The sequence below is a fragment of the Microbacterium foliorum genome, from assembly GCF_006385575.1.
GTDB lineage: Bacteria > Actinomycetota > Actinomycetes > Actinomycetales > Microbacteriaceae > Microbacterium > Microbacterium foliorum_B.
Window position 1 is genome coordinate 1,930,320 of record NZ_CP041040.1, and the last position, 111,692, is coordinate 2,042,011.

The 111,692-nt window shown below is 67.6% G+C and carries 114 protein-coding genes, 1 tRNA gene and 1 other RNA gene (2 of these 116 cut by a window edge); 34 read left to right on the plus strand and 82 right to left on the minus strand.

Annotation, left to right across the window (positions count from 1 at the left end):
* The 5 genes from dxs to dut form a co-directional block, all read right to left on the minus strand.
* Positions 1 to 1,002: the 5' portion of a 1-deoxy-D-xylulose-5-phosphate synthase gene (gene dxs, locus FIV50_RS09235; RefSeq protein ID WP_140037183.1), read on the minus strand. It extends 939 nt beyond the left edge of the window; 1,002 of the gene's 1,941 nt are visible here — the first part of the coding sequence; the start codon lies at positions 1,000 to 1,002; the stop codon falls past the left edge of the window.
* Positions 1,003 to 1,171: 169 nt separating this feature from the next.
* Positions 1,172 to 4,009: an aconitate hydratase gene (locus FIV50_RS09240; protein WP_140037184.1), complete on the minus strand. Its 2,838-nt coding sequence runs from the start codon at positions 4,007 to 4,009 to the stop codon at positions 1,172 to 1,174.
* Positions 4,010 to 4,162: 153 nt separating this feature from the next.
* Positions 4,163 to 4,897, minus strand: a complete 735-nt coding sequence (locus tag FIV50_RS09245) for a DUF3159 domain-containing protein (protein ID WP_140037185.1) — start codon at positions 4,895 to 4,897, stop codon at positions 4,163 to 4,165.
* On the minus strand, positions 4,894 to 5,481 hold the full coding sequence (locus FIV50_RS09250) for a DUF3710 domain-containing protein (RefSeq protein WP_140037186.1): 588 nt from the start codon (positions 5,479 to 5,481) through the stop codon (positions 4,894 to 4,896). The genes FIV50_RS09245 and FIV50_RS09250 overlap by 4 nt, the downstream gene beginning before the upstream one ends.
* Positions 5,474 to 5,947 (minus strand): dUTP diphosphatase, encoded by a 474-nt coding sequence (dut, locus tag FIV50_RS09255; protein ID WP_140037187.1) that lies wholly within the window; start codon positions 5,945 to 5,947, stop codon positions 5,474 to 5,476. Before dut ends, FIV50_RS09250 begins: the two co-directional genes overlap by 8 nt.
* 12 nt (positions 5,948 to 5,959) lie before the next feature.
* Here dut and FIV50_RS09260 point away from each other — a divergent pair, with 12 nt between their 5' ends.
* Positions 5,960 to 6,424, plus strand: a complete 465-nt coding sequence (locus tag FIV50_RS09260; protein ID WP_140037188.1) for a DUF3093 domain-containing protein — start codon at positions 5,960 to 5,962, stop codon at positions 6,422 to 6,424.
* A gap of 69 nt (positions 6,425 to 6,493) precedes the next feature.
* Here FIV50_RS09260 and FIV50_RS09265 read toward each other — a convergent pair whose 3' ends face one another.
* On the minus strand, positions 6,494 to 6,787 hold the full coding sequence (locus FIV50_RS09265; RefSeq protein ID WP_042540214.1) for a DUF4193 domain-containing protein: 294 nt from the start codon (positions 6,785 to 6,787) through the stop codon (positions 6,494 to 6,496).
* A 196-nt stretch (positions 6,788 to 6,983) separates the two neighbouring features.
* Here FIV50_RS09265 and sepH point away from each other — a divergent pair, with 196 nt between their 5' ends.
* A complete protein-coding gene (gene sepH, locus FIV50_RS09270; protein ID WP_140037189.1) occupies positions 6,984 to 8,018 on the plus strand; it encodes a septation protein SepH in 1,035 nt (344 codons plus the stop codon).
* Between the two features lie 15 nt (positions 8,019 to 8,033).
* On the opposite strand, the gene FIV50_RS09275 is transcribed toward sepH, so the two are convergent.
* On the minus strand, positions 8,034 to 9,155 hold the full coding sequence (locus FIV50_RS09275) for an alkaline phosphatase family protein (RefSeq protein ID WP_258184199.1): 1,122 nt from the start codon (positions 9,153 to 9,155) through the stop codon (positions 8,034 to 8,036).
* Positions 9,156 to 9,214: 59 nt separating this feature from the next.
* Between FIV50_RS09275 and FIV50_RS09280 the strand changes: the two genes are divergently transcribed.
* Positions 9,215 to 11,656 carry a DNA gyrase/topoisomerase IV subunit A gene (locus FIV50_RS09280; RefSeq protein WP_140037190.1) on the plus strand — a complete coding sequence of 814 codons (2,442 nt, stop codon included), beginning with the start codon at positions 9,215 to 9,217 and terminating at the stop codon, positions 11,654 to 11,656.
* 56 nt (positions 11,657 to 11,712) lie between these two features.
* Here FIV50_RS09280 and FIV50_RS09285 read toward each other — a convergent pair whose 3' ends face one another.
* The 4 genes from FIV50_RS09285 to FIV50_RS09300 form a co-directional block, all read right to left on the minus strand.
* Complete coding sequence (locus FIV50_RS09285) at positions 11,713 to 12,552, minus strand: 3-oxoacyl-ACP synthase III family protein (protein ID WP_181164186.1); 840 nt, start codon at positions 12,550 to 12,552, stop codon at positions 11,713 to 11,715.
* Positions 12,553 to 12,641: 89 nt separating this feature from the next.
* Positions 12,642 to 13,934 (minus strand): F390 synthetase-related protein, encoded by a 1,293-nt coding sequence (locus tag FIV50_RS09290; RefSeq protein ID WP_140037192.1) that lies wholly within the window; start codon positions 13,932 to 13,934, stop codon positions 12,642 to 12,644.
* Entirely contained in the window at positions 13,934 to 14,731 is a 798-nt protein-coding gene (locus FIV50_RS09295) for an MBL fold metallo-hydrolase (protein ID WP_140037193.1), read from the minus strand. The genes FIV50_RS09290 and FIV50_RS09295 overlap by 1 nt, the downstream gene beginning before the upstream one ends.
* Positions 14,728 to 15,717 (minus strand): NAD-dependent epimerase/dehydratase family protein, encoded by a 990-nt coding sequence (locus tag FIV50_RS09300; protein WP_140037194.1) that lies wholly within the window; start codon positions 15,715 to 15,717, stop codon positions 14,728 to 14,730. Before FIV50_RS09300 ends, FIV50_RS09295 begins: the two co-directional genes overlap by 4 nt.
* Before the next feature lie 32 nt (positions 15,718 to 15,749).
* Between FIV50_RS09300 and FIV50_RS09305 the strand changes: the two genes are divergently transcribed.
* Positions 15,750 to 16,967 (plus strand): glycosyltransferase, encoded by a 1,218-nt coding sequence (locus tag FIV50_RS09305; protein ID WP_140037195.1) that lies wholly within the window; start codon positions 15,750 to 15,752, stop codon positions 16,965 to 16,967.
* Between the two features lie 3 nt (positions 16,968 to 16,970).
* Here the strand turns inward: FIV50_RS09305 and FIV50_RS09310 are convergent, their stop codons facing one another.
* The gene (locus FIV50_RS09310) at positions 16,971 to 19,073 is read right to left on the minus strand and encodes a DNA gyrase/topoisomerase IV subunit B (protein WP_140037196.1); all 2,103 of its coding nucleotides are present in this window, start codon (positions 19,071 to 19,073) and stop codon (positions 16,971 to 16,973) included.
* Positions 19,074 to 19,255: 182 nt separating this feature from the next.
* Between FIV50_RS09310 and FIV50_RS09315 the strand changes: the two genes are divergently transcribed.
* Positions 19,256 to 19,468 (plus strand): DUF7455 domain-containing protein, encoded by a 213-nt coding sequence (locus FIV50_RS09315; RefSeq protein ID WP_042540282.1) that lies wholly within the window; start codon positions 19,256 to 19,258, stop codon positions 19,466 to 19,468.
* Between the two features lie 54 nt (positions 19,469 to 19,522).
* Here FIV50_RS09315 and FIV50_RS09320 read toward each other — a convergent pair whose 3' ends face one another.
* Both FIV50_RS09320 and FIV50_RS09325 read right to left on the minus strand, forming a co-directional pair.
* Positions 19,523 to 20,563, minus strand: a complete 1,041-nt coding sequence (locus tag FIV50_RS09320; RefSeq protein ID WP_140037197.1) for an alanine racemase — start codon at positions 20,561 to 20,563, stop codon at positions 19,523 to 19,525.
* Positions 20,560 to 21,267, minus strand: coding sequence for an alanine racemase (locus FIV50_RS09325; RefSeq protein WP_258184200.1), 708 nt, complete (start codon positions 21,265 to 21,267; stop codon positions 20,560 to 20,562). Before FIV50_RS09325 ends, FIV50_RS09320 begins: the two co-directional genes overlap by 4 nt.
* A 79-nt stretch (positions 21,268 to 21,346) precedes the next feature.
* On the opposite strand from FIV50_RS09325, the gene FIV50_RS09330 reads away from it, so the two are divergent.
* Entirely contained in the window at positions 21,347 to 22,363 is a 1,017-nt protein-coding gene (locus FIV50_RS09330; protein WP_140037198.1) for a sugar-transfer associated ATP-grasp domain-containing protein, read from the plus strand.
* A 101-nt stretch (positions 22,364 to 22,464) separates the two neighbouring features.
* Here FIV50_RS09330 and FIV50_RS09335 read toward each other — a convergent pair whose 3' ends face one another.
* The 3 genes from FIV50_RS09335 to FIV50_RS09345 form a co-directional block, all read right to left on the minus strand.
* Positions 22,465 to 23,157: a coenzyme F420-0:L-glutamate ligase gene (locus FIV50_RS09335; RefSeq protein ID WP_181164187.1), complete on the minus strand. Its 693-nt coding sequence runs from the start codon at positions 23,155 to 23,157 to the stop codon at positions 22,465 to 22,467.
* Positions 23,157 to 24,389, minus strand: coding sequence for an RNA polymerase sigma factor (locus tag FIV50_RS09340; protein WP_042540194.1), 1,233 nt, complete (start codon positions 24,387 to 24,389; stop codon positions 23,157 to 23,159). Before FIV50_RS09340 ends, FIV50_RS09335 begins: the two co-directional genes overlap by 1 nt.
* Positions 24,390 to 24,556: 167 nt before the next feature.
* Positions 24,557 to 25,498 (minus strand): proteasome assembly chaperone family protein, encoded by a 942-nt coding sequence (locus FIV50_RS09345; RefSeq protein WP_140037200.1) that lies wholly within the window; start codon positions 25,496 to 25,498, stop codon positions 24,557 to 24,559.
* A 103-nt stretch (positions 25,499 to 25,601) separates the two neighbouring features.
* On the opposite strand from FIV50_RS09345, the gene FIV50_RS09350 reads away from it, so the two are divergent.
* From FIV50_RS09350 to sucB, 3 genes are all read left to right on the plus strand, one after another.
* Entirely contained in the window at positions 25,602 to 27,077 is a 1,476-nt protein-coding gene (locus FIV50_RS09350) for a leucyl aminopeptidase (protein WP_140037201.1), read from the plus strand.
* Between the two features lie 2 nt (positions 27,078 to 27,079).
* Positions 27,080 to 28,453, plus strand: a complete 1,374-nt coding sequence (gene lpdA / locus FIV50_RS09355) for a dihydrolipoyl dehydrogenase (protein WP_140037202.1) — start codon at positions 27,080 to 27,082, stop codon at positions 28,451 to 28,453.
* 67 nt (positions 28,454 to 28,520) lie between these two features.
* Entirely contained in the window at positions 28,521 to 30,296 is a 1,776-nt protein-coding gene (gene sucB / locus FIV50_RS09360) for a 2-oxoglutarate dehydrogenase, E2 component, dihydrolipoamide succinyltransferase (RefSeq protein ID WP_140037203.1), read from the plus strand.
* An 8-nt stretch (positions 30,297 to 30,304) separates the two neighbouring features.
* Here the strand turns inward: sucB and FIV50_RS09365 are convergent, their stop codons facing one another.
* A complete protein-coding gene (locus FIV50_RS09365) occupies positions 30,305 to 31,819 on the minus strand; it encodes a hypothetical protein (protein ID WP_140037204.1) in 1,515 nt (504 codons plus the stop codon).
* A 161-nt stretch (positions 31,820 to 31,980) separates the two neighbouring features.
* Here FIV50_RS09365 and FIV50_RS09370 point away from each other — a divergent pair, with 161 nt between their 5' ends.
* The gene (locus FIV50_RS09370; protein ID WP_140037205.1) at positions 31,981 to 32,691 is read left to right on the plus strand and encodes a DUF4191 family protein; all 711 of its coding nucleotides are present in this window, start codon (positions 31,981 to 31,983) and stop codon (positions 32,689 to 32,691) included.
* Between the two features lie 65 nt (positions 32,692 to 32,756).
* Here FIV50_RS09370 and FIV50_RS09375 read toward each other — a convergent pair whose 3' ends face one another.
* Positions 32,757 to 33,944, minus strand: a complete 1,188-nt coding sequence (locus FIV50_RS09375) for a RimK family alpha-L-glutamate ligase (protein ID WP_140037206.1) — start codon at positions 33,942 to 33,944, stop codon at positions 32,757 to 32,759.
* 26 nt (positions 33,945 to 33,970) lie between these two features.
* Between FIV50_RS09375 and FIV50_RS09380 the strand changes: the two genes are divergently transcribed.
* On the plus strand, positions 33,971 to 34,450 hold the full coding sequence (locus FIV50_RS09380) for an ATP-dependent zinc protease family protein (protein WP_140037207.1): 480 nt from the start codon (positions 33,971 to 33,973) through the stop codon (positions 34,448 to 34,450).
* Positions 34,451 to 34,456: 6 nt separating this feature from the next.
* Here the strand turns inward: FIV50_RS09380 and FIV50_RS09385 are convergent, their stop codons facing one another.
* Positions 34,457 to 34,843 (minus strand): RDD family protein, encoded by a 387-nt coding sequence (locus FIV50_RS09385; protein WP_140038711.1) that lies wholly within the window; start codon positions 34,841 to 34,843, stop codon positions 34,457 to 34,459.
* A 160-nt stretch (positions 34,844 to 35,003) separates the two neighbouring features.
* On the opposite strand from FIV50_RS09385, the gene glnA (FIV50_RS09390) reads away from it, so the two are divergent.
* Positions 35,004 to 36,428 carry a type I glutamate--ammonia ligase gene (glnA, locus tag FIV50_RS09390; protein WP_140037208.1) on the plus strand — a complete coding sequence of 475 codons (1,425 nt, stop codon included), beginning with the start codon at positions 35,004 to 35,006 and terminating at the stop codon, positions 36,426 to 36,428.
* 132 nt (positions 36,429 to 36,560) lie between these two features.
* Positions 36,561 to 36,779 carry a hypothetical protein gene (locus FIV50_RS09395; protein WP_219846214.1) on the plus strand — a complete coding sequence of 73 codons (219 nt, stop codon included), beginning with the start codon at positions 36,561 to 36,563 and terminating at the stop codon, positions 36,777 to 36,779.
* Positions 36,780 to 36,797: 18 nt separating this feature from the next.
* Here the strand turns inward: FIV50_RS09395 and FIV50_RS09400 are convergent, their stop codons facing one another.
* Entirely contained in the window at positions 36,798 to 37,298 is a 501-nt protein-coding gene (locus tag FIV50_RS09400) for a GNAT family N-acetyltransferase (protein ID WP_140037209.1), read from the minus strand.
* Positions 37,299 to 37,430: 132 nt separating this feature from the next.
* On the opposite strand from FIV50_RS09400, the gene FIV50_RS09405 reads away from it, so the two are divergent.
* Entirely contained in the window at positions 37,431 to 38,585 is a 1,155-nt protein-coding gene (locus tag FIV50_RS09405; RefSeq protein WP_140037210.1) for an AI-2E family transporter, read from the plus strand.
* Here the strand turns inward: FIV50_RS09405 and FIV50_RS09410 are convergent.
* From FIV50_RS09410 to FIV50_RS09425, 4 genes are read right to left on the minus strand one after another with little or no spacing between them, the layout of a single operon-like run.
* Entirely contained in the window at positions 38,572 to 39,501 is a 930-nt protein-coding gene (locus FIV50_RS09410) for a diacylglycerol/lipid kinase family protein (protein WP_140037211.1), read from the minus strand. The genes FIV50_RS09405 and FIV50_RS09410 overlap by 14 nt on opposite strands.
* Before the next feature lie 9 nt (positions 39,502 to 39,510).
* Positions 39,511 to 42,486 (minus strand): bifunctional [glutamine synthetase] adenylyltransferase/[glutamine synthetase]-adenylyl-L-tyrosine phosphorylase, encoded by a 2,976-nt coding sequence (locus FIV50_RS09415; RefSeq protein WP_140037212.1) that lies wholly within the window; start codon positions 42,484 to 42,486, stop codon positions 39,511 to 39,513.
* 9 nt (positions 42,487 to 42,495) lie between these two features.
* Entirely contained in the window at positions 42,496 to 43,833 is a 1,338-nt protein-coding gene (glnA, locus tag FIV50_RS09420; protein ID WP_042541155.1) for a type I glutamate--ammonia ligase, read from the minus strand.
* Positions 43,834 to 43,835: 2 nt separating this feature from the next.
* On the minus strand, positions 43,836 to 44,051 hold the full coding sequence (locus tag FIV50_RS09425) for an SPOR domain-containing protein (RefSeq protein ID WP_140037213.1): 216 nt from the start codon (positions 44,049 to 44,051) through the stop codon (positions 43,836 to 43,838).
* A gap of 70 nt (positions 44,052 to 44,121) precedes the next feature.
* On the opposite strand from FIV50_RS09425, the gene ppgK reads away from it, so the two are divergent.
* Entirely contained in the window at positions 44,122 to 44,868 is a 747-nt protein-coding gene (gene ppgK / locus FIV50_RS09430; protein ID WP_140037214.1) for a polyphosphate--glucose phosphotransferase, read from the plus strand.
* A 62-nt stretch (positions 44,869 to 44,930) separates the two neighbouring features.
* On the opposite strand, the gene rnpB is transcribed toward ppgK, so the two are convergent.
* The 4 genes from rnpB to FIV50_RS09450 form a co-directional block, all read right to left on the minus strand.
* An RNA gene (gene rnpB / locus FIV50_RS09435) (RNase P RNA component class A) lies at positions 44,931 to 45,287 on the minus strand.
* A gap of 30 nt (positions 45,288 to 45,317) precedes the next feature.
* Complete coding sequence (locus FIV50_RS09440; RefSeq protein ID WP_140037215.1) at positions 45,318 to 47,015, minus strand: bifunctional 3'-5' exonuclease/DNA polymerase; 1,698 nt, start codon at positions 47,013 to 47,015, stop codon at positions 45,318 to 45,320.
* A 25-nt stretch (positions 47,016 to 47,040) separates the two neighbouring features.
* Entirely contained in the window at positions 47,041 to 47,772 is a 732-nt protein-coding gene (locus FIV50_RS09445) for a zinc ribbon domain-containing protein (protein WP_140037216.1), read from the minus strand.
* 34 nt (positions 47,773 to 47,806) lie between these two features.
* A complete protein-coding gene (locus FIV50_RS09450; protein WP_258184202.1) occupies positions 47,807 to 48,229 on the minus strand; it encodes a YchJ family protein in 423 nt (140 codons plus the stop codon).
* A 22-nt stretch (positions 48,230 to 48,251) separates the two neighbouring features.
* Between FIV50_RS09450 and FIV50_RS09455 the strand changes: the two genes are divergently transcribed.
* Both FIV50_RS09455 and FIV50_RS09460 read left to right on the plus strand, forming a co-directional pair.
* Complete coding sequence (locus tag FIV50_RS09455) at positions 48,252 to 49,091, plus strand: aldo/keto reductase (protein ID WP_140037217.1); 840 nt, start codon at positions 48,252 to 48,254, stop codon at positions 49,089 to 49,091.
* A gap of 49 nt (positions 49,092 to 49,140) precedes the next feature.
* Positions 49,141 to 50,076 carry a methyltransferase family protein gene (locus tag FIV50_RS09460; RefSeq protein WP_140037218.1) on the plus strand — a complete coding sequence of 312 codons (936 nt, stop codon included), beginning with the start codon at positions 49,141 to 49,143 and terminating at the stop codon, positions 50,074 to 50,076.
* Here the strand turns inward: FIV50_RS09460 and FIV50_RS09465 are convergent.
* A complete protein-coding gene (locus FIV50_RS09465; RefSeq protein WP_140037219.1) occupies positions 50,048 to 50,884 on the minus strand; it encodes a helix-turn-helix transcriptional regulator in 837 nt (278 codons plus the stop codon). The two genes, FIV50_RS09460 and FIV50_RS09465, sit on opposite strands and share 29 nt — an antisense overlap.
* 100 nt (positions 50,885 to 50,984) lie before the next feature.
* Between FIV50_RS09465 and FIV50_RS09470 the strand changes: the two genes are divergently transcribed.
* Positions 50,985 to 51,749 (plus strand): SDR family oxidoreductase, encoded by a 765-nt coding sequence (locus FIV50_RS09470; RefSeq protein ID WP_140037220.1) that lies wholly within the window; start codon positions 50,985 to 50,987, stop codon positions 51,747 to 51,749.
* 27 nt (positions 51,750 to 51,776) lie between these two features.
* Here FIV50_RS09470 and FIV50_RS09475 read toward each other — a convergent pair whose 3' ends face one another.
* On the minus strand, positions 51,777 to 52,667 hold the full coding sequence (locus FIV50_RS09475) for a TIGR01777 family oxidoreductase (RefSeq protein ID WP_140037221.1): 891 nt from the start codon (positions 52,665 to 52,667) through the stop codon (positions 51,777 to 51,779).
* Between the two features lie 101 nt (positions 52,668 to 52,768).
* On the opposite strand from FIV50_RS09475, the gene FIV50_RS09480 reads away from it, so the two are divergent.
* Positions 52,769 to 53,602 (plus strand): zinc-ribbon domain-containing protein, encoded by an 834-nt coding sequence (locus FIV50_RS09480; protein WP_140037222.1) that lies wholly within the window; start codon positions 52,769 to 52,771, stop codon positions 53,600 to 53,602.
* Positions 53,603 to 53,638: 36 nt separating this feature from the next.
* Here the strand turns inward: FIV50_RS09480 and FIV50_RS09485 are convergent, their stop codons facing one another.
* The gene (locus FIV50_RS09485; RefSeq protein WP_140037223.1) at positions 53,639 to 54,016 is read right to left on the minus strand and encodes a hypothetical protein; all 378 of its coding nucleotides are present in this window, start codon (positions 54,014 to 54,016) and stop codon (positions 53,639 to 53,641) included.
* Positions 54,017 to 54,148: 132 nt separating this feature from the next.
* On the opposite strand from FIV50_RS09485, the gene FIV50_RS09490 reads away from it, so the two are divergent.
* Complete coding sequence (locus tag FIV50_RS09490; RefSeq protein ID WP_140037224.1) at positions 54,149 to 55,237, plus strand: AAA family ATPase; 1,089 nt, start codon at positions 54,149 to 54,151, stop codon at positions 55,235 to 55,237.
* Between the two features lie 34 nt (positions 55,238 to 55,271).
* Here FIV50_RS09490 and FIV50_RS09495 read toward each other — a convergent pair whose 3' ends face one another.
* From FIV50_RS09495 to FIV50_RS09675, 37 genes are all read right to left on the minus strand, one after another.
* Positions 55,272 to 56,075 carry a sigma-70 family RNA polymerase sigma factor gene (locus tag FIV50_RS09495; RefSeq protein ID WP_140037225.1) on the minus strand — a complete coding sequence of 268 codons (804 nt, stop codon included), beginning with the start codon at positions 56,073 to 56,075 and terminating at the stop codon, positions 55,272 to 55,274.
* A 170-nt stretch (positions 56,076 to 56,245) separates the two neighbouring features.
* Entirely contained in the window at positions 56,246 to 56,560 is a 315-nt protein-coding gene (locus tag FIV50_RS09500; protein WP_140037226.1) for an HU family DNA-binding protein, read from the minus strand.
* Positions 56,561 to 56,800: 240 nt separating this feature from the next.
* The gene (locus tag FIV50_RS09505) at positions 56,801 to 57,199 is read right to left on the minus strand and encodes a flagellar assembly protein FliW (protein WP_140037227.1); all 399 of its coding nucleotides are present in this window, start codon (positions 57,197 to 57,199) and stop codon (positions 56,801 to 56,803) included.
* Complete coding sequence (gene flgL / locus FIV50_RS09510; RefSeq protein WP_140037228.1) at positions 57,196 to 58,083, minus strand: flagellar hook-associated protein FlgL; 888 nt, start codon at positions 58,081 to 58,083, stop codon at positions 57,196 to 57,198. The genes FIV50_RS09505 and flgL overlap by 4 nt, the downstream gene beginning before the upstream one ends.
* A gap of 17 nt (positions 58,084 to 58,100) precedes the next feature.
* The gene (flgK, locus tag FIV50_RS09515) at positions 58,101 to 59,507 is read right to left on the minus strand and encodes a flagellar hook-associated protein FlgK (RefSeq protein ID WP_140037229.1); all 1,407 of its coding nucleotides are present in this window, start codon (positions 59,505 to 59,507) and stop codon (positions 58,101 to 58,103) included.
* Positions 59,508 to 59,514: 7 nt separating this feature from the next.
* Positions 59,515 to 59,997 (minus strand): flagellar export chaperone FlgN, encoded by a 483-nt coding sequence (gene flgN / locus FIV50_RS09520; RefSeq protein WP_140037230.1) that lies wholly within the window; start codon positions 59,995 to 59,997, stop codon positions 59,515 to 59,517.
* A 121-nt stretch (positions 59,998 to 60,118) separates the two neighbouring features.
* Positions 60,119 to 60,367, minus strand: coding sequence for a carbon storage regulator CsrA (gene csrA / locus FIV50_RS09525; protein WP_140037231.1), 249 nt, complete (start codon positions 60,365 to 60,367; stop codon positions 60,119 to 60,121).
* 88 nt (positions 60,368 to 60,455) lie between these two features.
* Positions 60,456 to 62,522, minus strand: coding sequence for a flagellar biosynthesis protein FlhA (locus FIV50_RS09530; RefSeq protein WP_140037232.1), 2,067 nt, complete (start codon positions 62,520 to 62,522; stop codon positions 60,456 to 60,458).
* 48 nt (positions 62,523 to 62,570) lie between these two features.
* Positions 62,571 to 63,674, minus strand: a complete 1,104-nt coding sequence (locus tag FIV50_RS09535) for an EscU/YscU/HrcU family type III secretion system export apparatus switch protein (RefSeq protein WP_140037233.1) — start codon at positions 63,672 to 63,674, stop codon at positions 62,571 to 62,573.
* Positions 63,671 to 64,432 carry a flagellar biosynthetic protein FliR gene (locus tag FIV50_RS09540; RefSeq protein WP_140037234.1) on the minus strand — a complete coding sequence of 254 codons (762 nt, stop codon included), beginning with the start codon at positions 64,430 to 64,432 and terminating at the stop codon, positions 63,671 to 63,673. The genes FIV50_RS09535 and FIV50_RS09540 overlap by 4 nt, the downstream gene beginning before the upstream one ends.
* Positions 64,432 to 64,707 (minus strand): flagellar biosynthesis protein FliQ, encoded by a 276-nt coding sequence (fliQ, locus tag FIV50_RS09545; protein WP_042541106.1) that lies wholly within the window; start codon positions 64,705 to 64,707, stop codon positions 64,432 to 64,434. The genes FIV50_RS09540 and fliQ overlap by 1 nt, the downstream gene beginning before the upstream one ends.
* Positions 64,707 to 65,549: a flagellar type III secretion system pore protein FliP gene (gene fliP / locus FIV50_RS09550; RefSeq protein ID WP_308810369.1), complete on the minus strand. Its 843-nt coding sequence runs from the start codon at positions 65,547 to 65,549 to the stop codon at positions 64,707 to 64,709. Before fliP ends, fliQ begins: the two co-directional genes overlap by 1 nt.
* Before the next feature lie 127 nt (positions 65,550 to 65,676).
* Positions 65,677 to 66,105 (minus strand): flagellar biosynthetic protein FliO, encoded by a 429-nt coding sequence (locus FIV50_RS09555; RefSeq protein ID WP_258184203.1) that lies wholly within the window; start codon positions 66,103 to 66,105, stop codon positions 65,677 to 65,679.
* A gap of 2 nt (positions 66,106 to 66,107) precedes the next feature.
* Positions 66,108 to 66,764: a FliM/FliN family flagellar motor switch protein gene (locus tag FIV50_RS09560; protein WP_140037235.1), complete on the minus strand. Its 657-nt coding sequence runs from the start codon at positions 66,762 to 66,764 to the stop codon at positions 66,108 to 66,110.
* The gene (locus FIV50_RS09565) at positions 66,764 to 67,684 is read right to left on the minus strand and encodes a flagellar motor switch protein FliM (RefSeq protein ID WP_181164189.1); all 921 of its coding nucleotides are present in this window, start codon (positions 67,682 to 67,684) and stop codon (positions 66,764 to 66,766) included. The genes FIV50_RS09560 and FIV50_RS09565 overlap by 1 nt, the downstream gene beginning before the upstream one ends.
* Positions 67,685 to 67,692: 8 nt before the next feature.
* A complete protein-coding gene (locus tag FIV50_RS09570; protein ID WP_140037237.1) occupies positions 67,693 to 68,502 on the minus strand; it encodes an OmpA/MotB family protein in 810 nt (269 codons plus the stop codon).
* On the minus strand, positions 68,499 to 69,302 hold the full coding sequence (locus FIV50_RS09575) for a motility protein A (RefSeq protein ID WP_308810370.1): 804 nt from the start codon (positions 69,300 to 69,302) through the stop codon (positions 68,499 to 68,501). Before FIV50_RS09575 ends, FIV50_RS09570 begins: the two co-directional genes overlap by 4 nt.
* A complete protein-coding gene (locus FIV50_RS09580) occupies positions 69,299 to 69,514 on the minus strand; it encodes a flagellar FlbD family protein (RefSeq protein WP_140037238.1) in 216 nt (71 codons plus the stop codon). The genes FIV50_RS09575 and FIV50_RS09580 overlap by 4 nt, the downstream gene beginning before the upstream one ends.
* Positions 69,515 to 69,623: 109 nt before the next feature.
* Positions 69,624 to 70,226 carry a pyridoxamine 5'-phosphate oxidase family protein gene (locus FIV50_RS09585; RefSeq protein ID WP_181164190.1) on the minus strand — a complete coding sequence of 201 codons (603 nt, stop codon included), beginning with the start codon at positions 70,224 to 70,226 and terminating at the stop codon, positions 69,624 to 69,626.
* A gap of 35 nt (positions 70,227 to 70,261) precedes the next feature.
* Complete coding sequence (locus tag FIV50_RS09590) at positions 70,262 to 72,229, minus strand: heavy metal translocating P-type ATPase (RefSeq protein WP_140037240.1); 1,968 nt, start codon at positions 72,227 to 72,229, stop codon at positions 70,262 to 70,264.
* Between the two features lie 140 nt (positions 72,230 to 72,369).
* Entirely contained in the window at positions 72,370 to 73,536 is a 1,167-nt protein-coding gene (locus FIV50_RS09595; protein ID WP_140037241.1) for a flagellar hook protein FlgE, read from the minus strand.
* Between the two features lie 31 nt (positions 73,537 to 73,567).
* On the minus strand, positions 73,568 to 74,050 hold the full coding sequence (locus FIV50_RS09600; RefSeq protein ID WP_140037242.1) for a flagellar hook capping FlgD N-terminal domain-containing protein: 483 nt from the start codon (positions 74,048 to 74,050) through the stop codon (positions 73,568 to 73,570).
* Positions 74,051 to 74,062: 12 nt separating this feature from the next.
* The gene (locus FIV50_RS09605; protein ID WP_140037243.1) at positions 74,063 to 75,499 is read right to left on the minus strand and encodes a hypothetical protein; all 1,437 of its coding nucleotides are present in this window, start codon (positions 75,497 to 75,499) and stop codon (positions 74,063 to 74,065) included.
* Positions 75,496 to 75,855, minus strand: coding sequence for a hypothetical protein (locus FIV50_RS09610; RefSeq protein WP_140037244.1), 360 nt, complete (start codon positions 75,853 to 75,855; stop codon positions 75,496 to 75,498). Before FIV50_RS09610 ends, FIV50_RS09605 begins: the two co-directional genes overlap by 4 nt.
* On the minus strand, positions 75,852 to 76,277 hold the full coding sequence (locus tag FIV50_RS09615) for a flagellar FliJ family protein (RefSeq protein ID WP_140037245.1): 426 nt from the start codon (positions 76,275 to 76,277) through the stop codon (positions 75,852 to 75,854). Before FIV50_RS09615 ends, FIV50_RS09610 begins: the two co-directional genes overlap by 4 nt.
* Positions 76,274 to 77,602: a FliI/YscN family ATPase gene (locus tag FIV50_RS09620; RefSeq protein WP_258184204.1), complete on the minus strand. Its 1,329-nt coding sequence runs from the start codon at positions 77,600 to 77,602 to the stop codon at positions 76,274 to 76,276. The genes FIV50_RS09615 and FIV50_RS09620 overlap by 4 nt, the downstream gene beginning before the upstream one ends.
* The gene (locus FIV50_RS09625; RefSeq protein ID WP_140037246.1) at positions 77,599 to 78,237 is read right to left on the minus strand and encodes a FliH/SctL family protein; all 639 of its coding nucleotides are present in this window, start codon (positions 78,235 to 78,237) and stop codon (positions 77,599 to 77,601) included. The genes FIV50_RS09620 and FIV50_RS09625 overlap by 4 nt, the downstream gene beginning before the upstream one ends.
* 134 nt (positions 78,238 to 78,371) lie before the next feature.
* Entirely contained in the window at positions 78,372 to 79,454 is a 1,083-nt protein-coding gene (gene fliG, locus FIV50_RS09630; RefSeq protein WP_258184206.1) for a flagellar motor switch protein FliG, read from the minus strand.
* A complete protein-coding gene (fliF, locus tag FIV50_RS09635; protein ID WP_140037247.1) occupies positions 79,451 to 81,091 on the minus strand; it encodes a flagellar basal-body MS-ring/collar protein FliF in 1,641 nt (546 codons plus the stop codon). Before fliF ends, fliG begins: the two co-directional genes overlap by 4 nt.
* Positions 81,092 to 81,093: 2 nt before the next feature.
* The gene (gene fliE, locus FIV50_RS09640) at positions 81,094 to 81,411 is read right to left on the minus strand and encodes a flagellar hook-basal body complex protein FliE (RefSeq protein WP_140037248.1); all 318 of its coding nucleotides are present in this window, start codon (positions 81,409 to 81,411) and stop codon (positions 81,094 to 81,096) included.
* Positions 81,411 to 81,803 (minus strand): flagellar basal body rod protein FlgC, encoded by a 393-nt coding sequence (flgC, locus tag FIV50_RS09645; RefSeq protein WP_140037249.1) that lies wholly within the window; start codon positions 81,801 to 81,803, stop codon positions 81,411 to 81,413. The genes fliE and flgC overlap by 1 nt, the downstream gene beginning before the upstream one ends.
* Positions 81,800 to 82,147 carry a flagellar basal body rod protein FlgB gene (flgB, locus tag FIV50_RS09650; protein WP_140037250.1) on the minus strand — a complete coding sequence of 116 codons (348 nt, stop codon included), beginning with the start codon at positions 82,145 to 82,147 and terminating at the stop codon, positions 81,800 to 81,802. The genes flgC and flgB overlap by 4 nt, the downstream gene beginning before the upstream one ends.
* Before the next feature lie 108 nt (positions 82,148 to 82,255).
* Complete coding sequence (locus tag FIV50_RS09655; protein WP_140037251.1) at positions 82,256 to 82,534, minus strand: hypothetical protein; 279 nt, start codon at positions 82,532 to 82,534, stop codon at positions 82,256 to 82,258.
* 6 nt (positions 82,535 to 82,540) lie between these two features.
* Entirely contained in the window at positions 82,541 to 82,954 is a 414-nt protein-coding gene (gene fliS / locus FIV50_RS09660) for a flagellar export chaperone FliS (protein WP_308810371.1), read from the minus strand.
* Between the two features lie 40 nt (positions 82,955 to 82,994).
* On the minus strand, positions 82,995 to 84,359 hold the full coding sequence (gene fliD, locus FIV50_RS09665) for a flagellar filament capping protein FliD (protein ID WP_140037252.1): 1,365 nt from the start codon (positions 84,357 to 84,359) through the stop codon (positions 82,995 to 82,997).
* 101 nt (positions 84,360 to 84,460) lie between these two features.
* Positions 84,461 to 85,288 carry a flagellin N-terminal helical domain-containing protein gene (locus tag FIV50_RS09670; RefSeq protein ID WP_140037253.1) on the minus strand — a complete coding sequence of 276 codons (828 nt, stop codon included), beginning with the start codon at positions 85,286 to 85,288 and terminating at the stop codon, positions 84,461 to 84,463.
* 117 nt (positions 85,289 to 85,405) lie between these two features.
* Positions 85,406 to 86,263 (minus strand): sigma-70 family RNA polymerase sigma factor, encoded by an 858-nt coding sequence (locus FIV50_RS09675; protein WP_258184207.1) that lies wholly within the window; start codon positions 86,261 to 86,263, stop codon positions 85,406 to 85,408.
* Positions 86,264 to 86,442: 179 nt separating this feature from the next.
* Here FIV50_RS09675 and FIV50_RS09680 point away from each other — a divergent pair, with 179 nt between their 5' ends.
* Genes FIV50_RS09680 through FIV50_RS09690 form a run of 3 tightly spaced genes read left to right on the plus strand, consistent with a single transcriptional unit; the run spans position 86,443 to position 88,042 of the window.
* Entirely contained in the window at positions 86,443 to 87,033 is a 591-nt protein-coding gene (locus FIV50_RS09680) for a sulfite oxidase-like oxidoreductase (RefSeq protein ID WP_140037255.1), read from the plus strand.
* Positions 87,030 to 87,755, plus strand: a complete 726-nt coding sequence (locus FIV50_RS09685; protein ID WP_140037256.1) for a ferredoxin reductase — start codon at positions 87,030 to 87,032, stop codon at positions 87,753 to 87,755. Before FIV50_RS09680 ends, FIV50_RS09685 begins: the two co-directional genes overlap by 4 nt.
* The gene (locus FIV50_RS09690) at positions 87,755 to 88,042 is read left to right on the plus strand and encodes a DUF6510 family protein (protein ID WP_140037257.1); all 288 of its coding nucleotides are present in this window, start codon (positions 87,755 to 87,757) and stop codon (positions 88,040 to 88,042) included. Before FIV50_RS09685 ends, FIV50_RS09690 begins: the two co-directional genes overlap by 1 nt.
* A gap of 26 nt (positions 88,043 to 88,068) precedes the next feature.
* On the opposite strand, the gene FIV50_RS17660 is transcribed toward FIV50_RS09690, so the two are convergent.
* From FIV50_RS17660 to FIV50_RS09715, 5 genes are all read right to left on the minus strand, one after another.
* On the minus strand, positions 88,069 to 88,383 hold the full coding sequence (locus FIV50_RS17660) for a DUF6766 family protein (RefSeq protein WP_181164191.1): 315 nt from the start codon (positions 88,381 to 88,383) through the stop codon (positions 88,069 to 88,071).
* A gap of 145 nt (positions 88,384 to 88,528) precedes the next feature.
* The gene (locus FIV50_RS09700) at positions 88,529 to 90,907 is read right to left on the minus strand and encodes a glycoside hydrolase family 65 protein (protein WP_140037258.1); all 2,379 of its coding nucleotides are present in this window, start codon (positions 90,905 to 90,907) and stop codon (positions 88,529 to 88,531) included.
* Positions 90,908 to 91,035: 128 nt separating this feature from the next.
* Entirely contained in the window at positions 91,036 to 91,170 is a 135-nt protein-coding gene (locus FIV50_RS09705) for a methionine/alanine import family NSS transporter small subunit (protein WP_082297825.1), read from the minus strand.
* Positions 91,167 to 92,804: a sodium-dependent transporter gene (locus tag FIV50_RS09710; protein ID WP_140037259.1), complete on the minus strand. Its 1,638-nt coding sequence runs from the start codon at positions 92,802 to 92,804 to the stop codon at positions 91,167 to 91,169. The genes FIV50_RS09705 and FIV50_RS09710 overlap by 4 nt, the downstream gene beginning before the upstream one ends.
* A gap of 94 nt (positions 92,805 to 92,898) precedes the next feature.
* Positions 92,899 to 93,165 (minus strand): DUF7882 family protein, encoded by a 267-nt coding sequence (locus tag FIV50_RS09715; protein ID WP_308810372.1) that lies wholly within the window; start codon positions 93,163 to 93,165, stop codon positions 92,899 to 92,901.
* A 332-nt stretch (positions 93,166 to 93,497) separates the two neighbouring features.
* Between FIV50_RS09715 and FIV50_RS09720 the strand changes: the two genes are divergently transcribed.
* On the plus strand, positions 93,498 to 93,701 hold the full coding sequence (locus FIV50_RS09720; protein ID WP_140037260.1) for a hypothetical protein: 204 nt from the start codon (positions 93,498 to 93,500) through the stop codon (positions 93,699 to 93,701).
* Between the two features lie 80 nt (positions 93,702 to 93,781).
* Here FIV50_RS09720 and FIV50_RS09725 read toward each other — a convergent pair whose 3' ends face one another.
* Both FIV50_RS09725 and FIV50_RS09730 read right to left on the minus strand, forming a co-directional pair.
* Positions 93,782 to 94,114, minus strand: coding sequence for a DUF7882 family protein (locus FIV50_RS09725; protein ID WP_140037261.1), 333 nt, complete (start codon positions 94,112 to 94,114; stop codon positions 93,782 to 93,784).
* 105 nt (positions 94,115 to 94,219) lie between these two features.
* Positions 94,220 to 94,292: transfer RNA gene (locus FIV50_RS09730), tRNA-Val, on the minus strand.
* A gap of 153 nt (positions 94,293 to 94,445) precedes the next feature.
* Between FIV50_RS09730 and aceE the strand changes: the two genes are divergently transcribed.
* From aceE to FIV50_RS09760, 6 genes are all read left to right on the plus strand, one after another.
* Complete coding sequence (gene aceE / locus FIV50_RS09735) at positions 94,446 to 97,172, plus strand: pyruvate dehydrogenase (acetyl-transferring), homodimeric type (protein WP_140037262.1); 2,727 nt, start codon at positions 94,446 to 94,448, stop codon at positions 97,170 to 97,172.
* A 31-nt stretch (positions 97,173 to 97,203) separates the two neighbouring features.
* Complete coding sequence (locus tag FIV50_RS09740) at positions 97,204 to 98,409, plus strand: PucR family transcriptional regulator (RefSeq protein WP_140037263.1); 1,206 nt, start codon at positions 97,204 to 97,206, stop codon at positions 98,407 to 98,409.
* 105 nt (positions 98,410 to 98,514) lie between these two features.
* A complete protein-coding gene (locus FIV50_RS09745; RefSeq protein WP_140037264.1) occupies positions 98,515 to 99,435 on the plus strand; it encodes an ACP S-malonyltransferase in 921 nt (306 codons plus the stop codon).
* Complete coding sequence (locus tag FIV50_RS09750) at positions 99,432 to 100,433, plus strand: beta-ketoacyl-ACP synthase III (RefSeq protein ID WP_140037265.1); 1,002 nt, start codon at positions 99,432 to 99,434, stop codon at positions 100,431 to 100,433. Before FIV50_RS09745 ends, FIV50_RS09750 begins: the two co-directional genes overlap by 4 nt.
* Positions 100,434 to 100,501: 68 nt before the next feature.
* Positions 100,502 to 100,750, plus strand: a complete 249-nt coding sequence (locus FIV50_RS09755) for an acyl carrier protein (RefSeq protein WP_017202249.1) — start codon at positions 100,502 to 100,504, stop codon at positions 100,748 to 100,750.
* A 90-nt stretch (positions 100,751 to 100,840) separates the two neighbouring features.
* Complete coding sequence (locus tag FIV50_RS09760; protein WP_140037266.1) at positions 100,841 to 102,079, plus strand: beta-ketoacyl-[acyl-carrier-protein] synthase family protein; 1,239 nt, start codon at positions 100,841 to 100,843, stop codon at positions 102,077 to 102,079.
* Positions 102,080 to 102,140: 61 nt separating this feature from the next.
* Here the strand turns inward: FIV50_RS09760 and yczE are convergent, their stop codons facing one another.
* A complete protein-coding gene (gene yczE, locus FIV50_RS17665) occupies positions 102,141 to 102,806 on the minus strand; it encodes a membrane protein YczE (protein ID WP_181164192.1) in 666 nt (221 codons plus the stop codon).
* A 95-nt stretch (positions 102,807 to 102,901) separates the two neighbouring features.
* Between yczE and yczR the strand changes: the two genes are divergently transcribed.
* Positions 102,902 to 104,305 (plus strand): MocR-like transcription factor YczR, encoded by a 1,404-nt coding sequence (gene yczR / locus FIV50_RS09765; protein ID WP_140037267.1) that lies wholly within the window; start codon positions 102,902 to 102,904, stop codon positions 104,303 to 104,305.
* A 136-nt stretch (positions 104,306 to 104,441) separates the two neighbouring features.
* On the opposite strand, the gene FIV50_RS09770 is transcribed toward yczR, so the two are convergent.
* The gene (locus FIV50_RS09770) at positions 104,442 to 104,945 is read right to left on the minus strand and encodes a DUF3145 domain-containing protein (protein ID WP_053096393.1); all 504 of its coding nucleotides are present in this window, start codon (positions 104,943 to 104,945) and stop codon (positions 104,442 to 104,444) included.
* Positions 104,946 to 105,134: 189 nt separating this feature from the next.
* The gene (locus FIV50_RS09775) at positions 105,135 to 105,908 is read right to left on the minus strand and encodes a hypothetical protein (protein ID WP_140037268.1); all 774 of its coding nucleotides are present in this window, start codon (positions 105,906 to 105,908) and stop codon (positions 105,135 to 105,137) included.
* A 176-nt stretch (positions 105,909 to 106,084) separates the two neighbouring features.
* Between FIV50_RS09775 and FIV50_RS09780 the strand changes: the two genes are divergently transcribed.
* The 3 genes from FIV50_RS09780 to FIV50_RS09790 all read left to right on the plus strand — a co-directional run bounded on the left by FIV50_RS09780 (position 106,085) and on the right by FIV50_RS09790 (position 109,684).
* Positions 106,085 to 108,088 carry a DUF262 domain-containing protein gene (locus tag FIV50_RS09780; protein WP_140037269.1) on the plus strand — a complete coding sequence of 668 codons (2,004 nt, stop codon included), beginning with the start codon at positions 106,085 to 106,087 and terminating at the stop codon, positions 108,086 to 108,088.
* 1 nt (position 108,089) lies between these two features.
* Complete coding sequence (locus FIV50_RS09785; protein WP_140037270.1) at positions 108,090 to 109,337, plus strand: alpha/beta fold hydrolase; 1,248 nt, start codon at positions 108,090 to 108,092, stop codon at positions 109,335 to 109,337.
* Between the two features lie 65 nt (positions 109,338 to 109,402).
* Positions 109,403 to 109,684, plus strand: coding sequence for a hypothetical protein (locus FIV50_RS09790; protein ID WP_140037271.1), 282 nt, complete (start codon positions 109,403 to 109,405; stop codon positions 109,682 to 109,684).
* Between the two features lie 95 nt (positions 109,685 to 109,779).
* Here the strand turns inward: FIV50_RS09790 and FIV50_RS09795 are convergent, their stop codons facing one another.
* The 3 genes from FIV50_RS09795 to glgA all read right to left on the minus strand — a co-directional run.
* On the minus strand, positions 109,780 to 110,037 hold the full coding sequence (locus FIV50_RS09795; protein ID WP_042537536.1) for a type B 50S ribosomal protein L31: 258 nt from the start codon (positions 110,035 to 110,037) through the stop codon (positions 109,780 to 109,782).
* A gap of 91 nt (positions 110,038 to 110,128) precedes the next feature.
* The gene (locus FIV50_RS09800) at positions 110,129 to 110,914 is read right to left on the minus strand and encodes an ABC transporter ATP-binding protein (protein WP_140037272.1); all 786 of its coding nucleotides are present in this window, start codon (positions 110,912 to 110,914) and stop codon (positions 110,129 to 110,131) included.
* 17 nt (positions 110,915 to 110,931) lie between these two features.
* Positions 110,932 to 111,692 carry the 3' portion of a glycogen synthase gene (gene glgA, locus FIV50_RS09805; RefSeq protein ID WP_140037273.1) on the minus strand. Its footprint extends 424 nt past the window's final position, so the window shows 761 of its 1,185 coding nt (coding positions 425-1,185); the start codon falls outside the window, past its right edge — the gene reads right to left on this strand; it ends in the stop codon at positions 110,932 to 110,934.

The window sequence follows — 111,692 nt, forward strand, 5'->3', positions numbered from 1 at the left end:
ACGACGTTCGCCGACCGAGACCAGCGCATCCGAGAACACTTCCGTCCAGCCGGTGCCGCCCGACGAGAGCGTCTCGCCCGTGGTCGGATCGATGCGCCCGACAGCATGGAACTGGTCGGCCTCGTCGTCGCGGGCGGGCTGGTATCCGCGCCCCTTCTCCGTGATGGCGTGCACGATGACCGGAGCGCCATAGGACTTCGCGAGTTCGAGGGTTTCGAGAAGTGCCGGGAGGTCGTGTCCGTCGACCGGTCCGAGGTACTTGATGTCGAGATTGGAATACAGCGCCTCGTTGTTCGTGAAGCGCGACAGGAATCCGTGCGTGCCGCCCCGCACACCGCGGAAGACCGCTCGGCCCACGGGCCCGAACGCCCGGAAGAGCCGATCGGACTTGTGGTGCAGCTCCTTGTAGGTCGCGGCGGTGCGCACCCGGTTCAGGTAACGCGACATCCCGCCGATCGTCGGAGCGTAGGAGCGCCCGTTGTCGTTGACGACGATCACCAGGTTGCGGTCGTTGTCGTCGGAGATGTTGTTGAGGGCCTCCCACGTCATGCCGCCTGTGAGAGCGCCATCGCCGACCACTGCGACCACGTGACGATCGCCGCGACCGGTCGCGGTCAGCGCACGCGACACGCCGTCCGCCCAGCTGAGAGAGCTTGAGGCGTGGGAGGACTCGACCACATCGTGCGCGCTCTCGCCGCGCTGGGGATAGCCTGCGAGGCCACCGCGGAGACGGAGCGACGAAAAGTCCTGCCGCCCCGTGAGCAGCTTGTGCACGTAGGACTGGTGGCCGGTGTCGAAGATGAACGGATCGTCGGGCGACGAGAAGGTCCGGTGCAGAGCGATCGTGAGTTCGACCACTCCGAGGTTGGGGCCCAGATGGCCGCCGGTTCGCGACACGTTCTCGACGAGGAACTCGCGGACCTCGCCGGCGAGTTCGATGAGCTGCTCCTCAGAGAGGGAGTCGAGATCACGGGGTCCTGAGATGCTCGGAAGAATGGGCATCTGCACCTCCTCATAGGCACCGTTGGCGGCATCCGATTCCGGTTCGAAAGCCTGATCGATCCTACCGCGGCCATCCGTGAAAGCTCGGAGAACGCCTCGCCCCTTGACACGGACTTCCGTACACGCGAAAGGGCCCGGTTCAGAAGAACCGGGCCCTTTCGTCGTTGGATCAGACCAGCGAGCGGAGCACGTACTGCAGGATTCCGCCGTTGCGGTAGTAGTCCGCCTCACCGGGGGTGTCGATACGCACCACCGCGTCGAACTCCACGACCTGCTTGCCCTCGGGCGAGTCCTCGGTCGGCGTCGCGGTCACGCGCACCGTCTTCGGCGTCACACCGTTGTTGAGCTCTTCGAGGCCCGAGATCGAGACGACCTCCGTGCCGTCGAGACCGAGCGATTCCCAGCTCTCGCCGGCGGGGAACTGCAGCGGGACGACACCCATGCCGATGAGGTTCGAGCGGTGGATGCGCTCGAAGCTCTCGGTGATGACGGCCTTGACGCCCAGCAGGCTCGTGCCCTTGGCCGCCCAGTCGCGCGACGAGCCGGAGCCGTACTCCTTGCCACCGAAGATGACGAGGGGCGTGCCCTGCTCCTGGTAGTTCATGCTCGCGTCGTAGATGTACGACTGCGGTCCGCCCGGCTTCGTGAAGTCACGCGTGTACCCGCCCTCGACGACCTGGCCGTCGTTGACAGCCGAGACCATGAGGTTCTTCAGGCGGATGTTCGCGAACGTGCCGCGGATCATGACCTCGTGGTTGCCACGACGCGACCCGAAGGAGTTGAAGTCCTTGCGGTCGACACCGTGCTCGGTGAGGTACTGAGCCGCAGGCGTGCCGGGCTTGATGTTGCCGGCGGGCGAGATGTGGTCGGTCGTGACCGAGTCACCCAGGGTCGCCATGACGCGGGCGCCCTCGATGTCGCGCACCGGGGTGAGCTCCATCGTCATGCCGTCGAAGTAGGGCGCCTTGCGCACGTACGTCGAGTTCTCGTCCCACTGGAAGATGTCGTCGTCCGGGGTGGGCAGGCTGCGCCAGCGCTCGTCACCGTCGAAGACGGTCGAGTACTGCTTGATGAACTGCTCGCGCGAGATCGACGAGTCGACGAGCTCCTGGACCTCGGCCGGGGTGGGCCAGATGTCCCTCAGGAAGACGTCTTCGCCATCGGTTCCCTTGCCGAGCGCGTCGTTCTCGAAGTCGAAGTGCATCGACCCGGCGAGAGCGTAGGCGATCACCAGCGGCGGGCTGGCGAGGTAGTTCATCTTCACGTCGGGGCTGATGCGTCCCTCGAAGTTACGGTTTCCCGAGAGCACCGCGGTCACGGCCAGGTCGTGATCGTTGATGGCCGCGGAGACCTCCTCGATCAGCGGGCCCGAGTTTCCGATGCAGATGGTGCAGCCGTAGCCGACGGTGTAGAAGCCGAGACCCTCGAGGTCCTTGTCGAGACCGGACTTCTCGTAGTAGTCGGTGACGACCTTCGAGCCGGGGCCGAGCGTGGTCTTGACCCACGGCTTCTGCTTGAGCCCCTTCTCGAGCGCCTTGCGGGCGACGAGACCCGCGGCGATCATCACCGAGGGGTTCGAGGTGTTGGTGCACGAGGTGATCGCCGCGAGGGTGACCGCACCGTTGTCTAGGATGTACTTCTCGCCGGACGGAGTCGTGACCGGCACGGGCTTCGACGCGTGCGCCGGAGCGCCGCTGTTGATGTGCACGGGGCGAGTCGTGGTGGGCTCCTCCTCGCCGGGTACCGAACCGGGGTCGGATGCCGGGAAGGAGTGCTTCGACTCGAGATCGACGACGGAGTCCGAGGTCGACGCCGAGGCATACGCCAGGATGTCCTGCTCGAACTGCGACTTGGCCTCGGAGAGGAGGATGCGGTCCTGCGGGCGCTTCGGCCCGGCGATCGACGGCACCACGGTGCCGAGGTCGAGCTCGAGGTACTCGCTGAAGACGGGCTCCTTCGAGGCATCGTGCCAGAGCGTCTGCTCCTTGGCGTAGGCCTCGACCAGCGCGACGGCCTCTTCGCTGCGACCGGTCAGGCGCAGGTAGTCGAGGGTGACGTCATCGATCGGGAAGATCGCGGCGGTCGAACCGAACTCGGGCGACATGTTGCCGATGGTGGCGCGGTTCGCGAGCGGCACGGACGCGACACCCTCGCCGTAGAACTCCACGAACTTGCCGACGACGCCGTGCTTGCGCAGCAGGTCGGTGATCGTGAGGACGACGTCGGTCGCCGTGACGCCAGCAGGGATCTCGCCCGAGAGCTTGAAGCCGACGACGCGCGGGATGAGCATCGACACGGGCTGTCCCAGCATCGCGGCCTCGGCCTCGATGCCGCCGACGCCCCAGCCGAGCACGCCCAGACCGTTGACCATGGTGGTGTGCGAGTCGGTGCCGACGCAGGTGTCGGGGTAGGCGCGAAGCACGCCGTCGACGTCGCGGTCGTAGATGACCTTGGCCAGGTGCTCGATGTTCACCTGGTGCACGATGCCGGTCCCCGGGGGGACGACCTTGAAGTCGCTGAAGGCCGTCTGGCCCCAGCGCAGGAACTGGTAGCGCTCGCCGTTGCGCTCGTACTCGATCTCGACGTTGCGCTCGAGAGCGTTCTCCGAGCCGAAGAGGTCGGCGATCACCGAGTGGTCGATGACCATCTCGGCGGGCGAGAGCGGGTTGATCTTGTTCGCGTCGCCGCCCAGCGCCGTGACGGCCTCGCGCATGGTGGCGAGGTCGACGATGCAGGGAACACCGGTGAAGTCCTGCATGACCACACGGGCCGGCGTGAACTGGATCTCGGTGCTCGGATCAGCCGCGGCATCCCACGAACCCAGGGCTTCGATCTGCGCCTTCGTCACGTTCGCGCCGTCCTCGGTGCGAAGCAGGTTCTCGAGGAGGACCTTGAGACTGAAAGGGAGCTTGTCGAAACCGGGCACCGTGTCGATGCGGAAGATCTCGTAGTCGGTGCTGCCGACCGTCAGGGTGCTCTTGGCACCGAAGCTGTTCACCGTGGACACGATTCCGTCTCCTTCTATTCGGATGGGAGCGACAGGCGCCTCCATCTTGCTCGCCAGCGAGCCCCTGCGGCTAGCAAGGCAGACCTAACCAGTCTGCTCTGCTCGACCTCCGGGCGAAAGCCTGCAATTTATCTTGATGTCAAGATAAATCTATCACGACCGCCGCGTCGTGTCGGCATCGGCGGGGCGCGGATACAGCGCACGCACGACGAGCCAGGTGACCGCGATCAGCGGAGCGAACAGCGGCAGCCCCATGATGAGCTTCAGCGTGCCGAGCGCCGTGACGTCCCCGGCCAGGTACAGCGGCAGCTGCACGGCGAGACGAGCGAAGAACAGAGCAGCCCAGGCGATCCCGAGCCACAGGAACGCGCGGCGCTTTCGGCGGTCACGCCTCCACGCGGTGCCCTCTCCCATGAGGAAGCCGACGGCGAGACCGATCAGCGACCAGCCGATCAGGGCCGAGACGAGCATGCCGGTGCCGTAGACGGCGTTGGTGATGAGCCCGGGGACGAAGTTGTCCTCGCCTCGCCCGGTCCACAGCGCGAGGGCAGCGGCCGCCGCCGCGGCCACGAGGCCTCCGATGGCAGCTGACGGCGGCGACTTCTGGATCAGCCTGACGACGGTGAACACCGCCGCGAGTCCGACCGACACTCCCAGCGGCAGGATCAGAGGTTCCGGGCGGATCGTGAAGAGGATGACGAACGCGAGGCTCGGCAGCACCGATTCGAGGATGCCGCGCCATCCGCCCATCGCGGACCACACCACCTTGTGCGTCGCGTCGCTCTCGGTCGGGTCGAGACCCGCGCGTCGCGCTGCGCCGCCGAGCGCGGCCCCGACGATGTCGGATGCACTCTGCTCGCGCTCGGGATCGGGAGCCGGGGTGGTCACGCGGAGCCGGGAGTCGCGGGCATCTTCAGCGGGATCAGGTCGCGCGGAGGCATCGGAGCTCCACCGCGGACGACCACGATCGACCGGAAGAGATCCTCCACCTTGGCTGCGGCCTCAAGATCCGACGCCGCAGCTCCGCCGATGACGCCACGAAGGAACCATCGAGGACCGTCGATGCCGATGAACCGGGCGAGCCGAAGCCCCGAGCCCTCGTTGGCAGCCGCGGGGACTTCGGCGAGCAGCTCCTTGCCGAGGGGCCCCTCGCGCTCCTCGACCCGACCGCCCTGGGTGCGGACCTGATCGCGCAGCTGCACGCGGGTCTCGTCCCACAGTCCGCCGGATCGCGGCGCTGCGAACGGCTGCACCTGGAGAGAGGAATCGGCGTAGTCGAGTCCGACGGCGACGATGCGCTTGGACTGCTCCTCGACCTCGAGTCGGAGGTTCAGTCCCTCGCGCGGCAGGATCTTGATGCCGCCGAGGTCGATGTACGGACGAACCGGGTTCGCCTCGGAGTCGTCGAAGGGACCCTGCGTCGCCCGGTCGTCCGGTGCCGACTTCGAGGGTGTCGCGTTGTTGTCAGTCATTGATCTGTCCTGCCGAAGATGAATGGAGTCCTGCCTGGTAGCCGGTCGAGCCGAAGCCGCCCTCGCCGCGGACGCTGTCCGGCAGCTCCTCGACCGGGATGAAGACGGCACGGGTCACGGGCATCACGATCAGCTGCGCGATGCGATCGCCGACGGCGACATCGTACGCCGTGTGGATGTCGGTGTTGATCAGACTCACCTTGATCTCACCGCGGTATCCGGCATCCACCGTCCCCGGCGAGTTCACGATCGAGATCCCGTGCTTGGCCGCGAGACCGCTGCGGGGAACGACGAACGCCGCGTAGCCCTCGGGAAGCGCGATGCGCACGCCGGTCGCGACGAGTGCCCGCTCCCCCGGTGCCAGATGAACGGCCTCGGCTGCCACCAGATCGGCTCCGGCATCGCCGGGGTGGGCGTAGCCGGGCACGACAGAGGCGATAATGGGGACATCAACGGATTCAGTCACCCCCCGAGGCTAATGCAGAACATCGCTCCTGACACGCGGACCCGCTACCGCGAGAGACTGTCCCCCAGCCTGTGGCTGCTGGTGACGGTCGCTCTGGCGGGCCCCATGGTGGCGCTCATCTTCGTGCCCATCGGCTCGACCGTCGCCCTGATCGTCGGGGCCGCCGTCTCGGCTGTGCTCGTGGTCGCCTTCATCGGCCTCGCCCCGGTCGTATCGGTCGACGGCGACGTGCTTCGTGCCGGTCGAGCGCACATCGAGGTCCGACACCTCGGCACGCCCAGAGCGCTGGGCGCCGAAGAGGCGCGCCAGGCGCGGGGACCCGGCCTGCCGGCACGAGGCTGGCATCTCATCCGCGGTGGTGTCGACGGTGTCGTCGTCGTTGCGAACGACGACCCTGACGACCCCGTGGACACCTGGACCATCTCGACGCGCACTCCCGATCGACTGGCCGCCGCGATCATCGCGGCACAGAGCTGACCCGACCACAAGACGACGCGCCCCTGACCGTGAGGTCGGGGGCGCGTGGGATCTTGTTCTCAGGTGCGCTCAGGCAGCGCACTCCTTGCAGATGGGGCCGGAAGCGCCCTCGTGATCGAGCTGCGAACGGTGCTTCACGAGGAAGCAGTTCATGCAGGTGAACTCGTCCTGCTGCGCGGGCAGCACGACGACATCAAGTTCGAGGTCGGAAAGATCGGCTCCAGGGAGATCGAAGCTGGACGGGTTGTCCGCGTCTTCATCGCCTGAGGAGCCGGAGAGCTTGTCCGGCACACGCTCCTTGAGGGCTTCGATCGACTCGGAGTCGTCTTCACTCTTGCGGGGAGCGTCGTAGTCGGTTGCCATGTGGTGAATCTCCACTTTCATGCGAGTGGGTGGTGCGCCGTCGGGGTAATCGGCGGCCATAGTTTGCATGACCGCGGAGGAATAAGCAAATGCCCGCGGCTGCGACAGACCAAACTCACGGCACGCCCAGAGTATTCCCGGTTCTGAGCGGCCTCGCGTGACACCATGAACGCACACCCATCAGAGGGGCATTCGCATGGAAAACGTCACCATCGTCGGCACAGAAGCAGGACTGCTCGTACTCGCGACCGAGTCGGGCGAGCGTTTCGCGCTGCCCATCGACGACGTCCTGCACCGCGAGATCCGGCGGGCGACGCGACAGAGCGAGCCCACCGCCCAGCGGCTCGCCGCGAGTCCGCGCGACATCCAGGCGCAGATCCGAGCCGGCCTCACGGCTCCCGAGGTCGCCGCACTCCTCGGCATCGGCGTCGACGACGTCATCCGCTTCGAAGGACCGGTTCTCGCCGAGCGCGAACACGTCATCGGCCAGGCCCTCGCCGTGCCGGTACTGATCGGCAGCGACGTGGAGCCCGACGCTCAGCCCACTTTCGGCACCGCGATCCGCGCGAAGCTGGCAGAGGTCGAGGCCTCAGCCGAGCGCTGGGCGAGCTGGAAGGACGACACCGGCTGGATCATCAAGCTCGAGTTCACCGCCAACGAGGTCGAGCACGACGCTCGGTGGAGCTTCGACCCCCGACGCAGCGCACTGGCGCCGCTCAACGCCGACGCCACCCAGCTGTCACGCCAGGGTTCGCTGCCCGACGGTCTCATCCCGCGCTTGCGCGCCGTCGAGGCCGAACGGCAGGCATCGCCCTACAAGGACGACAGCCGCTTCGACTCCGGCGCGTTCGGCCCCCGTCTGCTCCCGGCACCCGAGGCTGATGACGATGACAGCATCGCGCCCGAGCGATCGGCGGCCGCTGTGCAGGATGCAGCCATCAAGCGTGCACCCGAGTCGGCGACGACGAGCCCGGAGACCGCCGACCTGCTCGAGGCGCTGCGACGTCGGCGGGGTCAGCGCGAGACCGCGCCGATCCTCGACCACGCAGACGACGGCGACACGGACCAGAATCCGATCGCGTTGTTCGACGCCTTCGAGAACGACCAGCCCGACGACGACGAGCCGAAGGCCGCACCCGAGCCGTCGAACGAGGGCAACGGCCGTCGCCGCCGCCGCAACGCGATGCCGTCATGGGACGAGATTGTGTTCGGAGCACGCACCGACGAATAGGGCGGGTGCCGGCGGTCAGCGGGCGAAGGCGCCGAACCTGAGCAGCGGGACCTGACGCTCTTCCGGAGTCAGACCACCGTGCTGGCCGATCATCCCTCGACTGCGTTGATCTGCCGCGGTGCCGTCGTAGAGCGCCCCGTTGCCCCTGGCCACGACGAGGACGTCGCCGATCCGCGACGCTGCAGCCTGTGTCACCTCAGGGCCGAAGAATCCGGATGCGATCGTCTGCTCCCGGGTGCCGACGTCGGCGAGGCCGTCGAGGTCGCGGCGCCACCGCTCAGCGACCTCCGCCGCATCGGCGTCCGGTTCGACGTACACGTGCAGCATCCGGGGTTCTCCGCCGATGTGCCGCACCCCGACGAGATGCTCGGCTTCGAGCACGATCTGCCGATGCGCCGGCACATCGAGCATGCCGTGGTCCGAGGTCACGAGAACGCCGACGCCGGGCGGCACGCGTCGAGACAGCGCGGCATCGATCTCTTCGAGCGCTGACACCCAGTGCACAGAGTCGAGGCCATACCTGTGCCCGGCCTTGTCGGCTTCAGGCAGATAGCAGTAGATCAGTGAACCCGGGTGGCGCTCGGCGAGGTCGTAGGCCACCTCGACGCGCTCTGCGGGCGTCTGCGCGGCGACGAAGTCGGCCCCGCGCAGCGTGGCTCGGGTGAACCCGCTCGCCGCGTAGGCGGCGACGCCCACGGCATAGGTCGGACGCCCCTCTGCACGGGCGCGTTCGAAGACGGTCGGAGCAGCCTGCCAGGTCGCCGGATCCAGCCCTTCCGACTCCCAGCCGGTGAGCTGGTTGACCAGGATGCCCCGCGCGGGATCAAGAACCCGGTAGCCGACCAATCCGTGCTGCCCCGGCCACACCCCGGTGAGGATGCTCGTGAGGGCGGCTGCGGTGGTCGATGGGAAGACCGAGTGCGCGACATCCTTCTTCGCCATCCCGGACGTGAGCGCCCTGGCGTGGCCCGCGTGGGCGCGCAGGCTGATGGCGCCGAGGCCGTCGATGAGCACGAGAACGACGGACTCGGCCCGCGGCAGGCTCGCCGATTCGCCGCGCAGAGCGGCGAACACGTCGTCCGCCACCCCGACGACGCTGCGGGCTGCGAGCGACTCGGACGGTAGAATGAGGGACATCCGAGCCAGTCTGACACAGGCTCCCGTACGCCCTCAGCCTCGCACCATTCAGGATGCCCATGCCGAAGACCCCGCCTGCCGAGCTCGCCCCCGAGCGAATCCAGGACATCGATCTCGAAACAGAGATGCAGAGCTCGTTCCTCGAATACGCCTACTCGGTGATCTACTCGCGGGCTCTGCCCGACGCTCGCGACGGCCTGAAGCCCGTGCAGCGTCGCATTCTCTATCAGATGGCCGAGATGGGGCTCCGCCCCGACCGCGGTCACGTCAAGAGCGCCCGAGTCGTGGGCGAGGTCATGGGAAAGCTGCACCCGCACGGCGACTCGGCGATCTACGACGCCCTCGTGCGCCTCGCGCAGGAATGGGCTCTGCGTGTGCCGCTGATCGACGGCCACGGCAACTTCGGCTCGCTCGACGACGGACCCGCAGCCGCTCGCTACACCGAGGCACGACTGGCCTCCCCCGCGATGGCTCTCACCGAGAACCTCGACGAGGACGTCGTCGACTTCATCCCGAACTACGACGGTCAGTTCCAGCAGCCCTCCGTGCTCCCCGCCGCGTTCCCGAACCTCCTGGTCAACGGCGCGAGCGGCATCGCGGTCGGCATGGCGACCAACATGGCCCCGCACAACCTGATCGAGGTCGTCGCCGCAGCCACCCATCTGCTCGAGAACCCCGACGCCACCACCGAAGAGCTCATGGAGTTCGTGCCCGGCCCCGACTTCCCGTCGGGCGGCATCCTGATGGGTCTGGACGGCGTCAGAGACGCGTACGCCACCGGACGCGGCGCCCTGAAGGTGCGCGGCAAGGTATCGGTCGAGCCGCTCGGACCGCGGCGCACCGGCATCATCGTGTCCGAGCTGCCCTACATGGTCGGCCCCGAGCGACTGATCGAGAAGATCCGTGACGCTGTGCAGTCCAAGAAGCTGCAGGGCATCAGCGACGTGACTGATCTCACCGACCGCAACCACGGGCTGCGCGTCGCGATCGGCATCAAGACCGGCTTCGACCCCAACGCCGTGCTCGAGCAGCTCTACCGGCTCACCCCACTCGAGGACTCGTTCAGCATCAACAACGTCGCCCTGGTCGACGGGCAGCCGCGCACGCTCGGACTCAAGGAGATGCTGCGCGTCTACGTCGCGCACCGCCTCGAGGTCATCACCCGTCGCAGTCGATATCGCCTCGCCCGCCGGGAAGAGCGTCTGCACCTGGTGGAGGGTCTGCTCATCGCGATCCTCGACATCGACGAGGTCATCCAGGTCATCCGCTCGTCCGACGACTCCGAGCAGGCACGCGCGCGCCTGCGCTCGGTGTTCGATCTCAGCGAGCTTCAGGCCGAGTACATCCTCGAGCTGCGCCTGCGACGCCTGACGAAGTTCTCGCGCATCGAGCTCGAGACCGAGCGCGACGCCCTGCTCGCCGAGATCGCCAAGCTGCGCGAGCTGCTCGGGAGTGACGTGCTGCTTCGAGCGGTGGTCGCCCAAGAGCTGGATGCCGCGGCCGACGCATACGGCACCCCTCGCCGCACACTGCTGATGAACGCCGCGCCCCCGAAGCCGCGCGCCACGAAGGGCGCGGTCGACCTGCAGATCGCCGATGCTCCGACCGTGCTCGTGCTGTCGACAACGGGCCGTGCCGTGCGGGTCGACCTCGCCGAGGGCCAGGAGCTGACGCTTCCGGCGCGACGAAGCAAGCACGACGCGATCCTGACGACGGTCGAGACGACGGTTCGCGCCGAGATCGGTGCGCTGACCACTGAGGGCCGGGTGCTGCGTTTCTCCCCCGTGGATCTGCCGTCCGTGCCGTCATCCTCCGTACAGCTCGCCGCGGGCGCCCCACTGCGCGACTATGTCGGCATCACCACCCGCGGAGAGCGGATCCTCGGTTTCGTGCGCTTCGACAGCGAGGTCCCGATCGCCCTGGGCACGGCGCAGGGAACGGTCAAGCGCATCGTCCCGTCGACGCTGCCCGTGCGTCCCGATCTGGAGGTCATCGGCATGAAGCCCGGCGACACCGTCGTCGGGGCAGTCGAAGCTCAGGACGACGCGGATCTCGTGTTCGTGACCACTGATGCGCAGCTGCTGCGGTTCTCCGCATCCGCCGTGCGACCCCAGGGCGCTCCCGCCGGTGGAATGGCCGGCATCAAGCTGGGCTCCGGATCATCCGTGCTGTTCTTCGGCGCGGTGACGCCCGATGCGGATGCGGTCGTCGCCACCGTCTCGGGGTCCGACAGCATCCTGCCCGGCACCGAGCCGGGTCGCGCCAAGGTCACGCCCTTCTCGGAGTACCCGTCGAAGGGTCGAGCAACCGGCGGAGTGCGCGCGCACTCGTTCCTGAAGGGCGAGGACCGTCTGACGGTCGCCTGGGTCGGGCCGAGCCCCGCGCAGGCAGTCGACCCGACGGGTGCGGTGCGCAAGCTCCCCGAACCCGGCGCACGACGCGACGCATCCGGACAGCCGATCGACGGAGTGATCGGGAGCATCGGCCGCACCCTGGTCTGAGAGCTCGAGAGGGTTCAGCCTCCCTCTGCGGCGCCTGACCCGGGGGCGGTGCCGGCTCAAAGCCGGAGCGCGAGAACGTTGGCCGTGAGGCCCGCTGCAGTGCCACACAGGATCACGGTGTCTCCGGCCCCGACTCGGCCGCTCTCGAGCGCGCGGGCGAGCATGAACGGCACGGACGACGAGACCATGTTGCCGAACTCCCGCACCTCGTCGACCCGGCGTTCGACCGGGATTCCGAGGCGGTCGAGCATCGGCCCGAGCGCCGCCGAGGCCTGGTGGGGCACCCAGAGCGCGACCTCGTCGTACGAGACGCCTGACGACCGATGGAACGTGTCGAAGAACTCGGGAAGCACGCGCATCATCCCCAGCAGCGCCCGTCTCCCGTTCATGTCGAAGAGGTAGTCGGCGGGGTCTCCGGCGGCATAGGCCTGCGCGGGCGATCCCGACAGTCCTCCCCTGATCTCGGTGTCGTGCGCATACGCGGGCCACGTGCGCTGAGCGCTGGCGATCACTCCCCGGTCGGCGTCGGCGGAGCGGCGCAGCACGACCGCCGCGCCGGCATCGCTGAAGAGTTCGAAGCTCTCCCGCTGCTCCGGGTTGAGGAACCGGGTTCCGACGTCGCCCGCGAACACGAGGATCGTCTCGTGGTCACCGGCATCGAGGTACCGCGAGGCGATGTCGAGAGCCGTGATGAAGCTCGTGCAGGTCGAGTTCACGTCGAAGGCCGCCGCGTGCCCGGTGAGCGTGAGCCTCTCCAGCACGAGTGCGGCCGTGCACGGGATCGGCTGGATCCCCGCGGCCGATGCCCCGAGCACGAGGTCGACGTCGTTCGCCGTGATGTCCGCGTGCGCGAGTGCCCGCTCGCACGCCTCCGCCAGCATGTCGAGATGAGACACGTCGTCATCGATGCGATATCGCGTCTCCTCCCCGAATCGGACCACGCGCGAAGGCAGAGACGTCCCCCAGCCCACGATCTCGCAGTTCCTCACCATCTCCGGTCCCCCCATTCCTGCACCACGCGCCGTAGCTTCACAGACCCGTCGCGCACATAGTCGATGAAAGTGATCTCCGGTCGCTCGCAGCCCAGCCGGTCGGCCAGCGCATGCACCTCGTCTTCGACGAGACGCCGAGATCGATCGTCGAGGGTGTCGAGCGCGATCTGCAGCCGCGACTCGCCGATCTGGGTGATGCGATACTCGTCGAAGCCGTCGGCGAAAAGCAGCGCGCGCGTGATCACATCGGCGAAGACGGGGAGATCGCGGCCGTCGAGCGACCGGAAGAGCAGCGTGTCGCCCTCTCGTCCCTCGATGCGCTCGATAGCCGTGAGCGCGCTGCCGCAGGGGCATGGACTCGTCCGCTCGCGCAGCACATCGCCGAGCCGATACCGCACGATCGGCTGCGCACGGCGGCGCAGGTCCGTCACGATCGGCGTGAACCGCTCGGCATCCAGCGCCTCGCGCTCGACCAGGATGTTGTCCTCGTTCAGATGGATCACGCCGTGCTCGCAGGTGTGCGCGAGGAAGCCCTCGGTGCACTGGTAGAGCTGGTGCAAAACGGGTTGACCGAGCGAGGCCGTGATGCGCTGCTCGTCGGAGATCTCGAGCACCTCGGCCACCGAGTACACGCGCTGCGGCACGACGTCGAACCCGCCAGCATCGGCCGCACTCGCGATCAGCCTCAGCACCGACGGCGGAGCGACGAGGATCGTCGGTCGGTACTCCCGCAGCCGGGCGATGTTGTCGTCCATATCGGCGTACACGTCGAAGTAGCGGAAGGAGACCGTTCGCGAGCCGACCGACTCATACAGCGTGTTGTCGGCGCGGAGGAACAGCGCTATCCGGTGTCCGAAGAGCATGCCCCGAGGCAGAGTGCGGGCGAGCACGGTTCCCACCCAGGCATCGCGCTCGGCGCTGCTCACCACGAAGAGTCCGCGGTGGCCGCTGGTGCCGCTCGACAGCCCGACCGAGTTCGAGCCCAGGTCAGCGTCGAAGTCTCGGGAGCGCTCGTTCGCGATCGCCAGTGCGAGCGCCTCGTCCTTCCCGACGCCGACCGTGTTGATCTGGTCGAAGCGACTCATCATGACGCTTTTATCCATGAGCGGCAGATCCGAGAACGAGCGCGTCGCCAGGAGGTCGCGGAAGTAGGGCGACCGCCATCGCAGGAACCTCAGGTGAGAGCGCAGCAGACGCCGCTGACGCCGCTCGATCGCAGCCCGAGTGCGCAACGGACGGAACCACCGCACCGCGACGAACTCGCGCAGGATCCGCAGCTTCGACATCAGCTCAACAGCTCCTTCGCCTCGAGCGGGTCATGACTGCAGACCACGCGGATGCCGGACGCGGCGATCTCGCTGAGACTCCGTGCCGTGGCGGCGTAGAGATCCGCATCGTGCTGGACGGCGCGGGGCAGGGCTCTCAGATTCCCGGAGGCGTGGACCAGATCGCTCCCCCACGCCGCATCGCCCGCGAGCAGCACGCGGCCATCGATCAGCGCGCCGAGGTGCCCGTCGGCATGGCCGGGCAGATCGACGACGAGGTACGAGCCGTCGCCGAGAAGATCGTGAGCGCGCAGTGCGGTGCCGCCGACCTCGACGGTGGAGAACGCCTCGTCGTCGAGCACGAGCCGCTCTGCATACGGGAACCAGGTCGGGAACAGGCCGGTGAGCACCCCTGCGCGCAGACGTGGGGCCGACAGCGTCCGCTCGTGTCCCGCGCTCAGCACGAAGGTGGCATGCGGGAAGCGACGGACTCCCCCGACGTGGTCCGGATGCAGGTGAGACAGCACGACATGCGAGACGGATGCCGGGTCGACGCCGTCTGCGCGAAGGCGGGCGGCCACGTCGTCGGTGTCGCGGACATCCGGCGGAAGCAGACGGCGGTAGACGGCACCGCGCCAGCCGGTGTGCCACTCGCCCGTCGCGTAGCCGGTGTCGAACAGCACGCGCCGGCCGCCCGCGGCGTCGTACAGGAACACGCCGGAGGGGAACTCGCGGACACCATGCGGTGCTCCGCGGAACATCGCGCCGACGTCATGCGAGGTGCTGCCGCAGACGTAGTGGCGGAGGCGACCGGTCACGCGTTCTCCCTCAGGTGCGCCGCCACTCCGGCCAGTGCGTCATCGAGCGACACCTCGGGTCGGTATCCCAGCTCCGTCTTCGCGCGCGTGATGTCGAGTGTCTGCGAGTACGCGATCGTGCTGAGCGTGTACCGGGTGAGCGGTGGCTCCGGCCGCCACGGCAGCAGTGAGGAGACCGTCTCCAGCGAGGATGCCAGGGCCCAGGCCGCCCGCCGATTCATCGGGCGGAATCGCGGGATCTCCCCCATCCGCTCGAGCAGGATCGTGAGCAGCTCGCGGAATCGCCGCGGGTCGTCGTTGGTGATGTTGTACACCCCGCCCGCGGCGTCGCCCCGGGTCAACGCGAGCCTCAGCGACGAGGCCACGTTCTCGACCGCCGTGACGTCGATGAGGTTCTCCCCGCCGTCGAACACCGGCACGCCGATGCGCGCGTGAACGTCGAGGAGACGGGGCACGAGGCTCGGATCGCCCACACCGATCAGGCCGCGAGGACGCACGATCACGAGCTCCGAGATCGTCCCGCTGTCCAGCGCTTCGAACAGCAGATCCTCTGCGGCGATCTTCGAGCGGATGTACCCGTTCAGCCGATTGGAGCGGTCGACCTCGGATTCTCGGATGTCGATGCGGTCCCGAGGAGCGGCGTACACGCTGGGCGACGACACATGCACGAAACGGCGCACTCGGTTGCGACGGGCGAACTCGACGACATGACCGGTGCCGTCGACGTTCGCCTCGCGGAAGTGCCTCCAGTGCCCCCAGGGCGTCGACAGCGCAGCGCAGTGGATCACGGCGTCCACCGGGAGGTCCCGCGTGCGGAGCGAAGCCAGATCACCGAGCACGCGGTGTCCGTCATCAGCGACCCGCACGAGTGCCTGCTCGTTGCGACCGGCGGCGAACACCTCGTATCCGTGTCTCTGCAGCTCGGGCACGACGTAGCCGCCGAGGAACCCGCTCGCCCCCGTCACCAGCACACGGGCTCCGGACATGCTCATCACGATAGTCGTCCTATTGTGGTCGAGTGCGCATCGCCATGGTCACCGACTACTACCTGCCCACGCTCGGCGGCGTGCAGACCGTCATCAAGGCGCACCGAGAGGCACTCGAGCATGCCGGACACGGGGTCTTCGTGTTCGCGCCCCTGGCCGAGTCCGGTGATGACCCGCACGTCGTGCGCCTTCCGACCGCTCGTGGCTTCGCGCCGGACGGGTACCCTTTCGCCTGGCCCCCCGCAGCGGTCGCGACGGCGCTCACCGACGGCCTGCGCTCGCGCGGCGTCGAGCTCGTCCACGTGCACACCGAGATGTTCGCGGCGCTGGGCGGTTTCCAGGCGGCGAAGACTCTGGGCCTGCCGGTAGTGCAGACCATGCACGGGCGCATCGATGTCTACACCCGCTCCGTGCTGCCGCTGCCCTCGACCACCACGGCGCTGCTTGCCGGCATGCACCGCCGCCGCATGAGCCACGACGGCGTGACTGTCGACAGCAGCGCGCCGTATGCGACGACGCGAGCGGCCCGGCGCATGTGGCGACTCATGGTCAGCCAGGCGAACCACGCCGATCAGGTCATCGTGCCCTCAGCCCACTTCGCGGCGAAGCTCTCGGCTCAGGGTGTGCGAACGCCGCTCACCGTGCTCTCGAATGGCCTGGAGGCGACGGTGCTCGACGAGGTCGGCACTCCCCCGCCGCGCACCCTCGACCCCGGAGAGCCGCTTCGTGTCGTGTGGTGCGGCAGGCTCTCTCCCGAGAAGCGTCCTGAGGTCTTCGTCGACGCGGTGAGGCAGATCTCCGGCATCCGAGCCGAGATGTTCGGCGACGGTGTGGCCAGACGTCGCGTCGCCGCGGCATCAGCCGGCATGCCGCCCGGCCGACTCACGGTGCACGGCGGCGTCGCCCAGTCACGCGTGCTCGAGGCGATGCGCGATGCTCACGTCCTGGTGTCGAGTTCTCTCGACTTCGACAACCAGCCGATGGTGATCCTCGAGGGGATCGCCGCCGGTCTGCCGGTGATCGTCACGGATCCCGACCTCGTCGAGATGCTGCCCGAGGGCGGTGGTGTCATCACCCGCACACCGGATGCCGAGGGCCTTGCGGCCGCGATCCGAGAGTTGCGCGACGATCCGGCACGGATCACACGGATGAGCGCAGCCGCGATCGCTCATCGCGAGAGAGTCGCTCAGGACACTCACCGCGACGCCCTGCTGGACGTGTACCGAGCTGCTCTCGCTCTGCAGCGCTGACGATCAGGCGTCGATCGATTCGCGCGACAGACGGTCGGACGAATCGATGATGAACTCGCGCCGGGGTGCGACCTCGTTGCCCATCAGCAGCTCGAATACCCGACCGGCGGCCTCGGCATCCTCCATGCGCACGCGGCGCAGCAGGCGTCCGCCACGCTCCATCGTGGTGTTGGCGAGCTGCTCCGCATCCATCTCACCGAGCCCCTTGTAGCGCTGGATCGGCTCGTGCCACCGCTTGCCCGATTTGCGGAGCTTTGCGAGCAGCGCGTGCATCTCCTGCTCGCTGTAGGTGTAGATCGTCTCGTTGGGCTTGGAACCCGGGTTCATCACGATCACACGGTGCAGCGGAGGCACAGCGGCGAACACACGACCGTGCTCGATGAGCGGACGCATGTACCGGTAGAAGAGCGTGAGCAGCAGCGTGCGGATGTGCGCGCCGTCGACATCGGCGTCGCTCATCAGGATCACCTTGCCGTACCGTGCGGCGTCGATGTCGAAGCTGCGCCCGGAGCCCGCGCCGATCACCTGGATGATCGAGGCGCACTCGGCGTTGGAGAGCATGTCGCCCACCGACGCCTTCTGCACGTTGAGAATCTTGCCGCGGATCGGCAGCAGCGCCTGGAACTCGCTGTTGCGCGCGTTCTTGGCGGTGCCGAGAGCAGAGTCACCCTCGACGATGAACAGCTCGCTGCGATCGACCTCGTTGGTGCGGCAGTCGACGAGCTTGGTCGGCAGTGTCGACGACTCGAGGGCGTTCTTGCGCCGCTGGGTCTCTTTGTGGGCTCGAGCGGATACTCGAGCCTTCATCTCGGCGACGACCTTGTCGAGCAGCTGCGTCGCCTGGCTCTTGTCGTCGCGCTTGGTCGAGCTGAACCGGGCAGCGAGATCCTTGCGCAGCACCTGCGCGACGATCTGACGCACGGCCGGTGTGCCGAGGATCTCCTTCGTCTGGCCCTCGAACTGCGGTTCGGGAACATTCACGGTGAGCACCGCGGTGAGTCCGGCGAGGACGTCGTCCTTCTCGAGCTTGTCGTTGCTGCCGACCTTCAGCCGGCGGGCGTTCTGATCGACCTGAGCTCTGAGCACCTTGAGCAGCTCCTGCTCGAAGCCCTGGTTGTGCGTGCCGCCCTTGGGCGTGGCGATGATGTTCACGAACGAACGGGTCGTCGTGTCGTAGCCGGTGCCCCACCGCATCGCGATGTCGACAGCGCAGACCCGCTCGACCTCGGTCGCGATCATGTGACCGTCGGCCTGCAGAACCGGGACGGTCTCCTTGAAGGTTCCTTCGCCCTGGATGCGCCAGGTGTCGGTGACGGGTGCATCGTTCGCGAGGTACTCGACGAACTCCGAGATTCCTCCGTCGTAGCGGTAGGAGGTCTCGGTGGGCTGCCCCTCGACCTCCGAGACGTTGGCCGCGCGCTCATCGCGGATCACGAGCTCCAGCCCGGGCACGAGGAAGGCCGTCTGACGCGCACGGGTCACCAGGTCGTTGAGCTGGAACGCGGCGTCCTTGGTGAAGATCTGGTGGTCCGCCCAGTAGCGGATGCGGGTGCCGCTCGTGCCTCGGGGTGCCTTGCCGACCACCCGCAGCTCGCTCTTGTCCTGGAACGGCGTGAACGGGGCGTCCGGCCGCTTCTCCCCCTTGTCGGCGAAGAGTCCTGGCTCGCCGCGGTGGAACGACATGGCGTAGGTCTTGCCGCCTCGGTCGACCTCGACGTCGAGTCGTTCAGAGAGGGCGTTGACCACAGACGCGCCGACACCGTGCAGACCGCCGGATGCCGCGTACGACCCACCGCCGAACTTGCCGCCGGCATGCAGCTTGGTGAAGACGACCTCGACGCCGGTGAGGCCGGTGCGGGGCTCGACGTCGACGGGGATGCCTCGGCCACGGTCGTGCACCTCGACGCTGCCGTCCTCGTGCAGGATGATGTCGATCTTCGAACCGTTGCCCGCGACGGCCTCGTCGACGGCGTTGTCGATGATCTCCCAGAGGCAGTGCATCAGGCCCGGCGATCCGTTCGAACCGATGTACATACCGGGACGCTTGCGGACGGCCTCGAGCCCTTCGAGCACCTGGAGATGATGGGCGGAATACTCGGCGGTCACAATCTCCGAGTCTATTCGCGATGCCCTTGATCGAGCCGCAGACACTCCCCGCGAACGCCCAGGACGGGTGCTGCGCGTACGCGCTGAGCGAAACACGCCGCAAACCGGGCATGCGTACAGCGTCAGCGTGGTTGTATTGAACACGCCCAACCAGCGAACCCGACACTCAAGGAGGCACCATGATGAACGCAACGACCGAACGTGAGACCTCCGCCGTCGAGTTCCGCCTGACCGCCATGGATCGCTGTGATTCCTGTGGCGCTCAGGCCTACATCGCCGCCGAGGTCAACGGCTCCGAACTCCTCTTCTGCGCACACCACGGGCGCAAGTACGAAGAGAAGCTCCGCAGCATCGCAACGAGCTGGCACGACGAGACCGCTCGCCTGATCGACTGATCAGCTGCGGTTCGATCCGCCTCGGAGCCCGTCATCTGACGGGCTCCGCTTTCGTTAAGGCGTGCTCACCCGTCGGACGCGAGCGGTGAGCCGGGTCAGGATCTCCTCGCCGACGGTGTCGATGCGCTCGGCGAGGCTCGTCGTGCTCGACTCGCCGTGCTCGCCTGCGCCGAAGATCCAGACCGAGTCACCGAGCTGCATGCCGGGCCACCCCTCGACCACCGAAGTCGTCGCGTCGATGCGTAGAAGTTCGCGCGCCCCCGCGGGCGTGCCGACTCGGGCCCCTGCCAGCGTCGACGGAATGCCGTCGAATGCGCCGATGCCCACCACGGCGTTCCCGTCGACGATGTCGACGACCGTCGCGGTGAGCTCCGCCACCGGTGTCACGCCCACGAGATCAGGGCCATCAGCCGAGCGGACGCCGTAGCAGAACGCTCCGATCCGTGACACCGAGCCGCGAAGCTCAGGGCGCCACCAGGACGCGGCGGATGCAGTCAGGTGCAGTGCCTCGGGAGTCGTGCCCGACTGCTCCGCCACGCGCACGGCATCGAGGAACAGGTTCTGAGCCTCGTCGTCCTCACCATCGCTCGCCTCGGCGAGATGGCTCCAGATGCCCACGAGCTGCAGATGCCCTGCGGCCTCACCTTCGCGCACGTCGTCGATGGTGCGGTCCCACTCATCCGGAAGCAGACCGTTGCGATGCAGCCCGGTGTCGATCTTCAGGTGGATCCGCGCCCGCACTCCCAATCGCTCCGCCACGGCCGTGATGCGCGCCAGGTACTCCGCCGAGCCGACTCCCAGGTCGATGCGTGCGCGCAGCGCCTCGTCGACCTCGTCATCGGTCGAGGTGGCCCAGGCGAAGATCCGCCCGGTGTCCCTCAGCACGCGCCTGGTCTCGACCCCGCTACGGACGTCGTACGCTCCGTACCACTCGACGCCCATTCCCTTCGCGGCCTCCACGGCCCAGCGCAGACCGTGGCCGTAGGCGTCGTCCTTGAGCACGATCATCAGCTCCGACGGAGCGATGCGATCGCGCACTGCGCGGATGTTCGATCGGAAACGGTCTGTGTCGACGCGCAGCTCCGGACGGCTCATGCCTCCCACCCCCGCTCCGCATGGAAGCCCGCGACGGTGACGAGTTCGGCGATCGTGAGCCCTGTCACCGCCTCCCACCTGGCGAGGCCGGGAGCGGCAGGTCCGTGTCCTCCGAAGTACGTGGCGTCGGCTCCGGGGGCGACTCCGGCTGACCCCTGCAGATCGATCACGCAGACGTCCATCGCGACACGCCCGATGATCGGACGCTGCACTCCCTCGATCTCGAGATGGGCGGCATTGCCCAGAGCGCGAACGATCCCCTGCGCGTATCCGCCGGTCACCAGTGCGGCGGTCGTATCGCGCGTAGCTCGATGCGTATAGCCGTACGAGACGGCGTCTCCGGCTGCGAGCGGCTTGGTCGAGAGCACCCTGCCCACCAGACGCATCACCGGCCTCGTCCGCAGCGTTCCGTCAGAGTCAGGCAGTCCGTAGAGCAGGGACGGATCGATGTCGGCAGCGCCGTCCGTCACCGCGTCGATCCCCTCCAACGCCAGCGCCTCCGCCTCTGCCGTGCAGTCCACCCGCACGGCAGCCGCGCCGGCCGCGACGACGGCGTGCGCGACAGCGAACAGGCCGTGGCCCCAGGCATCCCGGCGAAGGTCGGCCACGCTGCCCCCGGCATCGACCGCTGCAGCCGATGCGGCGGCCAGCGCCGACCGCGAGATCATCGCGCGCGGACGGGAGCTCGATGTCTTCTCACACACGTTTCCAGCCTAGCTCCGCCTTCTCAGGATGCTCTGCGCACCCACCGTAGACTGGAGGCGACCCCGACCTTGGAGATCCATGTCACGCTTTTCCCTCGCGCCCCGCGTCCGCTATCTGCTGGCGCGTGCCCGCCGCATCGACGTCGCCTCGGTCATCGAGAGGGCCAAAGAGGCGTCGTCCCAGCATGGCAAGGCCGTGCCGCTCGTGGTCGTCGACATGCTGTGGTCTGCCGGCCGTCACAACGTCGGGTTCCAGGACTACATCGACTACGACTTCGCGATCCTCAACAGGGCGGAGCGCGACACCTTCATGACCCACCCGGTGTCGAACGAGATCTCCCAGAAGTACGACCACCCGGACTACCGTCACCTCTTCCATGACAAAGCGGAGTTCAACGCCGTCTTCGACGCCTTCCTCAAGCGCGAGTGGATGCTCATCACCGACGGCAACGCAGACGAGCTGCGCGACTTCACCGAGCGCCAGGGCACGATCGTCGTCAAGGAGACCCACGGCCAGGCCGGCACCGGTGTGCACCGCTACCACGCCGCCGACGTCACCGATTGGGACGCGTTCCACGCCGAGCTCCTCTCGAAGAAGCAGGTGCTCGTCGAAGAGGTCATCCGCCAGCACGCCGACCTCGCAGCCGTCTGCCCCGGCACCGTCAACACCACGCGCATCACCGCCTTCTTCGACGGCGAGAAGACGCACATCCTCGCGATGGCGCAGAAGTTCGGGCGCGGTGCGGTGAGCGACCAGATGAGCTTCGGCGGCTTCTACACGATGCTCGACGAGAACGGTCACTCTGTCGGCTCCGGGTACGACTCGCACAGCCACGTGCACGTCACGCACCCGGACTCCGGCTTCCCGATCGCCGATTTCCAGCTGCCGATGATGGATGAGGTCCGCGAGTTCGTGGATCAGGTCGCTCGCGTCGTGCCGCAGATCCAGTACGTCGGCTGGGATGTCGTCGTCACCCCCGACGGTCCCGTTCTGGTCGAGGGCAACTGGGGTGCGGGCGTGTACGAGAACAAGCCGAGCGTCACCGGGATCCGCACCGGACACAAGCCGCGCTACCAGGCCGCGATCGGTTTCTGACCCCGCGCAAGACACGAAGAAGGCCCGGATGCCGAGCATCCGGGCCTTCTTGCTGTCTGGGTCCCTGAACCTGGTTCCCTGAGCCTTTCAACGGTGGAAGATCAGACCTCGCGGACGATACCCATCGGGGTCGACTGCGTCGCCTGTCCGAGCGGGTTGTCGCCGAGGATCTCGACGAGCCGACGCTCGCCCGCCTTGTCGAGCGTCGAACCGAGGATGTTGCCGCCGATGTCGTTGATGTCGACGACGGCCACTTCGAGGTTTCCGCCGAGCATCTTCTTCAGGCGCTCCGCGACGCCGCGGGGGTCCTTCGGACCGAGCACGACCGCCTGGTTGTACGGCGGGATCGTGTTCTTGGTCGGACCGTCGATCGCACGCGCCTTGTCGCCGGCGATGCGATAGAAGTCGCCGCGACGGCCGAAGGCCTTGGTGATGACCGAGACGCCGGCGGCGAACAGGATCCGCAGAGTGCCGCACTCGCGCAGTGCCATCTCCATGGTCTCGGGCATTCCGAGACCGATGCCGTAGGAGGTGCGGACGACGTATCGCGAGAGGAAGCGCGCCAGAGGGCGCGGCGAGATCTCATCGAGCCGATAGGACCGGCCCTGCGTGATCGCGACGATCTTCTCGGTCACGAACAGCAGGTCTCCCGGCTGCACCGCATCCTTCGCGTACTGCATGACGACCGAGTCGAGATCATCGTTCGGCATGACCACGCGCGTCCGCAGCGGAATGCGCGCGTAGCTCTTGCCGTCGACGCTCGCCTCGAGCGCTTTGCCCTCGTTCGCCTGCATCACTCGAGGTAGTCCCGCAGCGACTGCGAGCGGCTCGGGTGGCGGAGCTTCGCCATCGTCTTCGACTCGATCTGACGGATGCGCTCACGCGTCACGCCGAACGTGTCACCGATCTGGTCGAGAGTTTTGGGCTGGCCGTCACCGAGTCCGAAGCGCATCCGGATGACACCGGCCTCGCGCTCGGACAGCGAGTCGAGAAGCTGCTCGAGCTGACGCTGCAGCATCGTGAAGCCCACGGCGTCGGCAGGGACCACGGCCTCGGTGTCCTCGATGAGGTCGCCGAACTCGCTGTCGCCGTCTTCACCGAGCGGCGTGTGCAGCGAGATGGGCTCGCGGCCGTACTTCTGCACCTCGACGACCTTCTCGGGCGTCATGTCGAGTTCGCGGCTGAGCTCTTCAGGCGTGGGCTCGCGACCCAGGTCCTGCAGCATCTGGCGCTGCACGCGGGCCAGCTTGTTGATGACCTCGACCATGTGCACCGGGATGCGGATGGTGCGGGCCTGGTCGGCCATGGCGCGGGTGATCGCCTGACGGATCCACCAGGTGGCGTACGTCGAGAACTTGAAGCCCTTGGTGTAGTCGAACTTCTCGACCGCGCGGATCAGACCGAGGTTGCCCTCCTGGATCAGATCCAGGAACTGCATGCCGCGACCGGTGTAGCGCTTGGCGAGAGAGACGACGAGACGCAGGTTCGCCCCGAGCAGGTGGCTCTTCGCGCGCTGGCCGTCACGGGCGACCCACTGCAGGTCGAGTCCGAGCTGGCTGGCCTTCTCGGCGGCAGTCATCGTGGAGAGCTTCTCCTCGGCGAACAGTCCCGCCTCGATGCGCATCGCGAGCTCGACCTCTTCGGCCGCGTTCAGCAGGGCGACCTTTCCGATCTGCTTCAGGTAGTCCTTGACAGGGTCGGCGGTCGCGCCGGTGATCTGCGTCGAGTAGACGGGCACGTCTTCGTCGTCGTTCGACGAGATGACGATGGCCCCGGTCGGCAGAGGCTCGGTGAACTTCGGCTTCGAGTCCTCGTCGTCCTCGTCGGGCTCTGCGGCGGGAGGAGTCTCGTCGTCTTCGACGATGTCTTCGGCCTTCTTCTTCTTCGCAGGCGCGCGCTTAGCGGCGGCCCGCTGCGCAGCCGTCTTGGGGGCCGGCTTCTCGGCCGCCTCCTCGACGGGAGCGTCGACCTCAGGAGCGTCGGCGGTCTTCTTCGTCCGGGTCTTCTTCGTCGTGGCAGGAGTCACGTTTCGCCTTTCACGGGGCCGCTCGCAGGCCCCGGAGCATTTCGGACACTAGTAAGACCCTTGTCAAGTCCGATCTCCGGAAAGATCGATTGACAACGGGTCAGAGTCCTAGTATCGCACACGTGTGGGCATGCAGGTGCAATCCGCCGAAGTTCGCGCCTTCGGTGTCAGCCCCGACCCGGCTTGTCCTCGTCGCCGCTGGGACGTGAAGCGAGATATCGCTCGAGCTCTGCGGCCAGTTCGTCAGCGCTCGGCAGGTCGCGCTCGCTGAAACCCCCCTCGTCGTACGACCCGTCCTCGGGGTCACGACCAGCCATGTAGGCGTCGTAACGGCGCTCGAGCCCCTGCACCATCTGCTGCAGCTCGTCGTTGCCGAGCACCTGCTCGTCGACGCGGGTGAGGTAGTCCTCACGGCGCTCCTGCACCTCGTCGAGCAGGATCACCAGACCGGTCGCCGCCATCAGCTTCTCGGCGGCTGCGATCACGGCATCAGGGTTCTCGGTCTCGGCGAGATAATGCGGCACCAGCAGGACGAAGCCGACGACGCGATCGCCGTGCTCGGCGAAACGGAACTCGAGGAGGTGGCCCGCGGTCGCCGGCACCTGAGTGCGTGGACGCCAGACCGAGTGCGCCACCGTGAGCTCACGCCTGTTTCCGCTCACCGTCGTGCCGATGGGGCGGGTGTGCGGAACAGGCATCGCGATCGAGTGCACCCAGTTGAGCCCGGACACCTCGAACTCATCGGCGAGTTCGAGCACGGTGCGTGCGAACTCGTTCCATGCGAAGTCCGGCTCGTAGCCGGCGAGGAGGAGGAACTTCTGGCCGAGCGCGTCCGTCGCGAGCGACAGCTCGAGCCGTGCGGGGCGGAACTCGGTCAGGTGATCCTGATCGAACGAGATCACCGGGCGACGCGCCCGGTAGTCGAGCAGCACGTCGTTGTCGAAGACCGCGACGGGCTGAGGAGAAGTCGTCTCTCGAAGGTGCTCGATGAGCCCCGAGACCGCGTTGCCCGCGTCGGTGAAACCCGTGAGGAGCAGGACAAGGGGCAGTCCGCGCGGCACGACCGGCGCGTTCGCTACACGTTCATGGATCTCTCCGGAGAAGGGCATGAGTCAATGCTACGAGCAGCGTCGGACGGCCGGGCGGTGACCTTCAAGCTGAGAGCGAACACCCGCTCGGCGACCAGGCGCGCGACCAACCTAGGATGGAGTCATGACGCTTCCCGCGCTCTCGCGCACCTCAGATCATTTCCCCGGAAGCGCTGCAGACGCCGCAGTGCTCGTCATCCCCGAGATCTCGGACTCCACGGAGTCACTGAACGGCTATCCCGGTCTCGCCGAATCGCTGCAGGGCATCGGTTTCACTGGTTCGGCATCAGCCTTCACCCGTGCCTACGCACCCGAGGTCACGACACTGCCGTTCGCCGTCGTCGGCGTCGGGCGCGCCCCGGACGCCCAGGCCGTGCGCAATGCAGTCGGTACGGCGCTCCGCTCTTTGACCGGGTTCGAGACGGTGTCCGTGGCGCTGGCTCCGGGTCTCGAGGACTTCGCAGCCGCCGCCGCAGAGGGCGCAGTGCTCGGCGGATACCGCTTCGACGGCTACCGCAGAGAACCGGGCAAGAGCCGTGCATCGTCGGTGCTGCTGCACGCAGACCTCGATGACGCCGCCATCTCGAAGTCGATCGCCGTCGGCGAAGCCGTGGCGATGATCAAGGACCTCGTGTTCGTCCCCGCCGAATGGCAGAGCCCCGCCCAGCTCGCCCAGAGCGCGGCAGACAGCGTCGCGGGCCTGGCCGATGTCACCGTCGAGATCCTCGACGAGGACGCCCTCGCAGAGCAGGGCTTCGGCGGCATCCTCGGTGTCGCGCAGGGTTCTGACAGGCCGCCACGCCTCGTACGACTCGACTACGCACCTGCGAACGCCGCACGCCACATCGCGCTCGTCGGCAAGGGCATCACGTTCGACACCGGCGGGCTCTCGCTCAAGCCGGCCGCCTCGATGGTCGGCATGAAGTTCGACATGGCGGGCGCCGCGACGAGTGCCGCCGCTGTGCGTGCGATCGCCGCACTCGGCCTGCCCGTGCACGTCACCGCATGGCTCTGCATCACCGACAACATGCCCTCAGGGCGAGCGCTGCGCCCGGGCGACGTGATCCGCATCCTCGACGGCACGACCGTCGAGGTCCCGAACACGGATGCCGAGGGCCGCCTGGTCATGGCCGACGGCCTCGTGGCCGCGAGCCGCGAGAACCCCGATGTCATCATCGACGTCGCGACCCTGACCGGGGCGATCGTGATGGCCCTGGGCCACCGCCACACCGGCGTGTTCGGTGACGACGACGCGGTCGCCGAGTTCCTCGCGGCGACCGAAGCAGCCGACGAACTGGCGTGGCACATGCCGCTCCCGGCCTACATGGAGGACTCGCTCGACTCCCCCATCGCGGACATGCAGAACGCCAACATGAGCGATCGCATGGGCGGAGCCTCCTACGCCGGGCTGTTCCTGCGCCGATTCATCGGCCGCGTCTCCGATGAGAAGGACGCGCCCCGCATCCCCTGGGTGCATCTCGACATCGCCGGTTCCGGCGAGCACACCGGTGCGCCGTACGGCTTCACCGACAAGGGCCCCACAGGAGCGATGGTCCGATCGATCATCGCGTTCGCCGAAGCATCCCATAAGGAGGCATGACCATGACCACGCTCACCTTCGACATCGTCGTCCTGGGCGGAGGCAGCGGCGGGTACGCCGCAGCCCTGCGTGCGAGCGAGCTCGGCAAGTCCGTCGCTCTCATCGAGAAGGACAAGGTCGGCGGCACGTGCCTGCACCGCGGCTGCATCCCGACGAAGGCGCTGCTGCACGCGGCAGAGGTCGCTGAGCACGTGCGGGATGCTGCGCATGTCGGCATCTCGGCCACCCTGGACAGCATCGATCCGGCAGGCGTCCGGGCGTACCGCGAGGGAATCGTCGCGAAGAAGTACAAGGGTCTCGAGGGGTTGGTGAAGGCCCGAGGCATCACCACCGTCTCCGGCTTCGGCCGCCTCAACGCCGACCGCTCGGTGAGCGTGGGCGACGACGTGTACGTCGGCGCAGATGTGGTGCTCGCCACCGGCTCGTACAGTCGCACTCTCCCCGGACTCGAGATCGGTGGCCGCATCCTCACCAGCGAGCAGGCCCTGTCGCTCGACGTGATCCCCGAGCGCGTGCTGGTGTTGGGCGGTGGTGTGATCGGCGTGGAGTTCGCCAGTGTGTGGCGGTCGTTCGGCACCGAGGTCACCATCATCGAGGCGCTGCCCCACCTCGTCCCGAATGAGGACATCGCTATGAGCAAGGGGCTCGAGCGGGCGTTCCGCCGCCGCGGAATCCAGTACTCCCTCGGCATCCGCTACCAGAGCGCGACTCAAGACGACAGCTCCGTCACCGTCACGCTCGAGGACGGCAAGGAGTTCACCGCGGACTATCTGCTCGTCGCCGTCGGTCGCGGACCCGTCACGGCCGACCTCGGCTTCGAAGAGGCGGGCGTGACGCTCGACCGCGGCTTCGTCACGGTCGATCAGGACCTCCGGACCGGCGTGCCCGGACTGTGGGCCGTGGGCGACATCACTCCCGGACTGCAGCTCGCGCACCGCGGATTCCAGCAGGGCATCGCGGTCGCAGAACGCATCGCAGGGCTCTCGCCGGTGAACGTCCCCGACATCCAGATCCCGAAGGTCACCTACTCGAGCCCAGAGGTCGCCTCCGTCGGCGTCACGGAAGAAGCGGCCGTCGCAGAGCACGGCACGGACGCGGTGGTGGCATACGAGTACAACCTCGCCGGAAACGGCAAGAGCGAGATCATCGGCACCGGCGGGCTCGTGAAGGTCGTTCGGCTCAAAGACGGCCCCGTCATCGGCGTCCACCTGCTGGGCGATCGCGTGGGTGAGCTCATCACCGAGGGCCAGCTGGCCGTCGCGTGGGAAGCCCACCCCGAGGACATCGCCCCCCTGATCCACGCGCATCCCACGCAGAGCGAGGCACTCGGAGAAGCCTTCCTCGCCCTCGCGGGAAAGCCGCTGCACGCCCTCTGAACACCAACCGGTGAACAGTTCACTAAGCTAGACACGCGTCATTTAACTTCTTGAAGGAGACTCAGTCATGAGCACATCCGTCGTCCTCCCCCCTCTCGGCGAGAGCGTCACAGAGGGCACCGTCACCCGCTGGCTCAAGCAGGTGGGAGACACTGTTCAGGCGGATGAGGGCCTGCTCGAGATCTCGACCGACAAGGTCGACACCGAGATCCCCTCGCCTGTCACCGGTGTCATCGAGGAGATCCTCGTCGCCGAGGACGAGACCATCGAGGTCGGCGCGCTGCTCGCGCGCATCGGCGACGGCAGCGCAGCTGCTCCGACAGAGGACGCTCCCGCCGCCGCTGCCCCCGCTGCGGAGGAGGCCCCTGAGGCCGCGCCGCAGGCTGAGGCTCCCGCGGAGCCGGAAGCCGCCGCGCCCACTGCTGCCGAGGCAGCTCCCGCAGCCGCACCCGCAGGCGACGCCACCGACATCGTCCTTCCCGAACTCGGCGAGAGCGTCACCGAAGGCACCGTCACGCGCTGGCTCAAGCAGATCGGCGACACCGTCGAGGTCGATGAGGCTCTGCTCGAGATCTCGACCGACAAGGTCGACACCGAGATCCCGTCTCCCGTCGCCGGTGTGCTGCAGGAGATCGTCGCAGGCGAAGACGAGACCGTCGAGGTGGGCGCTGTGCTCGCCCGTGTCGGCTCCGGTGCTGCTCCGACCGCTCCCGCCGCAGAGGCACCGGCTCCTGCCGCGCAGCCGGCCGCCGCCGAAGCGCCCGAGGCGAAGGAATCCGTCTCGGAGGCACCCGTCGACAAGCCCGCAGAGCGACCTGCCGCTGAGGCTCCCGTGACGGCTCCCGCGCAGGCAGCTCCTGAGCAGGCCACCGGCGGCGCCGCTCCGGCTCCGGCCCCGACTCAGGCCGAGCAGAAGCTGTCTCTCCCCACCGAGAGCGACAACCTGTACGTGACCCCGCTCGTGCGCCGTCTGGCTTCGCAGCAGGGCGTCGACCTCGCCAGCGTCACCGGCACCGGTGTCGGAGGACGCATCCGCAAGGAAGACGTGCTCAAGGCCGCCGAGACCGCATCGTCCGCACCGGCTGCGGCCGCGGCACCTGCTGCCCCCGCTCCGCTCGAGGTCTCACCGCTGCGCGGCACCACTCAGCCGATGTCGCGCCTGCGCAAGGTTCTCGCCAAGCGCGCCGTCGAGTCGATGCAGCAGACGGCTCAGCTCACGACGGTCGTCGAGGTCGATGTGACCGCTCTTGCCGAGTACCGCGACAGCGTCAAGGGCTCGTTCCTCGAGAAGACCGGCGACAAGCTGTCGTTCCTGCCGTTCTTCGCTCTGGCCGCCGCGGAGGCGCTGCGCGCGTTCCCGATCGTGAACGCCACGGTCGACGGAGAGAACATCGTCTACCCGGAGTCCGAGAACGTGTCGATCGCCGTCGACACCGAGCGCGGCCTGCTCACGCCGGTGCTGCGCGACGCTGCGTCGAAGAACATCGCCGAGATCGCGCACGAGATCGCTGACCTCGCGGCACGTACGCGCGACAACAAGCTGAAGCCCGACGAGCTCGCCGGCGGCACGTTTACGCTGACCAACACGGGTTCGCGTGGCGCGCTGTTCGACACTCCGGTCGTGTTCCTTCCGCAGTCGGCCATCCTCGGCACCGGAACGGTCGTCAAGCGCCCCGGTCTGGTCAAGGTCGGCGGCGCGGATGCCATCGCCGTCCGGTCGTACGTGTACCTCGCGCTCTCGTACGACCACCGCATCATCGACGGAGCTGACGCCGCCCGCTTCCTCGGCGCAGTGAAGGCCCGCCTCGAGTCGGCGCAGTTCGCCGCTCAGCTCGGAGCCTGACCGCAGCATCATCCTGGCTGGTCCGCGACGTCGTACACGTCGCGGACCAGCCATTTCTCTGCCACCCGGACGAGCACGACCATTCGCTCCCCGTCATCGGACGCCGCTTCATCGCCGTCCCCCTGTGCCGAGGACACCCGGATCACAGCGACATCTCCGTACTCATCCACCGATTCGAGTCGCAGCGCTTCGTCGCTGCCGCTCAGCGCGTCCACGACGCCGACAGACCCCTGAGCAACCGCACCCTCACAGACCTTGTCGCCGTTCGCCCCGCAGATGCTGATCGCGCTGATGAGCACCCGTGCCGCCTCGACGGGTTGCAAGACGCCAGCTCCGTCGCGCGGCGATCCCTCCCCCGGCGCCCCCGGATCAGGCGCCGCATCCGGCTCTGCTGAAGGTGGAGAGGGGGTGGGCGTCGGATCGGTGGAGACGCGGTCGACATCCGTCGCGCGGGGAGTGCTCTTCGGGACGGCGGTGGCACCTCCCCCGTCAGGCTCCCCCGTCGCTCCGCCGGGCCAGAGAAGTCCGCCTGCGAGCACCGCGGCCGCGGCCGCCGCAGCGACGATCGTTCGCCGACCACGTCTCGCGGCGACGCGGCCGTCCGGGGCGGCGCCTGCTTCTGCCGCCTTCCCTCGATGGACGGATCCCCCGTCAGGGCCGCGCCCGGTTCGGCGCGAGATCCCGCGGTCGAGCGCGGCTCGCCAGGCGTAGAGGCGATGCACGAGCGCTGTGCCGAAGCGCGACGGCAACGCCCCGAGTCTGCTCGCCTCTCGCGGAAGCGACGCCCGGCTTCTCAGCCGACTCCGCGCGTCGGGCCTTGCGACGACCGCGCGGCTCGCCGCATCAGCAGCCCTCGCCAGCTCCGGCGCATGCACGTCCCGTCTCAGCGGCTTCGGAGCCGCTGTGTCGAACAGCTCAGCCTCCCACTTCTCGAGCTGTCGCGCCGGCATCCCCGGTCTCGCGGTCTCTGCACCCAGCCCCTCCTCGACCACGACCAGCAGACGAGTGAGTGCGCGATCCGCGCAGTCCTTCCGCAGCCGAGCCACAAGACCCGCAGCCGCCGCTCGCGCAGTCTCGCCCGCGCCGATCACGAACGTCGGTCGCCCGTCGTCCGTGAGCCACCACTCGCCTGTCTCCTCCTGCCCCTCGCCTCTCGTGAGTTCGCCCAGACCGCGCAGAATGCTCGCAACGAGAGTCGTCGTCTCCCCGGAGGTGAGCGCGGCCTCGGCTGCGGCCCGGCGGCCGAAGAACGACGAGACCCGCTCGGTGCACCACGGCAGAAGCACGTCATGCCCGTCGGATCGCCGCACGATGTCGAGCGGTGCCGCGACGTGATCATCGCCGGCGTGCTCCCACCCTGCCCAGCCGCTGATCGCCTCCGCGTCGACCTGCACCGCCACCGACCCCCCTCGGGTGACCAGCGTGCCCGCATACGGTCCTTCGCCGGCGTCGATCCTCCTGATCACCCGATGCACACCGGGCACGAGCGTCGTCCCGCGTGGTCGCGCTTCTGTGTCTGCCATCACCCCATGTCAGCGCATCGTCCGGATCGAGTGTGGACGGGAGGCGCGATGTGGACGCATCCGAGGGCTTCGGCGACCTGTGCAGAGAAAGAGGAGCACCCGGAATCCGCCTGACGCGAACGACGCCATGAGCGCCTCCCGGAGTCGGTATTCTTATGCACATGGCAAACCGCACGTCCGCGCCCGAGAAGCGTCCGGGGTTCTTCTCCCAGATCAAGTCCCTCTTCAAGTTCACGAGGGAGATCTACCCCTGGCTGCCCTGGGCCCAGATCGCGCTGCTGGTCATCGGCGTGCTCATCGGCCTCATCGTCGGCTACCTCATCCCGCCGTTCCAGGTGTGGACCCTCATCCTCTGGGGCATCTCGGGTCTGATGCTCGGTCTGCTCGGCGCGATGTTCCTGATGACGCGTATGTCGACCTCCGCGATGTACCAGAAGATCGACGGGATGCCCGGTGCCACGGGCCACGTGCTCAGCACCAGCCTCGGGCGCAACTGGCAGGGCTCCGAGACCCCGGTGGGAATCAACCCGAAGACGCAGGACGCCGTCTATCGCACGGTCGGACGCGGCGGCGTTGTCGTCGTCGGAGAGGGCTCACGCGGACGCCTGACCCGCCTCGTCAACGACGAGCGCAGCAAGGCCGCACGCGTCGCGCACGGCGTGCCTGTCACCGTGCTCTACGTCGGCCACGGCGATGACGACGTCGCCATCGCCGACCTCGCCAAGACGATCAAGAAGCTTCCGAAGGTCATCGACAAGGCCACCATGGGCGCTGTCATCCGACGCATCGAGTCGGTGTCGCAGTCGATCTCTTCGCTGCCGATCCCGAAGGGCATCGACCCCACCAAGGTGAGGGCACAGCGCCCGCGTTGATCTGACGCCCGCATACGACGAAGCGCGGCCGCACCTCTTGCGAGAGGCGGCCGCGCTTCGTCGTCTCACTCCGAGAGCGGCTGGCGTGGGAGCCGGCGGACCTTGGCGCGGCGACGACGACGCTCGGGCACCATCGATCGCATCTCGTCGAGCTTGCCGAAGCAGAACAGCCGATCATCGGCCTCGAGCACGACGTGCTTGCGCGGATTCGGGATGACGGAGACGCCGCGGTGCAGCGTGAGCACTGTGATGTCGCGCTCCCAGAGCCCGGCCTCGCCGAGCGTCTTGCCGACGAGGTCGACCGCGCCGTGCACCATCAGCTCGGCGACGCCATAGCCTGTCGAGACCGTCAGGCGCTGGCGCACATCGATCTCGGGGAATGCCACCTGCCCTGCGATGTAGTCGATGATCGCTCCGGCGACGTCGAGCTTGGTGGCCGTCTCGATGCCCTGGAGTCCCGGCGAGGAGTTGACCTCCATGACCAGCGGGCCGTCGTCGCCCTCGAGCATGTCGACTCCGGCGACACGAAGGCCCATGATCTGAGCCGAACGAACGGCCGCGCGTTCGTAGACGGGGTCGAGCTCGACGGCTTCGACGGAGCCGCCGCGGTGCACGTTGGAGCGGAACTCGTCTCCGGCTGCCGAACGTCGCATCGCCGCAACCACGCGGTCGCCCACCACGAGGGCACGGATGTCCCGTCCGCGGCTCTCGGAGATGAACTTCTGGATGAGCACGTTCTGATTGGTGGAGTGGAGGGTCTCGATGATCGCCTCTGCCACCTTCACCTGCGGTGCGAGGATCACGCCGATACCCTGCGTGCCCTCGAGGAGCTTGATGACGACGGGAGCGCCGCCGACCCTCTCGATCGCCGGCCGCACGTCCGCGCGATTGCGCACGAAGGCCGTGGGCGGCATGGCGATGTTGTGGCGCGAGAGGATCTGATTCGCGCGGAGCTTGTCGCGCGCACTCGATATGCCGTTCGCCGTGTTCGGCGTGTACACGTCCATCTGCTCGAACTGTCGGACCACCGCAGTGCCGAAGTAGGTGATCGAGTTGCCGATACGGGGCAGGATCGCGTCATAGTCGCTCAGCTGCCGACCGCGGTAATGCAGGTCCGGCTCGTCGGCCGTGAGATCGATCGCGAATCGCAGCGTGTTGAGCACCTTGACGTTGTGACCTCGCTGGAGCGCGGCGGCGCGCAGCCTTTGGGTGGAGTACGCCTGCGGCGCGCGGGAGAGCACTGCGATCTTCACGGGGGTTTTCCTGCCAGGATGGTCGGGTGAGTAAGTCATCCCATTCAAACACCCTTATCGGGTGGCGAGAATGGGTGAGCCTGCCCGATCTCGGCGTGGATTGGCTCAAAGCCAAGATCGACACGGGTGCCCGGACCTCTTCGCTGCACGCATTTCAGATTCAGGAGTTCGAGCGAGACGGCGTGTCGTGGGTTCGGTTCCGGGTGAAGCCCTGGCAGGACAGCCAGGAGGACGCTGTGATCGTCGAATCCCCCGTGCACGACCGCCGCGCCGTACGCAGCTCATCGGGCCATGCGCAGGAGCGACTCGTCGTCGAGATGCTGATTCGTCTGCACGACCGAGAGGTGCTCGCGGAGGTGACGCTGAGCAACCGGGATGAGATGGGTTTCCGGATGCTGATCGGACGCGAGGCGCTGAGGCAGGGCTACGTCGTCGACCCCGCGCGCTCGTTCCTCGGAGGTCGCGCACCGCGTGAGGCGAGACGCCGCAACCGCGGCAAGGAGTGAGCCGCGTCAGGCGCGGATGAGAACCAGTCCGGTCACCTTGTCGTGAATGCCACGCTGGTCGGCATCCCAGATGACCGCCGGGATCACGACGACGATGAGCAGCGTGCGCACGATCGGTCGCCACACCCCCACCCAGCCGCCACCGAGGCGCACGACGCGCATGCCGAGTATGCGGTGCCCGGGGCTGCCGCCCGCCGTCGGGATGAACAGGATCTGCAGCAGGGCGAACACGGCCATCGGCGCGAACATCGTCAGGCCAGCCTCCCCGGGCAATGCGAACTGGTCGTACCCGAGAAAGCCCGTGGCGATGATCGTCGCAGCGACATAGTCGATGAGGAGAGCGCCGATCCGCCGTCCAGGGCGGGCGATGCTGCCCGTCCCCGTCTGCGGCATTCCGAGTCGTTCTCCGGGGTACGTGTTCACAGCATCCGTCACGTATCCAGCCTACCGGCGCGTAACATGCCGGAAACAAAGCGGATACCGTGGGGTAACGCCCCGCACGTACTGTGCACAATGGCCGTGAAGCCATCGATCCGCAATCCAGGAGTCGTACATGTTCAAAGATTCGTCCGAGGTGCTGACCTACATCAAGGAGAACGACGTCAAGTTCCTTGACATCCGATTCACTGATCTCCCTGGTGTCCAGCAGCACTTCAACATCCCTGCGTCCACTGTCGATGAGGACTTCTTCGTCAACGGCCAGCTGTTCGACGGCTCCTCGATCCGTGGCTTCGCCAGCATCCACGAGTCCGACATGCAGCTCATCCCGGACGTGACGACGGCCTACGTCGACCCCTTCCGCGAGGCGAGCACCCTGGTCATGGTGTTCGACATCTACAACCCGCGCACGGGTGAGATCTACTCGAAGGACCCGCGTCAGGTCGCCAAGAAGGCCGAGAAGTACCTCGCGTCTACCGGCATCGCCGACACCGCTGTCTTCGCCCCCGAGGCCGAGTTCTACATCTTCGACGACGTGCGCTACTCGGTCACCGCCGGCGAGAGCTTCTACAAGGTCGACTCCGAAGAGGCCGCGTGGAACACCGGTCGCGAAGAAGAGGGCGGAAACCTCGCCAACAAGACCCCGTACAAGGGCGGCTACTTCCCCGTCAGCCCGGTCGACAAGACCGCTGACCTGCGTGACGACATCACCCTGAAGCTGATCGACGCCGGGTTCATCCTCGAGCGCTCGCACCACGAGGTCGGCACCGCCGGCCAGCAGGAGATCAACTACCGCTTCGACACCATGGTGCACTCGGCGGACGACATCCTGAAGTTCAAGTACATCGTCAAGAACACCGCTGAAGAGTGGGGCAAGGTCGCCACCTTCATGCCGAAACCGCTCTACGGCGACAACGGCTCGGGAATGCACACGCACCAGTCGCTGTGGAACGACGGAAAGCCGCTGTTCTACGACGAGGCCGGCTACGGCCAGCTCAGCGACATCGCTCGCTGGTACATCGGCGGTCTGCTCGCGCACGCTCCGGCTGTGCTCGCGTTCACCAACCCGACCCTGAACAGCTACCACCGTCTGGTCAAGGGCTTCGAGGCGCCGGTCAACCTGGTCTACTCGGCCGGAAACCGCTCGGCTGCCATCCGCATCCCGATCACGGGCTCCAACCCGAAGGCCAAGCGCATCGAGTTCCGCGCACCGGATGCTTCGGGCAACCCGTACCTCGCGTTCGCCGCGCAGCTCATGGCCGGACTCGACGGCATCAAGAACCGCATCGAGCCGCACGAGCCCGTCGACAAGGACCTCTACGAGCTTCCTCCCGAGGAGGCCAAGAACATCCCGCAGGTTCCGAACTCCCTGCTGGACTCGCTCGAGGCGCTGAAGGCCGACCACCAGTTCCTCCTCGAGGGCGGCGTGTTCACCGAGGAGCTCATCGAGACCTGGATCTCGTACAAGTACGAGAACGAGATCCTGCCGATGGCTCAGCGCCCGCACCCGTTCGAGTACGAGCTGTACTTCGGCGTCTGATCCGAAGACCCACTGAGAACGCCCCCGAGCTGCGGCTCGGGGGCGTTCTCGTCTTCCCGGGTCGCAGCAGCCTGTACCGTATCCGTCGTGCGGGGGATGTGAGCGGTCGATCGCGTGGGTATCGTCCTGAACATGACCGAATCAGACGAGAACTCCGAACCGGCCGAGAACTCGATGAAGAAGCCAGGTGCCGGCATCGCCCTCGGGATCGCGATGGGTCTGCCGATCGGCGCGGGGGCAGGGATGCTGCTGTTCGACAACATCGGCGTGGGGGCTGCGTTGGGCCTCGCGCTCGGTGTGGCGTTGGGCGCAGGCTTCGAGTCGTCGTGGAAGGCCGAGAAGTCCGAGTAGGGCACGGCCTGCGCGCACTCAATCGGTGAGGTCGAAGACCCACTCGTTCATCGTCAGGGCCGCACCACGGAACTCGTCCGTGACCGTGCCGACCATCTCGAATCCGGCGCGTCGACAGACGCCGTTCGAGCCCGCGTTCTCGACGGACGGAAATGCCGTCAGGAACCTCCGCCCGGCGCGGTGCTGGCGCGCATCGTCGAGCAGCAGCCCGAGAGCTCGAGATGCCACGCCTCTCCCCTGTTCCTCCGGAAGAACGAACCACCCCGTCTCCCACGCGGGCTCGCCGCGCCACTCGACGTTCCAGAAGCCGATCGATCCGAGCGCCGCTCCCTCAGCATCTTCTATGACGAACATCCTGGCCTCTCCCGCATCCCACAGTCGCAGGTAGCGGGCGTGGCGGTCGAGCAGCTGCCGCTCGCTCTCGACGCCGTTCAGATGGGCCGTCATCTCCGGAGTGTTCGCCAGACGCAGCAACTCGAGATCCCCCGCGGACCAGGGTCTGAACGTCAGCGCATCCATGCGTGAACGATCGCACAGGCATCCGACATTCACCCGCTATACACCACAACGAGCGTGACCGTGTCGTGCTTGCTTTCCCCCGCACCGACTGGTCAACTGAGGGGTCCGAACGAACACAAGCGAGGGGCCATCATGCGCCGCAAGAACGACAGGCTGCAGCCGAAGAAGGTCCACACGACCGAGACTCCCCCGGCTCAGCCCAAGACCGCGGCGGCAGCGATCGCCCGGATCAACCCCTTCATGTTCGGCCTGCTCGGTGCGCTCGGTGTGCTGGTCGCACTGCTGCTCGGCGGAATCGTCAATCAGCTCGCGACCGTGCTGGTCTACATCGGAGTCGCGCTCTTCCTGGCCCTCGGCCTCGACCCGATCGTGTCGTTCATCGAACGCAGGCTCCCCCGACCGGCCGCCGTCGCGATCGTGGTCTCCGTGGTGATCCTGGCCTTCGCGGGAATCATCCTCGCGATCGTCCCGCTCCTGGTCGAACAGGTGACCAATCTGATCCAGGACGGCCCCCAGATGGTCGAGGACTTCATGGCCAGCGCCTGGTTCAAGGACGTCAGCGAGCAGTTCGGCTCCACCTTCGACGACGCGGCACAGGGCGTGCTGAGCTTCATCCAGGATCCGGGCAACATCCTGAACATCAGCGGCGGCGTCTTCGCGGTCGGCGCCGGCATCGCCGGTGGCTTCACCGGCATCACGATCGTCCTCATCCTGACCCTGTACTTCATGGCCTCGCTGCGCAGCATGAAGCGCGTCGCAGTGCGGTTCGTCCCCTCGTACCAGCGCGAGACCTTCGGAGGACTCCTCGAGGACGTCTCGGGCGCAGTCGGTCGTTACGTGATGGGACAGGCGAGCCTCGCTCTGATCAACGGCATCCTGAGCCTCATCGTGCTGAGCATCATCGGAGCACCGGTGCCTGCGCTGCTCGCGCTGCTCGCCTTCATCGGGTCGTTGATCCCGCTCGTCGGAACCCTGAGCGCATCGATCATCAACTCGCTGATCTGCCTCATCGCGAGCCCGATCACCGCGCTCATCGCGTTCGGCTACTACCTCGTCTACATGCAGATCGAGGCCTACGTGCTGTCGCCGCGGATCATGAACAAGGCGGTTGCCGTTCCCGGTTCCCTCGTGGTGATCGCTGCCATCGCCGGCGGCGCGCTCGGCGGGATCCTGGGCGCGCTTGTCGCGATCCCGGTCGCGGCCAGCGTCATCATCATCGTGCAGAAGGTCGTCTTCCCGACGCAGGACAGCAAGGTGGTCCCGCCGGGCACTCTCAGCGAACGGTGAGGGCTGCGGGCTGAACCCGCACGGTGAAGTCGGAGACCGCTCCGACCTCTTCGCCATCGATCTCGAACGTCTGCGGCGACGCGAGCTGAACCCGCACGCGCTCGGCGGAGATGTGGGTCGTCGAGTCGGTGCTCACGGCAGTATCGACATTGCCCATCATGCGGCGGATGCCGTTCTCCCAGACGAAGGCACGGACGGTGTCGAGCCACTGCAGGGGCCCATCGGCGCTCACGAGCAGCATGTCGAGCAAGCCGTCATCGAGCACGGCGTCGGGCAGGAGACGGATGCCGCCCTGCACCATGCCGCAGTTTCCGATCAGCATCGTATGACCGCGAAGACCTTGCGGCTCCTGATCGTCGAGTGTGAGGGTGATGTCGGTCATCTCGGTGCCGGCGAGGGCACGCCCCATCGCTTCGACGTACGCGATCCACCCGGCCCTGTTCTTCAGGTCCTCGTCGGTCTCCACCAGCATCTGCGCGTCGATGCCGAAGCCGACCATCACCACGAACGCATGCTCGGTGCCGTCGTGATCGACCCAGCCCATGTCGATCCGCTGCGGCTCGCCGTCGCGGACCCGAGCCAGCGCGGCCGGGATGTCGTTCAAGGGGATCTCGAGGTTGCGAGCGAGCAGGTTGCCCGTGCCCTGCGGCACGATGCCGAGCGCGGAGTCCGTGCCCGCCAACGACTCAGCGACCGCCCTGACGGTGCCGTCTCCACCGACGGCGATCACCACGTCGCAGCCCGCCTCCACGGCCTCGGCGGCCATGCCGCGACCCGGGTCCTCGATGCTGGTCTCCCACCAGTCGACGGGCGTCTCGACGCCGTCGGAGACGAAGGTCGCGGCAACGGCTTCGCGTAGCGAATCCCCGTCAACCTTCGAGGGGTTCCAGATCACACCGAGCTTCGAGATCGTCATGAAGCCAGGCTAGCCGTAGAAGAGCTGCTCGAACGCCCTGCGCGCACGCCTCGTGACGCCCAGGTAGTCGTCGTCGAGCACGCTCGCCGACCGATCGGGGTATCCGAGCAGCCGACCGATCGCATCGAGGTCGCGCGGATCCGTCGGCAGCACATCGCTCGTCTTGCCGGTGTAGAGGGTGATCGCGGAGCGCAGGCGGCTCGACAGCAGCCATGCGGCGCGGAGGAGATCGGCGGCATCCGCCGGCACGAATCCGGCATCGACGGCTGCTCCGAGGGCCGTGAGGGTCGACGTGGTCCGCAGCTCAGGGACGGCGTGGGCGTGCTGCAGCTGCAGAAGCTGCACCAGCCACTCGACGTCGCTGAGCGTGCCTGGACCGAGTTTCAGATGACGGCGCGGATCCACTCCCTGCGGCAGCCGCTCCCCCTCGACCCGCGCCTTGATCCGCTTGATCTCGCGGGTGCCCTGCAGATCGATCTCCGCGGGATACCGGATGCTGTCGGCGAGGGCCGTGAACTTCGCAATGAGCGTGGTGCTTCCCGCCACTCCGCGTGCCCGTAGCAGCGCCTGCGCCTCCCACGAGAGCGACCAGCGTCGGTAGTACTCCGCATAGGCTTCGATCGACCGCACCACCGGGCCGTTGCGCCCCTCCGGTCGGAGGTCGGCATCGAGATCGAGCGGCACTCGATGATCGGTCAGGTGCTCCCGGAGTCCCGCGACGATGCGCGTGGCGAGCGACTGCGCCCGCTGAGGATCGACGCCGTTCGCGTCGTACACATAGAGGATGTCGGCGTCGGACCCGAAACCCAGCTCCGCTCCCCCGAACCGTCCCATGCCGATCACCGCGAAGTCGAGCGCCTCATCCTCGGCGGGTACGATCTCGCGCCGAACCGCGCGCAGCGCCGCCTGGATCGTGGCGTCGGTGATCTCGGTGAGCGAGGTCGCGATCTGCTCGATCGAGAGCACGTCGAGGACGCCGCCCATCGCCGTCCGCAGGAGCTCTCGACGTCGTAGGGCTCGAACCGCCTGCAACGCGTCACCCACGTTCCTGTGGCGTGTCTGGATCGCCCTGGCCTCCTCGTCGAGCGCGGCTCCGCTCCGCGGACGCAGCAGCTCGCTGCTGTCGAGCCAGGCGACCGACTCGGGGATCCACTCCATGAGCTCGCCGACGTAGCGCGATGACGACAGAAGCCTTGTGAGACTCTCGGCGGCTCCGGACGAATCCCGCAGCATCCGGAGGAACCAGGGGGTGTCGCCGAGGCGCTCACTGATGCGGCGGAACGCGATCAGCGCGTAGTCCGGGTCGCTGCCGTCGGCGAACCAGCGGACCATCACGGGCATGAGGTGGCGCTGGATGGTCGCCTTGCGACTCAACCCCGTCGTGAGCGCGCCGATGTGCCGCAGAGCGCCTGCGGGGTCGCGGAAGCCGATCGCCATGAGCCGATCGTGCGCCTGCGCGGTCGACAGGGTGCGCTCCTCTTCGGGCAGTGAGGCCACGGCACTCAGAAGAGGGCGGTAGAACAGCCGGGTGTGGATGTCGCGCACCTCACGCCGAACGCTCTCCCATCGAGCCCAGATCGCCTCGCCGGATTCTCCGAGACCCGTGCTGCGAGCCAGCACGCGCAGGCCGGCGGGCGTCCGAGGCATCAGGTGGGTGCGGCTGAGCTCCTTGAGCTGCAGTCTGTGCTCCATCAGCCGCAGCACGCAGTAGTCGTCAGCGAACGACGCTGCCTCTGCCCGACCGATGTAGCCGCCTTCGACGAGCGCGTCGAGGCTCTCCAGCGTGCCGCGCGTGCGCAGGCTCGGGTCGGTGAGGCCGTGAACGAGCTGCAGGAGCTGCACGGTGAACTCGATGTCCCGCAGGCCACCGGATCCCAGTTTCAGCTGGTGCGGCGCATCCTCCGGGTCGATGTGCTCCATGACCCGCTCGCGCATGCGCTGCACGCTGTCGACGAAGTTCTCTCGCGCGGCGCTGGAGAAGACCTTGGGCTGCACCGCGGCGATGTACTCGGCGCCGAGCTCGGGATCGCCTGCGAGAGGTCGTGCCTTCAGCAGCGCCTGGAACTCCCAGCTCTTGGCCCAGCGGTCGTAATACGCCAGGTGCGAGCCGAGTGATCGCACCAGCGCGCCCTGTTTGCCCTCTGGACGCAGTGCAGCATCGACCTCCCAGAGCGGCGGTTCGACCTCGATGCCGCTCAGACCCCGCATCGTCTCCCTGGCGAGGCGCGTCGCGATGTCGATCGCCTTCGATTCCGAGACGACCTCTTCGTCTGCCGTTCCCCCCACGAAGATCACGTCGACGTCGCTGACGTAGTTCAACTCGCGTGCGCCGGCCTTGCCCATGCCGATGATCGCGAGCTGTGTGGCGGCGACCTGTTCGTGGCTCATCGTGTCGACGAGCCGTCGACGGGCGACCGCGAGGGCTGCCTCGAGCGCCGCGCCGGCGATGTCGGCCAACGCTGCGGCGACGTCGCCGACGATGCGAACGGGACTGTACGACGTGAGGTCGAACGCGGCGATCGCCGCGAGGTTGCGCCGGTAGGCGACTCGAAGCGTCACCACCGCCGCGTCGTCTCCGGACTCGGCGAAGCCATCGCGGGCGCGGACTGCATCCAGCATCCGCTCGCGCAGTTGATCTGCCGACGGCAACTCGGGCATCGACTCGCCCAGCACCGTGATCTCACGAGGGTGTCGCAGGAAGAAATCCGCGAACCCCTGCGACGCGCCGAACACCCGCCACAGGCGTCTGCGCGCCTGCGCGTCGGCGAAGAGTGTCGCAAGCGGTGCCGGGTCACGCCGCGCCACGCGCAGCATCCCCTCGACCGCCGCATCGGGGTCGGCCCCGTCGGCTTCACCGAGCAGGAGGGATCGCTCGACACCGATCAGCGTCGCGAGCTCGGTGAGGTTCGCCGCCGCCTCACTGAGCTCGGCGAACCCCAGCCTGGCCAGCGCGGAGAGAGAGACGGAGTCGTCCGAACGGGCCATGGGCGACGCTCAGAGAAGCTCGAGGTTGTTCTTCAGCTCCAGCGGCGTGACCTGGCCACGGTAGGCCTCCCACTCCTTGCGCTTGTTGAGCAGCACGTAGTTGAAGACCGACTCGCCGAGGGTCTCGGCGACGAGCTCGGAGCTCTCCATGTACTCGAGCGCGTGGTCGAGGCTCGCAGGCAGCGCCGAGTAGCCCAGCGCACGGCGCTCGGCGTCACTGAGCGACCACACGTTGTCCTCGGCCTCCGGCGGAAGCTCGTACTCCTCCTCGATGCCTTTGAGGCCCGCTGCAAGCATGAGTGCGTAGGCGAGGTAGGGGTTCGCCGCAGAGTCGAGCGCGCGGTACTCGACGCGCGACGATCCGCCCTTGTTGGGCTTGTACATCGGCACCCGGACGAGCGCGGAGCGGTTGTTATGGCCCCACGTGACGAAGCTCGGAGCCTCGTCGCCGCCCCAGAGGCGCTTGTACGAGTTGACGAACTGATTCGTCACCGCCGCCATCTCGTTGGCGTGCCGCAGGAGACCGGCGATGAAGTGGCGACCGGTCTTCGACAGCTGGTACTTCGCGCCCTCTTCGTAGAACGCGTTGCGCTCGCCCTCGAAGAGCGACATGTGCGTGTGCATGCCGCTGCCGGGGTGGCCGCTCAGAGGCTTCGGCATGAACGTCGCGTAGACGCCCTGCTCGATCGCGACCTCTTTGATGACCGTGCGGAACGTCATCACGTTGTCGGCCATGGTCAGCGCGTCCGCGTAGCGGAGGTCGATCTCGTTCTGCCCAGGCCCGCCCTCGTGGTGGCTGAACTCGACGGAGATCCCAAGATCTTCGAGCATCCGCACCGATCGGCGGCGGAAGTCGTGCGCCGTGCCACCGGGCACGTTGTCGAAGTACCCGGCCGAGTCGACCGGAACCGGCCCCTCAGGACCGAACGACGAGGACTTGAGCAGGTAGAACTCGATCTCGGGGTGCGTGTAGAAGGTGAACCCGGCGTCGGCGGCCTTGGCCAGAGTGCGCTTGAGCACGTGCCGCGGGTCGGACACGGCAGGTCGCCCGTCGGGCGTGGTGATGTCGCAGAACATGCGCGCGGTGGGGTCGATCTCGCCGCGCCACGGCAGAGTCTGGAACGTGGTGGGGTCGGGCTGCGCGAGCAGGTCGGACTCGTAGCTGCGGGTCAGGCCCTCGATGGCAGAGCCGTCGAAGCCGATCCCCTCGGCGAACGCGCCCTCGACCTCGGCCGGCGCGATGGCGACGGACTTGAGGGTGCCGATGACATCAGTGAACCACAGGCGGACGAACTTGACGCCCCGCTCTTCGATCGTCCGGAGGACGAAATCTCTCTGCTTGTCCACGGTCACTCAGCGCCCTTGCCGGTGCCGGCGTCCCAGCCGCTCTCGGCTGCTTCCTCCTCGGCCCAGGCACGCGAGCGCTCCTTGAGCTTCTCGGGGGCACGAGACGCTTCGACCTCGGTGTCGAACGGACCGACGCGGTCAGCGGAGGCGGAGATCATGCCGAACTCCACCTGACCGGTCTCCAGGTTGTACCAGTACTTCTCATCGCCGTTCGACATGGCCGATCCCCTTCTTCACGTGGTGTCATCGATCCTATCGGCGCTGACGTCGGTCGCTAAGCTATCGACCATGGCAAAAGCGATCGGCGTCGATATCGGCGGCACGGGAATCAAGGCAGGTCTCGTCGACCTGGAGCACGGCACCATGGCCTCGGACAGGGTGCGCGTGCCCACTCCCAAGGGCGCATCTCCGCAGGATGTCCTCGAGGCGGTGCAGACAGTTCTGAAGACCCTCGACGTCAAGGACTCGACTCTGCCGCTCGGCGTGGCGTTCCCCGCCATCGTCAAACGCGGCAAGACTCTTTCTGCCGCGAACGTCTCGAAGGAGTGGGTGGACTTCGACGCCGAGAGGTTCTTCCGCGACGGACTCGGACGCAACATCGTGTTCGTGAACGACGCCGACGCCGCGGGTGTCGCCGAAGCGCGCCACGGTGCGGCCCGCGATGTGCGCGGCTTCACGCTGCTCACCACGCTCGGAACCGGCATCGGCTCGGCGTTCCTCAACGACGGCGTGCTGCTGCCGAACACCGAGCTCGGTCACCTGAACTTCGGCGAGTACGAGTCCGTCGAGACCTACGCCGCAACGTCCGCGCGCGAGCGTGAAGGACTCAGCTGGTCGGAGTGGGCCGAGCGTCTGCAGAAGTTCTACTCGCACATCGAGTTCCTCTTCAGCCCCGATCTGTTCGTGGTCGGCGGCGGCGTGTCGAAGAACGCCGGAGACTTCCTCCCGCTGCTCGACCTCAAGACCCCGATCGTCCCGGCGATCCACCGCAACAACTCGGGCATCATCGGCGCGGCATCCCTCGCCGGCGACTGACCCCACGACCATCGACAGCAGAAGGCCCCGCCGATCCGGTGGGGCCTTCTTCGATGTCTGGGCGAATGGGCCGACCTGTACGCCGGGTTCTGTTCCGGGGTTCTTCGCCCCTTCGACGGCCATCTCTCTCGGCGACACGTTGCCGTGGCACTCTAGCGGTCTACCCGAGGACTCGGCGAGCCGCGTCAACATCCTCTGTCTGACCTTGCTCCGGACGAGGTTTACCTGGCGGGCCATGTCACCATGGCCCCCGGTGGTCTCTTACACCACCCTTTCACCCTTACCCCTTGCGGGGCGGTCTGCTCTCTGTGGCACTTTCTCGCGGATTGCTCCGGGTGGGCGTTACCCACCGTCCTGCCCTGAGGAGCCCGGACGTTCCTCGGTGCGGTTGCCCGCCACGCGACCGTCCAGTCGACCCATTCGCACGTCCAGTCTACGACCAGAGCGCCCTACTTCTCAGCCGACTCCGCGATCCGCAGATCGAGCGGAACCTCGATCGGGAAGCCCCCGAAGAGCCGGCGTGTGGCCACCGCTGCGGCTTCGCGCACGGCGTCCGCGGCGGCAGCCGCCTGCTCCTGGGGAACATGCAGGATCACCTCATCGTGCAGGAAGAAGGCCAGGTGCGCGCGCGAGCCGAAGATCCCGGATGCCGGGGCCACCCGCTCTGCCTCGGGAAGCCTCTGCAGGCGGTGTCTGATCTCAGCGAGCCAGATCAACGACCATTCGGCGGCGGTGCCCTGCACCACGAAGTTGCGGGTGAAACGCCCCCAGTCCCGAGCGCGACGCCGCGCGAGGGCGACCTCGGCGGGATCGGCGTCGGCATCGGTGGCTGCGGCCTGCATGGCCTCCCACTCCATCGACGGACGAGGAGACGATCGTCCCAGCCAGGTCGAGACCACTCCCCCGTCCTCGCCGAACCGCGCCGCCTTGTCGACGAGCGCCATCGCCCGCGGATACACCTTCCGCAGTCGGGGAACTAGTCGCCCGCTGTCGCCGGTCGTCGCCCCGTACATCGCCCCGAGAACGGCGTACTTCGCCTCTTCGCGCGTCGCCACGGCGCCCGATTCCACGACTCCGGCATACAGGTCTTTGCCCTGCGCCGCTCGCGCCATCGCACGGTCTCCCGCCATGCCCGCGAGCATCCGCGGCTCCAGCTGGGCGACGTCGGCGACGACCAGCGTCCATCCCTCGTCGGCGCGCACCGCGGCGCGCAGGTTGCGCGGCAGCTGCAGAGCGCCACCTCCGGCCGATGCCCACCGCCCCGTCACGACACCACCCGTGATGTAGATCGGTCGGAAACGTCCGTCGTGCACCCACTCGGCGAGCCACGCCCATCCGTTGGCACTCAGCAGCCGCGACAGCTTCTTGTAGGCCAGCAGCGGCTCGACCACGGCGTGGCTGTGCTGGGCGAGCTCCCACCGACTGGTCGACTCGACCTGCACGCCGACGCGGTGCAGAGCGCGGAGCAGCTTCGGCTGGCTCTCGAGGTTGAGGTTGGGGTCGCCGAGGATCGAACGCACCCGCTCGCCCTGAGCCACCATGCGACTGGGAAGGCCTCCCGCGATCGGGCGGGTGCCGAGTATCTCGGTGAGGATGCCGTCGTGCACCGACTCGTTCCACGGCAGGCCCGCGGCTCTCATCTCCTCGGCGATGAGGCCACCGGCGGATTCGGCCGAGGTGAGCAGGGTGAGCCGCCCGTCCTTGCTGTCGCGAAGCACGCGACGCTGTTCGCGGTACTGGTCGAGGGCGTCGCCGACAGGGTCGTCCGGTGCATCGTGCGCGATGACGTCGAACAGCGCCGGCGCTTCATCGACGGGTTCGCGTCGCACCCAGGCCGCCGACGGTGCGAGCGGGCGCGGAACCTTGTCGGTGTCGCGAAGAATCGCATGGCACAGCAGCAGGTCGTGCGAACGGCTCAGAAGCACGCCCGCGGCGAGCAGCACGGGGTAGATCTCCCTGGCACTGCGGATCACCCAGCGCGGCGGGTTCTCGCTCTCCTGAGTCGCGACCCATGAGGCCAGCTCAGACGCGGAGAGTTCGACACGACCGACCTCGGCATCCTCGGCATCGATTTCCACCGCCGTGTATCCGCCCGAGCCTGCCGCCACGAGGACGACGCGACGCTCGGCCTGCTGCCGCGAGTTCACCGCCGTCGCGCTCGCGGCGCAGAGATCACAGCCCGGATTCCTCGGTGCGCACCAGGATGCAACCGCACTCGGGGCAGAAGACGACGAGGTCGTCGGGCGCGTTGCGGATGTCGTTGAGGTCGGTGCCCGGAAGCAGCATCCGGCAGCCTTCGCAAGTGCCACGCGTCAGCACAGCCGCACCCACGCTGTTCGCGGCGCGACGCGTGTAATCGGCCAGGAGCGGCGCAGGAACGGAGGCGGTCACGGCCTCGCGATCGCGCGTCAACTGGGCGAGAAGGTCGGTCGCGGCAGCGACGTCGGCCTTGGCCTGAGCGGTGAGCGCAGTGCCCTCGGAGGTCGTCGTTCCGAGCAGCGCCTGCTGTGCAGCGACCGCTGCCTCGGCGTCTTCGACACGGCCCATGAGATCGAGCTCGATGTCCTCGAGGTCGCTCTGACGCTTGGCGAGGCTGGCGATCTCGTGCTCGAGTGCCTGCGCCTCCTTCGAGTTCGTCGCCGTGGCGAGGCGGTCGGCGTCGCGGGCGCGGCGCTGCTCGACGAGCTTGACGTCGGACTCGAGCCGCGTGAGCTCTGTGCGCACGTCGTCGCGCGTGCCGGTCAACGCAGTCAGCTCGCGGAGCTGATCCTGACGGATCGCGACGAGCTCGGTGATACGGGCGGCCTGAGGCGGCTTTGTGCGTGCGCGCTCCGCCTGCGCGATGCGCCGGTCCAGGTCGGCGACGTCGAGCAGGATGCGCTGGTGTTCTGGGCTGGCGTTCACGCTCTCAAATCTAGTCGCTGCGCGGTCACGTCCATCACCCGACCTGTCCGTCGAGGTACAGCCACCGGCGGTCCTCGCGCACGAAGCGGCTCCGCTCGCGGAGCGAACCCCGCTCGGCGTCTTGCTGCCAGAAGGCCTCGAACTCGACCTCGCCGTCGCGATCGAAGGGGCCGCCGCCGGTGCGATCGACGATCACGAGCCGTCGCCAGACCACGTCGTCGTCGAGGTCGATCTCGGTGGGGCGGGTCGACGGGTGCCAGGTCGCAAGCAGATACGCGGCGTCCTTGACCGAGAACGCCGTGAAGCGCGAGCGCATCAGGCGCTCGGCCGTGGGCGCGGGAGCCCCAACGAGCAGCGGGCCGCAGCATCCGCCGAAGAGGTCTCCTGAGCCGCAGGGACACCGAGCGGCATTATCGGGGACGCCGTCATCTGACGCCATCCTCTGCACCTCATTCATGGCTCCAGCGTACGCTGGCGCCATGACGGCTCTCCCCTTCTTCACGGCCCACAACGGCTTCACCCTTCCGGCTCTCGGACTCGGCACATACGCGCTGAACGGGGATGCGGGCGCCGACTCCGTCGCCTCCGCGATCGGCGCCGGCTACCGCCTGATCGACTCGGCATTCAACTACGAGAACGAGGGATCCGTGGGTCGCGGGGTGCGCGCATCCGACGTGGACACCTCGGAACTGATCGTCACGACCAAGCTGCCCGGCCGCCATCACCCACGCGCGAAGGCGCGGACGAGCATCGAAGAGAGCCGGTCGCGGCTCGGCGTCGAAGCGATCGACCTGCACCTCATCCACTGGCCCAACCCGCATCAGGACGAATACGTGCAGGCATGGGAGGCGCTGGTCGAGGCTCAGCAGCGGGGGGTCGTGAGACAGATCGGCGTCTCGAACTTCCTCCCCGAGCACCTCGAGCGCATCGAGCGCGAGACCGGCGTCCGCCCGGTCGTCAACCAGATCGAGGTGCACCCGTACTTCCCGCAGGACGAGCAGCTCGCCTATCACCGAGAGCACGGCATCCTCACCGAGGCGTGGAGTCCGCTCGGTCGCGCGAAGGAGCTGATCGAAGAGCGGGTGATCGGGGAGGTGGCGGCAGCGCACGACATCTCCCCCGCACAGACCGTGCTCGCCTGGCACGTCGCGCGGGAGACGGTCGCGATTCCGAAGGCATCCTCCCTCGAGCACCAGGTATCGAACCTCGCGGCAGGAGGAGTCGTGCTGACCGCGGCCGAGGTCGAGGCGATCACGGCGCTCGGACGCGCAGACGGGCGGCTCTTCGACGCGGATCCTGCATCGCACGAGGAGTCCTGAGGCGGCTTGCTGCGCGGGCGTGCGCGAACGGCGCTCGTAGACTGACTGCATGCCGGTCATCGCAGGAATCCCGATCACACCGGTGACGGCTCGGCTGTACTTCGCTGTGCAGGCTCTGGCCGGCGCAGCCTGGTGGATCGCGGTGGCGCTGTCGGACGACGTGCGCCACCTCACTCTCGGAGACCTGCCCGCCGGAGTCGTGGCGGTGTTCGACATCCCGCTCTTCGTGGTCGGTTCGGCGATCATCGCGGCCGGTTCCCGATGGGCTCTGTGGGTCGCTGTTCCCTGGACGGCGATCGTGGCCGCCGGTATGGCCATCTACGCCACGGCGACGGGTCTCGCCGGGTGGGGCGCCCTGGTCATGCTGATCGCCGCCGGAGCAAGCGTCGCGGCGGGAATCGTCCTGCTCTGCGGAAGGGCTCCGGTGGAATGGCTGATCACCGGTCCGCTCGCGTTCCGGCCCGCTGCGAAGCTCGGCACACGAGCGCTGCTCGCACGCACCGGACTGCAGACCCTGTTCTTCTGGGGCACCTTCCTGCTGGTCATCCCCCTCGTGGTGTCGCTCGTCGAGGCCCGGTGGTCGCTGCGCATCGAGGTTCCGCTCGTCGTCCATCTGGCGGGCGGGGTGCTGCTCGTCGCCGCGACCGCCCTCGGTATCTGGTCGGCCGTGTCGATGTCCGTCGAGGGTGAGGGCACCCCACTCCCGTCGCAGATGGCGCGACGACTCGTGATCAGCGGCCCGTACCGGTATGTGCGCAACCCGATGGCTGTCGCGGGCATCGCACAGGGCATCAGCGTCGGCCTGATCCTGGGCTCCTGGCTCGTCGTCGCGTATTCGCTGTTCGGATCCCTGCTCTGGAACTCGGTCGTGCGGCCGCTCGAGGAGGCGGATCTGGAAGCGAGATTCGGATCGGAGTTCGCGGAGTACAGCAGCAGGGTGTCGTGCTGGGTGCCGGTCAGACCCGCTGTGTCCCGAGCACTCTGAGCAGTTCGAGCTTGCTCGCGGCGTCGCTGCCCGGCGCCGCTGTCAACACGATGAGCGCCTGGGATTCGTCCTCGGTGAACAGCGCCTGGCAGTCGACCTCGATCGGGCCGATCTCCGGATGGATGAGGACCTTGTGGTCTTCGAAGCGCCGCCGCACCTCGTGCACGGCCCACAGCTCGGTGAACTCCGGGCTGCGGGCGGTGAGCTCGCGCACGATCTCGCCGGCTCGTGAGCGCTCGCCGAGCGCACCGTAGGCGGATCGGAGCGACGCCACGAGCACGCTGCTGTGGCGAGGGTGATCCTGCTCCGGGTAGCGCCCGCGCTCGTCGTGCGGGTGCGCGAACCAGCGGTAGATCCCGCTGCGCTCGATCCCCTCCAGGCCGCTCACGTCACCGAGCAGAGCCCGTGCGGCGTCGTTCTGGATCAGGACCTCGTCGAGCACCGAGACGACGAAGGCGGGTGTGTCATCGAGGCGGTCGAGAACACGGAGCATGCCCGGGTGCACGTAGTCGGTGAACATCGTGCGATCCGGGGCGCTGTGACCGCAGATGCGGTGCAGGTAGTCGCGTTCGTCGGGAGTCAATCGCAGCGCCCGCGCGAGCGAAGCGAGGATCTGCACGCTGGGCTGCGGACCCCGCTGCTGTTCGAGACGCGCGTAGTAGTCGGTCGACATGGCGGCGAGCTGCGCGACCTCCTCGCGGCGAAGACCGGGAGTGCGGCGGCGCGCTCCCGCACCGAGACCCACGTCCGACGGCTGCAGCTGCTCCCTGCGTCGCACGAGGAACTCGGCCAGTGCTTCTTTATCCACCACTGCAGTATCTCGTGCTCGCCCTCACTCATCCAGGGACCGCGGATCCCTGGATGGACCATCTCTGGAGCGGGACCGCCGGAGGCCGAAGAGTGGACGCATGAACATCAGCGGAAACACCATCTTCATCCCCGGCGCCACGAGCGGCATCGGCCTCGCGCTCGCCCGGCGACTCAGCGATCGAGGCAACACCGTGATCGTCGGCGGGCGCCGTGCCGAGCTGCTCGGCGAGATCGCGGCGGCCAACCCGGGCATCGACACCGTCCAGATCGACACGACGGATGCCGACAGCATCCGCGAAGCCGCGCAGACCGTCCTGTCCGCGCATCCTTCGCTCAACGTCGTCATCGCGATGGCCGGCATCATGCGCCCCGAGGACTGGACGTCGCCCGAAGGGTTCCTCGAGACGGCCGAGGCGACCGTCACCACCAACCTGCTCGGCCCGATCCGGCTGATCGCGGCGTTCATCGAGCACTTGCGCACCATGCCGGATGCCACGATCATGACCGTGTCGTCCGGTCTGGCCTTCACCCCGCTGCGCGTCACCCCCTCGTACAACGCCACGAAGGCGGCCATCCACATGCTCAGCGAATCGCTGCGCCTGCAGCTCGCAGAAACGAGCGTGAGCGTGCTCGAGCTCGAACCGCCAGCTGTGCGGACTCCCCTCATGCCCGGACAGGAGACCAGCGACTTCGCGATGCCCCTCGACGATTTCGTCACCGAGGTCGTCGAGCTCATCGAGACACAGCCGGATGCCACCGAGATCCAGGTCGAGAACGTGAAGTTCCTGCGCTACGGCGAGGCGCGGGGCGACTACGCGCAGGTGGTCGAGACGCTCAACCGCCGCGACCCCCACGCCCGCTGAGCAGACGCGGTCGTCGACGCAGCGCGATCAGATCGCTGCGTCGACGGCCTGCTTCGCGGTCTTGTGGCTGAACTCGAAGCCGGATTCTTCGAGCGCCGCGGGTCGCACATCGGCGTCCGAGACGAGCAGCGAGTCGGCGGCCGCACGGCTCAGCGCGAGTCTCAGCGCCCAGGTCGGTGCGGGAATCCAGAACGGACGCCGCATCCTCTGGGCGAGTGCGCGCCCGATGTCGTTCGCCGAGGCGCGCGTCGGGCCGGTGAAGTTCACGGGGCCCTCGAGGCGCTGGTCGATCACGTGTCTGATGCCGCGGACCTCGTCTTCCAGAGAGATCCAAGGCCAGATCTGGGTGCCGGGCCCGATGGGACCCGCTACTCCGAATCGGGTGAGCTGGATCAGCGGTTTGAGCACACCCTGGCGGTGGATGATCGGGGCTGTGCGCAGCAGCGCCACTCTCGTCTGCTCCCCCGCGCGCAGTGCCTCCTGCTCCCAGCGCACGCAGAGCTGCGCGAGGAACGTGTCGCCGGCGAGCGACGCCTCGGTCAGGATCTCGCCGGGTGCCGAGCCGTAGTAGCCGACGGCGGATGCGGAGATGAGGGACGGAGCATCGTCGCGCAGCATGCGCACCGCTGTCGCGAGGGTGCGAGTGGTCGTCAGCCGGGACTCGACGAGTTCACGGCGATAGCGCGGGGTCCAGGGCAGGCGGCCCACGCTCGCCCCGCCCAGAGCGACCACGGCATCAGCCCCCGCCAGCACGTCGGGGTCGAGTTCGCGTTCGCCCGGAGTCCACTGCACCTCGGAGGCGTCATGTGGGGCGCGACGCACGAGGGTCGTCACCTCGACGCCGTCTGCGCGCAGGGACGACGCGAGGGCCGTGCCGATCAGACCCGATGCGCCACTGATCACGATCCGCTGCGGCATGATGACTCCCTCTGTCCGTCCACCGGACTCGTTCTTCTCCGCGAGTCTGTCACGTCCGACGCCCTCAGGCGATGTCCGCGGCGGCGTGTAGGTTGCCCGACGTGACCGAACCAGTGCAGTCGTGGTGGGCGAGACGTCAGTTCTCGCGAGGGCGAGATGTGCCCTACGAGGTCGGCACCTATCGTTCGCAATGGGCCGCCTACCCCGAGTTGATCCGTCAGTACCACCCGGAGCTCAACCACGGCATCGCACTCTCGCAGGTGCCGCTGGCGGCCGACGTGCTGCTGTGCTGGGAGTGCCGGGTCGGTCACCGTTTCGCCGCCACTCCGTCGGAACAGCGGGAGCGACCGGGGCGGGTGCGTCGCCAGTCGGCATGGTGCCCCGAGTGCTCGATGCTCGCCCGCCCTCAGCCCGTGGTGCTGGGAGAGGCCCGCGCGATCCCGCGGCGCCCGAAACCGCAGCTCGCACTGTGCACAAAGACGCCGGACCTGCCGACCGGCGAGGCCTTCTCTAGCGTGTGTGCTCCTGCACCGGCATCCGCCGCCGAAGCCCGGCTCCGTGCCGCGCTCGCCTCCCGCATCGCCTTCACGCCGGGCGTCAACGCGGTCAAGGTCTCGCGACCGTTCTTCCGTCACACCGAGGTCTGGCCCGACATCCTGCTTCCTGAGCTTCGCGTCGCGATCGAGTACGACACCGTGGGGCGTCACGGACTCGAGCACGTCGGCAAGCGGCAGGAAACCGACCTGCGCAAGGATCGCGCCCTGCGCGCCGCCGGTTGGGAGGTCATCCGCATCCGCACAGGGCGGCTCGAACCGCTGGGCCCCCACGACCTGCAGATGCCATCGGTCTCTGCCCGCGGGGTCGATCGCATCGTCGACGAGCTCCGTCAGATCCGCGGACCGATCATCGTCGACGCGTACCTGACGCCGAGCTGACGACGTTGCAGCGTTCGTCGGCAACCGTGCTCGGCGTCAGCCCTCGGGAGGACCGTCTGCCCGCCTCACGACAGCATCCCACTCCGACTTCAGGAAGCTGGCGTCTCCGGCAGCGACGATCTGTGCGTTGTCGTTGGGGCCGAGCTCGGGTCGCATGGTCAGTCCGCCGACCTCGAGGCTCGGGATGCTCTGCCTGATGCACTCGACGCTTCCGCGCACCAGCAGCTCAGCTGTCTGTTCCGGCGTCATCACGGCCCCCATCACGGCGTCATCGTGAGCGACGAGCACCACCTGCCATGCGGGCTGTCGGTCGTCGGGATCCAGTGTGTACTGCACCAGCCCCTGCGGCGCGGCCTCGACCACGATGACGATCGAACCTGCGACCGGCTGTTCGTCTGCTGCGTACTCGCCCATGATGGATCCCCTGATCCGGGCGTCCCCACGCCCATTGTCCGCTCAGGGTACTGCGAAAAGTTTCTTTGCGAACGCCTTACGGCGATCGAATCCCAACCGATATATGAGTACGGGGAGCAAAGGAGAAGGATCTTGACCAGCACCTACATCGAGACGGGCGGACACGTCCGCGTGTACGACGCGGCCGTCCGCACGCATCACGAGTTCCCTCTCGGCACTTATCGGGTGCATTTCACCTCGAAAGAGGGATTCAGCCTGATCAAGATCGACGACCTCACCGTGGGCACCGAACGCGTCTACGGCGGCCGCGACAGGAAGGTCGACAAGATCTTCCGCTCCTATGCCCTCACCGATCGCAGCCTCGGTGTGATGCTCTCCGGCGACAAGGGAATCGGCAAGACGCTGTTCCTGCGCATGGTCGCCGAGGAGGCCCGCGAGCAGTGCCTGCCCGTGGTGATCGTCTCAGAGGACAACGACGGCATCGTCGAGTTCCTCGACACCCTCGACGAGTGCCTGATCATCTTCGACGAGTTCGAGAAGGTCTTCCCTGCGGGGCGCCGAGGCGGTGCAGAGGGAGGCAATCGGCAGAACCAGTTCCTGTCGCTGTTCGACGGCCTCTCGTCGGTGAAGCGCATCTACTGCCTGACCGTGAACGACATCAGCGATGTCAGCACCTACATCGTCAACCGCCCGGGGCGATTCCATTACCACATGCGGTTCGAGTACCCCGGTCCCGACGAGGTGCGGCAGTATCTGATCGACCAGGCCCCGCATGCCGACCCCGATGAGATCGAGAACGTCGCCCTGTTCTCCCGCCGGGCTCGCCTCAACTACGACCATCTCCGTGCCATCGCGTTCGAGCTCGAGCAGCCGGACGCGCAGTTCGCAGATGTCGTGGAGGACCTCAACATCAAGGCGATCGAACCCAGCACCTATCGGATAGAAGCCCGTTTCCCCGACGGCAAGGTCTGGTCCGACGAGGTCGAGATGAACCTCTTCGAGCGCGGAGATGTCGGCCGCACCTTCGAACTGCGACACGCCACGCGGTCGATCTTCGCGTCCTTCGTGCCCAAAGACCTGATCTTCGAACCGGACGGCAGCATCTTCGTGCCGATCCACAAGCTCGAGCTGCTCGATGATGAAGACGAGGAGCCCGAGGTCTACCCGACGACGGTCAACCTCATCCTGGTGGGTCAGGCGAGCTACGGATTCAGTCTCTGACCGGACCGGTCGGAATGTCTGGCAGCGGCCCTGATCAGACGCCGACGGCGTGCGACAGGATCGCGCGCGTGAACCGTTGGCCGCTGGCGGCGAGACGCTCGAAGTATGCGTCCAGCGCAGACGCCGATGAGCGCGCGACCGGCGCGGACTCGGTCGGCGGAGTGTCGGCGTAGTGACGGTCGAGCGCATCGCGGAGCATACGCACCGCTGCGGCTCGCTGCTGCGAGACGGCGGCGTGCGATACGCCCAGCTCGTCCGCGAGCTCCGTCACCGTGCGGTCGTCGAAGTAGATGGCCGTGATGATCGACCGCTTGCGCTCCGGCAGCGCAGCGACGGCCCGTCGCAGGAACTCATCGCGCTCCGATGCGATCGCGAGTTCTTCCGGCAGGTACCCGGTCCACACGATCTCCGGCGCGTCCGGCGCATCGAGACTGGTGAGCATACGCTCGGCGTCGGCCAGGCCCTCTCGTGCGACAGCGGTGTCGACGCCCATGGCCGCCGCGATCTCCCCCACGGTGGGCGTGCGTCCGAGCGCCGCCGACAGGGTCTGCCTGACCTTGGCCGTCTGCTTGGCCCGCACACGAACATCTCGCGGTGCCCAGTCCATCGACCGCAGCTCGTCTTTCAACGCCCAATTCACGCGCGCACGCGCGAACGCTCCGAAGGGCACTCCCAGGCTCGCATCGAACTTCTCAGCCGCACGGACCAGCGCCAACGCACCGGCGGAGGCGAGGTCATCGCGGGAGACATGAGAGATGCGTGAAGACACGTACGCCGTCGCCGCGCCGACGATGTGCAGGTGATCGACCACGAGTTGGTCGCGCGCGCGCTCAGGCACCGGATTCGCCTCTTTCACTGTAAGTGCAAGCCCTCCCCAGCGACTCACAGCGTGGCCTCTCCCCAGCGACCGGAACTGCTTTCAACTACATGCTAGGGGCGAGACGGGCATGAAAGATCCCCGGAGGCCAAAACCCCCGGGGATTCTCGTTTACGTTCAGATAACGATGACTAGTCGTTCACCTTGACTCGACGGTTCACCTCTCGAGTCGCAGAGAACTTCAGCACCGTGTAGTCGTTGACCTCGGCGTCTCCGTCGTCCTTCGCGAACTGCACACGATGCCCCTTGTGCGTCTGCGGATAGAACTTGCCGAAATTGGTGAGCGTGACCGTGTTGCCCTTGCCGACGAGGTCGAGGAGCTCGTCGATCATCGCCGTGTACGCGGTCTGTGCCGCCTGAACCGAGATGCCGCCGCGTCGTGCGAACCTCTGCACGAACTCCCGCTTGCTGACCCGATTCGTCTCGAGCGTCCTTGAAGTGCTCATGTTGTCTTCCGTCCCATGGAATGTCGCTCGTCACCGAGCACCGTGCGCTGTACCCCTACCAACCGCATCCGTGACGTGCCCCAGGCCCCGATCTCCTGCGACGACGCCGGGATCCCGCCAGTACCCCAGCCTGTGCCTTCAGAGGATAGTCGCTCTTCCTTGGTATATGCGGTGAATTCCAGAATCCTCTGCTTGTCGAGAATTCACCCCGTCGGAAGAGTCGTCGAACGCGACGCCCGCTCAGCCGCCCAGGAGAGCGCGAATCGGGTATCGCTGGTCCTCGAGGATCGCCTGCACCGCGAGGCCGGACTCGGCGTGAATGAGGATCGGAGCACGCAGGTTGATGTAGACGCCGTCTACCGAGGGGTTCGCCACGACGAACACTCGGATGTCGGAATCGTCTGCGGCGCCGATCTGCCCTCGCACTTCGGCCGGGATCGTCGGCTCGTAACCGTAGTCGCCGGAGGCCGGATCGAGGAGGAACAGCCGCACATCCGCATCCGTTGCCCGCAGCGCGTGCAGCCCCTCCGCTCCGTCGATCTGCTCGAGAGTGAACGCGGTGTGCGGGCTGAGCCCTGGCATCGGCGAAGCGAACTCGACGTCCAGCGCCGCAGTCCTCTGGTCGGTGGACGCACTCATCGCAGGAACTCCATCAGATTGGTCTGCAGCGATCGAGCGGTCACCTGCAGGGCGGACTGGAACACGAGCTCGGCCGACTGCAGCCGCACGAGCACCTCGAGGCTGTCGACGTTCTCGACCTCGGTGCGGCGGGCTTCGAGGTCGATCGACGCCGAGAGGTTCTGCGCCGAGGCGCGCTCGATCTGCACCTGACGCGCTCCTGTCGATCCTCGAGCCGCGTTGACATCCTTCAGGCGCGCATCGATGTCGCCGAGACGCGAGCCGACCTCGACGCCGCTGCGCAGATCTGCCGCGATGTCGTTAAGCAGGGCGAACGCGCTGCCGGCGCCCTCGCCGAACGCCTGCGAGCCGTCGAAATCGACGCGCACCGTCTCGTTGTCGCTGATGCGGCGGTGCACTCCGGCCCCCGCCCCGCCGTTGAAGGTGAACGTGGCGGGATCGAACGCGGATCCCGCGTCGCTCGTGCCTGCGAAGACGCTGCGGCCGAGCACCCTCGTGTTCGCCTTGGCGAGCAGCTCCGCGCTGATCGACTCGAGCTCCTGCGCGATGGATTCGCGCGCCGTCGGGCTGAGCGCCCCGGAGTTGGCTCCCTGAGCCGTGAGATCCCGTGCGCGATTGAGCAGGTCGGCGCTGGCCCCGAGAGCGGTGTCGACGGTTGTCACCCACGCCATGCCGTCGCTGAGGTTGCGAGCGAACTGGGCGACGCGCGCCTGGTCGCCGTGCACGCCGAGCGCGGTGGCCGCGGCAGCAGGGTCTTCGCTCGGCGAGCGGAAGGCGCGCTGCGAAGCCGCCTGATTCTGCAGGCGTTCGCGGTCTGCGAGGTTGGTCTGCAGCGTCCGCAGCGACTGCTGCGTCATGGTGCTGCTGGTGATACGACCGATCATGTTCACTCTCCCCAGAGTCAGCGGCCGACGAGGCCTGTGCGGTTGATCAACAGGTCCAGTGCCTCATCGACAGCGGTCAGCACACGAGCCGCTGCCTGATAGGCGGTCTGGTAGGTCAGGAGGTTGATCGTCTCCTCATCGCCGTCGACCGACGAGTTCGACTGCTGGGCGGTGACCGCCGCGACAGCTCCCATGTCGGCGATGTCGGCGCGCTGCAGGTCGCCTGCGACGGATACCGCGAACCCCGTGACGAAGGTCGACCAGGTCTTGGTGGGCCCTGTCGCCGATGAGCTGAGCGCGCTGATGCGGTCGGCGATCGTCGTGTCCTTGGCGCCGGCACCCGGAGCCGCCAAGGCGAGCTGGTCGAGACCGGTCGGAACCACGCTGAGGCCGAGAGCGGCCGGACCGGCACCGTTGAGCGCGAAGAAGTCGCCCCCGGCAGCGCCGGAAGACGTGACTCCCGTGCGGTGCACGTCGTTCACGGCGGTCGCCAGCGCGGTCGCCGTCTCGTTGTAGGCCGCCGCGACGCCCGCGAGGGTGCCACCGTCGGATGCGGGGGCGAGCGCGCTGATCGTGCCGCCGACGATGCCGCCCGTGATCGGCACTGCCAGCCCCGGTCGATCGGCCCACGCGACGGTGATCCGACCGGCGTCGGCGATGTCACGCGGCCCGCTCGCGACGAGCGCTCGGCTGCTGTCGCCCGAGACGAGCGCGTTGCCGTCGACGCGAAGAGTGAGTGTTCCGTCCGCCTCGACATTGCCCTTGGCACCGACCGCGGTCGAGAGCTGCTGGGCGAGGACGTTGCGCTGGTCGATCAGCTCGTTGGCGGTGCGGCCGGACTGCAGCGCGTCCCTGATCTGACCGTTGAGTGAGGCCACCTGACCCGCGACGGCATTGACGTCGGCGAGCTGACTGTCGACCTGTCCGCGCATGTCGCTCCACTGCCCGGCGATCGTCTGATAGCCCGCGGCGATCTGACCGATGAGCACGTTCGCGTTCGTGAGCACGACCTGCGCCGCGGCCGGGTCCGGCGTGTTGGCGAGGTCGGACCAGCCGGCCCAGAAGCGATCGAGGTTCGCCGCGAGACCGTCCTTGGTCGGTTCGGCCATCACGCCTTCGGCGCTGCTGGCGGCCGTCGCGCGAGCGCTCCAGAAGCCCGACGTCGACAGCGCGTCTCGCACGCGAGCGTCGAGGATGTCGTCGCCCAGCCGCGCGATCCCGGTCACGCCGACACCGCCGCCGATGCCGAGCCCCGACGGCCAGAGTCCCGTCTGCCCCGGCGCTGAGAACGAGGTCTGCTCCACACGCTGGCGGGTGTAGCCGGGGGTGGCCTGATTGGCGATGTTCTGGCCGGTCACTGTCATCCCCGCGCGTGCCGCGGAGAGCGCGGATTCGGCGAGGCGGAGTCCTGCGAATGAAGACATGTCTACTTCACACCCTTGTGTCGAGGAGTCGGGCGTCGCCGCCGCGGACGACATCGCCGTGCGTGTCGTACTCGCCGGTCGGAACGCCGAGACCTGCGATCGTCTCCTGAGTCACACGGATCGCCGTGCGCAGACGCTGCTCGTTGACCTTCTTCATATCGCCGATCTCGTCGGCGAGAGTCGTCATGGCGTCCAGGTGGCCCGAGAGGATCTCGCGCCAGGCATCGGTCGGCGCGGCCTCGATCAGATCACGCAGCGTCGTCGCCTCCGGCACGCCCCATTCGTCAGCCACCGCGATGACCAGCGTGTCACGCGAGAGGGCGACGGTGGGCATGGCCGCGAGAACCCGCTCGATCTCGTTCGCCGCATGGTGGATCCAACGGTTGCGTCCGGTCGCGAGCAGCATCTGCTGCTCGTCGAGCTTGAAGAGCAGGACCTCGAGAAGGTCGCGCTCTCGCATCAGTTGCATGCTCAGGTCGTGAGCGGCCACGATTCGTCACCTCGTCATGTCGCGGTTTCCGTGACGGGATCGCCCGTCACATTCACGACTATCGCGACAAGGAGCGAGCCAGTAACTCGGAGTGCAGGGAGATGACGCTCCGGGCGCCGGTTCAGGGGGCGGGGGTCGTTCGCCCCAAGGCGCTGAGGAGAGCCGATTCCGCGGACTCGTCAGATGACGTCTGGACGGCTTCCTGGTTCGCATCACTGACAGCGAGGACGATCTCGGCCCGATTGATGCGCTTGTCCCGAGGAGCATCGATGCCGACGCGGACGCCGCTGGGCGTCACTGCGAGAATGGTGACGGTGATGTCGTCACCTATCACGATGCTCTCGTTGGCGCGTCTCGTGAGTACCAGCATGCGTCGTCTGCCTTCCATGGCGTGAGCGCCGATGCGCCCTCTGCTCACAAACGTATCGCACTCAGCTCATAAATGAGCAGATTCGGCGCTAGACCGCTGCGCTCGGCAGAGCCGACTGCGTCATGCGCACCACCCCCACCACATCGGTCGCGAGTGCGCCTGCCGCAGCCTCGTCGTACGACAGCACGGGGAGGCCGCTGACCTGCGACGACACCATGCGCCGCACAGCCTGACGCAGAGATGGAGCGCACACGAGCACCGGTTCCGGACCCACCTGGTCGAGCTCGGCGACGGTGCGCCGCACGTTCTCGAGCACCTGCATGGTCGACTCCGGCGTCAGCACGATCTGCGGATGACCGTCGACGACGCGCATCCCCTCGAGCATCTGCTGTTCGAGCATCGGCTCGAACATGACGACCCGGATCCGCCCGTTCTCGGCGAAGCGCGAGGCGATCGCCGGTCCGAGTGCCGCCCTCGCCGCGTCGATCAGCCCCGCGGTCTCGGTCGAGGCCTTGCCTCGAAGGGCGAGCGCCTCGTAGATGCGGGCGAGATCGTTGATCGGCACCCGCTCGGCGAGAAGCCCCGCCAGGACGCGCTGGATCGCGGCGAGCGACAGCACGGCCGGTGTGAGCTCCTCGACCGTCGCGGGGCTGGACTGCTTCAGGTGCTCGGTCAGCTGGCGCACGTCTTCGAGGGAGAGCAGCCGATCGGCCTGACTCTGCACGATGTCCGAGAGGTGGGTGATGATCACGCTGGCCCGATCGATCACCGTCGCACCCGCCATGTCGGCTGCGTGCGACATCTCGGCGGGAACCCACTTGCCCTCGAGGCCGAACACGGGGTCGACCACGGCCGTGCCGGGAAGCTGCTCGAGACCCGTGCCGATCGCGAGCACGTGTCCGCGCGGCACCGATCCGCGCCCGGCCTCGACTCCGGCGATCAGGATCGAGTAGGTCTGTGCCGGCAGATCGATGTTGTCACGCGTGCGCACCGGCGGCATGAGGATGCCGATGTCGAGAGCGAGTTTGCGACGAAGGGACTTCACCCGGGTGAGCAGATCCCCTGCTCCCCCCGACGCCAGGTCGACGATGTCCGGAGACAGCGAGATCTCCAGGGCATGCACGCGCATCCTGTCCATGAGCTCTTCCGGCCCCTCGGCGCCGGCGTCGACGGCCTCCTGCTGCAGCGCATCGGCCTCGAGTGCGGCATTGCGGTCCTCGTTCGCCTTGACGCGGGACGCTGCGAACAGCAGCACCGCCCCGATCGCCAGGAAGATCACCAGAGGCATCCCGGGGATGAAGCCCATGGCGATGGCCGCGAGGCCGGTGATCACGAGGGCGTTGCGCGACTGCATGAGCTGGCGACCGGCAGCCTGACCCATCTCGGATTCGGCGTTCTCGCGAGTCACGATCATGCCGGTCGACACGGCCATCAGCAGCGCGGGGATCTGGGTGACCAGACCGTCGCCGATCGTCAGGATGCTGTAGGTCTCGAGCGCGTCGCCGACCTCCATGCCGTGCTGCACCATGCCGATGATGATGCCGCCGACGAAGTTGATGACGACGATCACGATTCCCGCGATCGCGTCACCCTTGACGAACTTCGACGCACCGTCCATCGCGCCGTAGAAGTCGGCCTCCGCAGCCACCTCGGCGCGCCGCTTGCGCGCCTCGGCGTCGGTGATCAGTCCGGCGTTCAGATCGGCGTCGATCGCCATCTGCTTGCCCGGCATGGCATCGAGGGTGAATCGGGCTCCGACCTCGGCGACACGCTCTGCACCCTTGGTGACGACGACGAACTGGATGACGGTGAGGATGAGGAAGATCACCGCGCCGATCACGAGGGACCCGCTGATCGTGATCTGCCCGAATGCCTGGATCACCTGGCCCGCATGCGCCTCGCTGAGCACGAGGCGCGTGGACGCGACGTTCAGACCGAGCCGGAAGAGCGTCGCGACGAGCAGCAGGCTGGGGAAGACCGAGAAGTCGAGCGGCTTCTTGATGAACATCGCGGTGAGAAGGATCAGCAGCGCGAACGAGATGTTCAGCACGATGAGGACGTCGAGGAGTCCGGTCGGGATGGGCACGATGAGCAGGAGGATGATGCCCACCACCCCGACGGGCACCGTCGCCTTGGACAACAGCTGACCGATCATGCGTCTCGCCTTCTCATGCTCTCTCCTCGTTCTGATCGCGACCCCGGCTCAGAGGCCGCGGTCCCTGGTGTTCGCGAAGGGCATCGTGTGCGTCCCCCTGGCCGACCCGCGGCGCTTGAGATGCTCGATGAAGGCGAGCACCTGGGCGACGGCGGTGTAGAGCTCTTCCGGGATCTCCCGCCCGATCTCGCAGGCGGAATGCAGTGCACGCGCGAGCGGGATGTCCTTGATCATCGGCACGCCGGCCTCCTCCGCCCTCTCGCGGATCTTCTGCGCGACGATCCCCGCCCCCTTCGCCACGACCCGAGGGGCCGATTTGCCCGGCTCGTACCGCAGCGCGACCGCGACGTGCGTGGGGTTCACGAGAACGACATCGCTCTCGCCGACCGCGGCGATCATGCGATTGCGGCTCATGGCGAGCTGGCGCGAACGGCGCTGGGACCGCACGAGCGGGTCGCCCTCACTCTTCTTGTGCTCGTCCTTGGCTTCGTTCTTCGTCATGTGGGTGTGCTTGCGATTGCGTCGCATCACCACGGCCACGTCGATCGCGGCCAGCAGGATGCCCACGGCGACGGCGACCTGCAGCAGCGCGACCGCTCCCCCGGCCGCCTGCTCGAGCAGCCAGGTGATGTTGTGACTGCCGCTGGCCATGAGCACAGGCACGAGCCCTGAGACGACGATCCAGAGCGCGAGCCCGATCGCCACCGTCTTCAGCAGCGCCTTGGCGCCCTCCCAGAGCGCCTGCTGCCCGAACACCCGCTTCATCCCGGACACGATGTTGAACTGCTCGGTGCGCATCGTCACGCCCCGCAGATGTATGCCGCCCTGAGCGACAGCGGTGGCCGTCGTCGCGAGGAGTACGACCACCAGCATCGGCAGCAGGATGCCGCCGAGCGATGCGATCGCCGAGCCGAGCACGTCCAGAGCCGCCTCGTCGGTGGGGTTCATCGCGACGGGTGTCACGGCGAGGAAGAGCTCGGTGACCACCTGCGTGCCCGAGGCGATCGTCGGCACCATCATCACGGCGGCGGCCGCGATGCAGACCCAGGCGGTGAAGTCCTGGCTGCGGCCGATCTGCCCCTTCTTCCGTGCCTCCTTCAGGCGACGCTCGGTCGCCTTCTCGGAGCGTTCGCCGCTGTCGGACTCGCTCATCGCGTCACCCCCAGAAGCAGCCTCGCGGCCTCCTCCGCGATGGCCGCGACCACGCTGGGCAGCGCCGCGTAGACGAACCCGACGAGCAGCAGGGTGAGGCCGATCTTGATCGGGAAGCCCATCGCGAACGCGTTCAGGGCCGGCGCGACGCGGCTGACCAGTCCGAGCCCGACGTCTGCGAGGAAGAGCACGATGAGCAGCGGGCCGGCGATCTGCACGGCGCTGAGCATCATCTGCCCGGCAGCGCCCACGAGTGCCTCCGCCGGTTTCGCGAGATCGATCATCCCGGTGACCGGCACCGCGTCGAACGATCGGAACAGACCTCCGAGCACGAGCTGGTATCCGTCCGAGGCGAACAGCAGCATGATCGCGGTCATCTGGAACAGCCGGGTGAACTGCGCGCCGTTGATCGCCATGCCGGGGTCGAACGCCTGCGCCAGCTGGAACCCGCCGAAGGTGTCGACGAGATGACCGGCGCCCTGGATCGCGCTGAAGAGCACCATCACGAGAAAACCGAGGAGCGCGCCTGTCAGGGCCTGCCCCGCCAGGGCGAGCATGAAGGCTCCGGTGTCGAGGCGCTCATACCCCGCTGTCACCACCGGCGACACCGCGAGAGCGAGACCCACGCCGAGCATCGCGCGGACCCGCATCGGGATCGTGCCGTGGCTGAAGGGCGGAGCCAGCACCAGGAAGGCCGTGATCCGCACGCAGGCGAGGGAGGTCGCCTCCAGCCACGTGAAGTCGATGGGGATGTTCATCAGCCGCCGTTCAGCAGCGACGGGATCCGCGCGAACATCTCGTTCGTGAAGGCGATCATCTCGGCGATCATCCAGTGCCCGGTCACGAGCAGGGCGATGCCGACCGCGACGAGCTTCGGCACGAACGAGATCGTCATCTCCTGCACCTGGGTGATGGACTGCAGCAGCGAGATCGCGAATCCCACCACGAGGGCGGTGATGAGCAGGGGTGCGCAGAGTTTCGCCCCCACGATCAGCGCCGCCTGCCCGATGTCGATGACAGCCTCGGGGTTCATCAGCCACCCCCGTTGTACGACTGGACGAGCGCGGTGATGACCATGCCCCAGCCGTCGATGAGCAGGAACAGGAGGATCTTGAACGGCAGCGAGATCATGACCGGCGGCAGCATCATCATGCCCATCGACATCAGCGCGCTGGCGACGACGAGGTCGATCACGAGGAAGGGGACGAAGATGATGAACCCGATCAGGAAGGCCGCGCGCAGTTCGCTGATCATGAATGCCGGCACCAGGGTCTGCAGCGGGATGCTGGCGGCGTCCGCGGGATTCTCCATCTGCGCCGCCCGGTGCATGAGCGCGATGTCCTCTTCGCGGGTGTAGGTGAGCATCCATTGGCGCAGCGGCTCCTGCGCGAGCTCGAAGGCCCTGCCGAAGTCGATCTGACCGTCGGTGAACGGCGCGACCGCGACGACATTGATGTCGGTGAGCACCGGCCACATGATGAACAGCGTCAGGAACAGGCTGAGCCCGGCGAGCACCTGGTTCGGCGGGATCGACGGCAGCGAGAGCGCATTGCGGGTGAGGGCGAGCACGACGAAGATCTTGGTGAAGCTCGACATCATCAGCAGCAGGGCCGGGGCGACGCTGAGCACGGTGATGCCCAGCAGCGTCATGATGCTGTCGGACGGCGCCCCGTTGATGCCGTTGATCGTCACGCCGTCGCCATCACCGTCGCCGATCTGCGCCGGAAGCAGCGCGGCCGCATGTGCACCGGCAGCCTGCAGCAGCACCAGCGCCGTGGCGACGACCAATGCGCCACCGAGAATCACCCACACGCGACGCGGCAGTCGCGGTGCGCGCGCAGACGGCGACGCGGCGACTGCGGCGGGTACGGGCACGGCGGCACTCCGAAGATGGGTGACGTGGCCGATCCGTAGCCAGGGGGTCGAGCGATCCGTGCTCGCAGTCGACTATCGCGACACGACGCGGTGCTCGTAACCGCGACCCGCAACGGGCTGAATGCCGTCAGGCGACGGAGCGCAGCGCGCGGTCGACGATGTCGTCAGGCATCTCGGAGACAGCGGGCAGCTTCTCCTGCGCGACGATCTCCTCCGCCAGCGGAGGAGCCTCCTGTGTGTCGACGACGTTGATCCCGTGCTCGGTCACGCCGAGCACGTAGCGGATACCGCCGAACTCGGCCACCACGAGCTGCGCCTTGCCTCCGATGCCCGACCGGGCCACCACGGTGATCTTCTCCGGCCGTGTGCGCGGGGCTGCCGCCGGACGCGAGGGCACGAGCTCCGACAGCTTGGCGAGCTTCTTCGGCATCAGTCCGGCCAGCGGGCTCATCCCCTTGGCCTGCGACTTCTGCAGGCGACGGCTAAGGAAGAGCAGCAGGCCGAGCACCGCTCCGAGCGCCACGATCGCACGGAGTGCGACGAGGATGTCGTCCATAATCAGACCGTCTCTGCGCCGTCGAGGATGCGCTCGACCCGGATCGCGAAGTCGCCCTCCGCGACCACGACGGTGCCGTGCCCGATCAGGCGACCGTTCAGTTTGATGTCAGCGGGAGACCCCGCGGCACGGTCGAGCTCGACCACACGCCCCGGCTCGAGCGAGAGCACGTCACGCACCGGCATCCGCGTTCGTCCGATCTCGACAACGAGCTCCATCTCGACGCCCGCGATGCGGTTCAATCGCTGAGGTCCCGCTGCCGCGGCAGACCTGGCTCCGTCGATGCGCACTGCTGCGCGCGCGACGACGCTGCCGTCGGCGTCGACCATGTCGAACACCTGAGTACCCGCATCGGTGAAGACGTCGGCGGCTGCGACCACCGCTCCGTCGCCGAGCGAGCCGCTGCCGAGCACGGCGGTGGCCGCCTCGAAGATCGGATGCAGTCGATCGGCCAGCGGTGCGTTCTTCGAGCCGTCCTCGAGCTGCGACGGATCGACGACCTGGATCGCGATGCGCGCGCCGGGACTTCCGGTGAAGGTGACGACGACCGCTTCACCCGACGCACCGGGGTCGGTCGAGGGGGCCGGGATCACGGGGTAGCCGAACGGCAGCTTGCCGGCGATCGCCGCGGCGATGGCGGTTTCGTGGAAGGTGCTCATCAGTGGGTCTCCTCATGGGTGGTCGTGATCTTGCAGGTGAGGCGCGAGCCCCTGCTGCCGGGTGTGGCGAGGGCGATCCGGGTCTGTCCCGCCATGAGCTCGTACGGCCGGGTCTCAGGGTGCGGCAGGCGTAGCAGGTCGCCCGGTGCGAGGTCGAGGATCTCGCCGGTGCCGATCGTGATGGGGGCGAGACGCAGCGTCAGCTCCAACGGGGTGCTGCGCACCTGCTCGAGGGTGTGATCCGGCGTATGAGCGGAGCCGGCATCCGATTCCGTCGCTGCGAGACGGTCGACCACTGCGGACGCGGGCAGCATGACGGTCGCCGTCGACTCCGAGTCCCCCAGCCGCATGGTGTAGCGGGCGACGATCACCGCGGCCGTGGCGGAGATGACCTGCATGTACTGGGGGTTGTAGTGCACCGCGCTGAATCTCGGAGCCCCGGGAAGCAGGGTGCCGAGGCTGGCGTGAAGGTGCTCGAACGTGCCCTCCATCAGGTTGCGGACGAGAGCGAGCTCGATCGGCGTGAAGGTGCGGGCTGCGGGAAGCGACGTGCTCCTGCCACCCATCATCTGCACGACCCAGAGCAGGGCGCTGTCGAGGCCGAACTGCACGACGCACGGCTCATCGCGATCGGCGAACGACCCCGCGACCATGGCTGTCGTGCCGGGGAGCGTATCGGAGTACTCCTCGTACGACACCAGGTCGACGCTCTCGAGCGCCAGGTGCGCCCGCACCCGGATCTTGTCCGTCAGCTGCGACGACCACAGCCGGGCGAACGACTCGAACGACGCCTCGAGGTGCCGGGTGCTCTCGCGGCCGAGCTGGGCCGGGCGTCCGAAATCGTATGCCGGGTAGCGCACGGCGGGGTCATCGAGCACGGCGGATGCGGTCATGACGGTCTCCTCGACGGTGGTGTTCACGTGAGTGCTCATTCGTTCGCGGCAGCCGCGAGCGCGGGGATCAGCGCTCTCACCTGCTCTTCCTCGTTCGACTCGACGACGATGTCGACTCTGCGGTTGCTGGCGAGTGCCTGGGGGCTGTCGCCGGGCACGATGGGTCGAGTGTCGGAGAACGCGGTCGCCTTCACGCGTGGCCCGCCCAGGCCCTCATGCTCGACGAGGAATCGAGCCACCTGGGTCGCGCGCCCTCCCGAGAGCTCCCAGTTGGTCGGAAAGGGGGCGGCCGACACTCTGTGGTCGGCGTGTCCCTCGACGCTGACCGGGTTGTCGACCGTGGCCAGCACGTCGCCGATGTTGTCGAGCACAGCATCCGCCTTGGCCGAGAGATCGGTGCTGTTGTCGGCGAAGAAGGTCTCGGCGCCGACGAGCCCGACCTGGAGTCCCCGATCGTCGATCACGAACTGCACGGTGTCCTGCAATCCCTGGGCTGCCAGCGATGTGCTCATGCGATCACGCAGGCCCACGAGCGTCTCGAACTCGGTTTCCGCACGGGCGGCGAGGTCGACCACGCCGTCGTCGTCCTGCAGCTCGGGCGGCACGATCATGCCCTCTGCCGTGTCGGCGCCGCCCTCGGTGCTCTCCTGCCCGAAACCCGTCGCCAGGCTGTTCGCGAGCATCTCGAACTTCGTCTTGTCGACGTTCGACACCGCGAACAGCACGATGAAGAGGCACATCAGCACGGTCACCATATCGGCGTACGAGACGGCCCAGCGCTCGTCCGGCTCGTCGTGCGAGTCATCCTCATGCCCGCGACCGCGAGCCCGACGGGCTGTGCTCACTGGACGCCCTCTGCCGGCTCCGGCTCACGCTTCTGCTTGCCGGGATTCGGCTTCACGGTCGACAGCGCCTCGAGGCGCTCCTGCAGGAGGTGGGGCGCACTGCCGGCCTGGATCGCGAGCATCGCCTCGGAGACGAGGGTCATCCTCTCGAGCTCGACGGCCCCGATCCTGCCCAGTCGGCCGGCGATCGGGTTCCAGATGAAGTTGGCAGAGAGCAGGCCCCAGAGCGTCGCGACGAAGGCCGCGGCGATCATCGGACCGAGGTGGTCGGGTTCGTCGAGCTTCTCGAGCACGTGGGTCAGCGACACGACCGTGCCGACGATGCCGATGGTCGGCGCATATCCGCCCAAGGAACCGAAGAACTTCGATGCGATACGGCTCCGCGACGATGCGGCGGCGATCTCGTCGTCCATCACCATGCGCAGATCCTCCGCATCGGTTCCGTCCGCGAGCGCCTGGAGCGCCTGCCTCGTGAAGTCGTCCGGTGCGCTGTCGAGCTCCTGCTCGAGCGCGAGCAGACCCTCACCGCGCGCCTTCTCGGCGTAGCCCACGAGGAACGGGATGACCGCCTCCGGCGTCGACTTCGGTCCGCGGACCATGCGGCCCAGGCTCTTCGCCGCGAGGACCGTGTCCCGCAGAGTGTGACTGGCGATGCCCACGCCGATCGTCGACCCGAGCACGAGGATCATCGGCGCGGGAATGAGCAGAGCCTCGAAGCTCGCGCCCTCCATCGTGATCATGGCGACCAGAGCGCCGAACGCCAGGATGACGCCGATGATGAATGCGGGATCCACGGTCACGCCCCCGTCTGCGAGGTCAGAGCGTGGGCCGCACCGAGGACGCGCGCACGGTAGGCGACGATCAGGTCGATCACGACGTCCAGGTCCTCCACGACCACGTACACGCGATCGTCGACCATGTGCAGCGTCGTGTCCGGTGACGCCTGGATACGCTCGATCAGGTCGGGGTTCACCGCGAACCGGGTGCGGTCGAGGCGGGTGACGATGATCATCGGGTGAGGTCTCCGGGCTTCGGACGAGAGGGGGAAGTCTGCGCCGACTATCGCGACGCGGCCCTCCCCCGGTAACCGGTCGGCCGGTCCACTCGTGACGGCCTCCGCGTCAGCGGAACGGAGGGAAGTGCGTGATCGGCAGACGGCGGACAGCCTCGCGAGACTCACGGTGGTTTCGCATCACCGTGTCATCGACGGGTCTCGTCGGCTCCTGGGCGCCGACCGGGTGCTTCGCGATCGCGCTCGCACGCGTTTCGGTACTGCCGTCGGACCTGTCGATGAACCGGCGTCCCGAGACTGAGGTGGGCTCGATGCAGACGTAGTTGTACTTCGCCGTCGGGCTCTGGGACGCCAAGAACTTGACACCCGAATCGTGGATCTCCCGGTCACTGTCGAGGCGCCGCAACCCACCATGGACGACCACGCTCCACTGGAACCCCGATTCCTCGCCGTCGATCTCCAAGGCGACCACCGGATGAAGGATGATCGCTGCGAGCTTCGAACCCGGCGCAGATCGGAAGTAGATCGATCCGTCATAGACGGTGTAGTTCAGGGGGAAGATGTCCGGGGCGCCGTCTCGTCCGGTGATGGCGAGGCGTCCGAAGGACTCGGCCCCGATGTGGCGCCAGCACTCCTCCGTCGGCAGATTCTCGACACCGACGGATGCCTCGACATCAGTCGTGCCCGGGCGTGATTCGGATCCAGCAGTCATGCTCACGTCCGGTCGGCCCTCGTCGCTCGGTGAAATCATGGTTCGTCCTTTCGTTGCTTCCATTCGATACCGACTGCTGACGCACCGGCAGGGCCGAAGGCCCCGCCGAAGCCATCCGTGACGGTGGTGACGGCGGAACGAGTCTTCTCGCGCTCGAGGGTGACGAGTCCGGTGGGTGGACCTCCCAGTGCGCGGAGGGCATAGAGGATCGTCGCGAGGTCGACCGCCTCCTGGACGAGAGCACCCGCGACCGCCGGGATGACCCCCGTCATCGCGATGAGCATGAGCCCCACGCTCAACCCGATGCCGATCCAGATCGCGGTGAGCGCCACCCGCAGTGTGTGTCGTCCGATGGCGACCGCATCGACGACCTTCGTCAACGAATCGACGAGGATGACGACGTCAGCAGCGTCGCCCGCGGCCGTCGCCCCTCGCGCTCCCATCGCGACACCGATGTCGGCGGCCGCCAGCACGGGCGCGTCATTGACTCCGTCGCCGACCATCATCATCGGTCTCGGACGGAGGTCGGCGGCGAGCCTGACCTTCTCGGGCGGGAGGACCTCGGCGTGGACATCGTCGATCCCCACCTCGCCCGCGACGGACTCCGCGGTCGATCGAGCGTCTCCGGTCAGCATCATGATGCGCTCGATGCCGTGAGCGCGGAGCCAGGACACGACCGCGGGCGACTCCGGTCGCGGCGCATCCGCGAGGATGAGGACGCCTCCGAACCGACCGTCGATCGCCACGTAGGCCGCGGCTTCACCCGTCCCGAGGGTCGCGCGCACCGTGTCGGGGGCGAGCGACGTGACGTATGCCGGCTTGCCGACGACGATGGTGCGACCGTCGATGACCGCCACCACCCCGTTGGTCGCGACCTCGCTCGCGTCGTCGGAGCGATGCAGAGCGAGCCCACGTTCGGCAGCGGCGCGGCGGATTCCGTCGGCGAGCACATGTGACGAGTACTGCTCGGCGGATGCCGCGAGCATCAGCAGCTCGTCTGCATCGATCCCGGCGGCTGGGCGCACATCGACGAGGTCGGGTCGCCCCTGTGTGAGAGTGCCCGTCTTGTCGAAGGCCGCGGACCGCACCCGAGCCAGCTGCTCGATCACGGCACCGCCCTTCATGATCGCTCCGGTCTTGGCCGCCCGGGAGAGCCCGCCGAGGAATGCGACGGGAGCCGCGATGAGGAGAGGACACGGGGTTGCGAGCACGAGCACCTCGGCGAATCGCGTCGAGTCACCCGAGATCGCCCACGCGGTGCCGGCCAGCACGAGAGCGACTGCGGTGAACGGAATCGCGAAACGATCCGCGAGACGCACGACCGGGGCGTGCGAATCTTCGGCTGCATGCACGAGCGCCACGATCTGCTGGTACTGACTGTCGACGCTCGAGCGCAGTGCGCGGATCCGAACGGCCCGTGCTCCGTTGATCGCTCCGGACAGCACCTCTCCCCCGGCATCGCGAGCCACCGGCATGCTCTCGCCGGTCAGCGACGATTCGTCGAACTCCCCCGACTCCGAAAGCAGCACGCCGTCGATCGGCACGATCTCGGCCGGACGCACCAGTAGCGTGTCGCCGACCGACACGCTGTCGACCGCGACATCCCGCACCTCCTCCGAGTCCGGTGCCAGCGGATGCACGAGGACATGGGCGATGCGCGGAGACCGATCGAGCAGGGCCGAGAGGTCCCTTTTCGCGCGGCGTCCGGCGAAGTGCTCCAGCGCTTCACCGCCCGCGAGCATCAGGACGATGATGAGCGCCGCGATGTACTCCCCCACCGCAAGCGTGGCGACCATCGCCACGACCGCGAGGATGTCGAGCCCGACGTGCCCGCGAAGCACATCCCGCACCATTCCGATGAGCGTCCAGACGATGAACGCGCCGACATAGGCAGTGGCGATCCATCGTCCGACGGCGTCCATGCCGACGATGTGCAGAGTGAGCACCCCCGCGAGAACCACGGTCGTGATGATGATCACGGGGTACCGCCGGACGAAGCGCATGGCCTCAGTTTCTCGCCCACCCGACCCCAGCGCCAGGGGTTCTGCTTCGCCCTTCGCTTCGCGCGAGCGCGCATCCCCGGGTCGCCGGGGCGTTGCGCACGGAACCCCGGCGCCGTGATCCGGCGCCGGGTCCGTCAGTATCAGCGCTTCAGCTGGGTGAGCTCCTGAAGGACCTCGTCGCTCGTCGTGATGATGCGCGCGTTGGCCTGGAAGCCGCGCTGCGCGACGATCAGGTTGGTGAACTCCTGCGAGAGGTCGACGTTGCTCATCTCCAGCGCACCCGAGACGAGGTTGCCGAACCCGGCCTGTCCCGGCTCGCCCATGCGCACGGCCCCGGAGTTGACGGATGCCCGGTATGCCGTTCCGCCGGCCTTCTCGAGCCCCTCGGGGTTGGCGAACGTCGCCATGGCGATCTTGCCGAGCGTCTGGGTCGCACCGTTGCTGAACGTGCCGACGATGGATCCGTCACCGGTGATGCTGTACGACTTCAACGTGCCGGCGGCCGACCCGTCCTGCTCGGACACGGCGACCGTCGACAGTTCGGCGTAGCCCGTGACCGAACCGAGGTCGACGCTCACAGCGCCGGCGGTGAGTGTGAGGCCCGCTCCGGTCTGCTTGCCGTCGGTGAAGGCCAGCGACCCGGTCGCACCGCTCGCAGGTTCGGTGACGTCCCATCCGGTCGCCGTCTTCGTGAAGGTCAGGCTGAGCGTCGACGGCGTGCCCTGCGCGTCGTAAACGGTGACGTCGCGCACCAGCTCATCGCCGGTCGCGGCCGTCGAGGGAAGGTTGCCGGTGACGGTCGCCGCGGTCGTCGCCTTCGCGGGCGACACCGCATCGAGCGGGAGCACGATGTTGCCCGTCGCCTGGCCGGTGTTGACCACGCCGTCCTGGGCGGACCAGCCCTGCACCACCGAGCCGTCGGCGGTGACCATCTTGCCCGTGGGGTCGAACGAGAATCCGCCCGCGCGGGTGTACAGCGTCTCGCCACCCGACCGGACGGCGAAGAATCCATCACCCGAGATCATCAGGTCGCCTCCTCGGCCGGTCGCCTGCGCCGAGCCCTGCGCGAAGTTGGTGCGCACGCCGGCGACCTGCACGCCGAGACCGACCTGGGCGGGGTTGCGACCACCGACCTCGTCGTCGGGGATGCCGGGGTTGCCGATGAGCTGCGACAGCGAATCCTGGAACAGCACGGACGAGCCCTTAAACCCGGCCGTGTTGACGTTCGCGATGTTGTTGCCGGTGACGTCGAGCATGGTCTGGTGCGAGCGGAGGCCGGAGATTCCGGAGTAGAGCGAGCGGAGCATGGGGTTCTCTCTTCCTGGGGTGAGACGGAGATCAGACTGCGGCGGGGGTGGGCGCAGCGGGGGTGGTCGGTGCCGGGGTGGTCGGCGCGGGGGTGGTCGGAGCGGTGGTGACACCCGTGATGACGTCGAGCGCGACGGTCTTGTCGCCGATGGTCACCTGCGGGACGGGGCCGTCGAACGAGACCTTGGTCACGACGCCCGAGACGGTCTTCCCGTCGGCATCCTTGTAGCTCGCCTCCTGGCCGATGAGGGCGCTCGCCGCCTGACGCATGTTCAGGGCGAACGCCTCGGCGCCGCTGTCGGCGAGTGCCGTCAGCTGCTCCATCATGGCGAGCTGGGTGGTCTGCGAGATCATCTCGTTGGTATCCATCGGGCTCGACGGATCCTGGTGCGTCAGCTGGGTGACCAGGAGTTTGAGGAACACCTCTCCGTCGAGCACCTGCTTGCGGGCTGCGGGGTCGGTGGTGCCTCCCGTGTGGATCGAGCTCGGGGCGCTCACGGCGTCGACAGTCATTCGGTCGTCCTCTCAGGCGAAGATGTCGAGCCCCGCGCCGGAGGTGGCAGAGGGCGTGGTCTGGATGGGGTGGGGAAGATCGGGGGCCTGCTCGACTCCGCGGCGGTGCGCGGGTCGGCCGCGGCTCGCATCGCGATCGCCTGCCCCCTGTCCTGTCGGTGCGTCGCCCGCAGCCTGCTGACCTCGGTCGCCGGAGGCTGAGGCATCCGCGGACGTGCCGTGGTTGACGCTCAGAGTGGCATGCGGCATCACCGCGGCGAGATCACGGCGCAGCTCGACGAGCATGGTGCGCAGCACGTCGCGCCCGGCATCGGTCGCACCGCTGAGCTCGACCTGCACGTCTCCGGATGCCGTGATGTGCGCGCGCACCGTGACGGGGCCGAGACTGTCGGGGTTCACCGTCATCGTGAGCTGGTGGGTGCCCATCGGACGCTGGGCGATGCTCACGACCACCGGTGCGACCTGGGCGGCCACCGCACGATTCGCCGTGGTGGCGGCATCGGGCGACGGCGCAGGGGTGACCGTCGCGACGGAGGGAGCGACCGGCGCGAGCGGGGCCGTCGCGGCCACGGGCTGTGCCCCCTGCGGCTGGTCTCCCGTGTCGCTCGCCATCTGCTGCTCCGCAGAGCCGCCGACCCCGAGTGCGGGGACGCCGACCACGGACGGCAGCGCATTCAGGGGCTGCCGAGAAAGCGGCTCGGGCCGAAGCGCGGCCGCGGTCAGATCGGACGGCAAGGGATCGGCACTGCCGTGGGCTGGCTCCTGAGAAGTCGCCGCTGTGTGAGCACCGACCTCTCGAACCGCGCCCTCGGGTCTGCCCTGCTGCGTCCGGACTTCACCACGCTCACCGACGACGGCTGTCGCGCTCACCGAAGCCGCCGGCGAAGCGGGCCCAGACGCCGGAGTCGAAGTCGGAGGCGACGAAAGCACCGTCTCGGAAGCCCGAGCCGTCTGCAGCGCCGAGTCGGCATCAGCCGGAGCTGCATCTGCTGCATCCGTCGCGACGGCTGCGCTCGCCGGTTCTGCAGGAGTCACCTGGGCCGTGCCAGGCATCGTCTCGGCCATCGCTTCCGGAGCCGTCGCAGCCGGAACCGTGATCTCGGACGTCGTCGCAAGCGGGGCCGTCGCCTGGGGCGTCGTCGCGGAGGGGTCTGGGGTCACCGGAGCCGACCATGCGACCAGGTGAGTCATGGCCGCGATCGCCGCCTGTGGGTCGATCGTGCGGTCTGGTGCCGCTGACGCCACCGCCGTCGGCCCGCTCTGCCGGGCAGGGGCGAGCATCGCCGTGCCCGGGTCCGTCGCTTCGTCGAGCGTCCGACCTGCTGCGGTGAGGGCATCTCCGAACAGCGCACCGGAGTCGGCCGATGCTCGACCCCCGGTGTCCGCCTCGCCGGAACCGGAACTCGCACCGGCACCGGGGATGGTCGCGAGCAGTCCCACCGCGGTCATCCGAGCATCTCCATGATCTTCTGCATCGACGGAGTCGATCCGCCTGCACCCGAGGCGTTCGCCGAGAACAGGGTCTGGAGCGCCGCGATGACGTCGGCGTTCTCTCCGCCGGACGCACCGGTGGCAGCCGACGCCGCAGCGGACTCGGTGGCCGGCGTGGTCGGCGTGGTCTCGGTGGCCGAGGCCGCCTTGGCCGCCTCCAGCACCCCGGCGAACGTCGTCGAGCTGGCCGCCGACGTCTCAGCGGTCGCCTCGGTCGCCGCCGCCGCTGCAGCCGCACGCCCCACCGGATCCAACGACACGATCTGGGTCTCGATCGCGTCGACGCGGGCGATCACCGCTGCGAGCCCGGTCACGCCGCGCTCCCCTCACGTCGTGAGGTGCGCACGACGGCGATCTCATCGAGCGCGGTCTGCTCGGCCGCGAGCTCGGCTTTGGCGGTCTCGACGCGGTGGGTGGTCTCGAGACGCTCGAGCCCTTTCAGATCGCGTCGCGCTTCGACGTGCGCAGATCTCGCCTCGGACTCTGCGCTTCGCCTCATCTCGACCAGCGCCTGCAGATCGCTGAGCGTGCTGCGCCCCGCGGCGCGGGCCGCAGCCATGGCCATCAGCGCCCGAGGATCATCGATCTGCGCGCTGATGTCGGCGAGGCTCGTGATCGCGGTCTGCTCAGCGGTCTCGGCCTGCGCCCGTTCTGCGCTCGCCCGCGAGAGGTGCTCGGCGGCGACACGCTCCTGGGCGCCGCGCACGCGCAGCAGACCAGCCAGTGGGAAGGTCATGGGGTGAGTCCTCCGAAGTCGGTGGTGAGGGCGGCGAGCTGCTGCCAGGAGTCGTCGGATGAGGCGAAGTCGTCCATGCTCTGGGTGAGGAAACGAGAGATCGCACCCTCATGAGTGAGCGCGGCATCGACCATCGGATTTGCTCCCTGTCGATAGGCGCCGATCTCGATCAGGTCGTTCGCGCTGCGCCGGGCCGCCAGCACGCTGCGCAGCGTCACTGCGTGCTGACGCTGCTCCGGTGTGGTGATCTTCGACACGACCCGAGACACCGACCCGAGCACGTCGACGGCCGGAAAGTGCCCACGGATCGCGAGCGCTCTGTCGAGCACCACGTGCCCGTCGAGGATTCCTCTGGCGGCATCCGCGATCGGCTCATTGTGGTCGTCGCCGTCGACGAGAACCGTGTAGAGACCGGTGATCGACCCGGCGGGCCCCGTTCCGGCACGCTCGAGCAGCCGGGCCAGCACCGAGAACGTCGATGGCGGATATCCCCGGGTGGCGGGCGGTTCGCCGGCGCTCAACCCGATCTCGCGCTGCGCCATGGCGACGCGCGTCAACGAGTCCATCATCAGCACCACGTCGAGCCCGTCATCACGGAAGCCCTCCGCGATCCGCGTGGCGACGAACGCCGAGCGCAGCCGTGCCATCGCCGGCTGGTCCGAGGTCGCGACGATCACCACCGAGCGCGCCAGCCCCTCGGGCCCCAGGTCGTCTTCGAGGAACTCCCGCACCTCGCGACCACGCTCACCGACGAGGGCGATGACGTTCACATCTGCGGTGGACCCGCGGGCGATCATCGACATCAGCGAAGACTTGCCCACACCCGACCCCGCGAAGAGGCCGAGGCGCTGCCCCGATCCCACGGGTGTCATCGTGTCGAGCACGCGCACGCCGAGTCCGAGCTGCCTGTCGATGCGCTGGCGGTCCATCACGCTCGGCGCATCGTGATCGAGTGAGACGAGAGCGGCGCTCCTGTCGAGCGGCCCCTTGCCGTCGATCGGTCGACCGAGGCCGTCGAGCACGCGTCCGAGCAGCGCTCGTCCCGTCGGCACCTGCAGCGGAGCTCCCCCGTGTCGCACTCGGGCACGAGCGGTGATGCCATCGAGCCTGCCGAGGGGCATGCAGCGGGCGGAAGCTCCGTCGACGGCGACGATCTCGGCGTCGACCGGGCGGCCATCCACCGCGTCGATGCGGATGCGGTCGCCCACCGCGCCGTCGATGCCGAGCACCTCCACGCCGAGTCCTCGCACCGCTTTCACCGTGCCGGAGCGCTCGGGGCGCGCGGCGGAGAGGGCGCGCTGCCACGACCTCGTCTCGGTGATCACAGGAGAACCTCGGCGTCCTGGTCGTCACCGTCGAGTGCTGCGGCCGCGCGGGCGAGCGCCGCGGAGATGCGCGTGTCGACCGCACCGTTCTCGATCTCCACCAGTGCGCCGCCGTTGTCCACGGCATGAGAGGCCGAGATCCGGATGCCGCGGAGTGCCTCGATCGTCGATGCCTCCTCCTGCAGGACACCGGCATCCTGCATGCTGAAGGCGACGTGAGTCCACCTGTCCGCCGGCATCTCGGCCAGGGCCCGCCGAAGCGCGTGAGCGGCGGACCGCGCAGGATCCGACAGCTCCGCTCCGAGAATCGACGTGGCCAGCACCACCGCGAGCTCCTCGATGCGGTCGGCAGCGAGCGTGCTCAGCTCGTCGATGCGATGGTCGAGCGCCGCCTGCGCAGTCTCCAACGCGCGCAGACCCGAGCCTCGCTCGTGCAGGTACAGCTCCTGGAGTTCCTGCATCCGCTGCTGCTGCGCTGCGCGCTGCGCCTCTCCCTCGTCGAGCGCGAGTCTGCGCCCCTCGGCGAAACCGTCGGCATAGCCGCGAGTGCGAGCGCGGTCAGCTTCGCCGCGGAGGTCGATGGGAGTTTCGCCGACGCGCGGCACCATCAGCGGCGTGAAGGCGGAATCGAGCACGGCGGACACCTCGGAATCGAAGGGCGAGGCCTGTCCGTGGCCCGTAGGTCGAGCGATCCGTGCTCCTCGCCCACTATCGCGACGTCCGTCTGCAGCCGTAACCGCCGCCGCCGAATCACCTGCCGTCAGAGGGATCACTCGATGAGCTCATCCTCGTCTTCACGCGAGATCGTGATCTCCTCCGCGGCCTCCAGGTCGCGGATGATGCGCACGATCTCGGCGCGGGCCTCGTCGACCTGACGCATGCGCACGGGGCCCAGCACTCGAGTCTCCTCGGCGAGGTTCTCCTGATTGCGCTCGGTCATGTTGCCCTTGACCTTGTCGGTGATCTGCTCGTCGGCGCCCTTCAGCGCGAGCGCGAGCATGCGAAGGTCGATCCCGCGCAGCACCCGCTGGGCATCGCGGTCTTCGAGGCGAGCGATGTCGGCGAACGTGACCATGCGGCTGCGGATGTCCTCGGCCAGCGCCAGGTCGCGCCCCTCGAGGCTCGCGAGCAGCGACTTCTCGAGGGCGGTGTCCGACCTGTTGATGATCTCGACGAGAGGCTGCACGCCGCCGATCGACTCGTGGTTGTCGCGCATCGCGAAGACGCCGGTGCGCGAGCGCAGCGAGTCGGCGACGATCGAGATCGCCTCCTGGGTCGCAGTGCCCATCGTCGCGATCGCCTGCGCGACATCGGTGCGCAACGGGTCCTGCAGAGCGGCCAGCACGGCCGCCGCGCGATCGGCTCGCAGATTCGCCAGCACCACCGCGACCGTGGTCGGCAGCTCGCCCTCGATGATCGTGGCGAGCTGGGCCGGGTCGGCCGCGTTGAGGAAGTCGAACGACACCGAGCCCTGCGACATCACCCGGCCGACCATCCCGACCGCCTTCTCGCGCCCGAACGCCGTCTCGAGCAGTCCCGTGGCGAGTTCCTGACCGCCGCGCGACGGCAGCGAGCCGCCGGTGGCGATGCGTCGGAACTCCGCGAGGGCGCGAGCCGTCGAGGCGACGTCCACTCCCCCGAGCTGCGTCAGCTCGGCCGCGAGCATCTCGGAGCGCTCCTCGCCGAGGTGACGCAGCACTTCGGCGCTGGCAGCGCGGTCCATGTTCATCAGCACGATCGCGGCCTTGCGAAGGCCGCTCATCTCGGGCGCGGAAACAGCTGCGGGTGCGACGACGGTCGAGACCTCGACGGTGTCCGCCTGCGCGTCCAGCAACTCGGTCAGTGCGCTCATACCGTCGCCTCGTCCATCAGGTCGGCCAGTGCGCTGGCGATGGTGTCGGGTTCGCGCTTCGCCAGATCATCGATCTCGCGCCGTCTGCGCTCGACCAACACCTTGTCCGGTTCCGGCTCGTCATCGGGGTCTACCGATGCCGATGGCAGCAGCGTGGTGGGTGCCGGCGCGACGAGCGCCTCCGATTCCTTCAGCCCCCTGAGAGAGCGGAGCTTCTGCTCCTCGTTCTCGGTGACCGTGGCGAAGTACTCGATGGGGCCGTCTTCGGTGTACAGCACTCGGCGCTTCATCTTGCGGCGCACGACGAGGAAGATGATCAGGATGATCACGGCCAGCAGGATCGATCCGCCGATGATCGCCGACCGCAGCAGCTCCTGCTGCATCTGCGCCTCACGCTCGGCCTCCGCCGCCGCGAGTGCGGTCGCCGCCGCCGTCGCTCCTGCCTCGTTGAACTCGACGAACTCGACGGCGATCTCGTCGCCGCGCTCGACATCGATGCCGGCGGCCGATGCCACGAGCGATTCGATCTGATTCGCCGTCACTCCGGTGACGGTTCCCCGGTTCAGCGCGATGCTGACCGTCTGCCGCGTCACCTCTCCTGCGGGGGTGATGGTCTTCTCCGTCGACTTGTTCACGGCGTTGTTGCGCGATGTCTCCTCGAACTCGTAGGCGCCGGTGCCGTCTGCGTTGTTCGGGACCGCGATGTTGTCGGGGCCGAGCACGCCGGTGCCACCGGCCTGACCGCCGTTGTAGGTCTCCGTCTTGGTCTCCTCCGACGCGCTCAGCTCGCCCTCGGGGGCCGAGTACGTCTCGTCCATGCGCTCCGACGTGGAGTTCGCGACATCGGCCGAGACCGTCACGGTGGCGTTGCCGGGCCCGACGATCGTCTCGAGCATCTTGCTGACCGATGCGGCGACCTTCGCCTCGTGCTCCGTCGCCTGCTTCGACGAGTTGCCGGTGAGTCCGGCACCGACAGCCGAGAGCACTCGGCCGTCCTGATCGGTCACAGCGACGTTCTCCGGGGTCATTCCCGGCACGGCGGCGCTCGTGAGGTGCACGATGGCCTCGATCTTCTCGTCGCTGAGGGACGATCCGTTGCGGGTCTTCACGAACACGGATGCGGTCGGGCTCTGTCGCTCCGACACGAAGACGCTCTCCTCGGGGATCGCGAGCTGCACCGACGCGGTGGAGATGCCCTCCATCGCGCCGATCGTGCCCGCCAGCTCGCCCTCGATGGCGCGCTTGTAGGTGACCGACTGCTGGAACTCGCTCGCCGTCACCCCCATGTCGTCGAGCAGCGTATAGCCCTCGCTCGTATCGCCGGGAAGACCTGCGGATGCCGCTGCGAGACGCTGCGGGTACACCTGATCGTCGGGCACGAGGATGGTCGCGCCACCCTCGGTGAGCTCGTAGCCCACGCCCGCCGACTTCAGCTGCTCGACGACGGCCGAGGCGTCGCCCGCGCTCAGACCGGTGAACAGCGGACTCATCTGCGGCTTGGTGAGCCACGCGCCGAGCGCGATGGCCCCCATCACGAGCAGCGCGACGCCGATGATGGCGATCGTGCGCTGTGCGAGCGTGAATCCTGAGACGACCAGCTTCGCGCGGTCGTAGTAGCTCGTGAGCATCTTGGGCATCGTCAGGCCTGCATCCTCATGATCTCGTTGAACGCCGAGACGCTGCGATCACGCACGGCGACCACCAGATCGAGCGTCACGGAGGCGCGCGTCGAGGCGATCATGGCCTGATGGATGTCCTGCAGGTCGCCGGTCACCGCCTGCACTGCCAGTTCGTTCGACGACGACTGCAGCTGCTGGAGGTTCTCCACGGCACCCGAGAGCGACGTCGCGAAGGTGTTCCCCGATGCCGACGCACCGGCTGCCTCCGGACCCGTCTCGAAGCTGAGCGGCGCGAGCGGCGTGACGCCTGCTGCGGTGACGGCCTCGACGCCCGACATCAGTTGCGGCCGATCTGCAGTGCGGCCTCATAGGTCGTCTTCGCCCGATCGACGACAGCCGAGTTCGCCTCGTATCCGCGCTGCGCGAGGATCAGCATGCTCATCTGGTCGCCGAGCTCGACGTTCGGGTACTGCACGTAGCCGTCCTCGTTCGCGTAGGGGTGCTCGGGGTCGTACACGAGCTTGGCCTCGGCATCGGATTCGACGACGCCTGCGACGTACACGCCAGGGCTCTCCGTGCCGGCCTGCACAGTGACGAACTTCTCTCGAAAGGCGTCCTGCCCCGCAGGGGTGGCCGTGTTCACGTTCGCGATGTTGTCGCTGAGCGCGTCGAGCCACTTGCGGTGCGCGGTCAGGCCGGTGCCGGCGATGCCGATCGCGTCGAAGGTCATGCGGAGGCCTGCCCGATCGCCTTGGTGATCGACGACGCCTGGCCGCCGATCGCCTGACTCGCGAACTGGAACCGCAGCACCGTGTCGATGTTCGACAGGGTCTCGGTGTCGAGATTGACGTTGTTACCGTTCAACCTGGTCGGCTCGAGCGATCGCTCGACCGTCGCGCCGACAGTGCCGGAACCGCTGTCGACGGCGGAGCGCAGCTCGTCCTCGAACCGGACGCGCTGGGCCTGGTAGCCGGGCGTATTGACGTTGGCGATGTTCTCGGCGATCGAGCGTTGGCGCAGAGCCAGCCCATCGAGGGCGCTGATCAGCGCAGAGGAGGTGACGGAATCGAGCACGGGGGCACTCCGGACGTTGGTGGAGAGGCCGATCCCTGGCCAATCGTCGAGCGATCCGTGCTCTGTGTGGACTATCGCGACAGGTGAGCGGTCACGTAACCGCGATGCTCAACCCTCGACGTCGAGATACGCGGGTGCGTCGGTTCTGGAGGTCGGCACCCGCCGCAGTGCGGCGATCTCCCGCGCGACGTGAGCGCGGGAGGTGACGAGTCCGCCGATCATGAGCTGCTGGCGCGCGAGCACAGCTTCGGCGCGCTCGCGCAGCTCCTCCGGCACGGGACCGGGAGGCGCGTCGAAGGACTGCTCATCGAGCTGCTCGTCGGCAGCGTCGAGAGCCCGCTCGAACTGATCGAGCACCGTCAGCCAGGCCGAGAGGTTGTCGGACACGGGCGTTCAGGCCATTGCCGTGATGGGCGTCTGCGTGCCCGAGGTGATCGCCGCGGCCGCCGCATGCCAGGCCTCGCGCAGCGGAACGACGAGATCGCGGCATTCTGCGGTGGCCACCCGATCACGAGCGATGTTCGCGGTGATCAGGCGGCCCGTGAGGTAGGTGTACAGGCCACGCAGCTCTGCGGACCCGTCCCACTCATCGGTGAGGGAGCTGTTCAGCTCGGCGACGATCTGCTGCGCGTGCATGAGGTGATTCCCCGCAGCCGCCCAGTCTCCGGACTCCTGCGAAGCGTCTGCGCGCTCGATGTCGACCAGCAGGCGATCGTAGAGCAGCACGAGGAGTCGTTCCGGCGTGGCCGAGGCGACCTGCTGCTCGAGGTACTGCTGTTTGGCGCGGTCGAGAGAGGTGATGGGCATGGTTCTGGTCTCCGATGCGATGGTGGTGGCGGTGCTCAGGTCACGACGTCGTCGTGTTGTTGAGGCCTGCGAGCTGCGAAGTGAGCCACGACGACTGCGACTGCAGCTTCGACAGCTGGACCTCGAGCTGCGCATAGGTGCGCTCGAGCGTCGCCTGCCTCTGCTCCAGCCGGACGTCCCATCGCTCGACCTGGGTCTTGAGAGTCTTGACCTCGGTCTCCTGACCCGTGATGCGCTGAGTGAGCAGCCCGTCGTACTTGTCGGAGTACTGATCGGTGACGCCTTCGACGCGTCCGGCGATCGCCGAGAAGAGCTCCTGAGTCTTCTCTGGGTCCTCGGCGAGGGCCTTGCCGAACTTCTCGGCATCGAACGAGAGCACGCCCTTGTCGCTGATCGAGATTCCGATCGTCGACGGCGAGACTCCGTCGACCGGATGCTGCATCGCGTTCGCGAGAGCGCCGCGGAGGTTGCGAACGGTGCTGTCTCCGGTGAACACGCCGAGCGTGGTGGACTCGCCCACTTCTCCGACCGTCGCCTTCGATCCGTTGTCGATGCGGGTCAGCAGTGCGGCGATCTCCTTGACATACGTCTCGGCGGTCGTGGTCTGCTTCTTCGCATCCCGAGCCACAGTCACGGTCACAGGATCAGCACTGGGCTTCGTGACCGTGACCTCGATGCCCTCCCCCACGCTGATCGTGTTGCTGGCGCTGTTCAGCGTCTGCTCTGCGCTGGTCCCGGCGAACAGACGGATGCGGGCGTCCGCCCCCTGGGTGATGACGGCGGCACCGGGCTCGGCGCCGAGATCCGTCGAGGTGCCTGCGGCGACGTCGGCCGCCGTGCCCCTGTGCACGGTGAACTCACCGGCCGCACCGGTCTCGATGGAGGTGAGCTGGATGCGCGACAGCGGCTTGCCGTCGGCATCCGTTCCTGCCGGGACGACGGTGGCACTGACTCCGGCCTTCGAGGCGTTGATCGCCTTCGCGAGATCCTGCGGCCCGGTGCCGAGCGGGGTGACCTCGATCGCCTCGCCGTCTGAGCCGACGAGAGTGAAGGCACCGCCCCACGCCGTGGATCCTCCGGAAGCCGTGACGATGGAGTGCGACGTGGCGACGGCATCGACCACGATGTCCGTCGAGAACGCGGTGGCTTTCGCGCCGGCCGTCACCGTGACGGTCTCGGACGACGAGGAGGCCGTGAACGAGGCAAGGGAGGAGGGTGCCGCGGCGGTCTTGGCCTTGGCGACGAGCTCCTGCAGCGTCGTGTTGAGCGACTGCAGGTTCGTGATGATCGAGTTGCGGTCCGCGATCTTGTTCGTGATGAGCGTCTTCGGGATCGCCGAGACGTCCATGAGCGCTTTGATGAGCTCTTCGGTCTTGAGCCCTGATACGAGTCCGTCGAGTTTCATCCCGGTCGTCTTCCGTGCGGTGTGGTCGGGGGGTCCTACAGGAAGGCGCCCGAACGGAGGTGACTCCGCCCGGGCGCCTGATGCGCCTCAGGCGCAGCGACTCAACGGAGAAGCTGCAGGACGCCCTGGCCCGACTGGTTCGCCTGCGCGAGCATGGCGGTGCCGGCCTGCTGCAGGATGTTCGAGGCGGTGTACTTGACCATCTCGGCCGCCATGTCGGTGTCCGCGATGCGGCTCTTCGCTGCGGCCAGGTTCTCGGCCGAGACCTGCAGCGAGTTGATCGTCGACTCGAAGCGGTTCTGCGAGGCACCGAGCCCCGCACGAGCTGTCGAAACGCCCGTGATCTCGGCGTCGACGGCGGCGATCGTGGTGAGAGCAACATCCGAGTCAGCGACACCCAGCGCCTTGATGCGGTCACCGAGGCCGGAGAAGTCGGTCAGCGCGACCGTGATCTGGTCCTCGGCTCCGACCGAGCCGGCACCGACCTGGAACGTCAGGTCGGCTGAGGTGCCGTCGAGCAGCTTGATGCCGTTGAAGTTCGTGCTTTCGGCGACACGGGTGAGCTCGTCACCCAGAGCGTCGATCTCGGTCTTGATGGCGTCGCGCGAGTCGACGTTGTTCGAGTCGTTACCGGCCTGGACGGCGAGGTCACGAACGCGCTGCAGGATCGAGTGGACCTCGGTGAGCGCGCCTTCTGCGGTCTGGATGACCGAGATGCCGTCCTGAGCGTTGCGGGCTGCGACGTTCAGGCCGTTGACCTGCGACCGCAGGCCCTCGGAGATGGCGAGGCCGGCGGCGTCATCGGCAGCGCGGTTGATGCGCAGACCGCTCGAGAGCTTCTCGAGCGACTTCGAGACGTCGTTCTGGTTGACAGAGAGGTTGCGGTACGCGTTGAGTGCACCGACGTTGGTTGCGATCTGAAGACCCATGAGAATTCCTCCGTGGTTATGGGGCTGGACGCGGGCCCATCCGTGGGCCTGCACAACCGACATTCGCGACATGCGCCGCCTACGTAACCACCGGCGGAGAAGATTCGGGCGGTCGTGTCACACGGCGGCGAGGAGCTCGCTCGACCGGTCGCGGGTCTCGACGCGGATCGGGCCGAACAGGGTCTCGAAGAACTCCGCGCGCGCCTTGGTCGATCGGTCGCCTGTCGTGCCGTTCTCCCAGGCCTCCATGGCCTCGCGCATCAGGGCGAGACCGCGCGAGCGGACCTTCGACACGTACGCGTGGCTGACCTCGAGCTCTTCGGCGATGTCCTTGACCATCCGGTCTTCGAGGTAGATCCCGCGGACGACCTGCCGCATCGCCGCCGGCAGCGCGTCGATGACGCGATTCACCATGGCCCGCATCTCCGACTGCTCGACCGCGTGCTCGGGCAGGATGACACTGTCGGTGAGGTCGGCTGCCTGACGCCCGGTCTCGACGTCGAAGTGCTCCTCGAAGCTGGTCGCGGTCCGCACCATCTCGTCGAGCTTCATCATCTCGGCCACGACCTCGACCGTGAATCCCGACTCTCGTGCGAGTTCCGCGGTGGTCGCGACGCGGCCGGTGCGCGCGAGCACGGTCTCGGCGGCGACCCGCACGCGTTCGATCTTGTCGCGACTGCGTTCGCCGGCCGGGTCTGCTCGACGCATCTCCGACAGCATCGCCCAGTTGATCTGACTGCTCGCGAAGGCGCCGAACGGAATGCCGCGCGCCGGGTCATATGACATCGCGGCGCGGGCGAGGCCCAGGCGCGCGGCGGAGAGCAGATCGTCGAGGTCGACGTGCGTCGCCGATCTTGCCTTCTCCACAGCCAGGAAGGTCGCGAGCGGCATGTTGTCGCGCGCCAGCTTCTCGGGCGAGGCGGGAATGTCGTCAGGCTGAGTGGAATCAGCAGAAACAGCGAAACTACTCAGCAATGTGACTCCGTGGCTTGAACAACTGTTTTACGAGTGAAGCTAGCACGAAGCACACGTTTATGAGTAAAAAATGATTAAGGCGCGCCGATCCGCAGTCGCCCTAGAATCGGTCCCACACGGCAGGTGCCTCCCGCGAACGGAGTCGGGAGCCCGCTCCGACCGAACGAAAGAAGACGATCATGGGTGTGATCTCCCGCGGTTTCGGAGCACGGCGACGTGAGTCGGACGACCGCCTCCCCCCGGGCCAGTACCTCACCGAGGACTTCCCTGTGCTCTCGGCGGGGCCGACGCCGCGCGTCTCCACCGACTCGTGGGAGTTCGCCGTGGTCGGTCTCGACGGCATCCGCCGCACCTGGTCGTGGGACGAGCTGCAGGCGCTCCCCATCGACACCATCACGACAGACATCCACTGCGTGACCCGTTGGTCGAAGCTCGGGACCCAGTGGCGGGGAGTCTCGCTCGATCACCTGCTGCAGGATGCGGGAGACGGCGATTTCACGCGGGTGTTCTCGTACGGCGGATACACGACGAACGTTCCTCGTGCCGACCTCACTGACGGCAAGGCGTGGATCGCGTTCGAGTTCGAGGGCCAGCCGCTCGAGGCAGAGCACGGCGGACCCGCACGGCTGCTCGTCCCCCACCTCTACTTCTGGAAGTCCGCCAAGTGGGTGCACGGTCTGGACCTGCTCGAGAACGACGAACCAGGATTCTGGGAGCAGAACGGCTACAACATGTACGGAGATCCCTGGAAAGAGGAGCGCTACTGGTGACTTCCGCACCGCTGTGGCTGGTCGCCAGAGTCGTCGAGACGCGGAACCCCACACCCCACGGTCGCGTACTTCAGCTGCGGGTCGACGGGTGGCCGGGGAATCTGGCGGGTCAGCACGTCGATCTGCGCCTGACCGCAGAAGACGGGTATCAGGCGGTCAGGTCGTACTCCCTCGCATCGTCCGGTGACGGCGACCTGCTCGAGCTCGCCGTCGATGAGGTGCCCGAGGGAGAGGTCTCTCCGTATCTCGTCGAGGATGTGCGCGCGGGAGACGAGCTGGAGGTCCGTGGTCCGATCGGCGCCTACTTCGTGTGGACCTCCGCTCAGACGGAGCCCGTGCAGCTGATCGCCGGCGGGTCTGGGATCGTTCCGCTCGTCGCGATGGCGAGGCAGCATGCGCGTGCAGGCAGCTCGGCACCGATGCGATTGCTGTACGCGGTGCGCTCGGCCGGCGACGCGTTCTACGCAGGCGAACTCGACGACCTCGCCGACGGCGCCTTCTTCGTCGACTGGGCATACAGCCGATCGGCTCCGACAGGCTCCGCCCGACCAGCCGGCAGGGTGGATGCCGCGACGATCGCGAGCTCGACCATCCCCGCCACAGAGCACCCTTCGGTCTATGTCTGCGGGCCGACGGGCTTCGTCGAGGCGGTCGCAGACCTGCTCGTCGCGGCAGGGCATCCGCCCGAACGGATCCGCACAGAGCGCTTCGGAGGTGCCTGATGAACGCTGCCCACCCCGGCCATCGCACGAGAGTCGACGGCAACGCCGCAGGCGGGATGCTGCTCGAGCTCTTCGGCAGGGACATGACCACCGCGCGAGCGGCATGCGCGCACTGCGACCGGGAAGCCGAGCTCGCCGATGCGATCGCCGAGCTCGATCCCGCGGGAGTCATCCTCCTCTGCCGCGGATGCGGTCGTACACTGCTGACCTGTCTGCGCGACGACGGAAGGGTCACCCTCGTGATCGGCGGTCTGGGTCGGCTGCGGTGGAGCGCCGATCAGCACTAGCGAGCTGAGCCGGAGCACTTCCCTCGCTAATCGGACTCGACGCTGCTCACGTGATGGGGCACGCCGACGGGCTTCGACTCGCTCGAGCCGCGCTGCCGCAGATAGATCGAGAAGGCGACCATTGCGCCGACGGCGAGGAACTCCGACTGCCAGTTCTGCAATGTGCGATTCCAGAACTCCGCAGATACGACGTAGTCGATCCACGTCTCCGGTGGCAGGCCGTGCTGAGCCAGCTCCTGGTTGTTGTAGGCGTGTCCCGCGATCGACTGCCCGATCAGGCTGAACGCGAAGATCGCGAGGAAGACGAGGCTGAGTCCCCCATCTCTGACGAAGCGACGCATCTCGTTCACCTTCCCATCAGAGGCAGGGCGATCATGGTCGCCAGCCCGACGACGATGATGAGCGTCCATGACCAGAACGCCATGCGCATCGATGCGCGACCAATAGACGAACCCGACATGATTGTCTCCTCTCTCTCAGTGCCGGTCAGACGGTGAACGCCTCGAGAGCCGGTCGTGGCGCTCGCCCTCGAGGCTGCTGGGGCCGCGGCCCGCGCGACTGCAGTGGTGGAATACCGCTGGTGACGGGATGTCCGGCGTCGAGCGTCACCTGCTCGTCGTAGTGGGTGATGGTGAGCGGGTCACCCGAGGCGAGCCGGTAGGTGACCTCCGCCTGGCCTACGTCTACGCGGAGGATGCATCCGTGGATGCGCACCCCGAACTCGAGCCTGTCGATCTCGGGCGGAAGACGCGGGCGGAATCGCATGCCGCTGTCACTGTCGCGCATCCCCCCGAAGCCGGCGGTGATGGCCGTCCAGACCCCCGCGAGAGCGGCGACATGAAGCCCCTGACCGGTGTTGCCATGAAGGTCGTCGAGATCGAGTGTCGCGACCTCGGCGAGGTAGTCGAGCGCGAGATCGAGGTGGCCGACCTCTGCGGCGACCACGGCCTGCGCCGCCGCAGACAGCGATGAGTCCCGTACCGTGACCGCCTCGTAGTAGTCGAACGCACGCGCCTTCTGCTCCGCGGTGAACGCCTCGTGCGAGAAGAAGAGGGCGAGCACCAGGTCGGCCTGCTTCACCACCTGCTTGCGGTAGAGATCGAAGTACGGAAAATGGTCGTGCAGCAGATACTCGTCCGGTGTCGTCGACTCGAAGTCCCACGGTTCGAGGTCGGTGAAACCGGCGGATTGCGGGTGCACGCCCCGCTCGGCGTCGAACGGAACGGTCATCGACGAGGCTGCGAGTTCCCACCTCGCGATCTCGTCGTCTGCGATCTCGAGCTCCGACGCGACATCCGAATGCCGTCGGGCAGCGGCCGCCGCCCCTCGCAGGTTCTTCTGGGCTGCGAGGTTCGTGAACACGTTGTCATTCGCGATCGCGGAGTACTCGTCGGGGCCCGTCACGCCGTCGATGTGAAAACCGCCGTGCGTATCCCAGCGACCGAGAGAGACCCACAGGCGCGCGGTCTCGGCGAGGATCTCAAGGCCTACCTCTCGCTCGAATACGACGTCGCCCGTGGCCCTCACGTAGTGCAGAACCGCTCCCGCCACATCGGCGTTGATGTGGAACGCGGCCGTGCTGGCGGGCCAGTAGCCGGACGACTCTCTGCCGTCGATGGTTCTCCACGGCAGAGCGGCGCCCGTCAGGTGCAGCTGCTTCGCCCGGGCACGAGCGCGGTCGAGCACGGAATGCCGCCACCGCAGCGCCTGCTCGGCGGCGTGCGGGAGGGTGGAAGTGAGAACCGGGAGCACGAACGCCTCGAAGTCCCAGAAGGTGTGTCCTTCGTAGCCCGACCCCGTCAGCCCCTTTCCCGGCACGGAGCGCAGCTCCATGCGCACGGACGCCTGGAACACCTGGAAGAGCGCGAATCGCACAGCCTGCTGAAGCCGCGGTGGCCCCTCGAGGCGCACGTCGGCGCACTCCCAGAACTCGTCCAGCCGAGCCCGCTGTTCAGCGACAACAGTCTCCCAACCGGCACGCAGCGCGTCTCCGACCGCGGTCTCCGCTCTGTCGCGCAGCGCTGCAGTCGAGAGGTCGGACGAGAACTCGTGGCCGACCATCTTGACGATCTCCAGCGTCTCCCCTGCGCCCAGAGATGCGCGAACCGTGGTGCGTGCGCGGTCGCCTTCGGCATCGACGTCCGTCTCGACACTCGGCTCGCTTCCGGCGAGACCGCTCACGCGATGTTCCATCGCGACCGCGGTGGTGAGTCCGCTCTTCCTGGTGCGGTGCACGAGGGTTGCGGCTCCCCCGTCGGCGGCGGAGACCACCTCCTCGAGCGGCTCGCTCAGGAGCTCCTGAACGCGGGGGTCGTCGTGGGTGATCGGCAGAGGCTCGTTCGCGAGCAGCTCGGACACGATGGTCACCTCGGCCGGAGCATCGAGCGCCTGCACTCTGTACCGCACCGCCGCGACGGAGCGGTGCGTGAACGAGACGATCCTCGTCGAGCGGATCCGGACGCGCCCACCGACGGGACTGGTCCACTCGACCTCGCGTTCGAGCGTCCCCGCGCGGAAGTCCAGACGACGGGTGTGCGACTCGAGCGTTCCCCGGCGGACGTCGAACGGCTCGTCGCCGACCGTCAGCCGGATGAGTTGGCCGTTGGAGGCGTTGATCACGCTCTGCCCGCATTCGGGATATCCGTACCCCTCTTCGGCGTACGGCATGGGGTGCTCTTCGAACAGGCCGTTGAGGTAGCTGCCCGCGACCCCGCGCGGGTCGCCCTCGTCGAGGTTTCCGCGCCAGCCCACATGGCCGTTCGAGAGTCCGAAGACGGACTCCTCGTGGGCGAGGTTCTCGATGTCGATGCCGTCGGCACCGATGCTCCACTCGTCGATATCGAATCGCGGCCGCGTCCTGCACATGGGCTCCTCTTTCGTCGACAGTGCTTCTGAAAGAGAAAGTAGTCAGCATCGAGGAACGGGAGGAGCGGGTTGATTCCCGCTCCTCGTCCGGGTAAGACGGAGGCGGCAGCCGCCTCCGTCTCCCACACTCAGAGCTCTACGGGCGGGGCGGGCTCCGAGTCCGCGGCCTCGGGGTGACGCGCGAGGTTCACGACTGCGGCGATGAGTCCGCCCCAGATCGTGACCATCGCGATGATCATCATGACGATCGCTGTCGTGGTCATGCGCCCGCTCCCTTCTCCGTCGTGCGGGGCTCCGAGGTCGGCACCGTCGTGATCGACGCCGTCTCGGCATCCGGCTCGTAGTCCTCCTTGGCGAGGAACTCGTCATATTCGGGGTCGTCCTTGGCATGCGAGCGACCGCTCCAGGGCAGGGCCGACAGCAGCAGTGCGAGCGCGACGAGTGCGATGACCATGCCCCATCCGAAGACGGCGAGGAACCATCCGGGGTAGCCGCCGTACGGCTCGGAGATCTTCGAGATCAGTTCGGTGACGAGCAGGTAGCCGAGCACCAGCGGCGCGAGCGCGCCCACGAGCAGCATCCAGACCCGACCCACCCGGAAACTCGAACGACGATCGAGGTGATCGACGAGCGTCGGCAGCTTGTGCAGCAGCCAGGCCACGACGATCACGGCCACGAGCGCGACGGCCATGATGCCGAAGGCGTTGACGAACGCATCTGCCGTATCGAGGACCGACAGAGCGGTGGTCGTCGAGAAGAGGGCCAATGAGACGATCGCGAGCGGAATCGACACCGTGAGGGTCGTGCGGATGCGCGCCCAGCCGAGCTTGTCCTGGAGGGCTGCGACGATGACCTCGAGGATCGAGATGAGCGAGGTGATACCCGCGAACACCAGCGCTCCGAAGAACAGGACGCCGATGATCGAGCCACCGGTCGCCTGCGAGACGATCGTCGGGAACGCGATGAACGCCAGGCCGATGCCCGACGACGCGACTCCCGCGACCTCGGTGCCCTGCGCCTGCGCCATGAAGCCCAGTGCGGCGAACACGCCGATGCCCGCGAGGATCTCGAAACCGGAGTTCGCGAAGGCGACCACCAGGCCGGAGCCGGTGAGGTCGGTCTTGCGCTTGAGGTACGACGAGTACGTCACCATGATGCCGAAGGCGACCGACAGTGAGAAGAAGATGTGGCCGTACGCCGATGCCCAGACGGCAGGGTTGCCCAGCGCCTCCCAGTTGGGGGTGAAGAAGGCGTTCAGACCGTCCATGGCGCCCGGCAGGAACAGCGACTGCACCACGAGGATCGCGAACATCACCGTCAGCAGCGGCATCAGGATCATGTTGGCCCGACCGATGCCCCGCTTGACGCCCAGAGCCATGATCACGATGACGATCAGCCAGACCGCGACGAGGGGCAGCCCGACCTGAGGTACGAACTCGGTCGAGACGCCGACCTCGGCGACATCGGCCGACCGCAGGAAGTCGATGAAGAAGAAGTCGTTCTCGTTGCCCGGTCCCCAGGTCAGCTGAGCGGAGAACCAGGTGTACATGGCGGCCCACGCGATGATGACCGCGTAGTAGACCGCGATGATCACGCAGATGAGCACCTGCCACCAGCCGAGCGGCTCCGCCCTGCGGTGCATCCGGCGGAAGGCCAGCGGCGCGGAACCGCGGAACCGGTGACCGATCGCGTAGTCGAAGAACAGCAGCGGGATGCCGGCGGTCAGCAGCGCGCAGAGATACGGGATGAGGAAGGCTCCGCCACCACCCTCGTACGCGACGTACGGGAATCTCCAGATGTTCCCCAATCCGACGGCGGAGCCGATCGCGGAGAGGATGAAGACGTTCCGAGATCCGAATGCCTCACGTTTGGGAGACTGCGTCGTTGCGGTGGCCATGGGCATGAGGTTACCGGAGTCGGGGCGACGAGACGTGGCGATTCTCGTGCCTTTCTCTCCGCTCTCGGATCGTCATCAGGATCATCACGATCGATCACAGGTCGGCGGGCACGCCGAGCTTCTCTCCCGACGACAGGTCGTCCGGCTCTGCGACCAGGTACAGCCCGGTGGGGCTGTTCGCAGTGGATGCGAGCGCGTCGACCCACCGCCGATTTATCGAGGGCTGCCTACTGCCGAGGAACCGATAGACGAGCGCACTGCTCGGATGGAGCCACACCGTCGTGCGGCCTCCCCCGATGCTCTGATCCTCGCGCCAGCTGAAGCTGAAGGACTCCGCTCGCCGGAGTTTCGCGGTGATCACGAGCTGCAGGTGGCTGAGGGCACGATCTCGATCTCGATCTTGGTCGAGCCTTCGTAGATGAATCTGCCCATCACGCTCCTCCCTGCGTTGCACGCACGGGGCGTCGCGACAGCGACGGTGTATCGGCTTCGTGCGGCCACGCGAGCGTCAGCGGCGCGCCGGTGAGGTCGGACATGCAGTCAGAATAGGAAGGCAACGACGCCGCTCGCAGGGTATTGACATGTCTGAGCACACCGTGCAGAGTGCCCGTGGCCGAGTCAGGCGCCCACCACATCATCCTCTCGATGACAAGCCCCTGTTCGCTCGTCCCATCCGTGACGGAGCCTGTCATCATGAGCCATCCAGACGACATCAAGCAACCGCTCGACCATCTGCCTCCGCTCGATGAGCGTGACAAGGCCGTCGAGGTCGATGAGCCGCAGTATCCGACGTCCGGAGCTCCGATCGGACCCGCACACGTCTCTCCTGATACCGCGGCGGAGCCCGACAGACCGCGTCGGCACGGCGTGGACAAGCTTCCGCCGACCGCACGCTGAGCGGTCATCGGCCGACGGAACCGTCGCCCGACCGCGCGTATTCCGCCTGTCACAGATCCTGCGTATGAGTTTCGTATCCCTCAGTGCGGCGCTTCCGTCTCGCCCCCGGTCGGATCGATGATCTCGTCGGTGAGACAGACGCCGCCGGTGCTGCTGAGCGTCTGCGAGAGCTCCTCTATCCACCGACGATTCAGAGTCGGTGCCTCGGTCTCGTCGAACACGAAGCGCAACGGGATCGACGGATGCAACCAGATGGTCGACCGGCCTGGGGCCTCGCCGTCTTTGTGGATCCACGACAGGGTGAAGCTCTCATTGCGGCGCAGCTTGGTCGCGAGGACGATCTTGAGGTGACTCAGCGCACGATCCTCGATCAGAATAGGCGGCTGATCGGCTCCGTAGAACAGTCTTCCCATACATCGACGGTACTCGTGAGCGCCCAGACAGGCTAGGTCTCTCGCTCGCACCGAGCCTGGCACGGGCGAGGCCGGCTCCGGTTCGCATATCGCCGAGTGTGACGGTGGGCCCTGCCGGGATCGAACCGACGACATCCACGGTGTAAACGTGGCGCTCTACCAGCTGAGCTAAAGGCCCTGGTGCGTCCAGTCTACAGATGACCCGGTGCGCACCGGTGTCGTGGAAGGGGGATAGGCTGAGGGCGGCACGCGTTGTGTACAACCGACAAGGTTGCCCGCGTCGCTTCCCGTTTCAATGGCATGACCTGCCAGCTTGACGAAAGGCTCCCCCGTGACTGTGCACGACCAGGATCCGTATTCCCAGGGCCCCCTCGACAGCGATCCGGAGGAGACGGGCGAGTGGCAGCAGTCGCTCGACGAGCTCGTCGACGCGAAGGGTCACGGCCGTGGCCGCGAGATCATGCTCAGCCTGCTCAAACGCTCGAAGGAGCTGCACCTGGGTGTGCCGATGGTCCCGACCACGGACTACATCAACACGATCGCTCCCGAGAACGAGCCCGAGTTCCCGGGTGACGAAGAGGTCGAGCGCCGCTACCGCGCGTGGATCCGCTGGAACGCGGCCATCACGGTGCACCGCGCTCAGCGCCCCGGCATCGGTGTCGGCGGCCACATCTCGACCTATGCGTCGTCGGCCGCCCTCTACGAGGTGGGCTTCAACCACTTCTTCAAGGGCCTCGACAACCCGGGCGGGGGAGACCAGATCTTCGTGCAGGGCCACGCCTCCCCCGGCACGTATGCCCGCTCCTTCCTCGAGGGCCGCCTGAGCGAAGACCAGCTCGACGGATTCCGCCAGGAGAAGTCGCACGCGCCATACGGCATCCCCTCCTACCCGCATCCGCGTCTGATGCCGGAGTACTGGCAGTTCCCGACCGTGTCCATGGGTCTCGGTCCGATCAACGCCATCTACCAGGCGATGTCGAACAAGTACCTCGAGAACCGGGGCATCAAGGACACCTCCGAATCCCACGTCTGGGCCTTCCTCGGCGACGGCGAGATGGACGAGGTCGAGAGCCGCGGTCAGCTGCAGGTCGCAGCCAACGAGGGCCTCGACAACCTCACGTTCATCGTCAACTGCAACCTGCAGCGCCTCGACGGGCCTGTGCGCGGCAACGGCAAGATCGTCCAGGAACTCGAATCGTTCTTCCGCGGCGCTGGCTGGAACGTCATCAAGGTCGTCTGGGGCCGCGAGTGGGACGACCTGCTCGCCCGCGACACCGAGGGCGCGCTGCTCAACCTGATGAACGTGACCCCCGACGGTGACTACCAGACGTACAAGGCCGAGTCCGGCGCGTATGTCCGCGAGCACTTCTTCGGTCGTGACGAGCGCGCGGCTGCCCTCGTCAAGGACTACTCCGACGACGACATCTGGAACCTCAAGCGCGGTGGACACGACTACCGCAAGGTCTACGCCGCGTTCAAGGCCGCGACCGAGCACAAGGGCAAGCCCACCGTCATCCTCGCCAAGACGGTCAAGGGCTACGGCCTCGGTCCGCACTTCGAGGGCCGCAACGCGACCCACCAGATGAAGAAGATGACGCTGGACAACCTCAAGACGTTCCGTGACGCGATGCACATCCCGATCACGGATGCACAGCTCGAGGAGAACCCGTACCTGCCCCCGTACTACAACCCGGGCCCCCAGGACGAGACGATCCAGTATATGCTCGAGCGTCGCAACGCCCTCGGCGGCTTCCTCCCAGAGCGCCGCTCGACGCACGTCGGCCTGGCGCTCCCCGACGACACCGCGTACGCCCTGCCCAAGAAGGGCTCCGGCACGCAGGAGATCGCCACGACCATGGCGTTCGTCCGTCTGCTGAAAGACCTGCTGCGCTCGAAGGACTTCGGCCACCGCATCGTGCCGATCATCCCCGACGAGGCTCGCACCTTCGGAATGGACGCGTACTTCCCGTCGGCGAAGATCTACAACCCGAACGGTCAGCACTACACATCGGTCGACCGTGAGCTCCTCCTCGCCTACAAGGAGAGCCCGCAGGGCCAGATCGTGCACGTCGGCATCAACGAGGCGGGCGCCCTCGCGGCGTTCACCGCGGCGGGCACCTCGTATGCCACGCACGGCGAGCCGCTGATCCCGGTCTACCTCTTCTACTCGATGTTCGGCTTCCAGCGCACGGGTGACGCTCAGTGGGCCGCCGGCGACCAGATGGCCCGCGGGTTCATCATGGGTGCCACGGCCGGCCGCACCACCCTCACGGGTGAAGGCCTGCAGCACGCCGACGGCCACTCGCACCTGCTCGCCGCCACCAACCCGGCGACGGTCTCGTACGACCCGGCCTACGGCTACGAGATCGCGCACATCATGCGCTCCGGTCTCGAGCGCATGTACGGCGGCAACCACGAAGACCCGAACGTCATGTACTACATCACGCTCTACAACGAGCCCATGGTGATGCCCGCTGAGCCCGAGGACGTGGACGTCGACGGCATCGTGCGCGGCATCCACCGCGTGTCGGTCGGAGAGGGAGAAGGCCCCCGTGCCCAGCTCTTCGCATCGGGAGTCGGACTCGCCTGGGCTCTCGAGGCGCAGGAGCTGCTGAAGAACGACTGGGGCGTGATCGCCGATGTCTGGTCGGTCACCTCGTGGACCGAGCTGCGCCGCGATGGCCTCGCCGCCGACGAGCACAACTTCCTGCACCCCGAAGAAGAGCCCCGCACCGCGTACCTCACGCAGAAGCTGCAGGGCGCCGAGGGTCCGGTCGTCGCGGTCAGCGACTTCATGCACGCCGTGCAGGACCAGATCCGTCCGTGGGTCCCGCAGCGTTTCGCCACGCTGGGTGCCGACGGCTTCGGCTTCTCCGACACGCGTGCAGCCGCCCGCCGCTTCTTCAAGATCGACGGTCCGTCGATCGTCGTCCGCACGCTGCAGTCGCTCGCCGAAGACGGGGTCGTCGACCGTTCTCTCGCCGCGCAGGCCATCCGGAAGTACAGCCTGCACGACGTGAACGCCGGCACCAGCGGCAACGCGGGCGGCGAAAGCTGAGCCATCTGTGACGGGTTCCTCTTCGCGCGGCATGGACAAGTCCGCCACGCTCACCTGGCTGCGCCGGATATCGGGCGACATCGCCTCGGTGACCATCAAGCGCCTCGAGGACACCCTCCCGTGGTACGCCGACATGCCACCAGCCCGCCGCTCTGCGGTCGGGCTGGTGGCTCAGGCGGGCATCACGTCGTTCATCCAGTGGTACGAGGATCCGACGTCGACGCCATGGATCGCCGCTGACATCTTCGCGGCGGCACCCCGAGAGCTGCTGCGCAGCGTCAGCCTGCAGCAGACTCTCCAGCTCATCCGGGTCACCGTCGAGGTGACCGAAGAGCGCGTCGCCGGAAGAGGCGCAGATCTCCGAGAGGCGATCCTGCTCTACTCACGCGACGTGGCCTTCGCTGCGGCCGACGTCTACGCCAGAGCCGCCGAGGCTCGCGGCCTGTGGGACGCCAGGCTCGAGGCGCTCGTCGTCGACTCCATCCTCACCGGCGAAGCAGACGAAGAGCTGCCGAGTCGCATCGCCGCGCTGGGCTGGCACGGTCATGGAGAGGTCGCTGTGCTGGTCGGCACGACGCCCCCGCAGTTCGACGTCGACCTCGTGCGTCGCACAGCGCGCAAGCTCGCGGTCGACGTGCTCATCGGCGTGCAGGGATCCCGACTCGTGCTCGTGATCGGCCGCGCGCGTGTCGCAGGCCAGGAGCCTGCCGAGGGCGAAGAGGAAGAACTCGGCTTCGAAGAGATCGCCTCGCGTCTCGAGCCCTCGTTCGGCCCCGGCTACGTCGTGCTCGGCCCGGCGGTCGCCGCACTCGTCGACGCGAGTCAGAGTGCACGGGCAGCCCTCGCAGGGTTCGCCGTCGCCCGCGCCTGGCGCAGCGCGCCGAGGCCTGTCGACGCCGACGATCTGCTCCCCGAGCGCGCTCTCGCCGGCGATCCGCTCGCCAAGCAGACACTGATCGAGCGCATCTACCGACCGCTGCAGGCGCACTCCACCGATCTCGTGACCACCCTCTGGAGCTACCTCGACAACGGTCGATCGCTCGAGGCGACCGCCCGAGAGCTGTTCGTGCACCCGAACACCGTGCGCTATCGCTTGAAGCGCGTCAGCGAGGTCATCGGCTGGGATGCCACGGGGCCTCGCGAGGCTCTGATCCTGCAGACCGCGCTGATCCTCGGCTCGATCGGCGCCGCAGAGCAGGTCCGTCGTCGGGCTCCCCTGCGTCGCCCCTCGCGCTGATCGGCACTCTGAGCACCGATCAGCTGTACGCCACACACAAGGGTTTTCTCGAATCTTGTGATGGATCATCCACCACTCAGGGCAGATCGTTGGCAGACTGGGGTTGTGATTGTCGTCGTATGCCCTGGACAGGGCTCGCAGACCCCCGGTTTCCTCTCCCCCTGGCTCGAGCTCGACGGTGTGGCAGACAGCCTCGCCGCGTTCTCCGAGGCGGCAGAGGTCGACCTCCAGCAGCATGGCACGGTGTCGGATGCCGACACCATCCGCGACACGCGCATCGCTCAGCCGCTGATCGTCGCCGCATCCCTGATCGCGGCGAACGCCCTCACCGGGCGTGCCGGTCGCCGAGCCGACGGTGTCGCCGGACACTCGGTCGGCGAGATCGCCGCGCTCGTGAGCAGCGGCGTGGTCGACGCCGAGACCGGCATGCGACTGGTGGGCATCCGAGGTCGCGCCATGGCTGATGCTGCGGCACAGACCCCCACGGGCATGAGCGCCGTGCTGGGAGGCGACGAAGAGGCCGTCCTCACGCGTCTCACAGAACTCGGGCTCTCCCCCGCCAACTACAACGGCGGCGGCCAGATCGTGGTCGCGGGTGAGCTCGCAGGGCTCGACGCTCTCGCCTCCGAGCCGGTCAAGGGCACGCGCGTGATTCCCCTGCAGGTGGCCGGCGCGTTCCACACGTCGTACATGGCTTCAGCCGTCGCCGCCCTGCGTGAGGCAGTCGCGACGGTGGCTCCGGCCGACCCCGAGATCACGCTGTGGTCCAACCGCGACGGATCCGTCGTCACCGATGGCGCGCAGGCCCTGAGCTACCTCGTCGACCAGGTGTCGTCTCCCGTGCGCTGGGACCTCTGCATGGCCTCGTTCGCCGATCACGGCATCACCGGTCTGATCGAGCTCGCGCCCGCCGGCGCGCTCACGGGTCTCGCCAAGCGCGGCCTGCGCGGAATCCCGTCCGTGGCCGTGAAGACCCCCGAAGATCTCGATGCGGCCGTCGCGCTGCTGAACGGAGAAGCCGCATGAGCCCCACCCTGAACCAGATCACCGGGCCCGCCTACACGCGGATCTACTCGTTCGGTGCTGCCCGCGGCGAGAACGCCGTGCCGAACGACGACCTGATCGGACCGATCGACTCGAGCGACGAGTGGATCCGTCAGCGCACCGGCATCGTCACCCGCGTGCGGGCGGACAAGGGCACGGATGCGATCGACCTCGCCGCGATCGCCGGCGCAGAGGCCATCGAGAAGTCCGGCATCCCCGCCGACCAGGTCGACCTCGTGATCGTCGCCACCATCAGCAACCCGAAGCAGTCGCCGTCTGTCTCGGCCATCGTGGCCGACCGCGTGGGTGCGAATCCTGCTGCCGCATACGACGTCAACGCGGCCTGCGCCGGCTACGCCTACGCGATCACGCAGGCCGATGCGCTGATCAGGTCGGGCGCGGCACGCTACGCCCTCGTGATCGGCACCGAGAAGCTGTCGGACGTCGTCGACCCGGCCGACCGGAGCATCTCTTTCCTGCTCGGCGACGGCGCGGGAGCAGCCCTCATCGGACCGAGCGACACGCCGGGCATCGCCCCTGCCGTGTGGGGATCCGACGGCTCGAAGGCCGATGCGGTCGGCATGAACGCGACCCTGACCGAGTTCCGCGACGGCGAGGTGCCGTGGCCGACCCTGCGCCAGGAGGGTCAGACGGTCTTCCGCTGGGCTGTCTGGGAGATGGCGAAGGTCGCCCGCGAGGCACTCGACAAGGCGGGCGTCGAGCCGAACGACATCGCCGCGTTCATCCCCCACCAGGCGAACATGCGCATCATCGACGAGTTCGCCAAGCAGCTGAAGCTGCCGGAGTCCACGGTGATCGCGCGCGACATCGAGACCACCGGCAACACCTCGGCGGCATCCATCCCGCTCGCGAGCCACCGTCTGATGGCCGAGCACCCCGAGCTCTCGGGCGGTCTCGCCCTGCAGATCGGCTTCGGCGCCGGACTCGTGTTCGCCGCTCAGGTCGTCGTCCTTCCCTGAGAACGCGCTGACTTTCCCTAGACTGTTCCACGGTTCCGAATACAACCCGTAAGAAAGAGGAAGACCACATGGCTTTCACCAACGATGAGGTCCTCGCAGGCCTCGCAGAGCTCATCACCGACGAGACCGGCATCAACGCATCCGAGGTCGCCCTCGAGAAGTCGTTCACCGACGACCTCGACATCGACTCGATCTCGATGATGACGATCGTCGTCAACGCAGAAGAGAAGTTCGGCGTCACCATTCCCGACGACGAGGTCAAGAACCTCAAGACCGTCGGCGACGCCGTCAACTTCATCGTCGCAGGCCAGGAGTAATCCTCGAAGGATGCCACCCCCGCACAGTCGGGGCGTGGCATCCTCCGCCTTGCCCGCCCTCTGCTCGACCCGCCTGACAAGGAACCACACATGACCAAGCGCATCGTCGTCACCGGCATCGGTGCCACGTCCGCCATCGGCGGGACAGCTCCCGAGAACTGGACGAACCTGCTCGCAGGCAAGTCCGGCACCCGCACCCTCGAGCACGACTGGGTGCAGCAGTACGAACTGCCCGTCACTTTCGCGGCCGAGGCGATCGTCCGCCCCGAAGAGGTCCTGCCCCGCCACGAGGCGAAGCGGCTCGACCCCTCCTCGCAGTTCGCGCTCATCGCGGCACGCGAGGCCTGGGCGGATGCCGGTTCTCCCGACGTCGCTCCCGAGCGTCTCGGAGTCGACTTCGCCACCGGCATCGGCGGCCTCTGGACCCTCCTCGACGCGTGGGACACTCTCCGTGAGAAGGGCCCCCGCCGCGTGATGCCGCTCACCGTCCCGATGCTGATGCCGAATGCCGCAGCCGGCAACCTGTCGCTGCAGTTCCAGGCCCGGGCCTACGCGCAGACCGTCGTCAGCGCCTGCGCCTCCAGCACCGAGTCAATCATCCACGCCTTCCACCACCTGCAGGACGGTCTTGCCGACGTCGTGATCGCCGGTGGCACCGAATCCGCCATCCACCCGATCACGATGGCGTCGTTCGCCTCGGCCCAGGCTCTGTCGCGCCGCAACGACGACCCGGCCAGGGCCTCGCGTCCCGGCGCCATCGACCGCGACGGCTTCGTCATGGGCGAGGGCGCTGCCGCTCTCATCCTCGAGACCGAGGAGCACGCGAAGGCACGCGGTGCCAAGATCTACGGCTACGTGCTCGGCGGTGGCGTCACCGCTGACGCGTACCACATCACGGGCAACGACCCCGAGGGCACCGGCGCCGCACGCGCCGTCACGCAGGCGCTCGACGAGGCCGGCATCACCGCCGACCAGATCGCACACATCAACGCGCACGCGACGTCGACTCCCGTGGGCGACCCCAACGAGTACGTCGCCCTTAAGAAGGTCTTCGGCGAGCGGATCGATGAGATCCCCGTCTCGGCCACCAAGGCGTCGACGGGCCACCTGCTCGGCGGTACGGGAGCCCTCGAGGCGATCTTCGCGCTGCTCGCGTTGCGCGACCGAGTGGCCCCGCCGACGATCAACATGACCGAACCAGACCCGGCCGTTCCGTTCAAGCTCTCGGGCGAAGCTCAGCCCCTGGGCGACGGCCAGCTGTACGCGATCAGCAACTCGTTCGGCTTCGGCGGCCACAACGCCGTCGCGGTCTTCGCGAGCGCCGACTGACACGCAGCGACCACGAAGAGCGGCCCCCGGTATCCCGGGGGCCGCTCTTGTCTACGCAGGTCTAGCGTGCGGTCGCCCGCGCGAGCTGCTGTGATCTCGCAGCGCGGATGCGAGTGGTCCAGGGCAGGAACCAGCCGATCAGGGGTCCCACGCCGAAGGCGAAGAGCACGGTTCCGACACCCACCGGTCCGCCGAGCAGGAAGCCGACCAGCAGGACGCTTCCCTCGATGAGTGTGCGAACGAGCCATACGGGCCAGCCGGTGCGACCGACGAGCCCCGTCATCAGGCCGTCCCGCGGGCCGGGACCGAAGTCCGCGGCGATGTAGAGCCCGGTGGCGAACGCGAGCAGCACCAGTCCAGCCACGAACATCGGAGCGCCGATCCAGATCGACGGCGGCGCGGGAATGACGGCGAGAGCCAGATCTGCGCTGGGTCCGACGAGCAGTGCGTTGAGCAGGGTACCGAGGCCGACACGCTGCCGCAGCGGGATCCACAGCAGCAGCACGAGCACCGAGACCAGCACGGTGACGACGCCGTATCCGATCCCCGTCTGCCCGGAGACGCCGAGGGCGAGGACGTCCCACGGCGCGACGCCGATGCCGCCACGCACCATCAGACCGAGGGCGACGCCGTAGAGGAACAACCCGACGAGCAGCTGCGCGACGCGCTCGACGACGTCGCGTCGGCTGGTGGCGCTGATAGGGAGGAAGACGGAACGAAGCTGCATCTCTCCATGCTGGCCCAGTCATGCGTCCAGTCCACGAGACCACTCGGCGAGAAGTGGCCTGTATTCTTCAGGCCACTTTGCGGCATGCTGGAGTCATGACCTCACGGCTCGTCCAGCAGCTCGGTGCCCACAACGTCGCCGGCGCCACAGCCAAGGCCCTCGCAGAGCAAGTGCGTGCGTTGATCCTCGACGGTCGGCTCACCGTGGGCGAGCGGCTGCCGAGCGAGCGAGCGCTCGCGCTCGAGCTGCGGCGCTCGCGCTCCACGACGACCCGCGTCTACGACCTCCTCGAGGCCGACGGCTACGTTTCGCGCCTGCACGGGGGCGGCACCCGCGTCACCCTGCCACACACCGCCACCTCAGCAGACGGCGCCCCAGACGAGTCGGCGATCGACCTGTCGATCGCGTCGATGGATTCGACTCCGGGGCTGTACGACGCGACGGTGCGATCACTCCCCCGGCTCGCGGCCATGCGCGGCACCAGCGGGTACTCACTGCGCGGCCTTCCCGAGCTGCGTGAAGCTGTCGCGCAGCTTTTCACCGAGCGTGGAGTCCCGACGGATGCCGATGAGATCATGATCACGTCGGGCGCGCTCAACGCGTTCAACCTGGTGCTCGCCACAATCGGGCGCCGGGGAGAGCGCGCACTCGTCGAGCAGCCGACCTTCCCACATGCGCTCGAAGCGCTCCACCGGCACGGCTATCGTCTGCTGCCGACTCCGGTCGACGTCTCCGGCTGGGATGAGCGCCACCTCACCGACACGCTGCTGCACGAACGCCCTCACCTGGCGTACCTCATCCCCGACTTCCACAACCCCACAGGAGCCACGCTGTCGGATGTCGAGCGGTCACGCATCGCCGCGACGGCCCGCAGCGTCGGCACGCAGCTGATCATCGATGAGACGACCGCGGAGCTCGACATCGATCGCGGCTGGACTCCGCTTCCGTTCTCGGCGTTCAGCCCGCAGATCATCACCGTGGGCTCGATGTCGAAGATCGCGTGGGGCGGCATGCGCATCGGCTGGATCCGCGCCGACCGCTCGGTGATGGCCCGCCTGCTCGCGACCCGTCCCTCGTTCGAGCTCGGCACGGCGCTCCTCGAGCAGTGCATCGCCGTCGAGCTCTTGCAGGAGATGCCGGCGCTCACCGCGCATGTCGCGACACGCCTGCATGCCGGTCGTGACGCCGTGGCGTCGGCACTCGGATCGTTCGAGACCATATCCATGCCGCAGACCAGCGGCGGTCTCTCGGCCTGGCTCGACCTGGGTGCCCCCGTATCGACCGCCCTGTCGCTGGCCGCCCGCGATCACGGGCTGATCCTCCCGCCCGGGCCACGGTTCTCGACGGGCGGCGTCCTCGAGAGGCGCCTGCGGATCCCGATCACCCTGCCACCCGAGCGCACCGCCGAGGCCATGGATCGACTGCGGCTCGCCTGGGACGACGTCATGACCGGGGGCACGGCGGCCGGCGCCGAGATGCCCCGTTCGGCCGTCATCTGACAGACGAAGACCCCGTCCCTGTGGTCAGGAGCGGGGTCTTCGTCATGTGTGGAACGGGAATTCGCCTTCTCAGCGTCCGGGATCGCTCACCGGCATCCGATACTCGCGCCTTCCCGTTCCAGGTGTGTGTGGCCGCCTAGCCGACCTTGTGCAGCCAAACCACACGAGCGTCGTCGCTCGCGTGCCGGAACGGCTCCAGCTCCTCGTCCCAGGCAGAGCCCAGGGCGATGTCGAGCTCGCGCTGTAGCTCGGTCGCACTGCCGGCGGCGATCTCCATCGCATAGCGGATGCGGTCCTCGCCGATGACGATGTTGCCCGCAGCATCCGTCTGCGCATAGTGGATGCCGAGGTCGGGCGTGTGGAGCCAGCGGCCGCCGTCGCTGCGAGGTGTCGGATCCTCGGTGACCTCGAAGCGGAGATGCTCCCAGCCCCGGATGGCGGTCGCGAGAGCAGCGCCCGTGCCCACCGGTCCGTCCCAGTAGAACTCGGCGCGACGAGCGCCGTCGAGCACCGGCTGGTCGCTCCAGTCGAAGTTCACTGCGCGACCGATGGCGCGTCCCACCGCCCATTCCAGGTGCGGGCAGAGCGCGCGAGGTGCAGAGTGGATGAACACCACTCCGCGTGCGTAAGCCGTCGCCATGATCTCTCCGTTTCATCAGGTGCGTCTTCCCCAACGACCTGAAACAACGAGAACTGGCGTGAATATGCGGTTATGGGGCTATTCTCGCCCAGACCAGGCGAAATAACAAGCGTGTGATTCATACGACGAAGGCCCCGGTCACAGGGACCGGGGCCTTCAGACCGCGAACGGCCGTGGATCAGACGAGGATCATGCCTCGCTCATGGCCTGCTTGACCTGCTGGCCCTTCGCGGCGTAGTACGCGGCGCGGGCGGCGTCTCGACGAGCCTGCTCGGCGTAGCCTGCCTCGAGGACGTCCTGCGGGACCTCGACGTTGGGCACGTCCTGGGTTCCGTTGTACTTCTCGATGTAGGCGTCGAGCTCGGGGCCGGACGTCCACGACGTGATGAGGCAGTAGCGCGGCTCGGTGCCGACGTGGGTCGCCGCGTGCCACAGCCGCTGCGTGTCGACGATGAGCTGTGCGCCGGCCGGCAGAGCGATGCGGTACTCGATGCTGGGGTCGGTGCGGTTCTCGCGGAGGACGAAGAAGCTGTCCTTGTCGTCACTGAGGTTGAAGAATCCACGCACGACCCAGCCGGTGCCGTCGGGGTTCAGGCGGTTGTTGTCGTCCTGGTGGAGGTTGTAGAGGCACTCGCCGTACGGGGTCGGCTGCAGCTCGATCACGCGGCAGCGACCGACGTTGGCGCCGGGCTCCTGTGCACGACGCGTCAGGTTCGGAGCCTTCTCGGTCTGCGAGTCGATCCAGACGCCGTCCTTGTCGGTGCGCGGCGGCTTGTGGTTCCAGAAGCCGTTGCACTCGATCTCGCCCTTGGCGCTGGCGAGCGGCGCGAAGCGGGTGTCACCCGACGACTTCCAGTCGTTGTACTCGATGTCGAGCCACTCCTTGGGGTCGAGCTCCTGGTTGTAGCTGTCGAGAACGACGAAGCCCTTGTCTTCGAGCGCGGCAGACTTGATGTATCCCATGATCTGAACCAGATCCTTTCATCGGGGGCCAGCACGTTTTAACAGGCCCTGATAAGGCAAGCCTAACAGGGCGCCTCTGGAGCGCCGCCGAGGGCTGCCGTGAATAAGCGAATAGACTGAATCGGGCGCCTGGCGACTCCTCGGCGCCGGGCGTTACGGGAGGACGAGACACCAGCATGAGCACTGCGACCAACGTCGAGGCGACAGCTGTCAACACGATCGAGTGGCTCGCAGAGGACTCCACGACCATCGTCGTGCCGGTGTACCAGCGTCAGTACCGGTGGGATATCGGCGGCTGCGAGCAGCTGCTCTCCGACGTCCGTGCGGTCGCCCGCGAAGACTCCTCGCACCGTCACTTCATCGGGTCGATCCTCTCGGCTGCCGACGACAGCGAGGCCGACACCGACCTCGTGCTGATCGACGGTCAACAGCGCATCACGACCTTGATGCTGCTGGTCGCAGCGCTTCGGCACGCGGTTCAGGACTCCGATCCCCTGCTTGCCGCCGACCTCGACCGAGTGCTCGTGCGCCCCGAAGACCCCACGCGCACCAAGCTGCGCCCGCACGACGCGTGGGCCGAGCTGTATGAGTCCGTGGTGCTCGAGCGCGATATCCAGACAGAGCGCGAGTCGCGGTTCGACGACAACTACGCGTTCTTCCGCAGCCAGGTGCACGCCGACGAGGCGCCGCAGATCTGGGCGGGGCTGAAGAAGCTCGAGCACGTCTCGATCACCCTCGGCGCCGCCGCCAACGCGCAGCAGATCTTCGAGAGCCTGAACTCCACGGGCGAGCCGCTGCGCGATCACGAGCTCATCCACAACTACATGCTGATGGGGCTGACCCACGCAGAGCAGCTCGACGTCGAGGCACGGTTCTGGCTGCCGATCGAGCAGCACACCGGCGAGACCATCGGCCTGTTCTGGCGGCACTATCTCGTGATGACGACGGGCCGCGAGGTGGCCGCCAACGGCGAGCACGGTGTCTACAGCGCGTTCCGGCATTCGTTCCCCCGCGTCGACCTCGATCACCTGCAGGCGGATGCCGAGGTCTGGCGTCACTACGCCGAGATCTACGGCATCCTGCTCGATCCATCGCTCGAGAAGGACCCCGAGATCGCGCGACAGCTGCGCTACGTGAACACCTTCGGACGCGCCTCGTACCCACTGGTCCTCAGCGTCTACAGCGATCACTCCCACGGAGTCATCGCTCGCGACGAGCTCATCGAGACGCTCGAGTGGATCCAGACGATGTACCTCCGCCGCACACTCGTGAACCTGCCCAACGAGCGGCTGGTCGCGAGACTCTGTCGCGCCAGGGCGAACGGTCGAGAGGAACTGGCGCGCGCGTTCGCCCGGATCACACCGTCAGACGAGCGCGTCAGCGCCGTCTTGAAGTACAGCGAGCTGCCGCATCCGGCCTATGTCCTCGGGCGGCTCGAGGGAGTCGACGACCCGGACGAGTTCGATGTGGAGCACATCGTGCCCACAGTCCCCAGCGACAGCTGGTCGGGCGATGGCCTGCGGCCGTGGATCGACTACTCGGACGACGAGCGCAACGCCCATCGCGCGCTCGCCCCGACGCTCGGCAATCTCACCCTGCTCGAGCAGACGCTCGCAGAGCGCGTCTTCGGAGAGTCGTACTCCGTGAAACGCGACGAGGCGTACTCTCGCAGCTCCGTCCCCGAGACCAGGGCGCTCGCAGACACGCAGGCGTGGGGAACAGCGGCCATCTCGCAGCGCACGATCCGGCTCACATCCGATCTGCTGAGGATCTGGGCGCGCCCCGCGCTGCCCGAGATCGACGACGACGGGCTCACCCCCATCCTCGATGCGGTCCGCCGACGCGGGTGGCCTGCCGGATGGGAGCGCGAGTTCGAGTACGTCGAGTACCGCGGAGAGCGCTGGGAGGTCTTCGACGTCAAGCATCTCTTCAACCGCGTCTTCCGTCGCGCGTGGACGGACACGCGCGGCGCCGCCGTGTCGTACTGCGCCGCCCACGGCGGTCCGATCTACGAGTCGACGGCCTGGAAGGGCCAGTGGGACCAGCTCGACGCGACACACCATCTCTACATGGGCTGGGATTCGAACTACATGATGAACGCAGTGCAGGGCGTGCTCCACGAGGCGGACATCGCCTCGGAGGTCTTCGTCAAGTACTCCTACATCGGGAATGTGATGTGACATGACGACGACCATCCGCCGCCTCCTCGATCTGACCGTCGAAGAGCACACGCTGACCGTTCCGCTCGTATGGGGAGATGAGGCCGACTCCCGCACGATCGACATCTTCGCGCGGATCATCACACGCGAAGGCGGTGAGCGACTCCCCTACCTGGTCTTCCTGCAGGGCGGTCCCGGACACGAGGCACCGCGTCCCTTCCATGCGTCGTCCTCCCCCGCGTGGCTCGATGAGGCGCTCGCGCACTATCGCGTCGTGATGCTCGACCAGCGCGGCACCGGACTCTCGACACCGGTCGGCGATGCGGATCTCGAGCGAGGCTCCGCCGAGGTCGCCGAGTACCTCACGCATCTGCGCGCCGACTCGATCGTCCGCGACTGCGAGGCGATGCGCCAGCACCTCAGCGCCGAGACGTGGAGCGTCCTCGGTCAGTCCTTCGGTGGATTCACGACCCTGGCCTACCTGTCGACCGACGCGGACTCGCTCGCCGATGTCTTCATCACGGGCGGACTCAGCACCGTGAACCGGCACCCCGACGAGGTCTACGCCCTCTGCTACGACAAGATGCGCGCCGCCTCCGAACGGTACTACCGCCGGTTCCCCGAGCACCGGGACGTGATGCGTCACCTGGTCGATCGGGCCGCGGCGGGCGGCATCGTGCTGCCGGACGGCGAAGTGGTCTCGCCGTCACGACTGCGCTCCGTGGGCTCGGCGCTCGGCACGAACGACGGATGGCAGACCGTGTGGTCACTGCTCGAGCGAGACCCTGCGTCGAACGCCTTCCGCCACGATCTGATGCACGCGATGCCGTACGGCGGCCGCAACCCGCTCTACTTCGCGTTCCACGAGTCGAGCTACGCGAGCGGGCACGCCACACGCTGGTCGGCGGAGCGCACGGAGCCCCAGGACTTCCGCGATGACGTCACCCTGTTCACCGGTGAGCACATCCGCAGCGAGTGGACCGAGACGGTGCCGGCCTTCCAGCCGTGGCGTGACGTCACGCTCGCGCTGGCGGACTTCGAGTGGCCTCGGATCTACAACGAGGTCGCGATCGCCGCCTCCGGTGCGACGGGTGCCGCGGCCGTGTATGTGAACGACGTCTACGTGCCGATGGAGTTCTCGCTCGAGACCGCTCGACTGCTTCCGGGGGTCGAGCTGTGGGTCACGAGCGAGCATGAGCACAACGGCGTGCGTTCAGGCCCCGTCCTGACGCACCTCATCGACCTCGCCCACGGTCGCCGCATCCGCTGAGGTTCCCCGCCGGAATCCTCCTGTAGACGGATGCCCGGGCGGCGGGACCCGCATAGCCTGGTCTCATGGCCGACACACTCGGAATGCTCCTCACGATCGCGATCCTGCTCGTCGTCGTGATCGCGATCGTCGTGGTGATCGTGGCCGTCTACGCGAAGGCGCCGCTCGAGAGGAAGTACGAGAGCGCTGGCGGCGGACTGGGCGGTTCGTTCGAAGCGGTCTGGATGCCGTCGGCGCACGAGGCCGGGATGGAGCGCGACCGTCAGACGAAGCGCACAGCCCCAGCGCCCTCTCCCGGTGACCCGCCCAGCAGGATCGACGGCGAACGCATCGTCATCGACATCTGACCTGATCGTCGACGATCTGAGCCAGGGCGTGACCCGGCCGAGACGACGAAGGCCCCGTGTTCCGAGGAACACGGGGCCTTGAAACCCGGTGGTCGTTACTTGCTCGATCCGCCGAAGCCCTTGAAGCGCTGGTTGAACTTCTCGACGCGGCCGGCCGAGTCCATGATGCGCTGCTTGCCCGTGTAGAACGGGTGCGATGCCGACGAGATCTCGACGTCGATGACGGGGTACTCGACGCCGTCGAGCTCGATCGTCTTGTCGCTCGAGACAGTCGAACGGGTGAGGAACGTCTCGCCCGAGCCGAGGTCGCGGAACACGACTGCCTTGTACACGGGGTGAATGTCAGTCTTCATGGGATTCCTTAGTTGCTGCCCTGGATTGTGCCAGGGACGAGGGAAGTCTGCGGTGCAGAGAGCACCAAGGATCGATTCTATCAGATCCGCGTCAGGATGCCGCGCGGGCCGCGTAGCGGTCCTCTTCACTGCTGAGGACGATCGGCATGCCGAACGTCTCGGTCAGAGTGTCGGCGGTCAGAGTGTCGGCGATGGGCCCGGCTGCCACGATGCGCCCCTCACGCATGAGCAGCACATGCGTGAACCCGACCGGGATCTCCTCGACGTGATGCGTGACCATCAGCATCGCGGGTGTCGTCGGCGACGAGGCATAGCCGCTCAGGAGCGCGAGCAGCTCCTCGCGCGAGCCGAGGTCGAGCGACGCGGTCGGCTCGTCGAGCAGCAGCAGCTCAGGGTCGGTCATCACGGCACGGGCGATCTGCACGCGCTTCTGCTCGCCGTCGCTCAGGGTCCCGAAGGTGCGATCGGCCAGGTGGTCGAGGCGCCAGTCGCCGAGCACCCGCAGCGCACGGCGCTCGTCGATGTCCTCGTAGTTCTCGTTCCAGCGACCCAGCACGGAGTAGGCCGCCGTGAGCACCGTGTTCAAGACCGTCTCTTCACGCGGCACGCGCTTCGCCATGGCCGAGGAGGCGAATCCGATGCGAGGACGCAGTTCGAACACGTCGGTGCGCCCCAGGGTCTCCCCCAGCACCGTGACGGCTCCGGAGGTCGGGTGCATCAGCGTGTCCGCCAGCTGGAGCAGCGTGGTCTTGCCTGCGCCGTTGGGTCCGAGGATCACCCACCGCTGATCATCGTCGACCTGCCAGGTCACGTGATCGATGATGTCGCGCCCCTCGCGGCGCACGACGACGTCGGTGAATTCCAGGGCGATCGACATGCCTCCAGCCTATCGGCTCAGGCGGTCAGCTCCGCGTACAGCGCGCGCGTGGTGTCGGCGATCGCATCCCAACTGAACTCCTCGCGCGCGCGCTCTCGACCGGCCGCACCGTAGGCGCGAGCCTGCTCCGGATCGGAGGTCACCTCGGTGAGCACGTTCGCGAGGTCGGCGACATACCGCTCGGGGTCGACCGGCGTCCCGGTGCCGTCCTGCAGCTGCTCGATCGGCACCAGGCGCCCGGTGACGCCGTCGTCCACGACCTCGGGGATGCCGCCGGTGGCCGTGCCGACGACAGCTGCCCCGCACGCCATGGCCTCGAGGTTCACGATGCCCAGCGGCTCATACACCGACGGGCATACGAACGTCGTGGCTGCCGTGAGGATCGCCGAGAGTTCGTCTCGCGGCAGCATCCGATCGATCCAGATGACTCCCTCGCGCGTCTGCTGGAGAAGCCGCACACCCTCCTGCACCTCCGTCATGATCTCGGGGGTGTCCGGCGCCCCGGCGCAGAGGATCAGCTGGACCTCCGGAGGCAGCAGACGAGCGGCCTGCAGCAGGTACGGCAAGCCCTTCTGGCGCGTGATGCGGCCGACGAACACGACAGACGGTCGGGACGGGTCCATGCCGACCGACTCGAGGAACGCCGGGTTCTGCACCGGGCGCCACCGCTCGACGTCGATCCCGTTGTGGATCACACGCACCCGGGCCGGGTCGACGGAGGGATAGCTGCGCAGGATGTCCTCCCGCATGCCGGCGCTCACGGCGATCACCGCCGCCG

Excerpts from the sequence above, each read along its gene's own strand:
- FIV50_RS09540 (WP_140037234.1), bottom strand. The coding sequence starts at position 64,432 with ATGAACATCCCCATCGACTTCACGTGGCTGGAGGCGACCTCCCTCGCC.
- FIV50_RS09345 (WP_140037200.1), bottom strand. The coding sequence starts at position 25,498 with ATGCCCTTCTCCGGAGAGATCCATGAACGTGTAGCGAACGCGCCGGTC.
- FIV50_RS09265 (WP_042540214.1), bottom strand. The coding sequence starts at position 6,787 with ATGGCAACCGACTACGACGCTCCCCGCAAGAGTGAAGACGACTCCGAG.
- sepH (WP_140037189.1), top strand. The coding sequence starts at position 6,984 with ATGGAAAACGTCACCATCGTCGGCACAGAAGCAGGACTGCTCGTACTC.
- FIV50_RS09260 (WP_140037188.1), top strand. The coding sequence starts at position 5,960 with ATGCAGAACATCGCTCCTGACACGCGGACCCGCTACCGCGAGAGACTG.
- FIV50_RS09555 (WP_258184203.1), bottom strand. The coding sequence starts at position 66,105 with ATGGACGACATCCTCGTCGCACTCCGTGCGATCGTGGCGCTCGGAGCG.
- FIV50_RS09385 (WP_140038711.1), bottom strand. The coding sequence starts at position 34,843 with ATGCCGCAGACGGGGACGGGCAGCATCGCCCGCCCTGGACGGCGGATC.
- FIV50_RS09280 (WP_140037190.1), top strand. The coding sequence starts at position 9,215 with ATGCCGAAGACCCCGCCTGCCGAGCTCGCCCCCGAGCGAATCCAGGAC.
- FIV50_RS09450 (WP_258184202.1), bottom strand. The coding sequence starts at position 48,229 with ATGAATGAGGTGCAGAGGATGGCGTCAGATGACGGCGTCCCCGATAAT.
- FIV50_RS09250 (WP_140037186.1), bottom strand. The coding sequence starts at position 5,481 with ATGACTGACAACAACGCGACACCCTCGAAGTCGGCACCGGACGACCGG.
- FIV50_RS09700 (WP_140037258.1), bottom strand. The coding sequence starts at position 90,907 with ATGTGCAGGACGCGGCCGCGATTCGATATCGACGAGTGGAGCATCGGT.
- FIV50_RS09320 (WP_140037197.1), bottom strand. The coding sequence starts at position 20,563 with ATGAGCCGTCCGGAGCTGCGCGTCGACACAGACCGTTTCCGATCGAAC.
- fliQ (WP_042541106.1), bottom strand. The coding sequence starts at position 64,707 with ATGAACCCCGAGGCTGTCATCGACATCGGGCAGGCGGCGCTGATCGTG.
- yczR (WP_140037267.1), top strand. The coding sequence starts at position 102,902 with ATGACCTCACGGCTCGTCCAGCAGCTCGGTGCCCACAACGTCGCCGGC.
- FIV50_RS09560 (WP_140037235.1), bottom strand. The coding sequence starts at position 66,764 with ATGAGCACCTTCCACGAAACCGCCATCGCCGCGGCGATCGCCGGCAAG.
- FIV50_RS09605 (WP_140037243.1), bottom strand. The coding sequence starts at position 75,499 with ATGACCGCGGTGGGACTGCTCGCGACCATCCCCGGTGCCGGTGCGAGT.
- flgK (WP_140037229.1), bottom strand. The coding sequence starts at position 59,507 with ATGTCTTCATTCGCAGGACTCCGCCTCGCCGAATCCGCGCTCTCCGCG.
- fliE (WP_140037248.1), bottom strand. The coding sequence starts at position 81,411 with ATGTCGGGCGTCGAGGCCGTCACCGCAGCAGGCGTCACGCCGCTCGCG.
- FIV50_RS09470 (WP_140037220.1), top strand. The coding sequence starts at position 50,985 with ATGAACATCAGCGGAAACACCATCTTCATCCCCGGCGCCACGAGCGGC.
- FIV50_RS09365 (WP_140037204.1), bottom strand. The coding sequence starts at position 31,819 with ATGGCAGACACAGAAGCGCGACCACGCGGGACGACGCTCGTGCCCGGT.
- yczE (WP_181164192.1), bottom strand. The coding sequence starts at position 102,806 with ATGCAGCTTCGTTCCGTCTTCCTCCCTATCAGCGCCACCAGCCGACGC.
- sucB (WP_140037203.1), top strand. The coding sequence starts at position 28,521 with ATGAGCACATCCGTCGTCCTCCCCCCTCTCGGCGAGAGCGTCACAGAG.
- FIV50_RS09600 (WP_140037242.1), bottom strand. The coding sequence starts at position 74,050 with ATGACTGTCGACGCCGTGAGCGCCCCGAGCTCGATCCACACGGGAGGC.
- FIV50_RS09315 (WP_042540282.1), top strand. The coding sequence starts at position 19,256 with ATGAACGCAACGACCGAACGTGAGACCTCCGCCGTCGAGTTCCGCCTG.
- FIV50_RS17660 (WP_181164191.1), bottom strand. The coding sequence starts at position 88,383 with ATGCGTCGCTTCGTCAGAGATGGGGGACTCAGCCTCGTCTTCCTCGCG.
- FIV50_RS09370 (WP_140037205.1), top strand. The coding sequence starts at position 31,981 with ATGGCAAACCGCACGTCCGCGCCCGAGAAGCGTCCGGGGTTCTTCTCC.
- flgL (WP_140037228.1), bottom strand. The coding sequence starts at position 58,083 with ATGATCGGTCGTATCACCAGCAGCACCATGACGCAGCAGTCGCTGCGG.
- FIV50_RS09595 (WP_140037241.1), bottom strand. The coding sequence starts at position 73,536 with ATGCTCCGCTCGCTCTACTCCGGAATCTCCGGCCTCCGCTCGCACCAG.
- FIV50_RS09530 (WP_140037232.1), bottom strand. The coding sequence starts at position 62,522 with ATGATCGGTCAGCTGTTGTCCAAGGCGACGGTGCCCGTCGGGGTGGTG.
- glnA (WP_140037208.1), top strand. The coding sequence starts at position 35,004 with ATGTTCAAAGATTCGTCCGAGGTGCTGACCTACATCAAGGAGAACGAC.
- FIV50_RS09485 (WP_140037223.1), bottom strand. The coding sequence starts at position 54,016 with ATGGGCGAGTACGCAGCAGACGAACAGCCGGTCGCAGGTTCGATCGTC.
- FIV50_RS09500 (WP_140037226.1), bottom strand. The coding sequence starts at position 56,560 with ATGAGCACTTCAAGGACGCTCGAGACGAATCGGGTCAGCAAGCGGGAG.
- FIV50_RS09690 (WP_140037257.1), top strand. The coding sequence starts at position 87,755 with ATGAACGCTGCCCACCCCGGCCATCGCACGAGAGTCGACGGCAACGCC.
- FIV50_RS09300 (WP_140037194.1), bottom strand. The coding sequence starts at position 15,717 with ATGTCCGGAGCCCGTGTGCTGGTGACGGGGGCGAGCGGGTTCCTCGGC.
- FIV50_RS09755 (WP_017202249.1), top strand. The coding sequence starts at position 100,502 with ATGGCTTTCACCAACGATGAGGTCCTCGCAGGCCTCGCAGAGCTCATC.
- FIV50_RS09535 (WP_140037233.1), bottom strand. The coding sequence starts at position 63,674 with ATGAGCGAGTCCGACAGCGGCGAACGCTCCGAGAAGGCGACCGAGCGT.
- fliS (WP_308810371.1), bottom strand. The coding sequence starts at position 82,954 with ATGCCCATCACCTCTCTCGACCGCGCCAAACAGCAGTACCTCGAGCAG.
- FIV50_RS09590 (WP_140037240.1), bottom strand. The coding sequence starts at position 72,229 with ATGCGCTTCGTCCGGCGGTACCCCGTGATCATCATCACGACCGTGGTT.
- FIV50_RS09725 (WP_140037261.1), bottom strand. The coding sequence starts at position 94,114 with ATGGGAAGACTGTTCTACGGAGCCGATCAGCCGCCTATTCTGATCGAG.
- FIV50_RS09720 (WP_140037260.1), top strand. The coding sequence starts at position 93,498 with ATGAGCCATCCAGACGACATCAAGCAACCGCTCGACCATCTGCCTCCG.
- FIV50_RS09460 (WP_140037218.1), top strand. The coding sequence starts at position 49,141 with ATGCCGGTCATCGCAGGAATCCCGATCACACCGGTGACGGCTCGGCTG.
- FIV50_RS09425 (WP_140037213.1), bottom strand. The coding sequence starts at position 44,051 with ATGTCGAACGGCGATGAGAAGTACTGGTACAACCTGGAGACCGGTCAG.
- FIV50_RS09455 (WP_140037217.1), top strand. The coding sequence starts at position 48,252 with ATGACGGCTCTCCCCTTCTTCACGGCCCACAACGGCTTCACCCTTCCG.
- FIV50_RS09705 (WP_082297825.1), bottom strand. The coding sequence starts at position 91,170 with ATGACCACGACAGCGATCGTCATGATGATCATCGCGATGGTCACGATC.
- FIV50_RS09410 (WP_140037211.1), bottom strand. The coding sequence starts at position 39,501 with ATGACGATCTCGAAGCTCGGTGTGATCTGGAACCCCTCGAAGGTTGAC.
- FIV50_RS09585 (WP_181164190.1), bottom strand. The coding sequence starts at position 70,226 with ATGACTGCTGGATCCGAATCACGCCCGGGCACGACTGATGTCGAGGCA.
- FIV50_RS09350 (WP_140037201.1), top strand. The coding sequence starts at position 25,602 with ATGACGCTTCCCGCGCTCTCGCGCACCTCAGATCATTTCCCCGGAAGC.
- FIV50_RS09750 (WP_140037265.1), top strand. The coding sequence starts at position 99,432 with ATGAGCCCCACCCTGAACCAGATCACCGGGCCCGCCTACACGCGGATC.
- FIV50_RS09475 (WP_140037221.1), bottom strand. The coding sequence starts at position 52,667 with ATGCCGCAGCGGATCGTGATCAGTGGCGCATCGGGTCTGATCGGCACG.
- FIV50_RS09780 (WP_140037269.1), top strand. The coding sequence starts at position 106,085 with ATGAGCACTGCGACCAACGTCGAGGCGACAGCTGTCAACACGATCGAG.
- ppgK (WP_140037214.1), top strand. The coding sequence starts at position 44,122 with ATGGCAAAAGCGATCGGCGTCGATATCGGCGGCACGGGAATCAAGGCA.
- fliD (WP_140037252.1), bottom strand. The coding sequence starts at position 84,359 with ATGAAACTCGACGGACTCGTATCAGGGCTCAAGACCGAAGAGCTCATC.
- fliG (WP_258184206.1), bottom strand. The coding sequence starts at position 79,454 with ATGAGCGCACTGACCGAGTTGCTGGACGCGCAGGCGGACACCGTCGAG.
- flgC (WP_140037249.1), bottom strand. The coding sequence starts at position 81,803 with ATGACCTTCGACGCGATCGGCATCGCCGGCACCGGCCTGACCGCGCAC.
- csrA (WP_140037231.1), bottom strand. The coding sequence starts at position 60,367 with ATGCTGGTACTCACGAGACGCGCCAACGAGAGCATCGTGATAGGTGAC.
- FIV50_RS09670 (WP_140037253.1), bottom strand. The coding sequence starts at position 85,288 with ATGGGTCTTCAGATCGCAACCAACGTCGGTGCACTCAACGCGTACCGC.
- FIV50_RS09290 (WP_140037192.1), bottom strand. The coding sequence starts at position 13,934 with ATGTCGAAGCTGCGGATCCTGCGCGAGTTCGTCGCGGTGCGGTGGTTC.
- FIV50_RS09795 (WP_042537536.1), bottom strand. The coding sequence starts at position 110,037 with ATGAAGACTGACATTCACCCCGTGTACAAGGCAGTCGTGTTCCGCGAC.
- FIV50_RS09770 (WP_053096393.1), bottom strand. The coding sequence starts at position 104,945 with ATGGCGACGGCTTACGCACGCGGAGTGGTGTTCATCCACTCTGCACCT.
- FIV50_RS09275 (WP_258184199.1), bottom strand. The coding sequence starts at position 9,155 with ATGTCCCTCATTCTACCGTCCGAGTCGCTCGCAGCCCGCAGCGTCGTC.
- FIV50_RS09395 (WP_219846214.1), top strand. The coding sequence starts at position 36,561 with ATGACCGAATCAGACGAGAACTCCGAACCGGCCGAGAACTCGATGAAG.
- FIV50_RS09790 (WP_140037271.1), top strand. The coding sequence starts at position 109,403 with ATGGCCGACACACTCGGAATGCTCCTCACGATCGCGATCCTGCTCGTC.
- FIV50_RS09760 (WP_140037266.1), top strand. The coding sequence starts at position 100,841 with ATGACCAAGCGCATCGTCGTCACCGGCATCGGTGCCACGTCCGCCATC.
- FIV50_RS09330 (WP_140037198.1), top strand. The coding sequence starts at position 21,347 with ATGTCACGCTTTTCCCTCGCGCCCCGCGTCCGCTATCTGCTGGCGCGT.
- FIV50_RS09405 (WP_140037210.1), top strand. The coding sequence starts at position 37,431 with ATGCGCCGCAAGAACGACAGGCTGCAGCCGAAGAAGGTCCACACGACC.
- FIV50_RS09335 (WP_181164187.1), bottom strand. The coding sequence starts at position 23,157 with ATGCAGGCGAACGAGGGCAAAGCGCTCGAGGCGAGCGTCGACGGCAAG.
- FIV50_RS09415 (WP_140037212.1), bottom strand. The coding sequence starts at position 42,486 with ATGGCCCGTTCGGACGACTCCGTCTCTCTCTCCGCGCTGGCCAGGCTG.
- fliF (WP_140037247.1), bottom strand. The coding sequence starts at position 81,091 with ATGCCCAAGATGCTCACGAGCTACTACGACCGCGCGAAGCTGGTCGTC.
- FIV50_RS09400 (WP_140037209.1), bottom strand. The coding sequence starts at position 37,298 with ATGGATGCGCTGACGTTCAGACCCTGGTCCGCGGGGGATCTCGAGTTG.
- FIV50_RS09785 (WP_140037270.1), top strand. The coding sequence starts at position 108,090 with ATGACGACGACCATCCGCCGCCTCCTCGATCTGACCGTCGAAGAGCAC.
- FIV50_RS09505 (WP_140037227.1), bottom strand. The coding sequence starts at position 57,199 with ATGAGTGCGTCCACCGACCAGAGGACTGCGGCGCTGGACGTCGAGTTC.
- FIV50_RS09680 (WP_140037255.1), top strand. The coding sequence starts at position 86,443 with ATGGGTGTGATCTCCCGCGGTTTCGGAGCACGGCGACGTGAGTCGGAC.
- FIV50_RS09775 (WP_140037268.1), bottom strand. The coding sequence starts at position 105,908 with ATGGGATACATCAAGTCTGCCGCGCTCGAAGACAAGGGCTTCGTCGTT.
- FIV50_RS09580 (WP_140037238.1), bottom strand. The coding sequence starts at position 69,514 with ATGATCATCGTCACCCGCCTCGACCGCACCCGGTTCGCGGTGAACCCC.
- FIV50_RS09800 (WP_140037272.1), bottom strand. The coding sequence starts at position 110,914 with ATGTCGATCGCCCTGGAATTCACCGACGTCGTCGTGCGCCGCGAGGGG.
- FIV50_RS09615 (WP_140037245.1), bottom strand. The coding sequence starts at position 76,277 with ATGACCTTCCCACTGGCTGGTCTGCTGCGCGTGCGCGGCGCCCAGGAG.
- FIV50_RS09710 (WP_140037259.1), bottom strand. The coding sequence starts at position 92,804 with ATGGCCACCGCAACGACGCAGTCTCCCAAACGTGAGGCATTCGGATCT.
- lpdA (WP_140037202.1), top strand. The coding sequence starts at position 27,080 with ATGACCACGCTCACCTTCGACATCGTCGTCCTGGGCGGAGGCAGCGGC.
- FIV50_RS09740 (WP_140037263.1), top strand. The coding sequence starts at position 97,204 with ATGGACAAGTCCGCCACGCTCACCTGGCTGCGCCGGATATCGGGCGAC.